We start from the raw sequence: 115,343 nt of genomic DNA, 5'->3' as shown, positions 1-115,343 counted from the left end.
CTTTAATTAATGCATCGCCACCGCGTCCATTTTTCATATTGGCAATCATGTGACCTGAATCAATTAGGTCTTTTTCAAGACTTGGATTCAATTCTAATTCATTGAAGTATGCGACCATAAGTCCAAGCCCAACATAGGGTCTAAATTTATTGATCCCAGTCTGTCCAAAATGGTACTGCAATTCCCACATTGGGGTCCATGCACGAGCTGTCGCAATAGAATTTCCATGACTTTCAAGATCTGTAATTGGCAGATCATTCTTAAGATAGATTGTTGGTAAAGGTATACCTAAAAGTGTTGAATTAGCTTCGGCTGTAAATGGTGCTGTAATCTTACCTTTACCTTGAATATCTACTTTTGGGGGGAATCCAGCTTTACTCTCGAATGAGATCTTATCGTTGAAATGGTAATTGATCATGATGCCAAGTGTTGTGACATCATCTGCAGTCATTCCAGAACCATCCATACTCCAACTTTCAATGCCGCTTACAGTTGAAGTTCCACTTTGACTGGCTGGATAAGTATCATTAAAAGCATCAACGATCTTCAAAAGTGCTTGCATACTTTGATTTTCTTTTTCTTTATCAGGATCTAAGTTCTCAAAAACTGTAGAAAGTGTAATATCACCATTTTTTGCAACTTCACCATTTTTTACTGCTGTACGAATTTTAGGTGCCTTGGCTTTACCTTGAGGCATAACATGTAATGGTCCGACTGAAATTGAATATCGTTTAAACCCTTCAGTTTCATCCAGATTAAAAAATGATGATTCTGCATAAATAGTTGTAGATGCAAAAACAATAGGTACGACCATGCACCAGAATGCTTTTTTCGTCATTTTGGACTCCCTGTCCGATTTTGTTGCTAGTTGTTGTTTTACATTCTTTAAGCGTTATATAAACATAAAATGAATCAGTTTGAAAAGCGTTTTTACTCATTTTTGTGATAAAAAATTTTTAAAAATCATGAATTTAAATTTTAAAAATCCAACATTTGTTAGGTTCGTTTGTGAATTTATTTCTTATTGAGTGACTTAGCAAAATAAAAAGTCAGATCAATTTAAATTGGTCTGACTTTTTTAACTTTATTAATTAACTAAAATTATTGAAATCGGGATAAATCCTCTTCAGGGCGAGCAGTTAATACCTCGACACCTGTTTTAGTGACTAAAACAGTATGTTCATATTGCGCAGATAATTTATGATCTTTCGTTACAACTGTCCATTTATCACCAAGAAGTTTAGTTTGCCATACACCAGCATTGACCATTGGTTCAATTGTAAATGTCATACCTTCTTCTAAAACCATGCCTGAATTTGGTTGACCGTAATGAAGCACTTGAGGTTCATCATGGAAAACAGTGCCAATACCATGACCACAATATTCACGAACGACACTGAAACGCTCTGACTCAACATATTTTTGAATCGCATGACCAATATCACCGATCGTCGAACCAGGTTTTACCGTAGCAATACCACGATACATTGCTTCTTGTGCAACTTTGCATAAGCGATCTGCAAGAATAGAAGTCTCGCCACCCACGATGTACATCATGTTGGTATCACCATGAAATCCATCTTTAATCACTGTGACATCAATATTCAAGATGTCACCTTTCTTTAAGATTTTGTTTTCAGAGGGAATACCGTGGCAAACCACATGGTTTACTGATGTGCAAATCGTATGCTGGAATGCAGGACGGCCAGGCGCAGCACCATAGCCTAGGCAAGCAGGAATGGCATCTTGTTTATTCACAATATAATCATGACAAATCGTATCCAATTCTAGTGTACTCACACCAGGCTTGATATGCGGTTTGATCATATCCAAAACTTCTGCCGCTAGTCGTCCCGCCACACGCATCTTTTCGATATCTTCAGCAGATTTAATTAAACGACGTGGTGCTTCATAAGTACTGTTCATGATCTTTAAAAACTTTTGGAAATTTGTGTGTGACTATGGTATAAATAGCCGCCCAATTTATCAAATGCTTTTCGTGAATAGATTCACTTAATCGGATGATATGTTGGTTAATAAAATCCGCACATATGTCGACACATTACTCTGGGTGCCCGTAAGGGTGGAGAATGCGGACATATGGAGGCCTAACCCAAACTTTTAAGGTAAAGAAAATGGCAGATTACAACGTAAGCATGCGCGACCTTCTTCAAGCTGGTGCGCACTTCGGTCACCAAACTCGCTTCTGGAACCCAAAAATGCGTCAATACATTTTTGGTGCGCGTAACAAAATTCACATCATCAACCTTGAGCACACTGTTCCTGCGTTAAATGATGCATTGAACTTTGTTAACAACCTAGCAAGCAAAAAGAACAAAGTATTGTTCGTTGGTACTAAACGTGCTGCTTCTAACATCATCCGTGAACAAGCTCAACGTGCTGGTCAACCATATGTGGATCACCGTTGGTTAGGTGGTATGTTGACGAACTGGAAAACTCTTCGTCAATCAATCAACCGTCTTAAAGATCTTCAAACTCAGTCTACTGACGGTACTTTCGCTAAGCTTACTAAACGTGAAGCTTTAGAGCGTACTCGTGAAATGGAAAAACTTGAACGTGCTCTTGGCGGTGTTAAGAACATGGGTGGTTTACCTGACGCATTGTTCATCATCGACGTTGACCACGAAGCGATTGCAATCAAAGAAGCTAAGAACCTTGGTATTCCAGTAATCGGTATCGTTGATACTAACTCTAACCCAGATAACGTTGATTTCGTTATTCCTGGTAACGATGATGCGATCCGCGCTGTAACTCTTTACGCTACTGCGATGGCTGATGCGATTATTGCTGGTAAAGAATACGCTCAAACTCAAGCTAATGCGCAAGCTAAAGGCGAAGAAGCTGCTAAAGAAGCTCCTGAGGCTTAATGCGATTTGATGCGGATTTGTCATTTTTGCGACACGTAATCGTGGCATCTTAAGCATCAATCAAGGAAAACGGCCCAGATGATTAATTTGGGCCGTTTTTGTTAACAGATACATATCTCGACCGAATTTAGGAGAATAACATGACTGCTATTACTGCAAGCATGGTTAAAGAGTTGCGTGATCGTACTGGTCTAGCAATGATGGAATGTAAAAAAGCGTTGACAGAAGCTGGTGGCGATATCGAGTTAGCGATCGACAACCTTCGTAAATCTGGTCAAGCAAAAGCTGCTAAAAAAGCAGGTAACATTGCTGCTGATGGCGCGATTACAATTGCTCAAGAAGGCAATAAAGCAATTCTTTTAGAAGTAAACTGTCAAACTGACTTCGTTGCTAAAGACGAAAACTTTGCTGGTTTCTCTGCGAAAGTTGCTGCTGCTGCGCTTGCTGCGAATGTAACTGATGCTGCTCAAATTGCTGAATTGAAACTTGAAGATGGTGCAACTGTAGAAGAAGCTCGTATTGCGCTTGTTCAAAAAATCGGTGAAAACATTCAAGTTCGTCGTGCTCAAATCGTTGAAGGTGAAAACCTTGCAGTTTACAAACACGGTTTAAAAATCGGTGTTGTAGTTTCATTTGCTGGTGATGCTGCTACTGGTAAAGGTATCGCAATGCACGTTGCTGCGTTCAACCCAGTTGCTGTAAATGCTGAAGGTGTTTCTGCTGAGTTAATCGCTAAAGAGAAAGAAATTGCTGAAGCAAAAGCAATTGAATCTGGTAAACCAGCGAATATCGTTGAAAAAATGGTAACTGGTTCAGTTGAAAAATACTTAAATGAAGTTGTTCTTGAGCGTCAAATGTACGTTATCGACAACGACAAGAAAGTTGCTGATGTTCTTAAGTCTACAGGTACAACTGTTGCTCAATTCGTACGTTTCGAAGTGGGTGAAGGTATTGAGAAAAAAGCTGAACTTTCTTTCGCTGAAGAAGTTGCTGCTGCTCAAGCTGCTGCAAAATAATTGATTCAATTATTTTGAAAAAGAAAAAGCCCTTTAAGGGCTTTTTCTTTTTTTTGATGAGTCTAAATGATATAAACTTTAGGATGAAATAAAAATATAACTTAGAGATCAATATGTCTCAGAAATCAAAAATGAGTATTGTTGCGTTAATTGCAGTGTTGGTCGCAGCATATTTCGGTGTCGATTTAAAACAGGATTTAAAACAGAGTAATGAGCACGCACTAAATCCTACAGATGCAAGTACTCAATATAATGATGCTAACCAACGAGAACTATCCTCTGCGGATAATGATGATGCCGCAAAAATAGCGACACTTTTTCAAAAAAAGATGAGTGATGTGCAAGTTAGGGCTTCTGGAGAAGTTGTTGCAATATTAAATGATGATAATGAAGGATCTAGACATCAGAAATTTATTTTAAAACTTAATCATGGTCAGACAGTTTTGGTAGCTCATAATATAGACTTGGCACCACGTGTTGAGAATATTCAAAAAGGGGATATCGTCGAGTTCTATGGTGAATATGAATATACCGACAAGGGTGGTGTAATTCATTGGACTCACCATGATCCTAAAAAACTGCATATTGATGGTTGGTTAAAGCATCAGGGTCGAAGTTATCAATAATTTTTATAAAAATAAATATATGAGATGAGCAATTTCATTCTAGATTTAAAATGCAGGCGTGATAGTTTTTATGCAATTTTATAGGCGTAATATCCAGAAAAAAGATGCAAGAGTCTGCTAATTATCTTCATTTCAAAGAATTGGGCGGATTGGAATTATTAAAAGCTCAATTTCAACGTAAGCAATTTTCAAAACATGCTCATGAGGGCTATTGTATTGGTGTCATTGAAGATGGGGCACAAAGTTTTTACCGCTCTGGAAAGCTTCATATCGCACCTAAAGGCGATATTATTCTGGTGAATGCTGATGAAATACATACTGGTTCATCCGCTGTGGAAACTGGTTGGAAATATCGAGCAATTTACCCAACACCTGAAATGATATTAGATCTGAGTCGAGATTTTTTTACAACCAAGAATGCAGTTCCATGGTTCTCGGATGCAGTGATTCATGATTTGGGTTTGGCGAGGCAACTAGTATTTTTATTCGATTTATTTGAGCAGGGCGAGGATACTTTGCTTAAAGAAAGCCTCTATTTGACGACATTTGCCAGATTGATCTATTGCTATGGACGGGCGAAATTGAGTCCAATCAACACACCAGAAATGAGAAAAAAAGTTGAACTAATAAAAGAACTTATGAGTAGTTTTCCTGAACATGACTATTCTCTACACGAGTTGTCTGCATATGTAGATACAAGCCCATGGCATTTATTACGTGAATTTAAAAAACATACGGGATTGCCTCCACATAGTTGGCTTGTTCAAAGAAGAATTCAAAAAGCCAAACAATTGCTTAAGCAGGGGGTGCGAATAACTGAGGTTGCACAACTCACTGGATTTTCTGATCAGAGTCATTTAAATCGACATTTTAAAAGTGCAATAGGTGTAACGCCTAGACAATATCTTTTGAACTATTAATTTTCCTTAAATTTGCGCCGCAATATTATTCAAGATCAATCATTACTCATCAGATGATAATAATCGATAAGTGAATCAGATTAAGATGTATTGATGAAAAAGATGAGTGATACAAAAAAGAATTTTATACATGGTGTGCTGGGTATTATGCCGTTGGCAATTGCAGTCATGCCATGGGGGTATTGGCTGGCTCCTTGGCGATACAGACTGGATTGAATGCGATACAAGCTTTTGCAATGTCATTGTTTATGTTTGCTGGTGCTGCACAATTAGTGAGCTTAGGATTGGTTTCGGGGCAGGCTTCGCTGATGACAATCTATCTGACGATATTTTTTCTGACGAGTCAGCATTTAATTTACGCGCTTAATTTTCGAAATGATGTTAGTAAATTTCCACTATTTAAACGTATTGTATTTGGCTTTCTGCTGACGGATGAATTATTTGCGGTTGGAGTAAAAAATAAATCACAACGCTCATTCGCATATTTATTTGGAGCTGGACTTTGTTTATATATTTTTTGGCTGATATTTAGTTTATTTGGGATTGTGCTTGCTCACTTCATTCCTAATTTATCAAATTTGCATCTTGATTTCTCAGTCGTTGCACTGCTTATATTAATTATAGTGCCAATGATAAAAAATCTTACAATACTTGTTGGTGTTGTGATTACCATAATTTTTTCTTTAATTTTAGAAGCTTACCAAGTAAATGCAGCGTTAATTATTTCTGGTCTATGTGGAATGTTTGCCAGTGTGATAGTTGAAAAATGGCAAACAACAGAAGGGGATTAAAAATGAGCTGGATACTTTTGCTGGGGTTGTCGATCATGATCTTTATTAATCGATATTTATTCTTGGAGCCAAGGGTAAATGTGCCACTTCCTAGAATTTTGAAAAAGATGTTGAAATATTCTGCGCCATGTTTGTTGACTGCAATATGTGTACCGATTGTGTTTTATGAAGCAGCAGAATTAAGGGTTATGTCGAGTAATCACTATTTATGGGCAGCAATGTTTTGTGTACTGCTTGCGGTAATAAGTCAAAAAGTTATCAGTAATTTAGTTTTTACTTTACTGTTTTTCTATCTCATAAATTACTTAATTAGAGTATGAACATCGGGCTAAATTAAATTCTAATTTAACCCATGCTGTATTTGCTAATTTAAGCGCTGATTTGGCGTGATTTCCAATTGGGTAGTATCTTATCTAGGTAGGCATCCATACACCATAGAGGGCCAATTAGAAGGAATTGGAGGTCTTTAAAGAAAGATGGCTTTTTCCCTTCAATTTTGTGCCCGTAAAATTGACCTATCCAAGCCAAAACGAATAGAGCAATATAGAATCCTTTCCCGAATGGAAGAATAATAATAAGCCAAGACATGACCAATAATAACGCTGCCATTGCAACAGCGAGTACAAGATCTAATCTTGCATAAAAAATAAGTGTTAACACCAGTAAAAGGGTAGTCAGTAATGCGCTGAAATGAGCAAGTATGCCAATGATCGAGAATAGAATCGTTGGTACGCAAATCCAGTGTAATGTTTTATTGGTTGGGTTTTGATGGCTATCACTATATTCATCTAACCATTCTGTAATTGTCTTCATCCTATTTCCTTCGCTGATTATTTGAATTTTATTTATTCTATAAAAGACAGTATGACATAAGATGATAAATCAAGATTCTTTTTTGTATATTGGTCACATCGAAACAATTAAAAATAATAAAGCCACTCGATGAGTGGCTTTTCGTTAAATGCTTCGCTGAATCATGAAAACTTAAGAATTTGGACCATCCACACGTTCGATGCTGACACGCGCAGTACCAGCATTGGTAATACCAAGAGATTTCGCAGCACCGTAAGATAAATCTACAACACGATTACCATGAAATGGGCCGCGATCATTTACTTTAACAACGACGCTTTTACCATTTGATTTATTTGTTACACGAATATAGCAATTAAGCGGTAAGCTACGATGCGCTGCAGTAAGTGCATTCATATCAAACGTCTCGCCACTTGCAGTTTTACGACCATGAAATTGACGACCGTACCAAGAAGCAACACCTGTTTGGCTAAAACGACGAACAGTGTTTGAAGCAACATTATTAAGTTTGTCAATCACTGAAGGCTCTTCAACAGGTACTTGAATTTTCGCTGCGATTGTTTCACGACGAATTTTATCACCTGAACTTTCAGTAATTGCTAAACTGTTTAAATTCGAGAAGTGTGAATTGAAACTTGTAGAGTCTTTGCTAATCACGCGTGAAGCAAGACTTGATTGGTCAACATCATTATTTAGATAAGAGGATTGAACCAACTCGGCATGAGTTTGAGTCAAAGCCAAACTAATACCTAATATTGATAACATTTTCAGCGAAGCATGCATCGTTTAACTCCTTGGAACCCTAAGTTAATTATCTAAGTTGCTGATAATTAACCTAAATGGTCTGTAAATTTACTTGTGCAACTGCATTTAACGGTAGTGGATGATATTCATCCTGATACAAAAGTGTCTAGCTTTATTTTCACTTTAGTTACAAAAACGACAAATTATCACAAAATATGGTTAAAAATTAATCAATAGTGTAACAAAATATGTAAAATGTGCAAATAGTGAACTTAATCACAAAAATATTTATTGACTTTTGTGAAAACAAGTAGATTTATATTTATCTACTCGCGATTTCAGTCCCTAAAAGCCACAGTGCAGTTGCATACATTCGACTACGGTTATAGGTCGTAATGACTTGAAAATTAGGATATGTAAGGTAATAAGCTGGTCCATAATTTTCTTGTAGTTGAATCACATTGACCATGTCTAAGTCATCTATTTTAACAATAGGATTGAGTGGGCTAATGCCTTGAACTTTTAATGCACCATATGGAGTAGGTTGTGTTAAGTCTTTGGCTATGATGGCATCCGCATTATTTCCTTGGTAGCGTGCGGCAAAAGCAATCGGTTGATCTCGTTGCCAACCATGTTGAGCAAGATAATTTGCAATAGAACCAATTGCATCTACAGCAGAGTTTCTGAGATCGATATGACCATTACCGTCATAATCCACACCAAATTTCGGAATATTGCTTGGCATAAATTGAGGATAGCCCACAGCACCAGCATAAGAGCCAACGACTGAATTAGCTGGAATGCCGTCCTTATAAGACCATGCAATCAAAGCGCTTAATTCGTCTTGAAAGTATTGTGCACGTCGTTCATATCCAAACCCTAAAGTGGCTAGTGCATCACGTGTGATGAATGAACCTTTATTTGCTCCAAAACCTGTCTCTACGCCGAGAATACCGAGAATGATGGACTGGGGAACACCGAACTGCTGTTCTGCTCGATTTAAAGTGTCTGCATATTGATTTTTAAAACGCACACCACGTTGAATTGTACTTTCTGCTAAAAAATTCTTTTTATATTCGTACCAAGGCTTGCTTTCTCCTGGGCGATTCATAATGTGGATAATATTTGGTAGGTTTTTTGATCCATTCATGGCCCAGTCAACTTGCTCAGCACTCAAACCATAGGTCTGCATCGTTTTTAGTTTAAAATTTTGATATTGAGGATGTTGAGCGAAGTCATTGGCTTGAACAAAACTTGTGATCATAAACGCACTGAGTGCTAAAGCAATACGTTGTAATTTAACATTAAAATTTTCAAATAACATAACAGCAGCAGATCCAATTATTATCGGTGGTAGATGCAAAGGTATAAGTGTTGATAAGGATTAAAAGTTCAACATCATTTGATTAATCGCAATGTTTATTAAGATAACATTAGGTCGTGATGGATTCACAAAAACCTACATAAAAAGTGTAAAAATGGATGAATTATGTCTTTTATTTATTCAATATTGATGAACTATTTTTAAAACATAAAAAAACCTAGCAGAAGCTAGGTTTTTGATTAGTCTGATTTATTCTTGAATAAATAGCGTGTCATGATATTCAGCTGTAGCTAACAATTCTTCTTTAGTAAAGTTAGGAATGAGCTTATCAATAGCAATATGAACCGCTTTGATGACCGCTGAAGAAGCGATATCAGACGCCTTACGTTTAATCATACCCAGATCTAGGGTCTTATTAAAATCATTCATAAAGTGACGAACTGCAGCTTCACCGAATTGTTTGTATTGTTCAGACAGAACTGCACGATTGACATCATTGCCTGCACGTACTTCTGCAAAGCTATTTTTTAAGTTTGTCACTAAATCAGCGGGTAATGGAGCACCGACACGATAATTACCCTCTGGATCTTTGAATAAACTCTTTTCAGAGAATTCAATCGATTGTCTCACGACGTCATTTGGTGCTTTACCCAATAACTGTTTAAGTAGTACCGATACTGTTGATTTAATATAACCAGCAAGTTTTTCAGCTGTTTCTCGTTTGTCACTTGCAGGGAAACGACGTACAAGTTCAACTAAAATTGCATCGATAATTTCATCATTAATAGCGAGTGCAGTTTGATCACGCAAAGGGTAAAGTGGTTCGTTTGAATTTTTTTTCTCAATTCCAGTTTGAATATTCTTTAACAAAGATTCAGATGGAATAAAACCAAAATATGACATCGTATAACCTCAACTATTCTTCAATTTATTGTCGCGCCAATCGAATTGGGCTTGGCATCCATGCAAAGTCCGATACACGACAAGGGTTAATGTCTAAACCACCACGGCGTGTATAAGTCGCATATACCATCAACTTTTCAGGATTAAAGTTTTCCCAAATATCTGCGTAGATTTGTTCAACGCATTGTTCGTGAAAGCCATTATGCTGACGATAGGAGATAATATAAGCTAAAATTGAACGATAACAAGGTTTTTTGCCACGATATCTTAAAAAAACTGTGCCCCAATCAGGCTGACCTGTGACTGGGCAGTTACTTCTTAATAAATGCGAATATAATTGAATTTCAACGATTTCTTCGGAAGACACTGCATCGAGTTTGAGTAAGCTCGCATCAGGGTGGTTTTCAAGACGTTCAGGCTCATAATGGTCGATACATATTCCTACAGGCTGAGCAATATTCAATTGATCAACATCGAATAATTCAAGTCTGACTTCTGCATTGGCTGCTTTAGAAAGATCACGCTCGACTGTCTCAATAAACTGATTTTGAGATTCAAATTTAGCAAAATTCAGACTATTGAAATATAGTTTAAGAGATTTGGACTCGATGAGATAAGGTGATGAAGCAGGAAGATGCATTCGACCAATTGCAACTTGAGGAATCCCTAACAGATTCAACCAAGAAATTTCAAAAATATGCCACCAATCAATTCCTTGTTGAATACCATCTACATGTGCGTACTTCGCTCGTGCTTCTGCGCGAGCAATTGGAAATAGCACCTCAGGTTGATATTCAGTTGGATAGTTGGTGTCTTTGCCTAAAAGAGATTGTTCAACGCTCATTATTCACGCATTCCTGAACCACGGGAGAGTAAGTGATAAGCGACCGCATATAGCACGGCGCAACACGCTGTGATTACTAATAAAGAAATAGATACATTTACATCGCTATGACCAAGGATCCCATAACGGAATGCATTGACCATATATACGACAGGGTTAATTAAAGATAAATTTTGCCAAAATGGGCTTAATGCAGAAATTGCATAGAACACCCCACCTAAATAGGTCAACGGTGTTAAAACAAAAGTGGGAATAATCGAAATATCATCAAATGACTTTGCATAGACCGCATTAATAAATCCACCTAATGCAAACAGTAATGATGTAATCAGGACGGTATAAATTGTGACGAACCAGTTGGTAATATATAAGTCAGTAAAAAATAAACTCATTGCAGTCACAATGATAGCAACCAATAAGCCTCTAGCAACACCACCAAGCACATAACCCCAAAGTACGGCATGTAAAGGCACTGGACTCATGATCAGTTCTTCAATACTTTTTTGAAATTTAGAACTAAAAAAGCTTGATGAAACGTTGGCATAACTATTAGTAATGACAGCCATCATAATTAGACCAGGTACAATGAACTGCATGTAGGTAAAGCCACCCATTTCCCCAATTCTTGAACCGACTAGATTTCCAAAAATCACAAAATACAGTGACATGGTAATTGCTGGTGGTAACAATGTTTGTGGCCAAATGCGCATAAATCTACGAATTTCCTTATGGATAATCGTATATAAAGCTACAGCGAGTTGGTTAAAATTCATTGCGCGGCTCCATCAAGATTCTTTTCGACCATTTTGACGAATAACTCTTCTAAACGATTTGATTTATTACGCATACTTCGAACTTGAATGTTCTGTGATTCTAGAAGTTGAAAAAGATCATTCATGCTATGTGCTTTATCAAGCGTAATTTCTAAGGTCACTGGATCAACCAAATTAAATTTCACACCAATAATGTCAAGTTGTATCGGTTCTATAGGTTCAGCCAAATCAAAAATGAAAGATTCTTCATTTAATTGATTTAAGAAGTTCTTCATGGTGGTGTCTTCTTTAATGACGCCACGATCAATAATTGCAATTTTGCGACACAGTACTTCTGCTTCTTCTAAATAATGTGTTGTGAGAATGATAGATGTACCTTTCTGATTCATTTCTGTTAAGAAGTCCCACATCGAGCGACGTAGTTCAATATCAACACCAGCAGTCGGTTCATCGAGAATTAACAGTTTCGGATCATGCATCATTGCTCGGGCAATCATAAGGCGGCGTTTCATTCCCCCAGATAGCATACGGGCTTGAGTAGAACGTTTTTCCCATAAACCTAATTTGGTCAGATACTCCTCTGCACGAGTTTCAGCAACTTTTTTTGGAATGCCGTAATAACCTGCTTGTGTGACTAAAATATCGAAAGTCTTTTCAAATTGCGCAAAGTTAAACTCTTGAGGGACTACACCCAAGCATTGTTTAGCTTGAGAAGGATGTGTATCGAGGTTATGACCAAAAATCTGGACAGTTCCTGCAGTTTTTTTTGTAAGAGAGCTGATGATGCCAATAGTGGTTGATTTACCTGCACCATTAGGGCCTAGAAGTGCATAAAATTCACCTTCTGGAACATCTAAATTAATTCCTTTTAGTGCTTGAAAACCATTTCGATAGGTCTTCGACAAATCCCTTAAGGTCAATGCATCAGTCATGAATATCTCGAATGGTGAAAAGTTGAGATATTGTGAGTGATCTTGAAAAATAAACCAAGCTTTGTAATCAGAATTCTCTGTTTTGATGTTGAAACACTGTATAAAGCATGAGCACTAAAAATTCGAAAGATATATAGTTGCTTTACCTTAGAGATTTTTTTGTTATGATGTGCGCACTTCCTAAAATGCGCTCATAGCTCAACTGGATAGAGTACAGGTCTCCGAAGCCTGTGGCGTGGGTTCGAGTCCCGCTGAGCGCACCATTTCTTTTATGTCTTTCAAACAAAACATAGTCCGTCAAATAAAATATTTTTAGTAAATTTTTATCAAAATTTAGTGCGTAATCTGAATTGTTAATCTGAGTCGATTGAATCGTGAGATGCTCCAATACTGACAAATAATAATATATTTAGTCTCAAAATAAACATAAAAATGCAAAATATTTCACATAAAATTTACATGGCTTATTTTAAATTTAAATTGCGGTATTGCCGTATAAATCACATAAATTATGAATAATTCAAATAAGAGGCACAACAATGTACGAAGAAAAAGTTTTGATCCAAAATCGAATTTCGTGGGCGAGTATTTTCGCTGGCGTTATTGTTGTATTAGCTATTTCAATTTTAATATCATTGCTAGGCGTTGCATTAGGATTTGCGCTCCTAGATCCACAATCTACCACTGATATTACAAATGGCTCAGGGATAGCAATAAGCGTATGGACAATTATTTCATTGTTAGTATCGTTGGCTATTGGTGGATTTGTTGCAGGTCACTTAGCTCAAGCTGATGGTGCAATCCATGGCTTTATTGTCTGGTCACTTTCATTGCTGTTAGGTATCTGGTTTGGTGCAATGACCATTAGCGGCGCGGCAAAAATTACTGGTAGTGCGATTAGTTCAGTCAGTAGTGCTGCGGGTAGTGTAGCATCAGGAATTGGTCAAGGTGGCGTTAATTTAACTCAGATCGGAGTTCAAGCTTTTGAGGAATTAGTTCCTTTACCAAAGCTTGAAAATAGTGATGAAAAGATGTCAGAAGCATTACGCAAAACTGGGATCGAGGAACTGCAACCTGAATTCTTAAAAGCGCAGGGTGAATGGGCAAAGGAGCAAATTAAGGTTGCTGCAAAAGAGTTGGTGATTCATCCAGATTACAGTGATGCTATTATTCAAAAGTTATCAGAACAATTAAAAAATCGTGCACAATCTGTGACTGCTTCTATTAATAAGAATGAAGTCAGTGCTGCTTTAGCGAAAAATTCATCTCTAACTCCGCAAGAAGCGAATCAAGTTGTCAATAATTTCCTTATACAGCAGGATAAATTCTTTAATGATTTAGAGGCGAATATTCAATCTGCTAAATTGAAATATACTGAACTAAAAGATCAAGCACGTGAAAAAGCAGCTGATGCGACTAAAGCTGCTGCAAAAGCTGCTTTATGGTCATTTATTGGTTTATTTATTGGATTGATTGTGACGATTTTTGCTGGCCGTTTTGGTGTAAATCATTCAAATAATCGTTCACGTCATTTGGCTTAATTCTGAGCTTAAATTTAGAATTAAAAGTCGACCCATTTCGGTCGACTTTTTTGAATTAAAACTTTGTTCATATTCGCGAAACTTATTCTTATCTATAAATAAAAAAATTCAATTGTATTTTTTTTATACAGTTGTTGAAAAGTGTTAAAGTCACTTCACATCACATATTGAAAGTATTAAATTAAAACTCACAGTAGGTTGTAAATAAATATTCAACGCTACTGACGAGTTGGACGGATCAATGACAGTTAGTTGAGTTCAGTTGAACAATAAATCTAACACTAGCCTTCCAACATAAAGCCCGCGTAAAGCGGGCTTTTTCATATCGGAATTATGCTTTAAACATGACTTCAACATCATATTTTCGAAATTCACTGAGCAGGTCTTGAATGATCGATCCACCCGTTTGTTCTGAAGCATTGAGCAGGACTTCTTTATTTTCAAGGCTATCAAAACATTCTATGTGATTGATTTGCCATTGATGTTCTTGATCAGCTTGCTCAATGATAATACGTCGAGGCTGCAATGAGCCATCTGCTTGACGCGGAATAACATTGGTAATGGCGAGCTGGATTTTTTCCACCTGGTCATGGGCATGCAAGAAGGTGAGAACCCAATTTCCGACTTTTTTAAGATACATAGGATTATCTAAAGGATCAAATTCTAGAATTTGGCTGAGTTTAGACATAAGGCACCTATTTATACCGTTGTTGTATGATCGTATTAATATATTTATGAGAAAGATGTTCTACTTCGCCTTAGTCTAATAGCGGATGAGGTGGGCAGTGTTGAATGAATAAAAATAATAAAAAATATTTAATTATCATGTGATTATATTATTTTAATTATTGGTGTAAATTTTAGTTTAATCGTTTAAAAGTATTAAAAAAAATAGTTAATTTCTCACTTTGAGGTTTAGGTTCAAAGTGAGAGTCATGAAATATTGCTTAAAGCGTATCAATTAAAGTTTTTTCTAAGGCTTTTTTCAAATAGGGATCCAAGTCTTCTTGTCTTAGTAACCATGAAACATAATCTTTTGGAAGATCTACAATGGCTGTCCCACGATGTTTACCGAAGTTAATTGTACGAGGGATACGTGCATCTTCAGATACTTCATAGAGTTCTTCAATGTTTTGAATACCCAAATGATGAATAATGTGCATTAAAATATTTGCAGTCAAAATAATATCTGCGTCAGCTCGATGGGCACCTTTTAACATCTCTCTAGCTTTGCTACTGCCTTTACTAATCATATAAATTAAAGCAGAAATGTTGTGTGCTTCTGCATGAGGCCAAACTAGTCGAGAAAGAGCGAGTGTACAGATGGCTTTAATATGACTTGTTTCAACGCCGCATTGCTGAATAGCTCGAATATCATAATCAATATTATGACCAATAATATACGTCGTTTCTTGAGGTAACTCGAAGGTTCTGAAGTTGGGTTGATCTACTAAATCGCTTTCAAGAATATGATGAACCGCCATTGCAGCATAGGAAATTTTTTCGTCACCAATGCTATATAGTTGGTCAAAAATTTTTTCGCGATCAAGACTTAATTTGCCTTGTTCAATCTGAATAGGAGCATATGCAATTTCTATGGGCAAACCGTTTAATGTATGGGTTTCAGTATCCAAGATAATGGCTTGCATGCAAATGTCCAAGTTAATGATAAAGATGTAATTAATTTAACATTTTCAAATCTGAGCTCACAGTAATAAAGTCAATGAATTGTATAAATTATGCTGAATTGAACAAATTATGGGAATTATTTAGATAAGGTGCTCATTTAAAGAAATTTCGTTTTCTATGATATTGACGCTGCAAGTTTAGACTGTAGGTTGTTAAAGGCAATTTTCAAAAATGAATGAATTTAAAAAAGAATAGTCATAATTCAGATATTTGTTTTTAATAGTAATTGAGTAAACACACAGGAATTAATCAAATTTAATTGCAAACTGTTTAAACTTCATTCTCGAAATTTAACAAGTTCATGTTACAATACGCGCCAATCTTAGCACGGCTTAAAAGCCCTACATTAATAGGACCTCGCTAATGTTTGCCAATATCTCTATTGCTGACTTTGATCCAGAATTAGCTCAAGCTATTACGAGTGAAGATGCTCGTCAGGAAGCTCATATTGAGTTAATCGCTTCAGAAAACTATTGCTCTCCAGCAGTAATGGAAGCTCAAGGTTCAAAACTCACTAACAAATATGCAGAAGGCTACCCAGGCAAACGCTACTATGGCGGTTGTGAATATGTAGACGTGATTGAACAATTGGCAATTGACCGTGCTAAAGAACTCTTTGGTGCTGATTACGCGAACGTTCAGCCTCATGCTGGTTCTCAAGCAAACTCTGCAGTTTATCTAGCGCTTCTTAACCCAGGCGATACTGTTTTAGGTATGAGCTTAGCTCACGGTGGTCATTTGACTCACGGTGCTAAAGTTAGCTTCTCTGGTAAAACATATAATGCGATCCAATACGGTTTAGATCCAGAAACGGGTGAAATCGATTACGAAGAAGTTGAACGTTTAGCTGTAGAACACAAGCCACGTATGATTGTCGCTGGTTTCTCTGCTTATAGCCAAATCGTTGATTGGCAGCGTTTCCGTGAAATCGCAGACAAAGTAGGCGCTTATCTATTCGTTGATATGGCTCACGTTGCTGGTCTTGTTGCTGCTGGTGTTTATCCAAGCCCAGTTCAAATTGCTGACGTAACTACAACGACGACTCACAAAACACTTCGTGGTCCACGTTCAGGTTTAATCCTTGCAAAAGCAAATGAAGAAATTGAGAAAAAACTTCAATCTGCTGTATTCCCAGGTAACCAAGGTGGCCCTTTAGTTCATGCTGTAGCGGCTAAAGCAATCTGCTTCAAAGAAGCAATGGCTCCTGAATACAAAGCATATCAACAACAAGTTGTGAAAAACGCGCAAGCAATGGCTGAAGTGTTAATCGAACGCGGTTATGATGTTGTTTCAGGTGGTACGAAAAACCACTTGTTCTTGTTGTCTCTCATCAAACAAGACATTACAGGTAAAGATGCTGATGCTTGGTTAGGTGTGGCTCACATCACTGTGAACAAAAACTCTGTGCCAAACGATCCACGTTCTCCATTCGTAACTTCTGGTATCCGTATCGGTACTCCAGCTGTAACAACTCGTGGTTTCGGTGAAGCAGAAGTACGTGAACTTGCAGGTTGGATCGCGGATATCTTAGATTCTAAAGGTGATGAAACTGTCATCAACGCTGTGAAAGCTAAAGTTGAGACTGTATGCGCTAAATTCCCAGTTTACGCAAAATAATCTTCGACTTGAGAAAAGCCCCCTCAAGGGGGCTTTTTTATTGAATGTTGGAATGTCAAATCTGTCATTTTTAGATAGTTCTGATATAACTGATGTATCTATTAATTATTCAATTGTCGTTATACATTTGAATTGGAGCAGAAAATGAGCCATCCAAATATTATTATTTCTGAACAGGATTTAAATCGTTTAGAAACCATGTTGGAACATCAGAAGCAGGTAACTCCAACGATGGAGCATTTAGAAAATGAGTTGGCTCGTGCTGAAGTCGTACAGCCTAAAGATATCCCTGCCAATGTAGTAACGATGAATGCTAGAGTGCTGATAACGGTTGCACCGTCCACTGAATCTACAGAGATTGTGCTGGTATATCCCCATGACTTTAAAGGTGAAAAGGGGCAGGTTAATGTGATTGCACCTATTGGTGCAGCAATCCTAGGTTTGGCGGAAGGACAAGAAATTGAATGGCCTCAGCCTGATGGGCAAACAATGAAAGTGAAAATTGATAAAGTGCTCTATCAGCCTGAACGTGAGGGTATATATCTTTAACTAAAAAATAAAGCCTCTTGTGGAGGCTTTAAAGTTTATTATTTCATCGTGGTTTGTTGTATATATTTATTTATATAAGTTTCGCGTATTTCCCTGCGCTGCTCGGCAGTCGTCGCGTTCATCATTTTTTTACGCAAATCATTTCGTTCACTTGAGCTCATCTGTTGCCAAGTTTCGCGCATTTGTATTTTTTCTTGTTCAGGCAGTTTAGTAAACCAATCCATTCTTTGTTGTAGAACAACACTTTGCTCTTCAGGAATTTCTTTCAAATTTTGATAGCGTTTAATCAGTGCTTTTTGTTCTTCTTCAGAAAGCGATTCCCAAGATTCATTAAGTTCAGAATTATTGTCTTTCGAGAAGATCCAAAAACGTTCATAGCCTGCAAAACTGGTTTGTAAAAAACCTAATGTGCAGAGTGCAATCGCTAAGCCTTTAGCTGCCATGAGCTGATTTATCCTCACCAAAAACAGATAACATTTCTAGATCTTCCATCATTTGCGGAGAAAGTTTAGGGGTGACAATCACTTGTTGTGGGCTTGGAGCTTCTTCCAAATCAAATGCATTTGGAAGTACCACAAATCCTGTGATCGCGGCTGCTAATGCAAAACCAGTAACTTTCCAAGTCATCAACTGAGAAAATAACGGTTTGTCTTTAATCTCATCGAGTACATGCTCCATCACGACCGCTTTATTGCGATGTTGTGATGCCAGTACATTCAATTTTTCAGTCACTTGTTTGGTAAATTCATCATGATTCATCCGATGATCCCCCGTCATTTGGGTTTAAGTGAGACAAAGCAGATCTTAAGCCCTGTATAGCTCGATGGTAATGGGTCTTTACACTGCCTTCTGAACAATTCATGATTTCGGCTGTGGTTTGTGTATCAAACCCTTCCCATGCTCTCAACATAAATGCTTGTTGTTGGCGAACAGGTAACTTAGAAATTGCATTTTGAATCTCCTCAACAGCCATCTCTTGTGCAAGAAATTGCAGCGGATTAGGTGTTGATTCATCCACAATATTGATGGTTTCGTCATCATCTTCATCGTGGTTATTTTTTTTAAATAACGAGAATGGAAAAGCCCGTCGAGATTCTTTACGACGCCAATCCTGAAGTTTGTTATTTAAAATGGTATAGAAAAGGGGATACCACTCTGCAGTGGATTTATCAGCATAAGATTTATGCAAAGATATAAAAGCTTCTTGGACTAAATCCATGGCAATGCCATTGTGTCCTTGAGTTGCACTTTCCATCATCACCAATGCACGCCCAGTGACGTCTTGCATAAAATATTTAAGACGTTGTTCGGCCGTATTCAAAAGAACACTCGAATCTTCAGGCTTGACTTTTTTTGGTGCTAAATCCATAGAGATGGAAAATCCCGTCATTGGGTACCCACCATTATTTTCTAATCGTTACTTATATAACGTCAAAACATAATGGTAGGTTGACAATCTAAGCAACTATTTTTTAGCAGTTTAATAGATTTTTTTATTTTCAGTGACTTCGTTAATATATTTTAACGAATCATATCCGTTGGCGTACCATTTCAAAGAAACAAATCGATCCGGCAACTGCAACGTTTAATGATTCTTGACCACCCGGTTGGGGAATGGTAATTGCTGAAGCATGTGCTAGGGCATATTCCGAAACGCCTTGACCTTCATTGCCCAGTACCCATACGCAAGCTTGAGTTAAGTCTTTTGCATATAAACTTTCTGATTCATGTGAGCTCGTGACATACACGGGAATTTTGAATTGAGACAGCACATCTTCAAGCGCAACGTTTTCATAGGTTTTTAATGAAAAGTGCGCACCCATTCCTGCTCGTAATACGCGAGGAGACCACAAAGATGCTGAACCTTTGGTGCAAACAACTTGTTCAATACCTGCAGCCGCAGCTGAACGAAGTAATGTACCCACATTGCCTGGATCTTGAACATTTTCAAGAATTAAAGTGTCTTGAGTGTAATCTAGAGCATCACGTTGAGTTGGTAAATCTACAATCGCTAAACATGCTAAGGTGGTTCCTAGCGTGCTAATGTCTTTATAGAGTGATTCACTAATAACAAACACTGAACCTGTATAGTGTTGTGCGATTTCGTCAAAATCGGCGTGTTCCATTGCTTTTTCAGTGGTAAAAATCGAATTCAGCTTACGATTTTTTTCTAACCAAGCTAAGCACAAATGTGTGCCTTCAAGAACAGTTTGGCCTTGCTTTTTACGGTAACTATTTTGATCAATTAAACCACGTAAATGTTTAATTTTCGGGTTGTCTTTAGATTCTAAAAAGATAATGGCCATTCAGTTTGACTTCCATGAGAGCCTAAATCAATAGGCTCTCAATTGTAAAATTATTGATGATAAGCAGTAACAAGCTCAACTTCATTTTTTGAACCAATAACGACTGGTACACGTTGGTGAAGTTCAGTCGGTTGGATTTCCATAATACGCACGCGACCTGTTGTCGAAGCACCACCTGCTTGTTCCATGAGCATACTCATTGGATTTGCTTCATACATAAGACGTAGACGACCTGCTTTCTTAGGATCTTTGGTATCGTAAGGGTATAAGAAGATCCCACTACGGCAAAGAATACGGTGGATATCACCAACCATGCAGGCAACCCAACGCATATTAAAGTCTTTTTCACGTACAGATGTTTTACCCGCTTGTAGCTCACCAATATAGCGTTGAACAGGTTCTTCCCAATGACGTTGGTTTGAAGCATTAATGGCGTATTCTTTTGTATCGGCATCCACTTGGATATTTTCAGTCGTCAACAGGAATGTTTTTGATTCTGGATCAAATGTAAAGAAAACAGTACCTGCACCAACGGTTAATGCCATCATAGTTGATGGGCCATATAACACATAACCAGCTGCGACTTGTTCAGTGCCTGCTTGAAGGAAATCTTCTGCTTGTGTCACTGAATTTTTGGCAGGCAGGATAGAGAAGATTGTGCCAACACACATATTGATATCGATATTACTTGAGCCATCTAGTGGGTCAAATAAAACTAAATACTTACCGTTCTCTTGTGCTGGTGTAAACTCATCGAGTTCTTCAGAAGCTAAACCGCCTACATTTGCGTTGTTTTTTAGCGCATCAATTAAATAGTCATTTGAAATAACATCTAATTTTTTTTGTGCTTCACCTTGTACATTTTCATTACCAGCACTACCTAATACACCCGCTAAGGCACCCTTTTGCAATGCTGAATCGATGGTTTTACACGTTTCAGCAATTGTTTCAATCACATTAGAGAGTTCAGGCGTTAGATTTCCTTGTTGTTGTGCAAGATATTGTGACAAGGTGAGGTATGACATTACAAGGACGCTCCTAAAAGCTTTAAAAGAATAAAATTTGGATCTTGGGCTATTTTAGATGAGTTCAGTGCAAAATAGAAATTATCCTGCGTTATTTGTGGTGATTTTGCACTTGCCAGAGTTTTAGAACATGGTATGTTGGTAGGAGGATGATTTTAAAAGGAGCTTTAAAATGAGCATTCAAAAGTTTGAAGCAACTCCAACGCCAGGTGAGGCAATCGACTTAAACGAAATTAGTTCAGAGAGTTCCAAGGAAGCATGGAAACAGTACGAGGCTAAACCTGAATATAAAGAGTTTAATAAGCATGACATGATTGAGTCTATGCAAGTGCCCATGCCAGACTCGCAAAGGTCTTAAACCTGATATAAAAAAAGCGCTCGAATTGAGCGCTTTTTTTGCATTCATTAGCGAAGAAGTGGTGGCACTGCTTCATAATTGAGTTCTACACGACGGTTTTCTTTCCACGCAGCTTCATTGTTACCTGTATTAATTGGCATTTCTTTACCATAACTCACAGCTTCGAGTTGGTTTGGATTTACACCATTTGTAACCAAATAACTTTCAACTGCTTTGGCACGTCGCTCACCCAAAGCCATATTGTATTCACGCGTTCCACGTTCATCGGTATGACCAGTTAATGCGATTTTAGAGTTTGCATTTGCCAATAAAAATTGTGCATGTGCTTGGAGGGTTTGATAGTCCTCAGTAGATAGCTCACTGCTGTCATAATCAAAGTGAACAACACGTTTAGCCAAGAAAGCTTTATTGGCTTCAGTTACCCCTTTAGCAGAAGCACCCGTTAAGTTTTGAGCATTTAATGCTGCATCTTCACTGAGACCAGTCGTATTTACAGAGGTGGACGTTGATGGTGGTGTCATCGTAGTGGTATCTGTAGTTGCTGGTTTACGGCTTGCGCAACCCGTCATTACTAAACTTACAGCAATGAGTGGAAGAGCAAACGTTTTAATCGCGTTCATGTTCATCTCCTTGAAAGATTAAATTCGATTATTTAGGTGCCCAAGCAGGTTCACGAACTTCACCTTGCTCGCTAGGTAAATTCATGCGGAAGCGGCCGTCTGTAGACATAATCGATAACAATCCACGGCTGCCTTCACGTGTCGCATATACGACCATTTGACCATTTGGTGAAAAGCTTGGTGATTCATCTAAACTGGTTGGCGTTAATATGTTCGTGATCCCAGTGGAGATTTCCTGAATTGCTACCTTATAGTTGCTACCTGAAGGGCGATGTACTAAAGCAACATATTTACCATCGGCACTTAAACTGCCACGTGCGTTGAATGCTCCGCGGAAAGTCAAACGTTTTGTTGAACCATCAGCAAACGTGTAATGATAGATCTGTGCTGAACCACCACGGTCTGAGGTAAAGATAAAACCTTTACCATCTGGGGTATAGCGAGCTTCTGTATCAATTGCTGTATTATTTGTCATACGCTTCACTTGGCGCGTATTTAAATCCATTTGATAAATTTCAGGGTTGTCATGCATTGAAGCAGTGAACAACATGCTTTTACCATCTGGGGAAAAACTTGGCGCACCGTTTAAGCCACGGAAGCCAGCTAATTTTTCACGTTGTCCAGTCGCTAAATCTTGAACATAGATCGCTGGACGTTTAGTTTCGAATGAAACATAAGCGATTTTTTTGCCATCAGGTGTCCAAGCAGGGGATAAAATTGGATCGCGCGAACTCAATACAGTACGTGGTTGTTCGCCGTCCGTATCTGCGATTTGTAAAGTATAGCGATTATCAGGAGTCGCAGGATTTCGCAAAACATAAGCGATGCGACCACTAAAGTCACCAGGAATACCTGTTAATGCTTGGTAAATCGCATCACTGATCATATGTGCTGCAGATCGAATTCGCGATGGTGGTACAGTTAATAGTTCATTGAGCAAATATTGTTGTTTTTGGACATCATAGAGTTGGTAATGAACAGCCAGTGAGCCATCAGGATTGGTTTTAACTTCACCATTCACAACATAAGGTACGCCTGCAGATTGCCAAGCAGCACCATTGGCTTGATTGATGGTTGCTGTTGCAGGTAAATTTTTAGATGAACTGGTAAAGCGACCTGAACGGTTTAAATCTTGCTCTACAACAGGGTATAAGCGTTGATCACCTACGAATGGCACGATAGCAATTTTTGGTGCTTCTTCAGGTGCTTTAGCAATTTCAAGATGAAGCTGTGCATAAGAGGTCGTAATGAGGGCAGGGCTAAATGCTGCCAAAATTGCTAAACCGAGAAGATGTTTTGAGATCATTTTCATGAGAGGTCACGTACTCAAGATACTAATTTTTCGAATATTCTAGCTTTTTAGCATATAGCTCCGTACCGAATCTATATAAAGCGTGTAATTATCCGCAATTCATAAAAAAACCTTTCGACGAATCGAAAGGTTTTTTATTATTTCACGGTGAATGAAGAAGTGAAACTACGAGCTTCACGCCTTGCATCAGGATCGGATGGCATCGGATATGGTGCTGCTGCACGAACAGCCTGTTCAACACTGGCTTTGACATCTGGATCTGATGCATTGACGATGACTGAAGTCACAGAACCACTGTCAGATAATGTCACGCGTGCTGTCGCTTTTTGACCTGAAGAGCCTATTGGCATTCTCCAAGCACCTTTAATTTTTTGCTCAAAGTCTCTTTTTGCTGAAGAAGCGATGCGTTTAGATTCAGCTTTTTTGTTGGCTGCTTCTTGTCTAGCTTTTTCAGCGGCAGATTCTCGAGCTTCAGCTTCGGCACGTTCTCTGGCTTCGGCATCCGCTTTTCTTTGTGCTTCCTGACGAGCTTTCGCATCAGCTTCCGCTTTAGCTTTGGCATCAGCTGCAGCCTTAGCTTTACGATCAGCATCTTGTTTTGCTTTGGTTTCAGCAGCAGCTTTAGCTTTCCGGTCGGCTTCTTGTTTGGCTTTAGCATCTGCTTCCGCTTTAGCTTTACGATCAGCATCTTGTTTTGCTTTGACTTCAGCAGCAGCTTTGGCTTTCCGGTCGGCTTCTTGTTTGGCTTTAGCATCGGCCTCCGCCTTAGCTTTCCGATCAGCTTCTTGCTTAGCTTTGGCTTGAGTTGCCTCAGCTTTAGCTTTTCGATCAGCTTCTTGTTTCGCTTTTAAAGCCGCATCAGCTTTCGCCTTTTGTTGTTGTTCCTGTTTTGCGCTTTGCTCAGCTGCTTTGGCTTTTTGAGCGGTCTCTTGTTTAGCTTTAGCATCGGCCTCAGCTTTAGCTTTCCGATTCGCTTCTTGAGTCGCTTTACGTTGTGCTTCAACCGCAGCTTTACGTTCGGCTTCTTGTTGAGCTTTAACCGCTGCCACTTGCTCAGCTTTACGGTCGGATTTTGGCTCTTCGGCTTTTGGTTGAGTTGGAGGAGATACAGGAGGCGCAACAGGAATCACAGGAGCATTTTTAATCGGCTCATTGGTCTGTTGAACATTTTCTTGAACGTTCTGGTGCGCTGTATCTGAGTGATCAGATTCAACCAATGGTGTGGGTTCAGGTGGTACCAGATCTTCAGGTTTAACTAAAACTGTTTTAACAGTTTTAGTTGGCTCAGGAGGTTGAGTCAACCCAAGGAACAATAAGCCTGTGATCGCAATCACATGGACCGCAACAGTGAATCCGATTGCAATTTTCTTTTCTTTTGAAAAGCGAGAGTTAGATTCTTTCATAGCTTATTGAATTGGTTTGGTCAGCAAGCCAACTTGATTGATCCCTGCATCTTGTAAGTTTGACATGAGCGTCATCACCTCACCATAAGGTCGAGTATTATGACCATTGATGACGACACTAAATTGTTTATTCTCACGTTCAGCAGTTTGTTGTGCATCACGGAGTGTCTGTTGTAATTCCTGCAAGCTCAGTGGACTTGGTTGGCTACCCTTGTATTCTAAAAAGTATTGTCCTTGTTGATCTAAAGTCACCATAGCTGGTGCATCCTTAGATTCAATCGGTACACTGTTTGCTTCAGGTAAATCAACTTTTATGCCACTTGTGATCATTGGTGCGGTCACCATAAAAATCACTAAAAGTACTAACATGACATCAATATAAGGAACTACATTCATGTCACTGTTAAGTGGCTTTTTGATGCGTTGGAAACGCCCTGAACGACGAACGGCCATTTATTCAGCTTCCTGTGTAGAACCCACAGAACGACGTTGTAAAAGCGCCACCATTTCTTCAGCAAACAAGGAACGATCTGAGTAAATTTCTTCACTTTTGGCCGTATAGTGGTTGAATGCAAGTACTGCAGGAATCGCAGCAAATAAACCAATAGCAGTCGCAATGAGGGCTTCCGCGATACCTGGTGCGACAGTTGCTAGCGTCACTTGATCGACTTGGGCTAAGCCGATAAAAGCATTCATAATGCCCCAGACTGTACCAAATAAACCAACATAGGGCGCAACCGAACCAATACTGGCAAGTGCACTGAGGCCTTGTTCCATACGGCTCTGATCTCGGCTTAAACCCACCCCAAGAATACGCTCTGTGCCATCAATGACTTGTGCTGTTTCAGCTTTGGTTTTTTTGAGTTTGAGAAACTCTGCAAAACCAAGATAAAAAACATCTTCCAAGCCTTCACGCTTAGAGTTGACTTGTGCATTGTTATATAAAGTGTTGAGTTCAGCACCAGACCAAAAAATCTTTTGAAAATGATCATCACCTTGGCGAGCTTTTTTAAACGTCATATGTAACTTGGCAATAAGGTACCAGCTAAAGAGTGAAGCTAGTACCAACACCAGCATGACCAGTTGTACGACTGGACTCGCTTGAAGAATTAAATCTGTGACGTGAAGTGAAGATTCGAGTTGTGTTGCCATAGTTACATGTGCCAATCATATTTTTATGCGTGGGCTAATTCTTTTTCGATTAGATCACGGATTTCATTTGGAATTCTCAGCGGTTTCATTTCAGCGCTAATACACGCCAATTCTACTTCCCCTGAAGCTAGCATGATTTCACCACGATAAATATTTTGTTGCAATACAAAAGACGTTGCTTTACACGAAACTACACTTGCTGTAACAGTAATTAAGTCATCCATTAATATTGGACGTGAATATTTAAGCGCTAATTTATGCACGACAAAGTTGTAATCTTTTTGATGCCAGTAATGTGAAATCCCTGAAGCGCGTAACCATTCTGTACGTGCGCGTTCCATAAAGCGAATATGATTGGCATGATAAACAATGCCTCCTGCATCTGTATCTTCAATATACACTCGGATTTGAAATTCAAATTTGTTCGCCATACAGGTGTTCCATTACTTTAAATAGTCCAGTGTTTTGCAACATTCTTGACAAAGAATGCGAAACGCTGATTGATACAATGTTTGAAAGGCTTGAAGTTTAGCACTCCATTTTTACAGACCAATGGCACAAGATTTCAAAAATAGCTGTAGATTGGGCGAAATATTTTAAGATGAAAATGCAGATCTAATTGAATTTTATTCATGTTTGGCATAGGGCTTGCTTAAATAATTTCACATGAAATTTATAGTTGGATTTGGGTGTATGTTAAAAAAGTTAGCTTTATCGATTTCGATTGCTACATCGATATTAAGCCTTTCGACCATGAGTTTGGCTGAAGATTTTAAAATTTTAAAACAGATTGAAAGCAAGCCAACTTTACTAAAAAAAGGGGAATATGCTGGACACTATTATATTCCAAGCACACTCAATACTATTCAATGGGGTTATCTACCGAATAAAGATGCTAAGCCAGTTTTAACGGTTCCATCGGGGAGTCATGTGACTTTTGATACAGTGTCACATGAAGGTTTATTAGAGGATCAAGGGCGTGATGCTGAAAAATACTTTACATCTAAAGGTGTTAAAAAAGAGCACATTTTAGATGAAGCGAAATTGATCACCCGCTCTAATTTAAAGCATGATTTCCATAAAGATGGTCCACACATTATTACTGGTCCGATCTACGTTGAAGGTGCAATGCCGGGAGACGTGCTTAAAGTTGAAATATTGAAAATAGAACCACGTGTTCCTTATGGTGTTATTTCGAACCGCCATGGTAAAGGTACATTGCCTGAATTCCCTAAACGACAAAAACAGGATCATGCTTCGCCAGAAAATCCCGATGCTTATGGTAATGTTTCAGTATTTACACCCATTGCGCAAAATAAAGAGGGTGTATGGGAGGGGGTGATTCAAACAGAATCTGGTAAAGCGATTCGTTTTCCATTAAATCCGTTTATGGGTACAATGGGTGTTGCACCAAATACCAGCGAACCTGTTCACTCAGTTCCACCCTCATTTTATGGTGGAAATATTGATATTAATGATTTAACTGCTGGGGCAACCGCTTTTTATCCTGTTCAAGTTCCAGGTGCATTATTCTACACAGGTGATAGTCATTTTGTTCAAGGTGATGGTGAAGTTGCATTAACTGCTTTAGAAGGTTCAGCGCGTGCAACGTTTAAAATTAGTGTGTTAAAAGCGGGTAAAGATCATATTCCAGGTAAGCAACTTTCTCAGCCATTAGGTGAAAATGATCAATTTTGGATTACACCTGGCTTAGATAAAGATTTGGATGAAGCAATGCGTAAATCTACGCGTGAAGCAATCAATTTCTTAGTAAATGAATATGGCATAAGTGAAGAAATTGCATATGCTTATCTCAGTGCGGCGACTGATTTCGAAGTTTCTCAAGTTGTAGATAAAACAAAAGGCATCCATGCGATGATTCGTAAAGCAGATTTTAAAGAGTTCATCGAGCAGAAATAAATTTTTGAAATAAAAAATCCTCCATCAAGGAGGATTTTTTTTATGATGCTTAAGATTTGTTATTCCAATCTTGTTGAACTTGTTGTGCAATAGTCGGATAGTCCATCACAAAACGAATGTGGCTTTCAACGCCAGTTTTTAATGTCGCATCATCTACAATAAATTGAGGGTTATGATTGGGTGCAGCCTTACTCATCTCTTGATCTTGAGGTGTTGCACCAATGAAAATGAACAATGAAGGCATAAGTTGACCATAATAGGCAAAGTCTTCACTTGCGCTTGCATTGTTTTCAAGCACATGTAATTTATCTTCACCGTGAACTTTCGCAAGTGATGGCGCGATGAGTTGAGTTAGCGTTTTGTCGTTCGTGGTGACGGGGGCATAAGCGGCAATTTCTACTTTGGCTTTTACGTCATTTGCATGAGCATTATGTTCGATCAATTTCGGTAAATCCTTGAGAATATTCTGGCGGACCTCTTCATTATTTGATCGAATCGTGCCAACCATATTGACTTGCTCTGGTATCACATTTCCTACCGTTCCACCTTGGATACTGCCGATACTGATTGCCCCCATACCTTTGGTTAAATCTGCACGACGGCTGATCAAACTCTGCATATTACTAATCATTTGAGATGAAGCGTAAATGGGATCGCGTCCAAGCCATGGCATAGAACCATGAACTTGTTTTCCACTGACCTGAATGCGCAAGTGATCTGCACTGTTTAAAATAGTGCCATCTTTATAAAAAATATGACCACTAGGCATACCTGCCATAACATGCATACCGAAGATCACTTCAGGCTTAGGATTTTTTAAAGCCCCATCTGCAATCATCTTACGTGAACCAATTTGATCGCCATGGCTAAAGTTATCAATATCTGCTCCACCTTCTTCAGCTGGTTGGAAGACAAACACAACAGTACCTGCAATTTTATCTTTATTTTCCGAAAGCACTTTTGCAGCGCCGAGTAACATTGCTGTGTGAGCATCATGTCCACAGGCATGCATCACTGGCGTTTCTTTACCTTGATAGGTTGCCTTTGCTTTACTCGCAAAAGAAAGTCCTGTTTTTTCCTCGATAGGTAATGCATCCATATCTGCACGTAATGCCATCACTGGGCCAGGTTTTGCACCTTTAAGAATTCCGATTACACCTGTTTTGGCATAGCCTGTGCGGACTTCAATTCCATATTTTTTTAATTCTTTTTGAACCAGAGCCGAGGTTTTAAATTCCCTATTGCCGAGTTCGGGATGTTGGTGAATGTGCTGTCTTAATTTGATGGTATGTTGTTCAACCGCGTTTACACCGTCATCAACCCAATCTGCAAAACTCAAGGTTGAACAAAGGGGTAAGATAGTACAAGCAGAAAATAGCCTAAGTGAGATCATGAACTCAATGTCCTAAAAATCCAAAAGTTTTAGGAGCTTCTCATTCACTTCTGATGGTTGCAAAACTTAACAGGTATATCAAAATACATGAAAAGTATAGTAACTATGAAGCTTTGATTTTTAATGCTTTATCCATAGATTTAAAGTTGTTATTATTTGTAAATTATTCATTTTAAATAATTATTTTAATAGTTGTGGGGGAGCTGATGGGCGTTGAAGAAGAACTTAAGCATAATCAAGATGTCATGATTCAACTTCCGTGGACTGTGCCACAACAGCCTTTATATACTGCGAATATCCTAGTTGATCCTGAGACTCAGAAAATACCTTTGGATTTGAATGTAAGTTCGACTGATACCACAGCGATTTGGATTACTGGATTATCATTTATCGTGACAGCATTCATTGTATATATGTCCACAAAGCAACAGATAAAAGCGAACAGAGAGTTAATAGAGAGTCAAAATAATCGTCTTGAACTTGAGTTTGAATGGAAAAGAAAACAAGAATGGAATAATTTATTTAGAGAGTTTTCATCTGATTATTTAGCGGCAATTACTGAGTTGATTTATGAAACAGAAATGTATGAGCAAGAATATTTTGAAATGGATAAAACAAACAGAACATCGCTCAGTATCTTGTCTGTAAGGGCTTTAAGTAATATTAAAGCATTACATTCTAAAGCAATTTTATCTTTCCATAAGTTAGCTCAAATTCTTGATGAGGATATAGAACCAAGTCATAAAGAGTTAATTTTATTCGGTGACACTTTTAATGAGTTATTTTTTGATAAAAGGAAAGAGTTAGATGAAGGAGATGTTCCTGAAACATTAGGTAATCATAAGAAAGCTTCGAAAAAATTCTTAGGTTTATTGAATAAATGCTTATCAGTTGAAGAGATAGAAGAATGTAACGAGAAAACAATCTTACAAGCAGTATCTAAAATCAAGAGAAGGATTAGCAAACAGATGAAAGTTATCTCAAATCAGAAAAAAGCAGCCTAAGCTGCTTTTCATCACTTTTCTTTCGGCTCAGGTGGTGTCATCCCAAACTGTAAATATGCCTGATTCGTCGCAATACGACCACGAGCAGTACGCATCACATAACCTTGCTGAATTAAATAAGGTTCGATCACATCTTCCAGCGTGCCTGAATCTTCTGCCATAGCCGCTGCTAATGCTTCAACACCTGCAGGACCACCATCAAAACGTTCTAATAACATGGATAAATAACGGCGGTCGAGTGTATCTAAACCATCTTTGTCCACATTCAACATATCAAGCGCACGTTGCGCCATTTCTTGTGTGACCTCACCTGTACCTTTCACTTGAGCATAGTCACGTACACGACGCAGTAAACGGTTTGCGATACGAGGCGTACCACGAGAACGACGAGCCACTTCCTTCGAACCAGCTTCTGTGATTGGAACATCCATCAGATTTGCAGAACGAGTCACGATATGGGTCAAATCTTCAACCGAATAGAACTCTAATCGTTGGACAATACCAAAACGATCTCGAAGCGGAGAGGTCAGTAAACCGGCACGAGTAGTCGCAGCGACTAAAGTGAATGGCGGTAAATCCAACTTAATTGAACGCGCAGCAGGGCCTTCACCAATCATAATATCCAGTTGGTAATCTTCCATCGCGGGATAAAGGATTTCCTCGATCACTGGAGAGAGACGGTGAATCTCATCAATAAATAAAACGTCACCTTCTTCTAAGTTAGTGAGCATTGCTGCCAAATCACCAGCGCGCTCTAACACAGGACCTGAGGTGGATTTGAGATTGCCACCCATTTCACGCGCGATAATATTGGCAAGTGTGGTTTTACCTAAACCCGGAGGACCAAAAATCAAGGTATGGTCTAAAGCTTCACCACGTCCACGAGCTGCACCAATGAAAATTTCCATCTGCTCACGCACAACAGGTTGACCAATATAATCATCTAATGATGTTGGTCGAATGGCACGATCAAAATGATCTTCTGGTTTTTCAGAACCACTGATAATACGGTCTTGCATAATATGAGATCTTATTTATTCATCGATTTTAAAGCAGCACGGATAATATCGGATGCCTCGGTGAAATCACCTTTGACGGCATTGACTAACTTTTGCGCTTCTAGTGGCTTGTAACCTAATGACTGTAAAGCAGCTTCAGCCTCAGCGACAGCAGAGTTACCCGTAAACTGAATTTGCGCTGTTGTAGAATTGGATGTGGATGGATGAGCTGCAAGCGCCTTAAAGCGATCTCGAAGTTCAATCATTAAACGCTCTGCGGTCTTTTTGCCTACACCCGGAACTTTGACTAAAGTGTTTACATCTTCATGTTCAACAGTATGAATAAGCATGTCTACGCTGAGTGTTGAGAGAATACCCAATGCCATTTTGGGACCAACGCCGTTCACTTTAAGTAAAGTGCGGAAAATACTTTTTTCTTGTGCGTTGGAAAATCCATACAGTAATTGAGCATCTTCACGTACAGCCAAGTGCGTCCACAAAGTGACTTTTTGTCCTTTCTGCAATTGGCAAAATGTTGAGAGAGGTGTATCAACCTCATAACCAACACCATTTACATTCAATAAAACTGTTGGTGCTTCTAAAGCAAGCACTTCACCAATAAGACATCCAATCATTCAATTATTTCACTTATTTGTCGATGTTAAATTCACTATGCCAGCATAGTAGTGTTCATTGCTTCAGAACGCAAAATCAAAAAACACTTTATGCTCTTTTCCTGAACACTAAATTTAAGTTTTATAAAAATCCAACTTTATTCCCTTGAAGTTCCTGTGCCAAATGATAAGCCTGATGATCTGAAAATTTTGAGATCACATCTAAGACTTGCATGATATTGTCATAGTGATCATCACTAAAACGAACACCTAAGCCTGAGATAATAGACAGTAAACGTCCTTCCTTAAAGTTATGAATTTTGTTTGGTGTTGTAAGTGGAATAAATGCATCTAGTATGTGCTGTAAGCTTTGATGTGCAATGATTTCTAAACCAGATTTTTGAGGGTGCTCAAAGATTTTCTCCCGTGCTAAATTCTTTGCACAATCAATTCCTGCTTCGATATCGGGCGAGCAATATTGGAGTAAACTACCTTTAAGCTGTCCTGACAAAATTTCAAAATGATGTTTAGCAAAAGCGGAAGTGACTTCATCAACCAAGCGTTTCATCACACGACCACGCAATGCTGCAATCTTTTGTTGCCACGTGGTGTATGGCATTGCAAGTTCAGCAGGCGTGCCATAGTCACCGAGCAGATTTAAAAAAATAGGTTCGACTTGCTCATAGCTGAGCATGTTAAGAATAATGCCATCTTCTAAATCGATCAGGGCATAACAAATATCATCCGCAGCTTCGAGTAAATAGGTGAGTGGATGGCGACAGAAATGATACTCACCATATTGTATAAGACCTAATTGGTGACCAATTTGTTGCAAAATTTCTTTTTCAGATTGATAGCAACCAAACTTAGCTCGTTTACTGGCAGGCGTATTTCCCTGAGAGTCAATGGTTTTAGAAAGCCATGGGTACTTTAAGTAAGCTCCTAAGGTTGCGTAAGTGAGGCGCATTCCACCGTCATTAGGGTGATAGTCAATTTTCGTGAGTAAACGAAGACCTTGAGCATTGCCTTCAAACTGGCGAACATCGGCCTGCTGTTCAGGGGTTAAACTCGATAAAAAATCGCCGTGTGATGCATCATCAAACCATTCTCGAATCGCATATTCACCTGCATGACCAAAGGGGGGATTACCAATATCGTGTGCAAGACAAGCTGCTTGAATAATTGCACCGACATCTGCAGGAGAGATCCACATAGGTAACTCATCACGAATTTTTTCAGCTGCCAGCATTCCCAAAGAGCGTCCGATGCAAGAAACTTCAAGGGAATGTGTTAGACGCGTATGAATGCCATCATGTTGAGTCAGGGGGTGAACTTGAGTTTTACGGTTAAGTTGCCTAAAACTCTGAGAAAAAATAATACGATCGTAATCTTTATGGAAGGGGCTACGTGCTTGTTCTGTATTTTGTTTTGAACTACCAAATCGAACTGTTGATAACAGTTCCAGCCAACGCATTTGAGTCATTTATCATTATTCATCATTACTGTATGGAACCATCATGCCAAAAAAATAGTGAAAAATATATGCTGACACGACATAATTTGGCGCATTGAAAATACATTTCAGAAAAGTTTAACAAGTTAAATAATGAGTATTAAGATGTTGATTTTAAGAGTTATTTTCCTAATATAATTCAATTTATTCACTCTGAAATCATATAAGAGTCTCTAATTGATTATAAAGATAGATATCAATCATGAGATGATGCGTGGATGCTCATCGGTTCGATAATTTTTTATCGAGATAGTATGCATAATGTATCTACTTTTTATGCCGATTGTTGATCAAATTGATCCTACGATTGGCAGAACATTTCAATAAAGCTATTGAAATTTGTCTATTTTGACCTCATGTTATCCTCATAAAGATGAATTATAGAGATGTGAATTTATATGTTATTTCATTTGCCGAAACTTCCTGCCGAAATTCGAGTCACTCACTTAAATGCGCGTATTAATGAACAACGAAAAAAAATTGCGCAAAGTACTGCATCTAAACTTGAACTTCTGCAGTTGTCTCAGCAGTTTTCAAAAGAAGCACGCACGCGTAAAAAGAATAATCAGAAAGTATATGTAATTGATTTTAAAGGTGACATGGCAGCTTCAGCTGTAGAGAATCTTCGTGAAGAAATTACTTTGATTTTGGCGACTGCTAAAGCAGGGCGTGATCGTGTCGTAGTTCGTTTGGAAAGTCCAGGTGGGATGGTACATGGTTATGGACTTGCGGCTGCTCAACTGGTGCGTCTGCGCGATGCTGGTTTTCATCTAACCATTTGTGTTGATAAAGTCGCAGCAAGTGGTGGATATATGATGGCATGTATCGGTAACGAAATTATTTCTGCTCCATTTGCAGTGATTGGTTCAATTGGCGTTGTTGCCCAAGTGCCTAATTTTAATCGTTTACTTAAAGAACATAATGTTGATTTTGAGCTTTATACTGCGGGTCAATATAAACGTACCGTGACCATGTTTGGTGAAAATACGGAAGAGGGTAAAGCAAAGTTTGAAGAAGAGTTGCAACAAACGCATGCATTGTTCAAGCATTTTGTTGAAAAATATCGTCCACAGTTAAATGTTGAAAAAGTAGCAACAGGTGAACATTGGTACGGTCAAGATTCATTAGATTTGAATTTGGTTGATAAGCTTCAAACCTCGGATGAGTATTTATTAAGTTTATTGACAGTGCATGATGTTTACTTAATTCAAACTCGCCGTAAACCTACCTTAGGTGAGAAATTAGGACTGCAAGCGGCACAAATGGCGGACAGTTTGATTCCTGCTGTGATGAATAAAGTTATGGACACTTTAGTCAAAACTAATGCGAACTTAGTGCAACTACGTGATCCTAAACTTTAAATTCAATGAAATAAAAAAAAGCCAATCTAATGATTGGTTTTTTTTATGATTTATCATTTGTATGGTCGAGAGTCTAATTTTCGATATAACATCACTATTCCTGTGATCATGGACCCAAGTGTTGCGAACAGCATATCTTTATGGGCATCCCAAATATCACCTTGTTGACCATTATAATTTTCTGCTGCCTCAGGGGAAAGATTAATCGCAATCGACCATTCAATCCATTCGTAAATGAGACTGGTGGCCATGACAAACTGAACCACAATAAGAAAAAGTACTCGTTCAGATAATTGTGGTAAATAGAATTGAATGATCCTCAGGAAAAAAGGATAGAGAAGTAGACCATAGGCAAAATGGACCAAGCGATCATACATATTTCGCTCCCAACCCATCTGTGCATTTAAATGTATGTTGAAGTAGTGCATCAAACATTCATTATAGGGAACATACGAATATAAATAGTGCGCCCCAAAAATATGAATGATCAGAAATCCAATATAGAGAGAAAATGCGATAAAACTCAAACCAACTTTCTTTTGTATATAGATCAAAAACACCAGCATTAAAGCTGTGCCAAGTTGATGTAAGCCATAAGAAGCATATTCAAGAGGCTTTATACTTGCCAAGATCAGCACTACTATGAAAATGAAGAATACGAGGCGGTGTTTAGGAGTAAAATTTTTGTAGTGCATTTTGTTATATGTTGATTTGATTAATTTCTTCATATGATTGTAAGGTATCAATCCTGAGAATAAGCTGTAGATCGCATTATTTTTATAAATAGTTGTTTATATCAGTAGCTCATTGCAATCATGGATGATCAGTTAGAATATGATTTATTTTGAGTTTTTATTATGACGGTTTCAGCTGCTTTTCTTGCACAGCAAAATGCATATTTTCATTATGAGTTTGAAGAGCTTACTTTGGATGACTTTCCTGAAGAGATCTCAGTATCACTCCGAGGAATGATGTTTAGGCATGACATTCAATATGCTCAAGTGACTCATTATATTTACTATAGCGATGTTTTAACTGGTGATGAATTAGAAAAGCTCAGAACTGACTTTATACGTTACTGTCCTGATGAAGCATGATTTTTATTGAAACATTTGATGAGTCTCATACAAAAAAAGCGAAGCCTAAGCTTCGCTTTTTTATTCAATACTATTTAGATTTTAGCAATCAAATCTTTAATTTGTTTCGCTTGCTCAGCAGCATTACCTGTATAAGATGCAGGTGTCATTTCAGCAAGACGCGCACGATCTGCTGCAGGAACAGCTTCTAATTCGTTACCATTCACAAAATTCACCATCATTTCGCGAGTCATTGCTTGACCACGAGTAAGGGCTTTAAGTTTTTCGTATGGTTTTTCAACGTTATAACGACGCATTACTGTTTGAATTGGTTCAGCGAGAACTTCTTGAGCGTTGTCTAAGTCTTCAAGAATACGGTCGGCATTCAATTCAAGTTTACCCACACCTTTCAAGCAAGCTTCAAATGCGATCAAGCTTTGTGCAAAACCAACGCCCATGTTACGAAGAACAGTAGAGTCAGTTAAGTCACGCTGCCAGCGAGAAATTGGGAGCTTTTCACCAAGGTGAGCAAGGACTGCATTAGCAATACCCAAGTTACCTTCAGAGTTTTCAAAGTCGATTGGGTTCACTTTGTGTGGCATTGTTGAAGAACCAACTTCACCTTCTTTTAATTTTTGTTTGAAGAAACCAAGAGAGATATAACCCCAAACATCACGGTTGAAATCGATGAGGATTGTGTTGAAACGACGAAGCGCATCAAACAATTCAGCCATGTAGTCGTGCGGCTCAATTTGAGTTGTATACGGGTTAAACGTGAGACCTAAAGATTCAACAAATGCTTGCGAGTGAGCAGGCCAGTTAATTTCAGGGTAAGCAGAAAGGTGAGCATTATAGTTACCTACCGCACCATTGATTTTACCTAGAAGCTCAACATTGTTGAATTGTTTGATTTGGCGTGCAAGACGGTATGCCACGTTCGCCATTTCTTTACCCAATGTTGTTGGGCTTGCAGTTTGACCATGTGTACGAGACAACATTGGTTGATCAGCGTGTTTTTCTGCAAGTGCAACAATTGAGTCCACGATTTGTTGCATAGACGTAGCTAGTACTTCACGACCGCTTTTCAGCATGAGTGCATGAGACAAGTTGTTGATGTCTTCAGATGTACAAGCAAAGTGAATGAATTCACCCGCATTTTTAAGTTCATCAATGTTTGCAATTTTCTCTTTTAAGAAATATTCAACCGCTTTTACATCGTGGTTGGTTGTGCGTTCGATTTCTTTGATACGGTTAGCATCGTCTTCAGAGAAATTTGCAACGATTGCATCTAAAGCTGCATTTGTTTCGTTAGAAAAAGCTGGCACTTCAGTAATTTCTGGGCGATTTGCAAGTGCTTGTAACCAGCGCACTTCAACAGTCACACGAGCATGGATTAAACCAAACTCAGAGAGGAAAGGGCGCAAAGCATCACATTTGCTTGCATAGCGACCATCTAATGGAGAAAGTGCGGTTAAAGCGTTCATAGCAATTCCTTAAACTTTGGAATGAAACGTAAAACAGAACTCGATATACATCAGGTTAAACCACCTGAAACTGTAAACGAGCGAGATCTTGAATATCTTTCAGTAACTTGCGTTTGGTGAAGATCATGCTCCATGAACTTCCACCTGACTGACGCCATAAATGCGCCATCTGTAAACCTGTAAACAACGAAGCACGAATACGATTGGTGTGCGAAGAATCCTTAAAAGCTTCTGCATTGCCTTTCACCATAATGCGAGGATTAATCTGTCCTGCAGTTTCGACATAGGTTTGAGCAAGGTTTGCAAGAATACTTGGATGTAGATAATTATGATCAAAAAAGGAGAGTTGTTTTAGTATTTTTTCTTGTGATTTTTCAATAATTTCAACGAATTTTGGGTTGCTATATACTTTCTTTTCTAAATGTAATAATGCCATTGCATAGGACATTGGAAGTTTTGCATTGGCAAATTTAGGTATTCTTGATTTTGGTGCAGTATTGAATGGTTGGGTGATGCTACTTTCTAATGTTTTTAATCCCAGAGAAATATCTGCAAGCTGGTTAAAAAAATCTAAGGTTTGACAATTCTTATTGGAAGTAGGGCGAATATTTAAACTCGCCTTAATTAATTGTTCTAAATAGAAGTTACCGTTTTCGCCAATATTTTGTCGACCTGCAATGGCTGTCATATGTGTCAGCTGAGTCGATTGAAATACTGCTGCCAAAGCCAAAGCTCTGTTTTGACGATCATTCAGAGTCTGAAGCTGCTGGAACGGTAACTCTGTCATGCCTGAAAATTCCTTTAAATAAAATCAGGTTTAGGCGCATTGGTATGATGAATCACACCGCCACCTAAACAAACTTCATCCGCGTAAAACACAACGCTTTGTCCTGGCGTAACAGCACGTTGAGGTTCATCAAATTCTACACGTACACCTTGCGGTGCATTTGGGTCATTAAATAAGACACATGCTTGATCAGGTTGTCGATAGCGAGTTTTCGCTGTGCAACGGAAACCATTTTCTGGAATCTCTTGCTCACCTGCAACCCAATCAATCGCTTCAGACCATAACATAGTACTTTGCATGAGGGGATGCTCATGACCTTGGCCAACAACTAAACGATTGCCTTCGATATCTTTGTGTAATACGAACCAAGCACCTTCTTCAGCGCCTTTCATTCCACCGATACCAATACCACCACGTTGACCGAGCGTATAGTACATTAAGCCGTGATGATCACCAACCTCTTTACCATCTTCAAGGACAATTTTACCCGGTTGAGCAGGTAAATATTGCTTCAAGAAGTCATTAAATCGGCGTTCACCAATAAAACAGATACCTGTAGAGTCTTTTTTCTTCGCTGTTGCAAGACCTAAATCTTCAGCAATTTTACGAACTTGAGGCTTTTCAATTTCACCGACAGGGAACAAGGTCTTGTTAATTTCACGACCATGAACGGCATGTAGGAAATAAGTTTGGTCTTTGTTGTTATCCACGCCACGGAGTAAAGGCGCATATTGCTCACCTTTAGAGTTGGTCATGGTTTCACCGCGACGAGCATAGTGTCCTGTTGCGATGAAGTCAGCACCTAATTTCATGGCATGGTCGAGGAATGCACGGAACTTAATTTCTTTATTACATAAAATATCTGGGTTTGGGGTGCGCCCCGCAGCATATTCAGCCAAGAAGTGCTCAAATACACGATCCCAATATTCCATTGCGAAGTTGGCTGTATGTAATTTGATACCGATACGATCACATACGGCTTGCGCATCTGCAAGATCATCCATAGCCGTGCAGTATTCTGTGCCGTCATCTTCTTCCCAGTTTTTCATGAAAAGACCTTCAACTTGATATCCTTGTTGAAGTAATAAAGCCGCAGAGACAGATGAGTCTACACCACCTGACATACCGACGATGACACGTTGTTGCATAGGATTAGGCATCCAAATTTGAAATTAAGGGAGAATTTTGGTGCTCATAAACGAGCGATAAAGGAAATTTTTGTCCTGATTGGGCATCTTGAATGGCTTTGATGACCAATGGGCTACGCGCGCGAGCCGTTTCTAATAGCTCATCTAGGCTCATCCAAACTGCACCTACGATACCTGTATCTAATGTTGCATTGGCAAAATACTGTGTTGATTTTGCTAAAAAACAGAAGCGGTAATAGGTACGATCCGGAAACATAGGTGGGGTATAGGTGTATATACCCAATAAATCTGTGACTTCAACTTGGTGACCTGTTTCTTCCATGGTTTCACGAACCGCGGCTTGAATAAGGGTTTCACCAGCTTCTACATGACCTGCAGGTTGATTAAAAACGGTGTGCATGACACCTTCCGTTTGTTCTTCTACAAACAGATATTTACCATCTTTTTCAACCACTGTTGCAACAGTGACGTGAGCAGTCCAAGCGGTCATAAAAAAGCACCAGATGAAGGGAAGGCATATTGTATAAAATTTTGAGGTGTGTGGCTATGATGGGAGGGGATTTCTTTGAAGGCGTTCTATCTTAAGTTTAACTAAGAAGTTCTTTGGATCAATAATTTAATAAAGGGCGTGGAACATGAAGAATCAACAAAAAAGCCCAATTTAAGTAAATTGGGCTTTTGAATGTAATTTAAGATTATGATTTATATGAAATAAAAAAGATAATTTCGCATAAGGTGTATTATGTTAATTTTAGGGGAATTTAAAAATTGAAAGAATAAAGAAGCGAAGTGCCTACATGGATCTGTTTTAATAAAAATAACAATTTATTACCCTATGATTTCAAATCTAAAGTTTTGATTCTACAAATAATTTTAGAGATTGATTCATGTATTTAAAATCTTTCCTTATAGATTTCAAATTATTACGCATCATAGGTACAAGTAGACCACTAAATGTCTCAGAATGTATGAGACAAGTGCTGTCATCTTCTTGGGAGCAAAGTTTAAAATGATGCTCACCATCTAAAAGACCAGAGATTAGAAAGTGACCTAGCCAGCTTAAAGACTGAGCATTTTTAACTTCCAATAGTGTAGGCTTAAATTCCATTGCTTTTTGCTTAGTTGGTTGAATCCTAATCTTTAGTTTTTCACCTATGTTTAACTTTCCTTAAACTTTACGGATAAAGGGATTCCAACTCTCATACGATTTAAAATCAGTCAGTACCTGCCAAACTTGCTCCGGTGTCGCATGAATATCAATATGTGTAGTTATCTTTAAAGAAAGCATAATTTACCTCGGGTATCTAGAATGGCGATTCTCTGCTTATAAGCATAATTTAGTAGGGTTATTTTTTTGCTGACAGTAATCCTCTTTATGGCAGACACATTTTCAAATGTCTCATCAGGTGACAATTTCTTTAAAAGTCTTTCTGTGCTGTAACCCCATGAAACTGCACCGAAAGCAATTCCTACCGATCTAGCTGCCTCATAATCGGTAATCTGATCACCTATATAGATAGTTTCTGAGGGTTTATAGCCTGCTTTTTTTAAAAGCTGCTTTAACCTAGATGCTTTTCCAAAAAAAGATGCACCACATTCAAAGTAATTAAAGTATCGACAGCTTGAACCAAGAATACGGGTCACATTTTCGTATCCATTTGAAGAAACCAGGCCCACTGTAATTCCATGTTCATTAAGGTGGGAAAGCATTTCATCGGTATGGTCGAATAGAGGAATCTTTGAAGGATTTACCTTCATGAGTTTTATAAAATTCTGAGTAATCGCAGGTAGTTTCCATACTGGTATTCCAAGAGTTTTCATTAGCTCTCGGGAAGGTATTTCTCTAAAAGATTCCACTTCATCTAAATGAATCTTCTTGAAAGAGTGCATGTCAGCCAGATGATTTATAGTTGAAACAAAGAAAGGAAATGAATCTGCTAAGGTTCCATCAAAATCGAAAATAACCAACTTATATAGTGTAGTTGGATAAGTTTGTGATAATACCATTTAATCTACTTTCTCTATATAAAATATTTTGAAATCATAAACTTGATGACTACCCCGTATTATGGGATAGCCACACTACTTTGATTATTTGAATAGAGGTAAGCATGTACTAAGCACAACGCATCAAAGCTGCTACTGCTTTTTCTAAAAATTGCAAAGTGGTAGGTTTGAGCCAGGTTCCCTCGGCAAGACTTGGTTCATTTTGCATGGCATTGCGAATCTTCGCATGTGTCGCTGGATTTTTGCCTGCGTAACCCTGTAACATGGAGAGCCATTGCTGTGCTAAACATTTTGCTTGTTCACTGTCAGGTTCAATCCCAGCACGAATGGCCTTCTCCAATCCAATCAATAACTGGGGCCAATTTTTCATCTCACGTACATAATGTTGCTTCATAAAAGCAAATTCCTGCTCGGATAAATAACGTGCAAAAACGTTCAGCTTACTCTCGGCAAATGCTTCAAGTAGAAACTCAACCACTTCCGGACGCACACCCAATTTTTCCTGAAATGCCGATTCAGCTGAATGCATGCTATTCAATTTAGCCAACCATTCAGGATTAGCAGCCGTATTCTGTTCGAGGGTCAGCATCCAGCGTGAAGCCAGGTTTTGGGCAGTTTCACTACTAGAAGATTCTCCGGCCTTAAAGAGTGCATTGGCTTCGATGACAAGCGCTTCCCATTCTTTTTGTTGTTTACTATCTGCCTGTAAAAAAGTCAGTTCTGCAAGTTCCTCTTTTGTAAAATATTGTTCGTACATAGACATAAGCTCCAATGTTTTTAGCCAATTGTCCGGTTCCAGCTCTTCACCATTCATCAGTTGATTTTTGAGACTGCTCAAACGATAGCGCAGTTGAGTCTGCTTAATGATCATCTGATCGATTGCCTGAATCTGCCGATCAATTAATGGGGCGAGTGCAAGGTTTGGACTATTAAGAACCGCGCCAATTTCTGCCAATGTCATTCCAAGCCCTCGCAATGCCTGAATTTGGTATAAGCGAGTAATATCTTGACGACTGTAAAGTCTATAACCGGCGTCGGAGCGGGCCGAAGGCTGAAGTAAACCGATATCATCATAGTGATGAAGGGTACGAATAGTTAACCCTGTTCGCTTCGCCAATTCACCGACTTGTAATAACATCTTTTGACTCCTTTATCCCTTAGGCATGTTTTATACTAGAGGCTAACGTTACGTGAGGGTCAAGTATCTAAGCTATAAAAAATATTTATGGTAAATAATTTACATTTTTGATGTTTTATTTATTTAGGTAGTAAAATTTTTTATATTCCATACATTTCCATCTTCCATTTAACATAATGGCTGTTATGCGAATTCAAAATTATTTATAATTTCCCGAAACCTTTACATAATTCTGCGCTGAATACGGCAGAAACGCTTTTTCTTTATCAGTCAGTGGACGCACTTTTTTCACTGGGCTACCCACATACAAATAACCACTTTCTAAAACTTTGTTGGGTGGAACAAGCGAACCCGCACCTATCATCACATCATCTTCAACAACAACATCATCCAAAATAATCGTTCCAATACCGACTAAAACACGATTACCAATAGTACAACCATGTAATTTCACATGATGACCCACAGTAACGTCCTCACCAATAATGAGCGGTGAACCTTCAGGTTTATCCGCTTTCTTATGACTGACATGCAACATGGAATGATCTTGGATATTGGAATTTTTACCAATCCGAATAAAATTAACATCACCACGGATCACAGCATAAGGCCAGACCGAAACATTCTCAGCCAAGACAACATCACCAATCACTAACGCAGTTGGATCAATATAATTTGTTGTATCAAATTTTGGGTGAGTCTCTAAGTATTTGCGGATATTTTCAGTCATAAAAAATTGCCTGTTTTTACTCATTATAAACAAAAAAGCACCCAAAAGAATTTGAGTGCCTTTATATCTTTAGTCAAGCTGCGACTTAAAACAAATTACTAAAGAACTGTTTGATATGATCGATCATACGCGAGAAGAAACCAGCTTCTTCAACAGCTTGCAAAGCAACAAGCGGCTTCTCAGCAATAACTTTGCCGTCAAGTGTCGCTGTTAATTTACCTACAACTTGCCCTTGTTGAAGAGGGGCATTTAAGTTCGGTTGAACCGCGATTTGAGTTTGAATGGCATTTGCTTGACCTTTTGGCATAGTCACGTTGAAGTTTTCAGCAAGACCCACACTCACTTGATTAGATTGACCAAACCAAACTTTAGAAGTGGTCAACTCTTTGTGAGCGGGTTGAACACTGACAGTTTCAAAGTTTGCATAACCCCAAGATAACAAATCACGTGTTTGCGTTGCACGTGCTTGCATTGATGGAGCACCAAAAATCACTGAAATTAAACGCATCGGGCCACGTTTAGCTGAAGTCGTTAAACAATAACCAGCTTCAGAAGTATGACCTGTTTTAAGACCATCTACACTCGGATCTGTATATAGCAACGCGTTACGGTTACCTTGCTTGATCCCGTTAAAAGTAAACTCTTTTTCAGAGTAGATAGGATAATACTTTGAACTGTCATGAATGATGTGCTTCGCAAGAGTAGCCATATCTTTCGCAGTAGAATAATGACCTTCAGCAGGCATACCTGTTGAGTTCATAAAGTTCGTGTTGGTCATGCCAATACGCTTAGCTTCTTGGTTCATGCTGTGTACAAATGTACCTTCATTACCAGAAATATGCTCAGCCATCGCCTTAGATGCGTCATTACCAGATTGAATGATAATCCCGCGTAACATTTCCAATACGGTTGCTGTGCCGTTGAGAGGTACATACATACAAGATTCTGTACTACTACCACGACACCAAGCAGACTCGTTCATACGAACTTTTTCATCTTCCGTGAGTTCACCGTTCAACAACTTTTGTTCAATAATGAAACTAGTCATCATTTTGGTCATTGAAGCAGGCGCAAGTTTTTCATTTTCATTTTTACTTGCGAGAATTTGACCTGTTTCATAATCCATCAAAACGTAAGACTTATTATTGAGTTCTGGTGGTGAAGATAAAACAGTTGCTGCATAAGTAAATGAAGGTAATAGTAATAATGCAGCAATGGCGCTTTTTCGGGTCATTCTATGTAGTTCCAATCTTGTATGAACGCAAAAATCAGCTTTGCATTCTAGGACAAAGCAAAGCCGACTTCTAGCAGTGGAGTCGGCTTATTTCAATCGAATTGTAACTATTTCGTGCTCTATTTAACTGAAGACTGATATTTTTTTATATCCTCGCACACTTGTTGATTTGCTTTGTCTCCAGCGTTTTTCGCATCTTGTCTCGCTTGAGCTAATGCTTGCTGATAATCCTGTTGTTTAATTAGATTGTTCAGCGTGGTTTGAGGTGAATTTTCGTTAGGTAAATAGTCTTTTAATAGCTTTTGATAGCCTGCTTTAAACGCCGCATCTTCTTCCACTAAACTTGGGCATGATTCTGAAAAGACATAGATTGCAGCGAGTTCATCTTTAGTCACTTTTTGTTGAGTAACTTCGATATTTTCTTTTAAGTCTTGAGCATTGGCGAAAGTGAAACTTGAAAATAACATTGAGCTGCTGATAAATGCGGTTGAAATCAATTGTAAAAAACGGTTTTGCATAAATGACTCAAAAATTAGTAAGTTAGTTATAAGAATAGAATAATCTTTTTTCGTGTTTAAAAAATAGAGAAAGTGTATTAATGCTGTTGGAACTCAGAAAGTAAAGAAGAAAAGTTCAGGTATGAACAGGGGGATAACTACATGCCGAGTTTTCAAGATTAAAGGGTAAGCAGATTTTCAAGATTAAAGGCGTTTAAAACCTCAACATCTATGCGTGTGCTCATTGTTGTGTTGGGGGATTTTGATTAGGCTATCGAACAGATGGGATTACATGAATTGAGTGAATTGTTTTGAATATTTTGATTGCCAACGATGACGGTGTGTTCGCACCAGGAATACAAGCATTAGCACAAGCATTAAAACCTTTGGGTCGAGTAGTCGTGGTTGCTCCAGAAAGTGAGCGGAGTGGTTTTTCAAGTGCATTAACGCTTGATCGTCCATTGCGACCCGTGCAAATTTCAGAAGATGTATGGGCAATTAATGGCACACCAGCGGACTGTGTTTATCTGTCCATGAATGGTCTATTTGATTTTGAATTTGATCTAGTTGTAAGCGGGATCAACAGTGGTGCGAATTTAGGCGATGATGTGTTGTATTCAGGTACAGTTGGGGCCGCGTTTGAAGGCCGACTCATGAAACAACCTGCAATTGCAGTTTCATTGGCTGGTCCAAATGTTCGTTCGTATCAAGATGCTCAAGATTATGCACAAGCTGCAAATTGGGTATATGAGTTTATTAAAAATGGTTTGCCTGAGTTACCACCGCGTCATATTTTCAATATTAATATTCCAGATACGGCTGAAATAAAAGGGACATTGGTGACTTATCAAGGAAGAAGAAAACAAACGAAACCGATTACCACACAAGTGGACCCGAGAGGTCGTCAAGTTGTTTGGATTGGTTTGGCTGGAGAGGCCGTAACAGATCCCGAAAAAAGCCAACTGGGTTATCAGTCAGACTTTTATGCCATTGCAAATGGATATGTCAGTGTGACACCGATCCAAATGGATGCTACCAACTATCAGGTGTTGGCTTCACTTGAATCTCAGTTAGAGCTTTAATTGAACGACCACAGGTAGGATGTGTTATAACTTTGTGAAAAATATATTTGAAACGGTGAATTTAGCATTAATTTTGCTACTCTTAAGCCGAATTCAGTCTTTTTAATCTTTTGTCAGAGAGGGAAATCATGCTTTTGGCCAGACCCAAAACAGTTTTGAAGTTGTCTAAACCATCTATTCACTCAGCATTGATCGCGGTTGCTGTCGCTTCTTTTCTTGGTTTGTCGGGCTGTGCATCGAAACCCCAAATCCACAATTCTGCTCGTTATGCTGTTGCCCCTGACTTCTATACAGTTCGTTCTGGCGACACTTTAAGTAAAATTGCGGCACGTTATGGATTGAGCTATTTGAGCATTGCGGAGATGAACGATATTGCACCGCCTTATCGCATCTATGTAAATCAATCTTTAAGATTAAAACCCTCTGGCAATCGACAAGTGACACGTTCGACCACGCGTCCTTTGACAGCGACTGAAACTCAGATTCAACGTCAAACCATTCAGTTACCAACAAAACCAGCTGTGGTTACGCCACCACCACAAACCACACCAGTACCAGCGGTAACTGCTGCAGTACCGACGACTTCGACTAAAGCAACTTCATTACGCTGGGTGAAACCATCGAATGGTCCAGTCATTGAAAACTTCAATGTGGCAAGTAATGTCAAGGGATTACGTTTTGGTGGCAATGTTGGTGATCCAATTTTTGCAGCAGCTGATGGTCAAGTGGTTTACGCTGCTGATGGTTTAAAAGAATATGGTAATTTGGTGCTCATTAAACATATTGATGGTTATATCACTGCGTATGCGCACAATAACCGGATGTTAGTGAAGAGTGGGCAAAACGTAAGTGCAGGGCAACAAATTGCAGAAATGGGCTCGAGTGGTGCAACCCGTACGATGCTTGAGTTTCAAGTTCGTTTAGATGGTAAGCCAATCAATCCAGCAAATATTTTGCCAATCAACTGAAGATATTTAGTGCAATTTAACAATTTCTTCGTATAATACAATGAGTTGCTTTTGTTAATTTTTGTTAATTAGAGAAGCATCTCATAATTTCAGAGGGAAATTTATGTTAGATCAACTTCGCTCGATGGGCGTATTTGCATGTGTTGTTGAAAAAAGCTCTTTCAGTGGTGCTGCTCGAGATTTAGGCATTACGACGAGTGCGGTTAGTCAGCAAATTCGTTCACTAGAACAAGAAATGGAAGTAACACTTCTGCACCGTTCCACAAGAAAACTAAGTTTAACGGAAGCAGGGCAGGCCTTTTTTCATAGCTGTCAAGAAATGCTCGCTGCAGCAGAGCGCGGTAAAATTCGAATTAATGAGTTACGAGACGATTTAGTTGGTGATTTACGTATTGCAACAACGCCAGAACTCGGTGCAACCCATGTAGTTCCTGCGTTGTCGCATTGGATTTCGGCACATCGTGGTTTAACCGTTCACTTTGAAGTTGAAAATCAATTTGTCGATTTGATTCAAGAAAGAATCGATATTGCAGTGAGAATGTGTTCTCGCGTGGATGAGTCTAATCACTTATCTTGTCTGCCGCTTGCACGTGTGGATCAAGTCTTGGTGGCTTCACCAAGTTATTTGAATCAAAATGCAGTTATTTCAAGACCTGAAGATTTAGCACAGCATGATTTGATTCCAGTAAATATTGTAAAAAATCAGCAAATGATGACATTTGAACACAGTACATCGCGTGAATTGGTAAATGTGTCCATGGAAAATCGTTTACAGACAAACAATGTTTATGTCGCTAAATCACTGTGCCAAAATGGTCACGGCATTGCGCGATTATTATATCTGGATGTGCAAAAAGAATTAATGAATGGCACATTGGTTGAAGTTTTACCTGAATGGAAGTTACCTGCATACACTTTGAATGCAATGACATTAAAACGTGAACAACAACCAATGAAAATTCATCGCTGCCTAGATGCTTTAAAACAATATTTCAGCCAGTTGCCTGGTGGTCGAGTATTCCAAGAAGCATCTTAAGTGTTCTTCTTAATAAAAAAGCCGCAATATGCGGCTTTTTTATTGATCTTGGCTTAAGCCAAGAAGTTTTTAATCGCTGGAACTAAGCGTTTTAATAAATCATCAGCTTGTTCTTGATTCATATTCAACGCTGGCAACAAACGAACGACATTACCTGCGGTGACATTAATAATTAGATTGTGCTCTATGCGTGCAATATCCACCAACTCTGCGCATGGTTTTGGTAATTCAATACCAATCATCATACCAAAGCCGCGAACAATAACGTTTTGATCTGCAAGTTGTGTACGGAATTGATCAACTAAGTATTGGCCAATTGTTGCTGCATTTTCAACAATATTTTCTTTTTGCATCAAATCGATAATCGTGTAGACAATGCGCGAACCTAATGCAGTACCACTATAAGTTGATCCGTGGTTACCTGCAGTAAGAATACCTACACCTTTACCTTGAGTCATCACTGCACCAATTGGGAAACCATTACCCAAGCCTTTAGCTGTCGTCATGACATCAGGAATAATATTGGTATGTTGATACGCGAAATATTTTCCTGTACGACCGTTACCTGTTTGAACTTCATCTAGCATCATCAACCAATTATGTTGATTACAGATTTGACGAATTTCTTCAAGATAACTAAAACCTTGAGGGGCAGTATTTACACCACCTTCACCTTGGATCGGTTCAACGAGAATCGCGACGATATCTGGATGGTTGATTGCTGCTTCTTCAATTGCCTCAATGTCTCCAAAAGGTACTCGGATAAAACCTTCAACGAGCGGGCCAAAACCTTCTTGTACTTTTTTATTGCCTGTCGCAGAAAGTGTTGCCATTGTACGACCATGGAAAGAATGATCAGCTACAATGATTTTCGGAAGAGCAATACCTTGCATATGACCATATTTACGCGCAATTTTAATTGCACCTTCATTTGATTCAGCACCACTATTCGAGAAGAAAATTTCTTCCATACCAGATACTTCAGCTAACTTTTGCGCAGCTGCAGTCTGCCAAGGTACTTCATAAATATTACTGGTGTGAATAAGCGTCGCCGCTTGTTCTGCAATTGCTTCTGCCAAAACTGGATGTGCATGACCTAGACCACATACTGCAATGCCAGTCAGCGCATCTAAATATTCTGTACCTTCAGCTGTATAAAGATACGAACCTCGGCCACGCACAAAGCTGATCGGTTGACGGCTGAATACAGGCATCAAATGAGATGGTTGATCAGTTTGAACTGGAGCGAGGGTGATATTGTTCATGTCTAACTCGTATTTGTTAGGTGGAAAATAAAAGTTTATCTAAGCAAAATCTGCTTAAGATTAAAAGCCTAATTGCAAATTAAACTGGAAAAATTTAGCAATCCATACTCTTTACGGCGGTTTTAGGTATAATGCAGGCAGAATAGTTGAGGATTTAATCAATGACTGAACAAGTGCGTGATACAGAAGCGTTAATTCGTGATCAAATTGCAAAACATGCAGTTCTTCTTTATATGAAAGGCACACCACAGTTCCCACAATGTGGTTTCTCTGCACGTGCAGTTGAAGCATTGAGCCAAATTGGTCGCCCATTTGCTTATGTAAATATTCTTGAAAACCAAGACATTCGTGCGACTTTGCCACAAATTGCAAACTGGCCAACATTCCCACAATTATGGATCAATGGTGAGTTGATCGGTGGTAGTGATATTATGCTAGAAATGTTCCAAACAGGCGAATTAAAAACGCTCGTGGAGCAATATAGCCCAGCGCCTGAAGCTTAATTTAAGCGCAATAAAAAAAGCACCGATGGGTGCTTTTTTTATTTTGAAAACTTCAAATTAGTTTGAAGTCTCATCAGCGAGTTGAGAGGGTTGTTCTTCAGCATTGATCGCTTTATCTTTTTTAGCTTTGTCTTTTTTCTTCTTTTTTTTCTTTTTCGTTGGCTCTTCTTCAATTTCAGCACCATCTTCAATGGCTTGCCAATATTCTAGCTGCTCCATGACAGCAGCATAAATTGAACCTTTGGTATAGCGACCTTTTTTATTTAATTCTCCGACAGGACGCGCCATGAGAATCTCAAGTGCTTGATCAATTGTGTTGATGGCATGAATATGGAATTGACCGGCCTCGACAGCATCAATCACATCTTGACGTAACATTAGATGCTGCATGTTTTGACGTGGAATAATGACACCTTGTTTGCCTGTTAAACCTTGAAGTTTACATGCATCAAAGAAACCTTCGATTTTGGCATTGACGCCACCAATCGGTTGTACTTGACCTAGTTGATTCATTGAACCTGTAATCGCCCATGACTGATCAATCGGCAGTTGGCTGATCGCAGAAATTAAAGCGGAGAGTTCTGCAACGGTTGCACTATCACCATCGACTTGACCATAACTTTGTTCAAAAGCCAAAGCGGCAGAGAAGTGCAAGGTTTGTTCACGTCCGAAATGTGCCTTTAAGAAAGACGACATTAATAGTACACCTTTAGCATGAAGTGAACCGCCTAACTCCACGCTACGTTCGATATCTAAAATATCGCCGCCACCCTGATACACTGAAGCAGTCAAGCGTGATGGTAGGCCAAATTCGACATCGGCGTAGTGAATCACGGACAAAGCATTTATCTGACCGAGTCGATGACCACGCGTTTCGATAAGCTGTGTACCACGAGATAAATCTTGCCAGTACAACTCTCGTAAATATCCTAGACGATATTGGCGGTGTTTGAGCGCAGTGCCGATATGTTCTGCTGTCACCATAGTTGCATTAGATTTGGATGCATGGTGATGAGATTCATGAATCAGATCACCTAAAGTTAAGGCATGTAGTGACAACGAACTCTGATCCTCTGCTTGACGACTTGAGTCGGTCAGTAAAGCAGCCAAGGCAGAACGATCAAATGGAAGTAGTTTAGAGGATTGAACATAGTCTGCAATCAAATGCATATAAGCTTGTTCATTTTCGTCATTACGTTGTAATGTGTCAGTAAAATCAGCTCTGATTTTAAAGATACTTCCTAACTCAGGCTCCACCTCCAGAATCTCATAATAGATTTCTGGTTCAGCCATTAAAATGACTTTCAATTGTAATGGAATCGATGCTGGCTCAATTGAAATGCTGCCCGTCAGCGTTAGCATGTGCTCTAGAGATGAGAGTTTAATTTGACCAGACTTAATCGCTCGTTTGAGTCCTTGCCATGCATAAGGTTGTTCTAAAAGCTGCTCAGCCTCAAGCATTAAAAAACCACCATTGGCACGATGCAGTGCACCAGGTCGTATTAAAGTGAAATCAGTGCTGATAGTGCCATTTTGCGTTAATTGTTCAACATGGCCAAGTAAGTTGTAATGTGTGGGGAAATCTTCAAAGATGACTGGTGCCCCAGAATTTGGCTTGTTGCTAATGACTAAATTTGCTTGATAACGCGCAGGGACACGGTTAAATAATGCAGGTGAAAAATCACTTTCTTCCTGTTCTAGTACGGTTTCCACATTGTCGATAATATCTTGAGCATATAATTTTAAGTATTGTTCAAGATGTTTGATATCTGGAAATTTATTTAAAATATGTTCCATGCGAGGAATAATGACTTGTTTGGCAATGTCACGATTCAACTCAGACACCATATCACGTGCTTCATCTTCAAGATCACCAATTTGTAAACCTAAACGCTCAAGCTTTTTATCCATATAACGGATATTGGACGCAATTTCAGAACGTTCTTTGCTACTCAGTGCATTGATGTCATCTTGAGACATCTCTTGAATTTTATTGTCTTTAAGATGAACAGGAATAAAGCAGTGTTCTTCATTACGACTGATCAACTTTAAATCAAGCTCTTCACCTTCTTTGGTGAGCTCAATCAAAGCTTGTTGTTGTTCATGACCTGTCGTTAAACGAATTTTTTCTATCCGATTGTGATACGTTTCAGCACTAAAACGACGTTCGAGCTGTTTGAAAATGGTTTGCCATGTTTGATGTAGCGTACTTTGAAACTTTGCGCCTTGTCCTGCAGGAAAGTTAAGCGCAATTGGGTTGCGTGCATTTTTGAAGTTGTATACATAAACCCAATCATCCGGTGTAGGCATATCTTTGGCATGTTGTTGGAGTAAGCGCTTGATCATGGTGCGTTTACCCAACCCTGCCGTACCCACAGCAAAGATGTTATAACCTGAGTATGGAAGGGCAATGCCTGCTTCTACAGATGCTTTAGCACGATCTTGTCCTAAAAAATTATTAAGAGGCTTGATACGTTTTGTAGACGCAGGAATATTGTCATAATTTGGAATATGCGTCAGTTGTTCTGGTTTGAGTGCTGTTGCATTCAAGGTGTTTTGCGTGGCTTCAAGTTCAAATACGGATAGGAGCTTGTTTTGCGAGTTTTGTTCTAAGTTTGTGGATGTCGTGGTTAAAGTTACTGCGGTGGAACTAATTTGATCGTGTCTCTGGGTCACAGGTGAAATCCAAAACTATAATTTACATTTGATAGTTTAAGGTATACAGGTTTAGCCAAAAATATCAAGTTGAGATAGATCAAATTGATGAAATACTCGGTGAAGTTTGCGTAAATTATATTGAAACCAAGCGCATTACAGAGTTGAATAGCGAGAGTACTTTTCACTGAAAATAACAACGCAATGACATCACAATCTTCGTCACCAGAATCAGCTGGATGGACTTCGGCATTTAAAGCCTTTCTTGATCGACGCGCGATCATTATGCTTTTTTTGGGTTTCTCATCAGGTATCCCAATTTTTCTGATTTTTTCAACTCTATCTTTCTGGATGAGTGAAGCCGGTATTCAGCGTAGTACCATTACCATGTTTTCATGGGCAGCCTTAGCTTATGCCTTCAAGTTCATTTGGGCACCTTTGATTGACCGATTACCATTGCCTTATTTAACAAGGAAATTGGGTAAACGACGAGGGTGGTTATTGGTTTCTCAGATTTTGGTCGCAATTGCTATTTGTTCAATGGCATTTACTGATCCGAGTATTCATGGAGGAAGTGTAGGGCCATTTTCAAGTTTAACGTTCATGGCGATATCCGCAATCTTTCTAGGATTCTCATCAGCGACACAAGATATTATCGTGGATGCTTATCGTATTGAGTTGACACAAGATACGAGTGTTCAGACGGTTATGGCTTCGACCTATAACGCAGGTTATCGAATTGCGACCATTGTAACTCAGCTCGGTGCATTACTCTTCGCTGCATCACTTGGTACAGCCATGGGTAACTATATTTATGAGGCGTGGCAGTCCACCTATTTACTTATGGCTGGATTGATGATGATTGGGATTGTGACGACTTTAGTGATTCATGAACCGGTAGTAAATCAAGAACCTCATCAATATCAAGCAAAGGATTATTTTCAGTTATTTATCGTCTTTGTGATTTCAACAGTAGTTTTCGTTTGTGGGTTTCTCCAATTTGGTGCTTGGATTTCACAGTTAAATATTGATGGTAATTTTTTGTCATTTATCGGGCAAGTTTTACGTTTCTTCGCGAGTGTGGCGTTGGCTGTGCTAGTCGTATTTGGATTAATCCGAGCAAAACTCATTGATGAAAAAATAGTCGTCGAGACATGGCTATCACCGATTTTAGATTTCTTCAAACGTTATGGTTTGAAAGTTGCGTTAGCTATTTTATTACTCATTGGTTTTTATCGAATTTCAGATATTGTCGCTGGAGTGGTTGCCAATCTTTTTTATCTTGATTTGAATTTTGATAAAGAAGAAATCGCTTGGTTTAACAAGTTTTTCGCCATTTTTTTTGTAATTTTAGGTGGCTTCCTTGGAGGCTTATTAGCTCAGCGTTATAACATTATGAAAATGATGTTGGTGGGCGCTATTGTTGCCAGCACGACCAATCTCATCTTTGTGGGGCTCGTAAAATCTGGACCAACGATGAATCAAGTCTTGGTACAAATGGGGGGTCAACAGCATCAAGTGACTCCTGATGAAGTGGGGAACTGGTCTTTAAAGCTCCCTGCATCTAATTTTGCTGAACATAATAGTATTCAAGTGTTATCCACCCCTGATGGTTATGATAAAGCCCTGAATGTTGAAATCCCGCTTCAACGCTATTCGAGTCAAGATGATTCTCAGATTTTCATCCAAGCCATTGGAGGGGATAATGTTCTCTACCAAGATGAGTTAAGCAAGGATGTCATTATTCGCGGTCAACTCTCGAACTTAAAAGCTGACAGCACACTACAAACACTGAATATTCGTATTTCAAATCAGCAAGTGATACCTGTGAAGTTGGATCAAAATAATTGGAGCGTGGTCGTCCCCGGAGACAGTCTAAAAGACCACACTAAATTTACGGTGCAAGCGGTTGTGCAGCATGCAGGTCAGGCGCATGAATTAACCCAAGATCATATTTATAAAACAGTTTCAACGATCCAACCGAAGTCACGTATGGCTTTATCTGATCTTCCAGCTGTTCAAGTTGATAGTGATCAAATAGTCGAACTCAAAGGTAAAGTGGTTGTCCCTTATAGCAAGGTGTGGCTGGTGATGGGGATTGTATTTGACAATCTCGCATCAGGACTTGCTGGTGCAGTATTTATTGCGTTCCTATCAAGTTTGACTAGCGTTTCATTTACAGCAATGCAATATGCAATTTTTAGTTCATTGATGTTATTACTTCCAAAGATGATTGGTGGCTATTCAGGTACAATAGTGACAAACTTCGGTTATTCATCATTCTTCTTTATGACTTTTTTAATGGGTTTACCTATTTTGTTACTTGTTATTTGGGTGGCGAAATTGTTAAATCAGTTGAAAAGTACATCTTTCAATCAATAGGTAAATTTTATGCGAATGTTACATACCATGTTACGTGTAGGCAATTTAGAGCGTTCATTGGCGTTCTATACTGAAGTACTCGGTATGACTTTGCTTCGTAAACGCGATTATGAAGAAGGTCGATTCACTTTAGCCTTTGTAGGTTATGGTGATGAAGAAAACAATACTGTTCTTGAGCTAACGCATAACTGGGATACAGACAGCTATGAGCTGGGTAATGCGTATGGTCATATTGCGATCGCAGTGGATGATGCTTATAAAGCGTGTGAAGAAATCAAAGCACGTGGTGGTAATGTTGTCCGTGAAGCTGGACCAATGAAAGGCGGTGTAACCGTAATCGCTTTTGTGGAAGATCCAGATGGTTACAAGATTGAACTTATTCAACAAGACAGTAATGCGAGAAATAATTAAGTTTCACTCGCTGATTGGTGAGTAAAATTTTAAAGATAAGCCCAATCGATGAGTATTGGGCTTATTTTCAATTTAGAGAATAAAAAGAGGGATATGGGGTGCTAAAGCTCTTAGCGTTAGATCGTTTCACGATATTGCTGTTTGTTATGGTGATTTTAGCGTCACTGATGCCAATTTCAGGTGTTGCTGCTCACTATTTTTCTTATTTCACCACGATTGCAATTGCAATCCTATTTTTTTTACATGGTGCAAAGTTATCACGTGAGGCGGTGATTCAAGGCATTAAACATTGGCAATTACACAGTTTGGTCTTTGCACTGACGTTTGCAGTTTTCCCAATTCTAGGGTTAATGGCTAAACCTGTATTGCTACCGCTACTTGGACAAGAACTGTATTGGGGCTTCTTGTTTATGTGCTTCTTACCCTCAACAGTTCAGTCTTCTATTGCATTTACTTCAGTAGCAGGTGGTAATGTCGCAAGTGCTGTGTGTAGTGCTTCATTCTCTAATATTATTGGTATGTTTATCACACCTATATTAGTGACCTTATTTATTTTAGGCCAGTCTGATCATGGGTTTGATCCAACCAGTGCGATCGTCAAAATTATTCTGCTGTTATTGGTTCCATTTATTCTGGGACAATTATTGCGTCCTATCGTTTTTCCTCTGATTCAAAAAGCCCCGAGTATTGTCAAAACTTTTGATCAAGGCTCAATTCTTTTGGTGGTGTATGGCGCATTCAGTAGTGCAGTCGTAGCAGGTCTATGGAATGAAGTCAGTGGGGTGACCTTAATGTGGTTAATTATTGCATGCTCTGTGCTTCTGACTTTGATTATGCTTTTAGCCTATCACGCCCCAAAGTGGTTTGGATTTAATCGTGCCGATCAAATCGCTGTATTTTTTTGTGGTTCTAAGAAAACACTCGCAAGTGGAGTGCCTATGGCGCAAATTCTTTTCATTGGACAACCTATGGGGATGATCATATTGCCAATTATGATTTTCCATCAAATCCAATTAATGGTGTGCGGAATTATTGCAAATCATTGGTCCAAGCAAATTGAAAAGTCTTAAAGGAAAAATTCGCTATCTGAAATAAAGTGGCGTATAATATCGTCCACTTGTTGTGCTTAGCTCTGACGGAAGCCGTCTCGGTGGGCCAAAAGAATGGTCTGTTGTGGTGTTGATCTGCTGTATTTCAGCCTTTCCTCTGCGTCTGTTGTAATGGATGAAGAGAGTGATCAATTGCGATGACAGCTAAAGCCTTCTTAACTCTATGGAGAATCGACCATGCGCGCCGATATTCACCCAAAATACGAAAAATTAGTTGCTACTTGCTCTTGCGGTAACGTAATCGAAACTCGTTCAGCTGTTGGTAAAGAAACACTTTACCTAGACGTATGCTCAGCTTGCCACCCATTCTACACTGGTAAGCAAAAGAACGTTGACACTGGCGGTCGTATCGACAAGTTCAAACAACGTTTTGCTGGTATGTCACGTTCTATCAAACGTTAATACCCAAAATAAAAAACAGGCGTTCAGCCTGTTTTTTTATGTCCAAAATTCGGATTTAACTTTGATCTTGAACATTCATGAGCTGATCCAATTTACGCTGGTAATAATCACCTTGTAAAAATCTCACGTCGACATTCCACGCGTTGGCAAAGCTATTCATATCATTGAGATTTTTGAGTAATAAATTGACTGATCGATGACTATTGAAGTATTCAATCGCTTGTTTAAAACGTTCAATACCTTCTTCAGTATTTAAATCATCTGTGAATTCTTCATGCAGCGTGAAATTCTGAATATTGGCAACTTTGAGAATGAGATCGCTACATTTACTTAATCCAAACTCACAAACGGCAATATCTGCACCTTGCGCTCTCAATACCTCAATCGCAGGCAGAATTTCATTTAAATGTTGAGCAATGTATTTTTCTTTAAACTGTAAAATCAGTGGTTGAGGTGCTTTTGCGCCTACAATCATGAGCAGTTTTGAAATTAATTCTGCCAATTGATGATGCTTTAAAAGAACATGGTGTCGTAAATTAATAATCAGTTTAGCTTCAGGATATTGTGTTAAAAAATTGTGCAGTTGCTTTGCTGCTTCAACCAAAATCCATCGGTCAATTTTAATAGACAACTCAGGGTCATCCACCAATTCTTCAATATCATCCAATTGAATCCATTGGTTTTCAAAAATAAACCCACTGCTTACTTCATAGGTATTAAGACTAGTGTCTTCTTTATCATAGATTTGTTGGAACTTTAGCGTAATTTGATCGCGTTCAAGAACTTTACGAAGATGTACTAGGATATCGCCGTGAACTTCGTCTGACTGTACAGGTTCTTCAATTGCTTGAAATACAAATTCTGTTGAATGATCAGGCTCTACTTCAGAAGAAGGTGTATTCAACTGAATAGAGGTCGGCTCATCTGCTTGAGTATCTTCAAAATGAATCTCTTCAATTTCTTCAAGCGTTGTCTCTAAAGCAGCATCATTGCTCAATAAATTGGGTAGGGGTGTGTTATAAGCATTTGCAATGAGCTGTTCAAAATTAACTACATTTAAATCTGACAGTTTGAAGAGACTATAACCAATTTTGACATGCTGTTGATAGGTTTGATCTCCCAGATTGACGAGCCTAGGTTTTTCAAGCGCATGTAGCGCAGAGAGTCTTGATTTTAGAACTTTAATCGTTTCAGCTTGAATGATAGTGGCATACAGGGCTGTTTCAATTTTAAATACAGCGCCATTGGTCTGTTCGAGAATAAAGTCTGAAAGTTTGCCGAAATAGCCTTTAAAAGTATCCCAATCAGAACTCAAGATATAGTCTGGACAACTGGCTAGGCTGAAGATGACTAAAGCATTTTCTTGAGCAGGGTGTTCTTCAAGATGTTGTAAAATTTTTGCCAATGTTGTGTGTGGTGCAATTCTACTGTCTTGGTGAGGTGCAGTCTCAAGTTGAGGACTAAATGGTTGATCATCCTGTTGAAAATGCGTTGAAATCGTAATTTCAATGATTTGATTTTGATCTGTAGGATTACATTCAATTTGGACTGGATTTTGATGTGTTAACTGTGGATTAAGAGAAATCAGTTCAAAAGGTCCATACTCAAATTTACCGAAAGCTAATTTTTTAAATCGTGCTTTAAAAGATTGAATATCCTCAGGTTGTATTAAATCAATGAGCGGGGATCCAATAACGTCATCAAACGTGTTGAAGCCAAATAAATGCGTAAACTCATGGTTGCATTCAACGACAATCCCTTCTTCTATGATTGCAACTGCTTTTTTATGCTCTTCGATCCAATTTTGTTTAATTTGAACATTGTGTTTCAGTTCATCCGTTAATTGCATCTGATTTTTTTGTAAGCGACTAAAAGCCAATGCTCGAATAATTTTAAGTAAACATTGTTCAGGTTGATCAATATTTAAAACATCGTAGATGCCCATCGAAATGAGTTTTACTTCAGACATTTCTAGCGCTTCTGGAGCTAGATAAAGTGTTGGGGTAAAAGCTTTATCAGAATCTGCAAGCAGTCGAAGAAAATGAGTTAAGGTCAGTTCATAGGCACGACCAAACAGAATTAAATCCCAATCTAAATGAAGTTGCTTTTCAAGACTCACTTGATCATCGAGTAGCACTGCTTCTACCTTGTACTCGCGTTTTTCGAGTAAAGAGATAATATGGTTATAACGAATCTGGTTATCATCGACAATCAGTAAGCGCATTCCAGATTGTTTTAATTGTGTTGATAGAAGTAGGTTTTTCACTTCAATGCTTCCCATACATCTTGAAAACGATTTGATTCAAGGTTTTGATGTTGTAAAAATTCATCAATCAGATATTGCTGCTCATCATTAAATAATTCAAATTCAAATTGAACAAAACTTTGTGTGATGAGCATGGTCTTTATCAATTCTACTTTGATATCTTGATCAGTTAAGCGTAAATAAATAGATTGTTGTTCTTTGAAAAACTGTAAATTTGGCAAAATAAGAGAATGCTGTGGAGCATCAATCTTCAAGGTATGTACAAATAAACATGGATGATAATTAAAAGAACTTCGATCTGTATAAACTTTTGCGGCGCAAGGGTGGATGTCGGGTCCAATCACTTCAAGCCCAAGTTCATAGCTTTTTTTAACAGATTGTTTGATCCAACGAATTACACCACCTTTCCATTTGCTGTTCACTCCCTCATTAATCAGGATAAATTCACCAGTTCTTAAATTTGGAGGTGCTTCTTCTTCTAACCAACGTACGCGATAACCATTTAAACTGATATCTAAAACTTGAGCCGCATGGATTTGACGTGCCTGTTTATCTAGAACCTTGTTTGATTTGTCTGTATAGGCATCTGGGTAGTCATTTAAATATGTAAATGCAAACTCGTCTTCTGATTTTGATTTAGGCGGTGTTAGTCGTAAGGTTTCGCTAAAAGTTTTGGTTTTAGAGAGATAATAATGAGCGGTAAGTAAACTGAAACAGAGTTGTAACTGAGCGGAATGTTCATAACGTTCATGTCTGCGTTCAATGGTCGAGCCTAAAACATTTTGTACATGAAATTTAAGAGGCGCAGTTAAATATGCTTTCTCTTTCTTAGATAAATATTCATTGTCCTTTTGAATGGTTAAGTTGACATGCTCAAGCAACGATTGTGTCGCCACGAAAATGTTAGGTTTAAAACTCTCATGGTGTTTTCGGTTGTAAACTGGCGGATGATCTTTAGTGGTATCAATGACGTAACGAGATAAAGCGGTTTCGCGTGGTAAAACTTGCACTAATTGTGCCCAATCCGCTGTGCATTGATAGAGCGCGTAGATCTCAGAAGGACGAATTTGGTGAGTATTAAATATTTCTAATAATAAGACTTGGGCATAGCACTGTTGAATATTTTTTAAAGCGTGATGAGTGCCTTGCAATAAATTAATATTGACCGTGTGTTCTTGGTTTTTTAATGCCAAATCATACAGATAATGGGTCATTAACCATTGCTTAGACAAGGCAGAACGATAAAGCATCTGTTGTTGTACTAGCAATAAACCCAATTGTTGAAGAGCGTAATAACTGGAAAGGAGTCGTGCAGTTTTCACATTACGCTTTTGAGCAAACTTCAAAATAGAAAACTTTTGTTGTTTTAGCTGCATTTCACTGCGCTGTGCAATATCTATGTAGATATCAGCAAATAATGTTCTCAAGCGAGTGGTTAATTCTATAATATCTTTGTTACGGTCAGATAGAAAAAGACCTTGATTTAAAAAGTTTTTTTCAAGTCTCTCTAAAATATTTTCGATCAAAGGGTGTAGCGCTTGAATAAGATCAAAGCGCAATGTTTCCGAACATTTGAGTTCAGCGATTTCATATAGGGCTTTTAACACCGCTTCAGAGGTGTCACCTAATTGCATAATTGAAAGTTGAGATGCCCAAAAACCCAAGTCCTGAACATTTGCATTTGCAAAACTCAGTTGATCTCGAGTCAAGGCAGTAGGATAGTGAAAAATTTCTGAAATCTGAGCCTGAAGCATGTGAATGAGTCTCTAAAAAGTGGCAACTCCATAAAGCGGTGTTTTATTCTGTTCTCCCGCAATTTCTCTAACCAGCTTTGGAACCAAGTATCCAGGCAACCTTGCCAAAACCTCTTTATAGATTGAATCAATAGATTCACTTGGTAAATCAAAATGCTGAGCACCTTTCACTTTATCCAACACATGTAAATAATAAGGCATCACACGCGCATCAAATAATCGATGACTTAGATCAACCAAAATATCAGCATGATCATTAATACCTTTTAATAACACAGCTTGATTCAACACCAAAATATTTTGTTGTGAAATTTGCATTAATTTCGAAGCGGTAAAGTCATCAATTTCAGTAGCATGGTTTGAGTGTACCACTAGAATAATACGTAGCCTACTGTTTTTTAACAGAGAAATAAGTTCATCATCAAGCCGATTTGGGATAACGATTGGAACTCTAGAATGAATACGCAAAATTTTAAGATGTGGAATTGAACTTAATCTATCGATCCAAACGGCAAGTTTACGATTTGAAAGTGTTAGGGGATCCCCTCCGCTTAAGATCACTTCATTGATTTCTGGATGAGCGAGTAAGTAGTCTTGTATTTTTTTCCAGTCGTCATTTTTAGGTAAATTTTCTTGATATGGAAAATGACGTCTAAAACAATAACGACAATGAACAGCACATGCACCTGTTAAAGTCAGTAAAAAACGTGACTGATATTTATGTAATACACCTGGAATTAAATTGGCAGCCTCCTCATCAAGGGGGTCTGTCACAAAATCAGGATGTTCATTTAACTCCAGATGATGAGGGAGTACTTGAAGTAACAGTGGATCATCAGGATTAGATTTTTGCATCTTCGCGACGAAGGCGCGAGGGACTCTTAATTTAAATTGGGCTGATGCCAAAATTGCACCATGTATTAAATCTTCAGGTTGCAATTCCAAGAGTTCAATGAGCTCATGTGGGTCAGTGATTAAATCGCTGAGTTGATTTTGCCAATGTTGCTCTTGATACAAATAGTGGGTCATACAGTTTAAATTTAGAGGGAGATGAAAGGCTTCATTTTAAATCAAAACCCATTGAAAAACTCAGTTGTGTCCTGATTAAGCCTTCTTTATTGAATGTTGGGATGAAAATACTCAAGCCTAAAGATGATCAAATTAAGTCTACAACAGTAGTTCTGCATGGAACTTAGACAGCTTAAACGTTGTATTTCGGAATTTATCATTGCGGCAGAGTAGGTTGGTCATTTAGAATACGCAACATAAATGCATGTGCATGTGGCATATCATGCACCTGTCAGCCTTGCTAAATGACAGTGTAGCAGCCCATCGCATTAATAGATTAAAGTTAGTAAGTTTGGAGTGAGCCTCTCATGGCCTATTATTCTACGAACGATTTCAAGTCTGGCCTTAAGGTAATGCTTGATGGTAACCCATGCTCAATCATGGAAAACGAATACGTTAAACCAGGTAAAGGCCAAGCGTTCAACCGTGTTAAATTACGTAACCTTAAATCAGGTAAAGTATTAGAAAAAACATTTAAATCTGGTGATTCTTTAGAAGCAGCAGATATCGTAGAAGTAGAAATGGACTACTTATACAACGACGGCGAACTATGGAACTTCATGGATCCTGTGACTTTCGAGCAAATTGCGGCTGACAAAGTTGCAATGGGTGATGCTGCGAAATGGTTGAAAGACGATTCAAACGAAAAATGCACAATCATGTTATGGAATGGTGTTCCTTTAACAGTGAATGCACCTAACTTCGTGGTATTAAAAATTGTTGAAACTGATCCAGGCGTACGTGGTGATACTTCTGGCGGTGGTGGTAAACCAGCGAAACTTGAAACAGGTGCTGTAGTACGTGTTCCATTATTCGTTCAACAAGAAGAAAGCGTTCGTGTTGATACACGTACTGGTGAATACTTAGAACGTGCATAATGGTGTAAATTTATACTATTATCGAAAGGGATGATGACAATCATCCCTTTTTTAATGCCAAGGTCTAAGGTAAAGAAGAATTATTGAGGAGTATAGTCGCAAGGGAAAACAGCAGTAACACGAATAATAAAATTGAGCTGATTGCAAATACGAAATAATGAGGGTTTGATATGGATCAAATACAACCGAAGTCAGCCATGACTTCGAAATTGATTTGGATTATTGTGGCCATAATCGGTGCAGTATCCTTTGGAATATTAGCGGTTAGTCGTGGAGAACATGTCAACGCAGTTTGGCTCGTACTCGCTGCAGTCTGTGTTTACAGTATTGCATATCGTTTTTATAGTTTATTTATTGCTAATAAAGTATTCGAGTTAAATGCTCGGCGTTTAACACCTGCGCACCGTCTAGCGGATGGTCTAGATTATGTGCCTACAAATAAAAGTGTTCTGTTTGGTCATCACTTTGCTGCGATTGCAGGTGCTGGTCCGTTAGTTGGGCCTATTCTTGCTGCGCAAATGGGTTATTTACCAGGAACGATTTGGCTGTTAGTCGGTGTTGTACTGGCAGGTGCAGTCCAAGATTTTCTAGTTTTATTTATTTCTACACGCCGTGACGGACGTTCACTGGGTGAAATGGCAAAACAAGAACTGGGTTCATTTGCAGGAATTATTGTGATGCTTGGCGCATTAGGGGTAATGATCATTATCCTAGCTGTGCTTGCACTCGTCGTGGTTAAAGCATTAACCAATAGTCCATGGGGTGTGTTTAGTATTGCTGCTACCATTCCAATCGCATTATTTATGGGCGTATATATGCGATATATCCGTCCAGGAAAGATTGCCGAAGTTTCAATCATTGGCTTTGTACTGATGATGCTCGGTATCATTTATGGTGAAAACATTGCGCAACATCCTTATTGGGGGCAATTATTCACTTTATCTGGTACAGAGTTAACATGGGCATTGATTATCTACGGTTTCATCGCTTCTGTATTACCAGTATGGTTGTTATTGGCGCCACGTGATTATTTATCGACTTTCTTGAAAATTGGCGTGATTGCAGGTTTAGCATTGGGTATCGTATTTGCGATGCCTGAATTAAAAATGCCTGCAATTACCCACTTCGTAGATGGTACGGGACCTGTATTCTCTGGATCACTTTTCCCATTCTTATTTATTACCATTGCCTGTGGTGCAATTTCAGGTTTCCATGCATTGGTTTCATCAGGAACTACACCTAAGCTCGTAAATAATGAACGCGATATCCGGATGATCGGATACGGCGGTATGTTGATGGAATCATTTGTCGCAATCATGGCGATGATCTGTGCAACGATCTTGGATCCAGGCGTTTATTTTGCCATTAACTCACCAGCTGCGGTGATAGGAACGACGGTTGAAAGTGCCGCAGAGGCGGTACGTAATTTAGGATTTGTGGTTACACCTGAAGCTTTAACACTACTTGCCCAAGAGGTTGGTGAAAGCACAATTCTTTCTCGTACTGGTGGTGCACCGACGTTTGCGATTGGTATGGCGCACATCATCACTGAAATTTTTAATAGTCGTGAAATGATGGCATTTTGGTATCACTTTGCGATCTTGTTTGAAGCGCTATTTATTCTAACTGCTGTTGATGCAGGAACACGTGCTTGCCGTTTTATGGTTCAAGATACTGTGGGTATTGTTGTCCCTGCGGTTAAAAACTCTAAGTCGTTTGTGGGCAACTTGATTGGTACTGCCGTTGCAGTGGCAGGCTGGGGTTTCTTTGTATATCAAGGTGTAGTTGATCCACTGGGCGGTATCAATAGTTTGTGGCCATTATTTGGTATTGGTAACCAAATTTTAGCTGCGATGGCGCTGATGCTGGGTACTGTCATTTTATTCAAAATGAAGAAAGAAAAATATGTGTGGGTCACCATTGTTCCAACGATTTTCCTCTTCATTACAGCGATGACTGCTGGTTGGCAAAAAATCTTCCATGAAAATCCAAAAATTGGATTCTTGGCACAAGCAGATCGTTTCAATGCGGCTATTGAGCGAAACGAAATTTTAGCGCCTGCGAAATCCATTGCGGAAATGCAAACTGTTGCTTTATCTAATCAGATTAATGCTGCGTTATGTGCATTCTTTATGATTGTTGCTGTGGTGATGTTGTTTGCTGCCATTAAAGTGATTCGTCGTGCTTTAGCAAATCCGCAGCCAACGGCTCAGGAAGCTGAAGCAATTTATACTGATCAAGTCCCTGCAGGAGAGACCAAATGAGTTTGAAAGAACAAATTCGTCAAAAGCTGGCATTGGGTAAAATCATTAAATTCACGATTTTGGCTCAGCCGAAGAAGTTTTTAATGTTGCATGGAATCAAAACAGTTCAACTGATTTGGCAGCGGCTACAACAAAGTTTTCGTTTAATGGTGGGTGTCCCAGATTACCAAAACTATGTAGAGCATATGAAAAAGCATCACCCTGACCTAGAGCCAATGGATGAAAAAACTTTTCATCGTTATTGTGTCGATGCACGCTATCCAAGTGCAGCAGGCGGTATGAAAAAATGTCCATGTTAATTTTCTAATATTAAATAAAAAACGGCACTGAGGTGTCGTTTTTTATTTGTTTTAATTGTATAAAACCTGACAAATTTATTGTTCTGAAACTCGTATACTCTTGATCAATAACAAAGGATAAAAACATGAAAATTGGAATTTATGGTGCAGGATCGATTGGCTGTTATATCGGTGGAAGAATGGTCGCAGCAGGCCATCAGGTGACATTTTACTGTAGGGAAAGAAGCTATCAAAAATTAAGCCAAAATGGATTTGAGCTCAGTGATTTAAACGGCTACCATCATAAGCTCACTCCAGATCAATTAAGACTTACAACAAATCTAGCAGAAGTCTTAGACACGGACTTAGTCATGATTTGTGTAAAATCAGCAGCGACAGAGCAAGTGGCATCTGAAATACGAAGCTGTGACACTCTCAATAAACCGAGTCTCATCAGTTTTCAAAATGGGGTGAGTAATGTTCCACGGTTAAAAAAAATGCTGCCAGAATGGGAGATTATGGAAGGAATGGTTCCATTTAATGTCGCAGAACTCAAACCGTCTCATTTCCATCAAGGTTCTGATGGAACATTAATGATAAAAAAATTTGTAGAAAGTAATCAGCTAAAAATAGTGTTAGATGCGGCGAAACTGCAAGTTGAATTCCGTGATGATATGTTAGAGGTACAGTGGGCTAAAGTCTTATTCAACTTGAACAATTCGATTAACGCTTTATCTGGTCTAACTTTAAGAAATCAACTTACTAATCGAATGTATAGAAAGTGCCTTGCTCAGGCACAGTTAGAGACGCTTCAAATTTTAAAGCAGGCAAATATTAAACCCGCACAATTAACGCCTGTACCAGCGAACATCATTCCTCATATTCTTCGACTTCCTAATTGGTTGTTTAAGTTGATCAGTCGCAAAATGTTAGCCATTGATCCACTAGCTCGTTCATCTATGCAGGATGATCTGAATTTAGGGCGCACGACGGAGGTTGATTGGATTAATGGTGAAGTGGTCAGACTTGCTAATACACTCGGGGGGAATGCACCGATCAACAGCTATTTTATTGAACAGATCAAGCTGGCGGAAAACAATAATTCAAGCCTTCAAATTGGACCTGAAGAGATGCTCACACAGTTGAAGCTTATTCAGCATTAAGTTTGATACTGATTCTTTAATACACTGATTATTAGAAATATTTGAGAAAATAAAAAAAACCTGTATGGTAGAAATATATAGTTTTGGAAATGTAAATGATGATTTGGGGAATGAAGCAGAGTGTTCAATCAAAAGATATTATACAGCCTGAGTTAGAATCTCAGATTCAATCATTTACTCCCAAAATTTCATTATTTCTAGAACAAATCAATCAAATTGTTTTGGATAAAAATACGCAAACTGAATTGGCTTTATGTAGTTTAATTGCAGGTGGTCATATTTTATTTGAAGACTTACCTGGATTGGGTAAGACCACATTGGCCAGTAGTTTGGCATCATTATCAGGTTTATCATTTCAAAGAATCCAATTTACCAATGATATGCTCGCCAGTGATGTAATTGGCGTGAATGTTTTTAATCAAAAAGAGCATCAGTTTGAATTTAAGTACGGACCTGTCTTTACCCAAGTTCTTTTGGCAGATGAAATTAATCGCTGTAGTCCTAAGACACAGAGTGCATTGCTAGAAGCGATGGAAGAGGGCTACGCCACGATTGATGGACAGCGTTATGCTTTACCTCAGCCTTTTTGGGTGATAGCAACTCAGAATCCACTCTTTCAAAGCGGGACTTATGCACTACCAGAGTCTCAGTTAGACAGATTCCTCATGCGGTTATCTCTTGGCTATCCATCTCGCCATGCAGAAAAAATACTTCTTCAACAAGAATCACGTGCCAAATTAATCGCACAGTTGATCCATGTATTTAATGAGACTGAAATACTAAGATTGCAATCCTTGACTCATCAAGTCCATTTAAGTGATGCAATTCAAGACTATTTATTGGATTTGGCTGCGGTAACACGAAAAAGTGCGCATGGTTTATCGACGCGTGGATTATTGGCTTTAAAACGAGCATCACAAGCGAGAGCGATCGTGCATGCCAGAGCCTTTGTCATTCCTGATGATGTAAAAGCTGTATTTTCAGCAGTATGCGCTCATCGATTAAACTTGAGTGAGGATGAGACGGTCTCCCTAATGAATCAGGTTAAATTGATTTGAGGGTATGCAGGTGACCAGTATCTGGAAGCAATGGTTAAAAAAAAGATTTCGGTTTGAGCAGAGTAAAAAAATTGGTCAACGCGATATTTTGATTTTTATTTATCAGCAAGGTTTCTTATATCTTGTGTTGATTTTTATCACATTTATTGCGGGTATTAACTATGCCAATAATTTGATATTAGGTTTCTGCTTTTTAATTAGTGCGATCTTATGCATTAGTTTTTATATCACCTTTAAACAATTGCATGGTCTTGAGATAGACATCATTACTGATGAAGTCGGACAGGTAGGGCACTCGATTTTATTTAAAATCTACTTGAATCAACCTTATTCATATTCACGTTATTTATCGATCTCCATCGATTCTGAGACACAGCACATTCACATTGACCAAAAACAGTCTGAATGTGTTATTCAGATTCAGGTTGATCAACGAGGACAGTATAACTATCCCGATATACACATTGCTTCAGTGTATCCATTTGGTCTTGTTCGAGCTTGGACTTATATCTTTCATGGACGACATGCATGGATTGCGCCTCAAGCCAAAATAAATCCGAATACAAGCTTTTCAAATGCATTTGTATTGGATCAGGAAAAAGATGAGTTTAAAGAATTAAGAAGTTTTCAGGTCGGCGACTCATTACAAAGTGTATCTTGGAAGCAGGCTGCTCGTGGACAAGGTTTGTATATTAAAGTTTTTGAAGAGCATCAACAGGATCGATGTGTTGATATTCATTATCATCATATGCCGTCAATCGAGCATGAAGAAAAGCTCAAATATATGATGGGTGTGGTGGAGCAGTGTGAGCGATTACAAATCCCTTTTAAGCTGGTGTTACCTCATGCCGAACTGAATCAAGGGTTTGGAACTGAGCATATCAAGCAGGCTAAAATTCTGCTTGCTCAGGCATAAAGTGTGAAATAGAAAATAGGTTTAGATATATGGTACATCCTAAAGTTTCACAATCCATGCTATTGAGTTTGGCACTCATTTTATTTATCCAGATTATTTATCTGCCTTATGCTTTAATTTTGGTGCTCTGTATTGAGCTTATATATTTATGGCATATTCAAAAAAGTAAAAAAAATGTCTCCAAAGCAATAAAATTTAGTTTTACAGCAATTGCACTTGGCGCGATTTATCTGCATTACCATACCTTTGTTGGTGTTGAGGCTGGGGTAGCATCGCTGACAACTTTTCTATTTGCAAAAGTATTAGAAACCCAAAAAAAACGTGATTTGATCATCGTTTTTAATTTTGCCTTATTCGTGGCGGCAAGTACGTTTTTATATAGTCAAACGTTGTATGTTGCTTTGGGAGTGGTGCTGTGCTTAGTGAGCTGTTTTGTAGGACTCTATAGAATTCAATCCGCGGAGTTTTTGTCCACTCGAGAAACTAAAAATGGCTTAAAGCACGATGTCATTCATGTTGGTAAATTCATCGGATTGGCAATTCCTTTTTTTTTACTACTCTTTATTTTTTTCCCAAGATTACCTCCGCTTTGGCATCTCCCGATTCAGCAAAATAAGGGAATGACAGGAATCAGTGACTCTATGTCCCCAGGTGACATTGCTGAGCTGTCTCAGTCAAATGAATTGGCATTTCGTATTATTGGTGATATGACAAAATTACCGACGCGTTCAGAAATGTATTGGCGAGCTTTGGTCTTAGATCAATATGATGGTCAAAAATGGACGAGTCATGGATTTAATAGAGGGTTAAACGAGTTAAACTCTTATCAACTTTCTATTTTAAATCAAAAAGTTGAATATCAGTATTTGGCTAAAGATCCTTCTGTAGATTGGATTATGGGATTAGAGCAATCTGTACCTCGACAACGAAATTATTATCTCCGTTATGACGGTGGTATTTCAGCTCAACGACCTATTCAAACGGCTCAACCTATAAACTTAGTTTGGTTAGGGCGTGGGACGAAAATAAATCATGAACTTAGTCAGTTTCAAATTCAGTATTACACCCAGTATCTCCATCAGCGTGATATCAAAAGTCAAAGTTTAGCGTGGGACTTATTTATTAAAAGTGGAGAGCAGCCAGAGCGTTATATCCAGCAAGTTTTAGACTGGTTTAAGCAAAATAGCTTTCAGTATTCTTTATCTCCCGGTGTTTTGAGTGGTGATCGGATAGATGCATTTCTGTTTAATTCACGACAAGGATTTTGTGAGCATTTTGCTTCTAGTTTTGTCATGTTGATGCGTTATGTCGGTATTCCTGCCCGAGTCGTGACTGGTTATCAAGGAGGTCAATTTGCGCCAGACCAGAAAAGTTGGGAAGTGAGGCAGTTAGATGCACATGCTTGGACTGAAGTATATTTTGGAGGTCAATGGCAGAGGATTGATCCCACTGCAATGATTGCTCCTGAACGTATTGATCAGGGAATGCAAAATTTAATTCAAAATAATCAAACACTCTACTCTGAGAATACAAATTGGTCAGTTGCAAAATATCCTTTTTTGACAAAAATTCGTGTATGGAGTGATTACGCAAGTTATCAATGGCAAAGTAAAATTGTTGGATATAACGCTGATCAACAACAGAATTGGATGACAAAATTCGGAATTCATTCAGTTGCTTCAGTGTTTGTGATTATCCTTGCAGGCTCACTGATCATATTAGGATGTTATGCACTATGGATGTTGAGAAAAAAAAGAAAACACTATTCACAAATCGATTGGGTACTTCATATTTTTAATAAAAAATTAGGACTTCACAATCGCCGTTATTCTTACGAAACGGTTCGACAATGGTTGGAAAGAATTTCATCACCTTTAAGTCAAAATGATAGAGCTGTTTTCCTCGAAATTATCATTCTGTACGAGCACTTAAGTTATTCACAATCGAGTATTTCCAAACAAGAGTTCGCAAATTTTAAGTCAATGATTAAAACTTGTTCATTTCTTTTGGTTAAATATGAAAAAGGCTTGTCAGCCAAGTGATTTTTGCATAAGATGCGAAGCATTCTAGGTGTATAGCTCAGTTGGTTAGAGCGCTACGTTGACATCGTAGAGGTCTCCAGTTCGAGTCTGGATATACCTACCAAGATTTAAAAAAAGGGCTTAAGTATTTTACTTAAGCCCTTTTTTCGTAATCAAGACATTACTTCTTTTTTTAAAAGTAAAGTATTCGTTATCACTTGCTCTATCAAGAAAAATTGCGTTTAAAAAATCTCTAAATTTGATATTAAATTATATATTTTAAGTATAAATACCCAAAATGCTTTAATCTAAATATTGGGTATTTCCGTAATTTATTAATATACCCGTACATTAACACTTACAATAACGCCCGAAATGTACGCTTTTGCCATCCTGTTTAAATATGAGACACGTATAATGTTCATATTACAGGGAAGTTGAGATCAACGTTCATTACCAGTTCTTCACTTTTCATTCAGAAGTAATGAAATTCATACAGTATTATCAAACTAAAGATGGATACTATTTTGTATGTTATTTCATCAAAATAGCGTACTAAAAGCTTATTTCATTGACTGAAATGCGACGAAGAACGATACTCTCAACGTTTTAATTTAAGCAAATCGGTTCTAAGAGACTGGACCAAAAGTTCGGTGCTCTGTAACTCAATCCAAAGCAAGGGGCTATATATGGCTGGTGGAAAGTCAACTATCATCTACACACTGACCGACGAGGCGCCATTACTGGCGACTTACTCACTACTGCCGATCATTGAGACCTTTACTAAGCCTGCTGGTGTTGAGATTGTAAAAACTGACATCTCAGTTGCAGCACGCGTGCTCGCTGAATTCTCTGAATACCTTAGCGAAGAGCAGAAAGTATCAGACAATCTTGCAGAATTAGGTCGTCTTACACAAGATCCAGACACAAACATCATCAAACTTCCAAACATCAGTGCATCTGTAGCTCAGTTGACTGCATGTATCAAAGAGCTTCAATCAAAAGGCTATGCAATTCCAGATTATCCTGAGAATCCTACGACTGAAGAAGAAAAAGCACTCAAAGCACGTTTTGGTAAATGCTTAGGTTCAGCAGTAAACCCAGTATTGCGTGAAGGGAACTCTGACCGTCGTGCGCCTGCTGCTGTTAAAAACTATGCGAAAAAACACCCACATTCTATGGGTGAGTGGAAACAGTGGTCACAAACTCACGTTTCTCACATGGATGAAGGTGACTTCTATCACGGCGAAAAGTCTATGACTTTAGATCGTCCTCGCAATGTGAAAATGGAACTGATCACCAATTCTGGTGAAACCATCGTTCTTAAAGACAAAGTTGCACTGCAAGACGGCGAAATCATCGATTCTATGTTCATGAGCAAGAAAGCACTTTGCGACTTCTATGAAAAAGAATTAGATGATTGTAAAGAAGCGGGCATCTTGTTCTCTTTACACGTTAAAGCAACCATGATGAAAGTTTCACATCCGATCGTATTCGGTCACTGTGTGAAGATTTATTACAAAGAAGCGTTCGAAAAACACGGTAAACTGTTCGACGAACTAGGTATTAATGTAAACAACGGTATGGCTGGTCTTTACGAGAAGATCGAAACTTTACCGACTTCTTTACGTGAAGAGATCATCGAAGATCTACACGCATGTCAAGAACACCGTCCTGCTTTAGCAATGGTGGATTCAGCAAAAGGTATCACTAATTTCCATTCTCCAAACGACGTGATCGTAGATGCTTCTATGCCTGCAATGATCCGTGGTGGTGGTAAAATGTGGGGTGCTGACGGTAAGCCTTACGACTGTAAAGCAGTAATGCCTGAATCTACATTTGCGCGTATTTACCAAGAAATGATCAACTTCTGTAAGTGGAATGGTAACTTCGACCCACGCACAATGGGTACTGTACCTAACGTTGGTCTAATGGCTCAAAAAGCTGAAGAATACGGTTCACACGACAAAACATTCGAAATCGCGCAAGCTGGTGTAGCTAACATCACAGATATCGAAACTGGCGAAGTTTTAATGTCTCAAAACGTGGAAGAAGGTGATATCTGGCGTATGTGTCAGGTGAAAGATGCACCGATCCGCGACTGGGTAAAACTAGCTGTAACACGTGCACGTAACTCTGGTATGCCAGCAATCTTCTGGTTAGACCCATACCGTCCACACGAAAACGAATTGATCAAGAAAGTTCAAAAATACTTAAAAGATCACGATACAGATGGTCTAGACATCCAAATCATGTCTCAAGTACGTGCAATGCGTTACACACTTGAACGTGTTGCTCGTGGTCTAGATACAATCTCTGTAACGGGTAACATTCTACGTGACTACCTCACTGACTTGTTCCCAATTATGGAGCTTGGTACTTCTGCGAAAATGCTGTCTATCGTGCCTTTAATGGCGGGTGGTGGTATGTACGAAACTGGTGCAGGTGGTTCAGCACCTAAACACGTACAACAACTTGTTGAAGAAAACCACTTACGTTGGGATTCTTTAGGTGAGTTCCTTGCACTCGCTGTTTCACTTGAAGAGCTTGGTATTAAAGAAAACAACCCTAAAGCTAAACTTCTTGCGAAAACATTGGATGCTGCAACTGGTAAATTACTTGACAACGACAAATCTCCATCACGTCGTACAGGTGAGTTAGACAACCGTGGTAGCCATTTCTATTTAGCGAAGTTCTGGGCTGAAGAATTAGCAGCTCAAGACGAAGATGCTGAATTAAAAGCGACATTCTCTACTTTAGCGAAGACTTTAGCTGAAAATGAAGAGAAGATCGTTGCCGAACTTGCAGAAGTTCAAGGTAAATCTGTTGATATCGGTGGTTACTACGCAATCGATCAAGAGAAAGTAAATGCAGTTATGCGTCCAAGTGCAACTTTAAATGCTGCTATTGCAAGCATCTAATAACACTTAAGTTGAACTGAATTTCAGTTTGGCGGATTAAAAAAGCTGGTACTTCGGTACCAGCTTTTTTTTGTTAAAATTTTTGTAAATAAAACACTGATTACGTCAAATTAGAGAGAGCTTAAGGGGAGGATCTAAAAAACTTTCATTCAATTTGCATGCATTTCTGATTACAATGCGTTTTAATTTATTTTTAACTTATCTAGCTGTTTGGATAAGTTCTGTAGGTGCCCGCATGGAAATCAAAGTCAATTATCTCGACAATCTTCGACAGGAAGCAAAGTTCGACGATTTCACGGTTATTGCCGATCAACCTATTCGTTATAAAGGTGATGGATCTGCACCAGGCCCATTTGACTATTTTCTTGCGTCTTCAGCATTATGTGCAGCTTATTTTGTAAAGGTGTATTGTGCTGCACGAGATATTCCTACAGAAAATATTCGATTATCCCAAAATAATATTGTTGATCCAGAAAACCGTTATAAACAAATTTTTAAAATTCAAGTCGAATTACCCTCAGATATCTCTGAGAAGGATCGACAAGGTATTTTACGTTCAATCGACCGTTGCACTGTAAAAAAAGTCATTCAAACAGGTCCTGAATTTGTTATTGAGGAAGTTGAAAGCATTGATGCGGATGCTCAAGCTTTACTTATGCCAAATATTGCCAAGGAAAATGTGACTGTTATTCCGGGCAAAGATTTACCGCTTGAAGAAACGATTGCCAATATGTCTGCAATTTTGGCGGGCTTAGGAATGAAGATTGAAATTGCGTCTTGGCGAAATATTGTGCCAAACGTATGGTCTTTACATATTCGCGATGCACAAGCGCCAATGTGTTTTACCAATGGTAAAGGTTCAACGAAAGAGAGTGCCTTAGCATCTGCATTAGGCGAGTTTATTGAACGTTTGAATTGTAATTTCTTCTATAACGACCAATTTTGGGGTGAAGAAATCGCAAATGCTGAATTTGTGCATTACCCAGATGAAAAGTGGTTCCAACCAGGTCCAAATGGTGAATTGCCATCAGAAATTTTAGATGAATATACACTTGAAATTTACGATCCTGAAGATGAGTTATTAGGCACACATCTGTACGACACAAATTCTGGCAATATTGAGAGAGGTATCTGTTCATTACCATTTGTGCGCCAGTCAGACGGTGAGATTGTATATTTCCCTTCAAATTTGATCGAAAATTTGTATCTGTCAAATGGTATGAGCGCAGGAAATACCTTGGCTGAAGCACAAGTACAATGTTTATCTGAAATATTTGAGCGTGCGGTTAAGCGCGAAATTTTAGAGGGTGAAATTACCCTGCCAGATGTACCTGAACATGTTCTAGCAAAGTACCCAAAAATAGTTGAGGGTATTAAGGGACTTGAGGAGCAAGGTTTTCCAGTGCTGGTCAAAGATGCTTCATTAGGTGGGAAATTCCCAGTCATGTGCGTGACATTAATGAATCCAAGAACGGGTGGCGTTTTTGCATCATTCGGGGCTCATCCAAACTTTGAAGTTGCATTAGAACGCAGCCTAACAGAGCTTTTACAAGGTCGTAGTTTTGAAGGTTTAAATGACTTACCACGTCCTACTTTCAATAGCCATGCACTGACAGAACCAAATAACTTTGTGGAACACTTTATTGATTCATCGGGTGTTGTGTCTTGGAGATTCTTCAGTTCGAAATCTGATTATGATTTCGTAGAGTGGGATTTCACCAGTCAAGGTGAAAATACAAACGCTGAAGAAGCTGAAAAGATGTTCAATATCCTAAAAGAGATGGGTAAAGAAGTTTACATGGCTGTATACCAACATTTAGGTGCAACTGCATGCCGAATTCTGGTGCCAGGATATTCTGAGGTGTATTTGGTTGAAGATCTGGTTTGGGACAATACCAATAAAGCTTTAGCCTTTAGAGAAGATATTCTTAACTTACATCGTTTAGATAATGAACAGCTCGAAGCTTTGCTAGAGAAACTTGAAGAAGTTGAAGTGGATGACTATACCGATATTATTACCTTGATTGGTGTTGAATTTGACGATAATACGGTGTGGGGTCAGTTAACTATTCTTGAATTAAAACTATTAATTAACTTAGCTTTGGAAAATTTCGAAGAAGCGAAAGACCAAGTAGAACAGTTCTTACAATACAACACCAATACTGTAGAACGAGGCTTATTCTATCAATGCATGGATGTTGTATTAGAAGTGTTGTTAGATGAAGAAATGGAAATTGAAGACTATGAACCGAATTTTAGACGTATGTTCGGTGATGAGAGAGTTGATGCTGCAATAGGCTCAATCGAAGGTGATGTGCGTTTTTATGGATTGACGCCAACCAATATGCAACTTGAAGGTCTCGATCGTCATTTAAAACTTATTGAGAGCTATAAGAAGCTTCATGCTGCCAGAGCACGTTTTGTTTCTCAACAAAACTGATCGAATGAAAGGCCACTATGAAGAGTGGCCTTTTTCTTTTAAAGATCAGCAAATTGATGCATCTAGTTGGGGTACTCAATTTTTTATAATAAAATGAAGTTGTTATGAAAAGTACTGATAGTATTTATTAAAAATAGTAATTTATTGATATTTAAGGGAAATAATTCTATTTAACTGGTATTATTAGCTAAATGCATTATCATAGTGCATGACGAGTTAACTTAAGGCGAGCATTATGAATTTCTTGAAAAAAAAGAATAAAGCAAGTTTCGTTTTCTTTATTATTACTGCGTATTCCTGTTTGGGCTTTGGATTAGGTTACCTAATTTGGGAATACCTCCAAATGAAATAATGTTCATATTGATCGGTAAGAGTGCAAATTTAGAACGTATTCACTGTTAGCAAGCTTAATTTACTCTACCATTTAAAATTAAATGATCTAAAAATCATCAGTGATTTCTTAAGGGGTATATTTAAATTTATATTTTTTAACGTGATTTAAATAAAGATTAAATTTTAGCGTTTTATAACCTATTACTGTGTATTCAGCCCTTCAAATTCAGTCTATGTTATAATTAAAAATATATCCCGATAGATCGAATTGTCTAGCGACTGTTCAATTGATAGATCATCATATCAAAGCTGCTTTATTGCAGCTTTTTTAATTGTGCTTCAATTTATCGGAAATCTCATTTTGGTACGTTTATTGAATGCGTCATCTGAGCTACATTTGCCAATGAATCATTGAATAAATGATCTAAATAATTTTTACGACTCGCTCGATCTTAAGCAGGGGCTCGACAATGACAAATCCAAATTCTTCAGCGGGTTTGCTTGAACGCTTATTTAAACTAAGCGAAAACAAAACAACTTTTCGAACTGAAATGATTGCAGGGATGACGACATTCCTGACAATGTGCTACATCATCATTGTCAATCCAATGATTCTGTCTGAAACAGGAATGGATCATGGTGCGGTATTTGTTGCGACATGTTTAGCAGCAGCAATCGGTTGTTTTGTCATGGGTATTATTGCCAATTACCCAATTGCATTGGCTCCGGGTATGGGCTTAAATGCATATTTCACCTATTCGGTATGTTTAGGAATGGGTGTGCCTTGGCAAACCGCTTTAGCTGCGGTATTTGTGTCTGGTCTGGTCTTCATCGCGATCAGTATGTTTAAAATTCGTGAAGCTATCGTGAATGCTATTCCAATGTCTTTAAAATTGGCTATTGGTGGTGGTATTGGTTTATTCCTAGCATTAATCGCTTTGAAAAATGCTGGCATCATTGTGGACAATCCTGCGACTCTAGTGGGTTTAGGTGAATTAAAACAACCAACCGTTCTCTTAGCCTTATTCGGTTTCTTGATGGTTGTTGTTATGCATCACTTTAAAATACGTGGTGCGATTATCATCAGTATTTTAGTGCTGACTGCAATCTCAACATTCCTTGGATTGAGTGAATTTAAAGGCGTGGTTGGTCAAATTCCTTCGATTACACCAACATTCATGCAAATGGATTTTGAAGGCTTATTTACCGCAAGTTTAATCGGTGTAATTTTTGTGTTCTTCTTAGTTGATCTATTTGATTCAACAGGAACGCTGGTTGGTGTTTCACATCGTGCTGGTTTACTCAAAGATGGTAAATTGCCACGCTTAAAGAAAGCTCTGTTTGCAGACTCTTCAGCGATTGTTGCTGGTGCTGCATTAGGTACATCATCAACGACACCATATATTGAGTCTTCTGCGGGTGTAGCAGCAGGGGGGCGTACAGGTCTTACAGCGGTAATAGTTGGCTTACTTTTTATTGCTTGTTTGTTCTTAGCACCGTTAGCTCAATCTGTTCCTGGGTTTGCAACTGCACCAGCCTTACTCTTTGTAGGGGTATTGATGATTCAGGGAATTACGCATATTGATTGGGATGATATTACTGAAGCGGTTCCTGCTTTCTTAACGATCGTGTTTATGCCGTTCACTTACTCAATCGCTGATGGTATTGCCATGGGCTTTATCAGTTATGCATTGGTGAAGTTACTTACAGGTAAAGCATCTACAGTACCATATATGGTATGGATTATCGCAGTATTATGGGCGCTAAAATTTGCAATGTTTGGCGGCTAATTTTTAACAGTTTTTAAAAGGGTGTAAACTCAGTTTGCACCCTTTTTATTTTTTGGTTTCATGAGGAGTAGCAATGAACCGTGTTGAGTTAATTAAAGCTTTACCTAAAGCTGAGCTTCATGTCCATATTGAAGGGACATTTGAACCTGAGTTGATGTTTGCCATTGCTCAGCGCAATGAAATTGCAATCCCATATCAATCAGTTGAAGAAGTCAAACAGGCTTATAATTTTCACAATCTGCAATCATTTCTAGATATTTACTATGCAGGTGCGAATGTATTGATTAATGAGCAAGATTTTTATGATCTTGCATGGGCATATTTTGAAAAATGTGCAGAAGATCGAGTGGTTCATACTGAAATGTTTTTTGATCCGCAAACCCATACAGATCGTGGTGTATCATTTGAAACGGTAATTAAAGGCTTAAAACGAGCTTGCCACGATGCTGAGGAAAAATTAGGCATCACAACGCATTTGATTATGTGTTTCTTACGCCATTTGAGTGAAGAGGCTGCATTTGAAACACTTGAACAAGCGTTACCTTACAAAGACCAAATTATTGGGGTCGGGTTAGATTCAAGTGAAGTTGGGCATCCACCTTCTAAATTTGAAAGGGTATTTGCAAAATCACGTGATGAAGGATTTTTGGTTGTTGCTCATGCAGGTGAAGAAGGTCCAGCAGAATATGTCTGGGAAGCTTTGGATGTACTTAAAGTGAATCGTATTGATCATGGTGTACGTTCTGAAGAAGATCCAAAGTTGATGCAGCGCTTAATTGCAGAAAAAATGCCGCTTACAGTATGCCCATTGTCTAATCTTAAATTATGCGTTGTAGATGATATGAAACAGCATAATATTCGTCGACTCTTGCAGCAGGGTGTACACGTTACAGTAAATTCTGATGATCCATCATATTTTGGTGGCTACATGAATGATAACTTTATTGCGATCGCTGAGGCCTTGGATTTAACAAATCATGAATTAAAGCAACTCGCTATAAATTCATTTGAAGCATCGTTTATTTCCGATGAGCAAAAACAAAAGTGGAAAGATAAAATTCTCGCAATTTAAAACAGTTAAACTTGTTTATGTAAAATACTGGAAGGTGGGGGCAAAATCCCACCTTTGGTTTAATATGCTTTAAACAATAGAGCCGAATGTGATGTTGAAATTGAAGTCTTTGTTTTGCCTGAGTCTGCTAGTGTTGCCCGTAGTTATCGCGAATGCAAATACGACATTGACACAGCGTATATTAAAGCCTGTCATCCAGTATCAATGTGAGCGTGAAGTCGACCATTCAAAAATATGGAAAATAACGACATATTTAATGAGTGAAGAAAACAAAAAGAAATTAAAATTAGAAACCTGTGATTGTGTATCAAATCATGCTTTAAAAGATATTCCGGCTCAGGAACTTGCCAAAGCAACAGTTAACGAAGATATCAAGCAAGAAGTCATTCGAAAAGCCATGTTGAATAGCCTAAAAGCATGTGTGATTAGCTCTAAATCTCACTCAGAAATTTAGAGCCGTACTCAATCAATCTTTAGGTTGTTTGGTCATGCTGTCTAAGACATGATCTTTATCTATAAAGTGATGCTTTAATGCCGCAGCAATATGTCCGAGTAAGAGTAAACCTGCAGCCCAAGAAATCCAAATATGTAGTGGTTTTACAATTTCAGTTACTTGAGGATTCTCATCTATTAAAGCAGGTAGATCAAATAAGAATAATACTGGTGCAGGGTAGCCGAGACTCCAACTCCATAAGCAACCCGTAATTGGTAAAGCCAGAAGCATAAAATAAAGTCCAAGATGCCCTAAATGTGCAAGTCTTTTCATGAGGGGTGACATTGTCTCTGGTAACTCGGGTGCAGGATGGGTGTAGCGCCAAAAGATACGAACCACGACCAGAAAAAGAATGGTGGTTGCAATATTTTTGTGAAGCGTGATGACGTCACCTTTGAAGCTACCATCTACTTCATAACTTAAAAAATTGCCGCTATAAAAGCCGATCGCCCACGCCGTGATAAAAATAATCGCCATGACCCAATGCAAGACTTGAGCTGTACGTGTGTAATATTTGGATTTATTATTCATGATATAAACTTATGATTGAATTTCGCACATAATAATTTAAGCATAAATTATTTATAAGTATTGAAATGGGACACAGTGTTGAAAATATGCAACGGAATGCGACTTATAACTGAACATATAGTCGGGAAATACAAAAAATCTATTTCTTCATGATGTTACATTAGGCAAAATAGCTCAATTCGTAAGATCATAAGGACAATACTGTGAAAAAATTAATCGCTTTACTCGCACCAATGACATTAGTGCTCGGAGCTTGTGCTACAGGTACAACAGGGACATCATCACCTGCCGCAAATACCACTCAACAGTTAGGTTCGGCTGCACTTAAAATTGCGATCAATGCAAAATGCACAACTGAATTGAACAATATTTCTGCTTGGAAAACTGCAACGAAATTAATGACTGCAGAGCAGAAAGAAAATATCCAAGGTGAAATTTGTGGATGTGTAAGTGAAAAAGCTCCTCAAAGCGTAACTACGGTTGATTTGGCTACAGCAGCGATTGATCCAACAGCACGTGCAACAATCGTCAGCAATATCGTGACTAAAACTATTAATGAATGTGTAGCTGAAGCTGTACGTTAATTTTAAAGATATATGAATAGGCTGATTTTGATCGGCCTATTTTTTTAAGGATAAATTAGGAAAATGATGTTGATTGCTGGTGCTGATGAAGCAGGGCGCGGTCCACTGGTGGGATCGGTCGTTGCGGCTGCTGTAATTTTGGATCCTAACAATCCGATTCTTGGGTTAAATGATTCTAAAAAACTCAGTGAAAAGAAACGTGAAAAATTATTTATAGAGATCAAAGAAAAAGCACTAGCTTGGGCTATCGCTGAAGCGAGTCATCAAGAAATTGATGAACTCAATATATTGAATGCTTCGTTGTTGGCAATGCGTCGTGCCGTTGAACAATTGACTGTGCAACCACAACATGTATTGGTTGATGGTAATAAAATTCCCCAAGGATTGAGTATGAGTTGTGATGCTGTAGTTGGAGGAGATGCATTACATCCAGAAATTTCTGCTGCCAGTATCCTGGCTAAGGTGACACGTGATCATCAAATGTTAAAACTTGATGCTAAATATCCTCAGTTTGGTTTTGCAAAACATAAAGGCTACCCGACCAAAGCTCATTTTGAAGCTATTGCACAGTTTGGCGTGGTTGAAGAGCACAGGCGTAGTTTTGGTCCAGTACGCAAATCATTGGGACTTTAAACAGCTTAAACACCAAAAATTTAAAGCGGCTAGATTTAGCCGCTTTAGTCACAAAATCATTTCTAATCAACGATTGAAATCATTTTGAGTGTAATTCTCTTCTTCGTAAGAAGGTTGGTAATCTTGGTCAAGATGTTGCAAGTGCTCATGCATCGCACGTTCATGCTGAATTCGTTGATAGATTTCTTCACGATGTACAGATACTTCTTTAGGCGCATTCACACCAATTCGCACTTGGTTACCTTTTACACCAAGTACAGTGACACTGACTTGATCCCCAATCATTAATGTTTCACCAACACGACGGGTGAGAATCAGCATGTTTATCTCCTTGCTTAAACGCTAAACCTGCGATAGTTTTTTCAAAAAGTGAAAATAACAACCTCGGCACCACGAAATATTTTAATAGATAAATGTGACGAATTTAACCATTCGCACAGGACTATTGAAATTATCCCATAAACCTCTAGACCTAATATAACAGAGCCACTATAGGAAAAACTATAGTGGCTCTGAATATTTCTTCATCAAGTATGCATTGTTTCTGCTAACTCATGGCAGAAAATTAAGCACGTGCGCTAGACTCACCATGTTCGCGGTCAAGACCAAACGCAGTGTGAAGTGAGCGAACAGCAAGCTCTAAATAATTTTCTTCAATAATAACAGAGATTTTGATTTCAGAAGTTGAAATCATCAGGATATTGATGCCTTCATCAGCAAGTGCTGTAAACATTTTACTTGCAACACCAGCATGAGAGCGCATACCAACACCTACGATAGATACTTTTACAATATCATCACGTGTTGCAACTTCACGAGCACCGATTGCTTGAGCAGTTTCTTCAAGAATTTTTTTAGCTTTAGCAAGTTCGCCACGATTGACTGTGAATGTGAAGTCAGTTGTACCATCTTCTTCAACGTTTTGGATGATCATATCCACTTCGATATTAGCATCACCAATCGGTTTTAAAATTTTAGATGCAATACCAGGAAGATCAGGCACACCTAAGATAGTTAATTTAGCTTCGTCACGGTTAAATGCGATACCAGAGATAATTGGCTGTTCCATATTGTCTTCCAATTCAGTAGTGATAAGTGTTCCGACGTTGTTTTTGAATTCTTCGTCAAATGCGCCATCATTTTCATTGTCGAAGCTAGAGAGTACGCGTAAAGGGACTTGATATTTACCCGCGAACTCAACAGAACGGATCTGTAAAACTTTAGAACCAAGAGAAGCCATTTCGAGCATTTCTTCAAAAGAAATACGATCAACTTTTTTCGCTTTTGGTGCAACACGTGGATCTGTTGTATATACACCATCCACATCTGTATAAATTTGGCATTCATCCGCTTTGAGTGCAGCTGCTAATGCAACACCAGAAGTATCAGAACCACCACGACCCAAAGTTGTTGTGTTTCCATTAGCATCAAAACCTTGGAAACCTGCAACAACGATGACACGACCAGCATCTAATTGTTCAGTCATGACATCTGTATCAATTGATTCAATACGTGCTTTTGTGAATGAGCTGTCTGTTTTAATACCAACTTGGCGTCCAGTCAAAGATTTCGCTTCCACACCGATAGAATTCAGTGCCATTGCTAACATTGAAATCGTTACCTGTTCACCCGTTGAAACCATTTGGTCTAATTCTCGTGGGTCAGGGGTGTCGGTAATGGCTTTCGCTAAAGCGAGTAGGCGATTAGTTTCACCACTCATAGCTGATACAACAACCACAACCTTGTGGCCGTGATCATGCCAACGCTTTACACGACGAGCAACATTTAAAATGCGCTCAGGAGTACCCATTGAAGTACCGCCATATTTTTGAACGATTAATGCCATAGTTGTTCCATATAAACCATGACCTTGAAGAGTTGTTCAAGGTCAGTTACACAAAAGGTGAAGTTTTATTTTGCAGCTAGCCAAGCAGTTAATTCTGCCATGACAGAAGCAAACTTCTCGTTAAGTGGCGCGCCACCTTGTGCCAAATCAGGCTTACCACCACCTTTACCACCTAGCTCAGTTGCTAAGTGTTTGATGATGTCACCTGCTTTTATAGAAGCTGTGAAGTCTTTAGCTACAGATGCGATCAAGCTCACCTTGTCACCCTCTACACCTGCAAGGACAATCACAGCATTTTCTAATTTTGATTTCACGCCGTCGTGTAGATTGCGAAGTGATTTCGCATCCATACCTTGAACAGTCGTGATTAACGTTTTGCGACCTGCAATTTCCTTAACTTGGCTAAGTAGTTCACCCGCCTGTAAATGAGCAAGTTTTTGATTCAATTGATCGATTTGCTTTTGTAAGCTTGATGCTGTGTCCGCTAAGGCTTCAACTTTCTCAATCGTTTGATCTTTTTGTGCTTTCAATAAGCCATTAATCGTGTTGATGTCTCGATCAGCTTTTTGAGCCACCTCAATTGCTTTCGTACCTGTAACTGCCTCAATACGACGTACACCTGCAGCAACACCGCCTTCAGAAGTGATTTTGAACAGACCAATGTCACCTGTACGTTTAACGTGAATACCACCACAAAGTTCGATCGAGAAGTTTTTCTCTTCAATGATAGAACCCATAGAGAGTACGCGAACTTCTTCACCGTATTTTTCACCGAACAACATCATCGCACCTTTTGCTTTTGCAGATTCGATGTCAAGGAGTTCAGTTGTTACAGGCGTATTGGCAATCACTTCAGCATTTACCAGACGTTCAATTTCTTGAATCTGTTCAAATGTCACGGGTTGATCATTGGCAAAGTCGAAACGTAACACGTCAGAAGCAACCAATGAACCTTTTTGTTGAACATGTGAACCCAAGATTTGACGAAGTGCAGCATGTAGAAGGTGAGTCGCAGAGTGGTTACGTGCTGTTGCTGCACGAATGTCTGCTTTAACTGTTGCTTCTACATTTTGAGTAACTTTAAAGTTACCCATGGTCACGATACCTTGGTGAACGAACGCACCACCAGATTTTTTCGTGTCTTGAACTTCGAAAATACCTGTATCGTTTTTAAAGATACCTGTATCACCAATTTGACCACCGCTTTCTGCATAGAAAGGTGTTTGGTTTAGAACGATTAAAGCTTCATCACCTTCAACGACTTCATCAACTTGTTCGCCATCCTTATAGATTGCGATGATTTGACCCTCACCAGCAGTTGCATCGTAGCCGTCAAACTGAGTTTCGCCTTCAACTTTTACAACGCTGTTGTAGTCGATTGCGAATTTACCCGCATCACGTGCACGTTGACGTTGAGCAGCCATTTCTTTTTCAAAACCAGCTTCGTCAATCGTTAAATCACGTTCACGTGCGATGTCAGCCGTTAAGTCAGTTGGGAAGCCGTACGTGTCGTAAAGTTTGAATACTACTTCGCCTGGAATTACAGAACCTTTTAAGTTAGCAAGTTCGCCCTCAAGCAATTTCAAACCTTGTTCTAAGGTTTTAGCAAATTGCTCTTCTTCTTTTAAAAGTTGCGCTTCGATACGCGCTTGTTGTGCTTCAAGTTCAGGATAGGCAGCGCCCATCACCTCAATTAAAGGCTTTAACATTTTGTGGAAGAATGAACCTGTCGCACCCAACTTGTTACCATGACGAACTGCACGACGGATGATACGACGTAAAACGTAGCCACGCCCTTCATTTGATGGGTTTACGCCATCAGCGATTAGGAATGAGCACGAGCGTGCATGGTCGGCAACGACTTTAAGTGATGCTGGGTATTCAACTGGTTTGCCTTCCGCTTGCGCTTTCGCTTCAAGTTCAGCAGTATCTAAACCAATAATTTCAGCTGCAGCTTTTAATAAGTGTTGGAATAGATCAATTTCGTAGTTTGAGTTGACGTGTTGTAAAACAGCAGAAATACGCTCTAAGCCCATACCTGTATCGACAGACGGAGCAGGAAGCGGATGGAGTACGCCATCAGCAGTACGGTTAAACTGCATGAATACGTTGTTCCAAATTTCGATGAAGCGGTCGCCATCTTCTTCTGGTGTACCTGGTAAACCACCCCAAATGTGATCGCCATGGTCATAGAAAATTTCAGAACATGGACCACAAGGACCTGTATCGCCCATTGCCCAGAAGTTATCTGAAGCGTATTGACCGCCTTTGTTGTCGCCGATACGGATAATGCGAGACTCATCTAGACCGATTTCTTTGTTCCAGATGTCGAATGCTTCATCATCAGTGTGATAAACCGTTGCATATAATTTGTCTTTAGGTAGACCTAACCATTTTTCATTGGTTAAGAAATCCCAAGCGAATTTAATCGCGTCACGTTTAAAGTAATCTCCGAAAGAGAAGTTACCTAACATTTCAAAAAACGTATGGTGACGAGCTGTGTAGCCCACGTTATCTAAGTCGTTATGTTTACCGCCAGCACGAACACATTTTTGTGATGACACTGCACGTACATAATCTCGTTTTTCTAGGCCTAAGAAGCAATCTTTGAACTGGTTCATACCAGCATTTGTAAAGAGCAAAGTTGGGTCGTTGGCAGGAACTAGAGAACTCGACGCGACACGTGTGTGGCCTTGCGATTCAAAGTAACGCAAAAATGCTTCACGAATTTCAGCTGATGTCATAAAACGAGTACTCACAACCAAGTCACTCCATTAATTCTGTATTGGCAAATAATATGTCTGGGAAATAAAGTGCGAATTCACAATAAAATTCACCCCAGCATACCGGGCTAAAAGTTTAAAAACGCCAAATTATAACGGAATTTGCCACCTGTACCAATGATTTTAAAGTGTTTTAATGACAATTCTCTTTAATTCTGGTTTTAGGTGGAATTTTAAGCATTAACGTTGTTGAGACGATTCTTAAATGCTCAAGCTGTGTATCTCGTACGAAGATCAATCAAAAATATTGAGTAGTCATAAGACCATTATTTATTACTGTATAGTTTAGAAATACTTTAACATAGAGCTTTCAAGAACTTGTATTAAAGAGTTGAAGGTTACATATGCAACGTATCGCAATTAACGGATTTGGACGAATCGGGCGAAATGTTTTAAGAGCTTGGTTTGAAAATCCAAAGCAATTCAATTTTGAAATCGTTGCGATTAATGATGTGGCTGATGTAGAAACTTTAATTCATTTATTTAAATATGACACCACACATGGAAGATTTCATGGGGAAGTGGAGTTGAGTTATGTGGCAGAGCAAGTATTTCTCAATATTTATGCCTATCAAAAAAAATTATCTATTGAAGTTCACTGTCAAACAGAACCAGATCAACTGCCATGGAAGCGTTTAAACGTTGATGTTGTTTTAGAGTGTACTGGTTTATTTAGATCTCGAGCAGAAGCGACACGCCATCTCAATGCTGGCGCTCAACGCGTGATAATTGGGGCTGCACCTTTTGATACGGTTGATGCTGCAATCGTCTACGGGGTAAATCATACAGAGGTTAAAACTACGGATCAGATTATTTCGAGTGTTTCATGTACGACACAAGCATTGGTTCCTCTGGTCAAAATTATTGACGATGCCTTTGGCATAGAAAGTGCGTTAATGACAGAAATTCATGCTGTTACAGCGGATCAATCCGTTTTAGATCATGTTCACCGCGATTTACGTCGTGCGAGGGCATCTGGGCAAAACATTATTCCAACGACTTCATCTGCTCTAGGTGCAATCAAACGTGTCATGCCAAAAATGGAAGGGCGAATAGACGGTTACTCAATTCGTGTTCCTACCATTAATGTGGCAGCTATTGATTTGACATTTATAGCGCAACAGCCAATTACAGACCATCAGTTAAATGAAGCGTTAATTTCAGCAGCACGAGAGCGATTTTCGGAAATTATGTCGGTAACAGATGAGCCTTTAGTATCATCTGACTTTAATCATTCTCCGTTTTCACTCATTGTAGATTTAACTCAAACCATGGTGGTCGGGAAGCAAGCTAAAGTCTATGCTTGGTATGATAATGAGTGGGGATATACCAATCGTTTACTAGATTTATGTCATTCATTTCCAGATCAGTCATGAAACTGAAATGCTGTGTCTTTTATAAAGGCTTAAGTCTATAACATAGATCAACTGCTAGTGCGTTCAGAATTACCAATAGAAGCTTATGAATAATCTAAAATTCCGATTTAATTATTTAAAAGTCTGATGCACATGGGGGTTGATCGTGATAGACTAGGAGAAATCGGGTGTGTTCCCGATTTTTTTATGCGGATTTGTTCCGCGCTGACAGAATTTAGGTTTACAACATGCCCATTTCAGAGACATGGTTATTACCTGATGGTGTAGCTGATGTATTACCAGAGCAAGCGCAAGTTATTGAAACTTTGCGTCGTACCGCGTTAGATTTCCTCGCAGCTCGAGGTTATCAATTGGTGTACACGCCATTTATTGAATACATCGAATCTCTATCTTCTCTTTCAGAATCGAATCAAGATTTAGACTTAGCCACATTTAAAGTAATCGATCAACTTTCAGGTCGTTTACTTGGTGTGCGTGCAGATATGACGCCTCAGGTGGCGCGTATTGATGCACACGTGTATCCAGTTGAAGGTGTTGCACGCTATTGCTACGCTGGAACGGTACTTCATACCAAACCACAAGGTTTCAATACCACACGTGCGCCTTTACAGCTCGGTGCTGAGTTGTTTGGTTCAGACAGTATCGATGCTGACGTCGAAATGATCGATGTTATGTTGGAATTATTAAAAAATACAGGTGTAACTGAGGCGATCCATTTAGATATTGGACACGTTGGTCTATTCCGTAGCTTAGTTAAACATGCAGGATTGAACAAAGCTACAGAGTCGCATCTATCTGATTTATATCAGCGTAAAGCATTGCCAGAACTTGCTGAATATACGCAACAACTTAAATTCGGATCTGATTTTTATTCGCTTGGTCGTTATGCAAGTGATTTAGTCGCTTTAAAATCACATTTAAGCCAAGAAATCTTAGAAGATTCGGCATTCCAAGAAGCATTTAATGCAGTTCAAAGCACACAAGATGCGATTCAGCAACGTTGGCCAAATCTGCATATTGGTATCGATGTAGTAGAGCTTCGTTCATATCACTATCACACTGGCTTAATGTATGCAGTGTATGCACCAAATCGTGCTGCGCCATTAGCTCAAGGTGGACGTTATGATGGTATTGGTGAGCATTTTGGTCGTGCACGTCCAGCAACTGGCTTTTCATGTGACTTATACGCTTTAAGCGCTGGTCAATTTAAAGCATTGGAAGTGATCGTTGCACCTAAGGGCAATAATGCTGACCTAGTCAAAGCAATTCAAGGATTACGTGATCAAGGCAAAAGCGTTGTGCAGTTGCTTGGTCAAGATGAGTTGAATTCAGTACCTAACGCGACTCACCAGTTGGTGAATCAAGCGGGTGAGTGGAAACTCGAACAGATTTAATCACTTGATTTGAATACTAAATTTCAAATCATGTTCTTCAATTTTAACAGCATGATGCAATGAGGCTATTATGGGCAAGAATGTTGTGGTACTTGGTACCCAATGGGGCGACGAAGGTAAAGGTAAAATCGTTGACCTGCTCACAGATCAAGCGGCTGCAGTTGTTCGCTATCAAGGTGGACACAATGCAGGTCATACTCTCGTCGTAGGTGGTAAGAAAACTGTTTTACACCTCATTCCATCTGGTATTTTACGTGAAAACGTACTTTGCTTAATTGGTAACGGTGTAGTGCTTTCTCCTGAAGCGTTAATCAAAGAGATGACGATTCTTGAAGAGCAAGGTGTGCCAGTTAAAGAACGTTTACGTATTTCTCCAAACTGTCCATTAATTTTGCCAAACCATATTGCATTAGACCAAGCACGTGAGAAAAAACGTGGGAATGCCAAGATTGGTACAACAGGTCGTGGTATTGGTCCAGCGTATGAGGATAAAGTTGCACGTCGTGCGGTTCGTGTCGCTGATTTAGTGCGTGGTGGTGATCATCTCAAAGCATTGCTTGAAGAGTTACTTGAATACCATAACTTCCAATTAACACAATTCTACGGTGTAGAAGCGGTTAAGCTTGAAGACGTGCTTGCGTTATGTGATCAATGGCGTGAAGTTGTTGCTCCACTGGTTGTTGATGTTACTGGCGAATTGCATAAATATCGTAAGAACGGTGACAACATCATGTTTGAAGGTGCTCAAGGCTCACTTCTTGATGTTGACCATGGTACTTATCCATACGTAACATCTTCAAATACGACTGCTGGTGGTGTGAGTTCTGGTTCTGGTCTTGGTCCATTACACCTTGACTATGTATTGGGTATTACCAAAGCTTATACAACTCGCGTAGGTGCAGGTCCATTCCCAACTGAGTTGGTTTATGATGCTGCAAACGATGTTGGTGATGCAATTGGTAAGCACCTTGGTACTGTAGGTTCAGAATTTGGCGCATCTACTGGTCGCCAACGTCGCTGTGGTTGGTTCGATGCTGAAATCCTTCGTCGTTCAGTAGAAGTAAACTCACTTTCGGGTATTTGCTTGACTAAACTTGACGTTCTTGATGGTTTAGAAGAAATCAAAATCTGTGTAGGTTATGAAGCTGCAGATTCGGGCTGCGTAGGTTCTTCTGATGCACTTGCATTTGAAACTTTAAAACCAATTTACGAAACAATGCCTGGTTGGACTGAGTCTACTTTTGGTGCTAAATCTTTAGACCAATTGCCAGAAGCAGCAATCAACTATATTAAGCGACTTGAACAGTTAATCGAATGTCCAATCGACATCGTATCAACTGGTCCAGACCGTGATGAAACGATTATTCTTCGTCACCCGTTTGAAGCTTAATTAAAAGTTTTAAAAAAGCCCTGTGATATCACAGGGCTTTTTTTGATCTAAACAACGACCAAAGTTGTATAAAAATTGGCTGTGCTGAATCTTAGAGATTGTTAAAATCGAATGTATAAAATAATAGAGTGTGCAGGATGCATAAAAATATTTCTGGAACAATGTTTTATTCGTTGTTATTTGCAATGGGGGGGGCACCCACGATTGCGATGATGATAATTCGATCTCAAACAGTAGCCGAAGATGTGGTCTACCAAGTCTTTATTGGGCTGTCGATTATGATCGCTTGCATATTGGTCCCTATTATTTTAATTCAGAACACCTATTTATTTTTTAAACGTAAAGATGAGAAGCTTGAAACTCGTTTAAAACCGTGGAGTCAAACCTATCTCGTGCTTAATATTTTTTGTTTGGTCTTTTGGATCAGCTATCAATTTGTTTACTAAATTACATAACAAATAAAAAAGTGAAGAAAAATGAGATATTAAGCTTAGTTGAGTTTGTCTATAATTATGAACAAGTACTTTCAAGTAGATTGGAACATTATAATGAAGAACAAATTATTGCTCGGTCTTACAGCATCTGCGGTAATCTCGATTTCAGGGTGTACAACATTTGCGGATATGGCGGGTGCGGACTCAGCGACATTAAATGCAGCTGCTGCACAAAGTTACTCGCAAGCCATTGATACAGCTCGCAGCAAGGGCTTATTGGATACAAGCTCAAATACCTATAAGCGTATTACGAATGTATACAATCGTTTGCGTCCATATGCTGATCAAATGAATCAAACGGGTCAGCCATTCCAATGGCAGGTATCTGTAATTAAATCAAGTGAATTAAATGCTTCTGTCATGCCGGGTGGTAAAGTTGTTTTTTATACAGGTATTGTGGAACGTTTAAATTTAACAGATGCTGAAATTGCGGCCATCATGGGACATGAAATGATCCATGCTTTGGAAGAGCATGCAAAAAGTAAATTGGGTGCTCAAGCTTTAACTGACTTGGCTTTAGGTGTTGGTTTAAGTGCAGCTGGGGTAGGTCAAGGTGGCGCAGCAGTTGCACAAATTGGTTCTCAACTGGGTGTAGGGTTGCCTTATTCACGTAACTTGGAGAGCCGTGCTGATCAGGGTGGATTAATGTTAATGGCTCGAGCTGGTTATAACCCACAAGCAGCGATTACATTATGGGAGAAAATGGCTAAAGCAAGTAATGGTGGCAATGCATCTTTCTTATCAACACACCCTTCAAATGCTCAACGAATTGAGGCGATGCGTAAAAACTTACCTGCAGCTCAAGCGATTTATAACCAAAGTCGCCGTTAAAAGAATAAAGCTAAAAAAGGATGCGTTAGCATCCTTTTTTTATATTCACCACTTAGTAAATTGTTATCACAGTATGGCGTTGATTCAAATGTATTGAAATCGAATTTATTAGACACTTAAGGTGCTGGATTTGGCTGTTGTTTATGGATGATCTCAATTTCCTGAAGTATTTCTTCTGACAATGACACATTAAAAGCATCAATATTTTCTTTGAGTTGATTTAAATCGGTTGCACCAATGATTGTGCTGGTCACGAAAAACTGCTGCTTAATGAAAGCTAACGCCAATTGCGTTAATGTCAGTCCATGTTTTTCTGCTAAGAGGGCGTATTGTTCAGTTGCCCATTCACTTTCAGGATTACTATAACGCACAAATCTAGAGTATAAGGTGACTCTGGCATTTGCAGGTCTCGCACCATGTCTAAATTTTCCTGTTAGATAGCCAAAAGCGAGCGGTGAATAGGCCAGTAAACCGATGCCTTCAAATTTAGCAATCTCCGACATGCCGATTTCATAGGTACGATTTAATAAGTTATAGGGGTTTTGTACAGAAACAAATTTAGATAGCCCTAACTTTTCTGCTAAATGTAGAAATTTCATGGTTCCCCATGGTGTCTCATTGGAGAGTCCGATATAACGAATTCTACCTTTATTAATTTCCGCTTGAAGGGCAGATAAGGTTTCCTCGAGTGGTGTGATATCTAGTGTACTGTGAGCATGGTGATTGGTATAACCCAATTGACCAAACATATTGGATGGGCGTTGAGGCCAATGTAGCTGATAAAGATCAATATAGTCAGTTTTTAAGCGTTTAAGATTTAAGTCTAAGGCTGAGCTAATATCGCTGGCATTATAGCGAGTTGTACCGCTTCGAATATTGCTACCACCTTGACCTGGACCTGCAATTTTTGAAGCAAGAAAAAGTTGATCACGTTGCCCACGCTGTTGAATCCAATTGCCAATAATTTCTTCTGTCGCACCTTGAGTTTCGACTTTAGGTGGTACTGGGTACATCTCTGCAGTATCCCAAAAATTTACCCCCCGCTCGAGTGCATATTCCAGTTGTTGAAAAGCCTCGGACTGGCTATTTTGCTCACCAAAAGTCATTGTTCCTAAACAAATTTCGGGAACGTGTATATCTGTTTGCCCAAGTCGATTAAATTTCATGCTCAACATCCTTGCTGTATTTTTTAAGTTGATATATTGAAATCATACCTAATCTAAGATTCAAAACGTATGTCAAATAAATTCGAAAGTTTTCAGAAAAAAGGCAATAAAAAAGCAAATCGTCAGATTTGCTTTTTTGAATGTAGATCAGATGAAAATTTATTCATCATCATTGTTGTCAAAGTCTTCTTCAACAGAATTTACTGCTTCTAATGATGAATCAAAAATTAAGATAGCTTTACCATCAGTTTCAATCATGCCTTGTTCTTCAAGTGTTTTAAGAACACGACCAACCATTTCACGTGAACAACCTACAATACGACCAATTTCTTGACGAGTAATACGAATTTGGCGTCCATTTGGAAGAATCATTGCTTCAGGTTGAGCTGACAAGTCGATTAAACAACGTGCAATACGACCCGATACATCAATAAATGCTAGGTCAGTTACTTTTCGAGTTGTATTTTTTAAGCGACGAACGAGCTGTGCGAACACCGCATAGCTAAGATCTGGATACTGCTTACTTACTTCATGGAAGTTAGCATATGAAATTTCAGCAATCTCACATACATCACGTGTACGTACTTCTGCAGTACGCTGAGGATTACTTTCAAATAATCCCATCTCTCCAAAAAAGTCCCCTGGGTTTAAATAGGCTACAACAATTTCACGTTCATCATCTTCACGTAAAATAATTGAAACCGACCCTTTTAAAATTAGATACAGAGATTTCGACTCTGAGCCCGCATCAATAATTGAAGTTCGTTTTGGAAATCTATTGATGTGCGCACGCTTGAGCAAAGCTTTGACAGATTCAGGTAATTGACCTGGCGACAAAGCATCTGTACTAAGTTGTGAAAAATTAGAAGTCATGCTTTTTAAATTCCGATTTGGATAGTAACTAGATCTTTAGACCTAAATAAACTTGCCACGTGAAGCATAAGAGGTGAAATTCCTTATCAGCTCAATATATGCTAGTGTACAGTCCTAAGTAAATTTATAGTTTTTTTTAGGTAGTTGCAATGCATACTAGCGTACATTGGTTAGAGAATGTTGCTTTTGAAGCAAAATCTGAAAGCGGTCACCAAATTATCATGGATGGTGCTGAAGCTTACGGTGGTGAAAACCGTGGTCCACGTCCGATGGAACTCATTTTAATGGGGCTTGGTGGGTGTGCTTCGTTTGATATTGTGACCATATTAAAAAAATCTAGACAAGATGTGACTGGTGTTCAATGTCAGTTGAAAGCTGAGAGGGCAGACACAATTCCTGCGGTTTTCACGAAGATACATTTGCATTTTGTGGTTACAGGAAAAGCAATTAAAGAAAAGCAAGTCGCTAAAGCTGTTGAGCTATCTGCAGAAAAATATTGCTCAGCAAGTAAAATGCTTTCAGATGGCGGTGTTGAAATTACACATGATTTTGAAATCATTGAAGCTGAAGCTTGATTTTATCGAGTTGAAAAAAGCAACCTTAAGGTTGCTTTTTTTATGTAAAGTCATTAAATCAATTTTACTCTTGTACCCATGGCAGATGGTGAAATCGCCAGCCATTGTAAGTACCACGATGGGAGTTGGGATCTAAATCACCTTCAAAACCTTGATCGATATTATATACGTTTGTGAAACCAGCATTATACGCCACACTCGCTGCTGCCGCGGAGCGCTTTCCACTACGGCACATGAGCAAAATGATATCATATACATTAACAAAAGATTGTAACTTCTCTAAAAACTCTGGGTTACGTTCAAGTGAGATGCCTGTCAGCCAAGGAATATGTTCTGAATGTTCGACATAACCTACGAATTTTCGCTCTTCATGTGTTCTGACATCAATAATGATCGCTTGTTGGGATTGGAACAAAAGCCACGCATCTTGGGGTTTTAAAGAGCCTGCAAAAAGGAGTGTATGATCTTCTACATTTTTTTTTGCTTCAGATAAAATAAATTTAATTTTATCTTGATGAACTTTATTTTCTGAGAGATTTATAAAATGATTCATGTAAGTATGCCTGAATGATTAAATCATCCGTTTATGGAAAACGGTGATTATTATAAGTTTTATCTATATTCTTTAAATAAATATAAAATTGATCGTTTATCTTATAAATTCATATTGAATGATTTTGCACAACATGTACCGATTAAGTCGATATAAGTTCGTCGTACTCCTATGTGATGATTTGAGAACAATAATGACCGTTTACTGAGAATATATTTTCTTTGTCATATCTAGTGAATATTAGATAAATATCATAATCACCATGAAAAAATTGTGAAGTGGTATTGAAAAATGTATGAGCAGCACAAATATTATAATTATAATCTATCTTTATTTTTTAAATAATTGAAATATAAGAAAATAATTAAAAAACCGACTTGAAATATGACGCTTCTCACCCATTAACTAAGCAAGTACCAAATTTGTTGTGAGGAAAATAATAATGCGTTTTGAAAAATTTACAAATCGCTTACAGCAAGCCTTATCTGATGCGCAATCTTTAGCAATGGGCAAGGATCATACAGCGATTGAAGGCATCCATATACTATCGACCCTGCTTGAAGAGCCATCAAATATGAGTTTGTTGCAGCAGGCAGGGGCGAATTTACGAGAATTAAGCACAAAGTTGCAACAGGCGCTTGATGATGCACCAACACTTGCTCATCCAACTGGTGATATTAATCTGAGTCCAGATGCGGTTAAAGCGCTTAACTTAGCAGATAGTTATGCACAAAAATCGGGTGATGAGTTTCTTTCAACAGATTGGGTGTTACTTGGTTTAGCAGAAACAGGTGCAACCAAAACTATTTTAAATGCGGTTGGTGTTCAATCTGCAGGTTTAAAAGCGGCGATAACTAAAGTTCGAGGTGATGAAAAAGTCATGAGTAACAATCATGAAGATCAACGTGATTCATTAAACAAATACACCATTGATCTCACTGAGCGAGCACTTTCTGGCAAGCTTGATCCAGTGATTGGGCGAGATGATGAAATTCGTCGAACAGTCCAAGTTTTATCACGCCGTACAAAAAATAATCCTGTTTTGATTGGTGAACCGGGTGTTGGTAAAACTGCCATTGTTGAGGGTTTAGCACAGCGTATCGTCAATGGAGAAGTGCCTGAAAGTTTAAAAAATAAACGTGTCTTATCACTTGATCTTGGATCGCTTTTAGCTGGTGCAAAATATCGTGGTGAATTTGAAGAGCGTTTAAAAGCAGTATTAAAAGATCTTGCTAAACATGATGGTGAAATTATTCTGTTTATCGATGAGTTGCACACTCTAGTCGGTGCAGGTAAAGGCGACGGTGCAATGGATGCAGGTAACATGTTGAAACCTGCTTTAGCACGCGGAGAATTACGTTGTGTAGGTGCTACAACTTTAGATGAATATCGACAATTCATTGAAAAAGATGCAGCACTTGAACGTCGTTTCCAAAAAGTATTGGTTGACGAGCCTAGCGTTGAAGACACGATTGCGATTTTACGTGGATTAAAAGAGCGCTATGAAGTACATCATGGTGTCAAAATCTTAGATTCTGCCATCATTGCTGCAGCTAAAATGTCACATCGCTACATTACAGATCGTCAACTACCAGATAAAGCGATTGATCTAATTGATGAAGCGGCATCTCGAATTAAGATGGAGCTTGATTCAAAACCTGAGTCTCTAGATAAATTAGAGCGTCGTCTTATTCAACTCAAATTACAGCTTGAGGCTGTAAAAAAAGACGAAGATGCGGGAAGTAAAGCTGAAGTTTCACACTTAGAAAAACAAATTGCTGAAGTGGAGAAGGAATACAGCGATCTTGAAGAAGTGTGGATTTCTGAAAAGCGTTTGGTCCAAGGCGATCAACAAACTCAGGCGGAGCTTGATCAAGCACGTATTGCGATGCAAAAGGCACAACGTGAAAATGATCTAGCTGAAATGGCACGACTTCAATATGGAGTAATTCCTGATTTGGAGAAACGACTCAGTGAAGAAGCATCTGAAGAGAAAGTTGAACCTAAATTATTGCGTAATAAAGTGACGGACAATGAAATTGCCGAAGTTATAAGTGCAGCTACAGGAATTCCTGTAGCAAAAATGCTACAGGGTGAGCGTGAAAAATTACTCAGTATGGAAACATTTTTACATAACCGCGTCGTAGGCCAAGATGAAGCGGTAGTTGCAGTTTCTAATGCTGTACGACGCTCACGTGCTGGACTTTCAGATCCAAATCGCCCAAGTGGTTCTTTCTTATTTTTAGGTCCAACAGGTGTCGGTAAAACTGAGTTAACTAAAGCTTTAGCAAACTTCTTATTTGACAGTGACGATGCCATGATCCGTATCGATATGTCTGAATTTATGGAGAAACATTCTGTTAGTCGTTTGGTGGGAGCACCTCCTGGTTATGTTGGTTATGAAGAGGGTGGTGTGCTAACTGAAGCAGTACGCCGTAAGCCTTATAGCGTGGTGTTATTTGATGAAGTAGAGAAGGCTCATCCAGATGTATTTAACATTCTGCTTCAGGTACTTGACGATGGTCGCTTGACTGATTCGCAAGGGCGTGTGGTGGATTTTAAAAATACAGTGATCGTCATGACTTCAAACTTAGGTTCAAATGAAGTGCGCGAATTAGGTGACATGGCGACGGAACAAGATGTACGCAGTGTTGTGATGGCTGCTGTTTCTGAGCATTTTAGACCAGAGTTTATTAACCGAATTGATGAACTTGTAATCTTCCATGCACTGAAAAAATCGCAGATTCGAGGTATCGCGGATATTCAGTTAGATCGCTTACGTGCTCGTTTGGCTGATCGTGATTTAAGTTTGACTGTAGATGACACTGCTTTCGATGAATTAATTGAGGCAGGATATGACCCAATCTATGGGGCTCGACCACTCAAACGTGCTATTCAACAAAAGGTTGAAAATACATTGGCTCAAAAAATTTTGGCGGGAGAATTTTTGCCAGGAGATACAATTGTTATACAAAGCACTGATGGAAATTTGAGTTTTAGTAAACTTAAATTAAATTAGAATTTAATAAACAAACTTTGAAAACCTGAATTAGTTCAGGTTTTTTTTCATTTAAGTGATTTAAAAATAATAAATTTATTTTTTAATAAAATTGCTACTCAAATCTATTAAGTATAAGATTGCACTCAATATTTTTGTGAATAAATGTTTAATTTGTTTATTGATTCACAAAAGGAATTCATTGTTTAGCTTAATGGGATCAATATGCTAGAATTAAAACGACTCCGAAAATTAAAAAAAGAACCTTATAGTGAGTTTGTTAAGGTAAAAGATTTAAAACCCCGTGATATTGAAAAGATGTTCAATATTTACAGTAACTATTATTCGAATACAGTCTTTGAAATTTTTGAAAGAGACCTTCTGGAAAAGACTGGTGTGTTTATCATTCGAGAACCCAAAAAAGATTTTTTAGTGGGTTTCTCAACTGTAATGGAGCGAAATTTTACCGTGAATGGTAAAACTGCCCATGCTTTTTTTAGTGGTGATACCATTATTGAGGAGGCGTATTGGGGTAGTCGAGCATTACAACGTGCGATGTTCCGTTATGTAATGACCTTCAAATTACGTCATACGGGTGTACCGATCTATTGGATGCTGATCTCAAAGGGCTTTAAGACCTACTTACTTCTTGCAAATAATTATTATCACTATTATCCAAATCCAGAAAATAAAGATGAATATTTAAAAGATTATGTTGAAGCGTATTGTCGTGAGTATTTTGCAGAATACTATGATGGTGAATCAAAGCTGATTGATTTTGGAGAAAACTATCAGTGTCTGAAACCTGATGTGGCCCCAATAACAGAAGAAATGCGCCAGAAAAATCGTAAAATTGAGTTTTTTGAGGAATGCAATCCATCTTGGGTTCAAGGTACTGAATTACCGTGTATTGGTGAGCTGCGTTGGGTTGATATTTTGCAAACAGCGGTAAGGTTTGTGAAAAAATCATCGCTCAAAAAAAATAAGTCGAATCTGAATAAAGATAAATTATCTAAATCGGCTCAAACCAAAGATCAAGATCAAGATTCTAAGGTGGCCTAATGTCTGTGATATTTGCAGCTCATCAAGTTTTAAATTTGGCCTGTAAAAAATCATTTAAAGACTTTTATCAATACGCTGATCAATTGGAAAAAGTTCAGCGTGATAAACTAAAAGTTATATGTGATGATCCAAAGATGGAATATGAGTCGTTTGCTCAATATTTTCCAGTAACACGTTATGCTGATTGGAAGCAGAAAGTTGAAGCATCACGTAATCAAGGCGTAAATTTACTTAATAAAAGTAAAATTATCCGATTCCAGCCTACAAGTGGTTCAAGTGAAGCACTCAAATTTATTCCATATACCCAACAATTTTTAGGTGAAATAGATCAGGCGATTGGTTTATGGCTCACGAGTTTATATCGTCGTTATCCTGAACTAAAACGTACAACACACTATTGGTCTGTATCTTGGTTGCCTGAAAGCCAGCGTCAACTGACGACCACTCATAATTTAAATGATGATAGTGCCTTACTTTCTTTTTCAAAACGAATTTTAACTCAAATTACGCAGGCCGTGCCTGCTGACATTGCTTTGGCAGAAACTGCTGAAGATGCGATGTTCGCTACGGCTGTATATTTAGTCAGAGATGAAAATCTCGGCATGATTTCAGTGTGGAGCCCAACTTTTGCACTGCAACTGATCGAAATTATCCAAGAAAATAAGAGTGAAATCGTTGAGGTTTTATCGACTGGTCAGTGGAGTCGTCAAAGTTTAGATTTTTTAAAAATCAAAAAATCAGTAAAACGTAGCCAGATTCTAGAACGATTAGATTTGGAAGATCCGACTTGTTGGAAAAAATTGTGGCCAAAGCTATTTTTAATTTCATCTTGGGATACCGCAAGCGCACAGCACTGGGCACAAATTTTAAAAACCAAAATTAAGGGTGTAAGTTTTGAAGGTAAAGGGCTTTGGGCCACTGAAGGCGTAGTGACTATACCTTTAGATGATCATTATCCCTTGATGTATCAAGCTCATTTTTATGAGTTTCAAGATTTAGATACTCAGCAAACTTACCCTGCTTGGCAGCTTAAACCAGGTCAAATCGTGAGTCCGATTATTACGACAGGGTCTGGCCTAAAACGCTACATTATTGATGATGAATTATTGGTTGATTCTTTTTATCAGGGCATTCCGTGCTTTAAATTTCTTGGTCGAAAGATGACAGTTGATTTGGTCGGAGAAAAGATTGATCAATCTGTTGCTTTGAGTGTGATCGATACATTTAAACAAAACGGTTTTTTACCCATTAGTTTACTCGGAATAGAACAGACTGAATCGAAACCTTATTATGTTTTGCTTTCTGAGGGTAGTGTGAGTGGGCAGCCGTCCGATCAACAGTTAGATCAATTGCTAAAACAAAATTTTCACTATGAGTTGGCACGTAATTTAGGGCAATTAGATGAAGCACGCGTGATGCATGTGGAAGATGCATGGCATGAATATAAGACAATCGCAATGCGCAATGGCATGATTGAGGGGAATATCAAGCCAGAACCATTGAAGAAAATGAAATTTATTTAAGAATTTAAAAATGACAGAGCAAAATTTACTATATCGATCAAAAACCTCGCCTGAATTTTATCTACGTTATGCTGCGGAGCAAGATGATCCTCAATTGATTGAGCTGATTTCTGAAAGTATGCCGAGTAACGGTATGGTGATTTCATTTGAGCGGAAACCGAGTTATTTTCGTGCTACACATGCACAATATAATAAGCCTGAAATTTTGGTTGTCGTACATCAAGATCAGCCTGATCAAATTATTGCCATGATGAACATCGGTTGGAAATCGTATTGGATCAATGGCGTCACTGAACAATTACGCTATGTATCAGATTTACGAATCAAACTTACAGCTCGGGGTAAAAAAGCGTTTAATGTATTTATGGAATACATTTTTGAATGTTTCCCTCGTGAAATTATCTTTCAAAGTGTGATTTTAGAAGATAATAAAGTAGCTCGTAATATGATGCATCGTGAAAGAGAAGGATATGCTTTACCTTATATCTTTGATTCGATGAGCACTTTTACCATTTCTAAGGTGCCTAAGTTTAAGCAGTCTGCTGAACTTCGCCTTGAAACAATGACCATAGATAAGATTGATGCGGTCAATGGTTTTATACAAGAAATGGCTTCCCATTATAATTTTTTACCTGATTATGACTTTAGACAGTTATTGGAAGCTAATCATCCTTTTTGGTATGGGCTGAGATTAGAAGACTTTCATTTAGTGCTCAATTCAGATCATAAAATCGTAGGTTTATTTGGTTTGTGGGATCAAAAAGATTTCAAACAAACTAAAGTGGCGAGTTATTCTACAACGTTAAAACTGTTAAAACCTGTCTATAACACTTATGCTCGAATTACTGGACAGTTAACGCTTCCCGAAGAAGGGCAATCCTTTGATTATCTCATGACGCATAGTTTCCTCTGTGATCCAAGTGCGTTAGACGTACTAAAGTTTATGCTGACCAAAGTAAATACATTGGTGAAAGCTCAGGGTAAAACATCATTTTGTGTGACTGTGGTTGAGAATGACCCACGTAAGCAAGTTCTAGAGCAGTGTTCATCACATAAAATGAAAGCAGTTCACACGCTTCATAGTTATGAAAGTAAACCCTATGACGTGATTGATCGTTCTAAATACTCTTACTTTGAAGTGAGTCGTATTTAAGAATATGGTGCGTTCATCGGAATGCGAGTGAACGCACTTGATTAGCTATAATTAATAAATATATAAATAAAATTACAATAATAATTCTCGAGATAAAAAATGGAATTCATAAGTGTTACTTTTCGACGGTCAATTTTAATTTCTTGCATGCTGTTGTGTGGTTTTCAATGGGCAACTGCACAGCAATTAGATGAATCTGAACTCATCGAACAGCAAGTGATTGATCAGAATTTGAATGAAAATTTAGTGCAAGAATTAAAAAAAGAAGTATCACAGAGCGTTGAGGTACAAATACAAAATCAACAATATTTGGCTCAGACTCAAGCAGAAGAATTTAATCAGAAGCAATTGGTTTCAAATGCGGTTTCTGATTTTGAATTGAGCAAAAAAGCAGATCCTGATCAAATTAGCAAAACCATTAAACCACTGACGTATTATCCTTATGATACGCTACCACGTACTGTCTATGTTTCAACAGATCCAACCATTATTGTGACAAAGGAATATTCATCTTCAAAAAATTTAAGAAAATAAAAAGGGCAAACGAATTGCCCTTTTTTATTGGTCAAGCTCTCTAATCATTAGGCTTGAAGATGTCTAATTTTCCATGAACGGTGAATTTTAGTATTACGTTTAAAGTCTAAACCAATTGTTTCATGGGTGAGTTCTTCAATGTCATAAAACGCTTTGATTTCGTCGTCTAATTCAAAACCACGATAGTTATTTGAGAAATACAGTGTACCACCAGTGGTTAAACGATTCATTGCACGCTTAATCAGGGATAAGTGATCACGTTGAACGTCAAACGTACCATGGAATTTTTTAGAGTTCGAGAACGTTGGCGGATCGATAAAGATTAAGTCATATTGTTCATGACCTTCTTTTAACCATTCAAAACAATCACTGGCAAAGAACTGGTGTTGTTGGTCAGCATGATCAACCGTTAAACCATTTAAAACAAAGTTTTCTTTAGACCAGTTCAAATAAGTATTTGAAAGGTCGACACTGGTCGTGCTCGCAGCACCACCTAACGCAGCATGTAAACTTGCAGTTGAGGTATAACTATATAGATTAAGGAAATGTTTACCTTTTGCTTCAGCAGCGATGCGTAAGCGAATTTGGCGATGGTCGAGGAAAAGGCCAGTATCCAAATAATCTGTCAGGTTAACCAAAATTTTCGCTTTGCCTTCTTGAACGATAAAGCGTTTAGAGGCAGTACTTTGTTTGGTGTATTGGTTTTTACCTTCCTGACGAGCACGAGTCTTGATAAAAATGGCATCGCGACCTAAACCTGTGACAGCACGGATTGCTTGTAAAGCAAGATTAAAACGTTTTTTCGCTTTTTCAGGATCGATTGATTTTGGTGGGGCATATTCTTGAACATGCAGTCGGTCGCCATATAGATCTACAGCGACATTAAAGTCTGGTAAATCAGCATCATAAATTCGTAAACAATAGATATTTTCTTTCACTGCCCATTTTTTCAAATTCTGCATATTCTTTTGCAGGCGATTTGTAAAATCTTCGGCACCTTCAATTTTATCGAATTGAAGTGGTTGCCAATTGGCTAAGAAAGGTTGTGTCACAACAGGTGGCTTAATCTTGCCCGAGCGAATATAAATAGGCAGCTTACCATTCATTAAGCGAAGCGTTTGAGTTTCGCTGAATGCTAACACGTCTGCTTGTTCAATTTGAGCTGCAATAACTGCGGCAGTTTGGTTGGCAAAGTTCTTTTGAAGTAAGCCAGATAGACCAAGATAGAATGAACGGCTAGAGCCTTTATCCCCAAGACGCTCACCATAAGGTGGGTTGGTGACAACGACCACAGATTTACCTTCTGCTTTAAAATCTGGCCAATCAGAAAGGGTGCGCTCTTCTATTTGAATTTGATCTAGCAATGCCTCAAATCCTGCAGCGCGGATATTATTTTTGGTTGCTTTTACTGCTTCCCAATCTGCGTCAAAGGCATAGAATTTTGGAAGCGGTTTTTCTAAGGCAACTTTGTGACGTTCCGCAGCTTCACCTTTAATTTGCATCCAAAGATCATGATCATGACCATTCCAGCCATTAAAGCCGAAACGACGAACCAAACCAGGCGCGCGGTCAGTTAACATCATCAAAGCTTCAATAATAAATGTTCCTGAACCACACATTGGATCAAGAACAATATCTGGATTCTTTTCAATTAATTTTGCATGTTGAAGAATGGCTGCTGCCAAATTTTCTTTGATCGGTGCATCAGTCATATAGTGGCGATAGCCACGTTTATGCAATGAATCGCCAGACAAATCTAAACAGAAAGTATGTTCTTTTTTACCAGCCAAAGCGTAAATGGTTATTTCTGGTTGTTTGATATCGATGCTTGGACGCTTACCGACAGCCTCCATGAAGGAATCTACGATACCGTCTTTCACACGTAAGGTAGCGAATTGGCTGTTGACTTTGATCTCACGTTCGACATGTAAACGCACAGCAAATGTACTTTGAGGTGCAAAAATAAGCGACCAGTCAAAACTATTTGCACCTTCGTAGAGTTCTTCAGCTACATCGCGTGCATCGTGAGTAAATTCAACTTCAAACGTATGGATAGGCGTCAAAACACGTGATGCAAGACGAGACCACATACAAATCCGGTATGCATCAGCCAATTGACCTTTGAAAACCAATCGCCCAGGGAAACGTTCAACGTTTTGTACTCCTAAACCTTCAATTTCTTCTTGAAGTAAGGTTTCAAGCCCATCTGCACAGGTAACCCAATATGTAGAAAGACGAGGTTTAGAATTCATGAACATTCCCAAAGACTAATAAAGCAATCGTATATTTTAACTTATTTTTGATTTTAAAACTGCTTTAATGCGTTGATCCAACCATTTTAAAAATAATTTAAATTTAAAAGATTGATTGAAACTGGTTGATATAGCCCCATAAAACTAAAAAACACTAAAAGATAAAAAAATATGCTGGCTTTAATTTTCTCTATGTTTACCTTTTCATTATCGATGTCTATCTCTCCTGGGCCTGTTAATTTAACTATTCTCAGTAGCAGTATGAACTTTGGTGTTCGAAAAACTTTTGCTTTTATTTCAGGTGCTACCATTGGATTTACTGCTTTACTTGCAGCAGTTTGCTTTGGTCTATATCAGATTATTTTATTGTATCCGGTTCTTTTGGATGCTATTGCGCTGTTAGGAACGGCTCTATTGGTTTGGATTGGCTGGAATATTTTAAGTGCTAAAGGCGAGAAAATTCAAACGGATCAACAAGATCTAGAGAAAATTCCAAATTTTACTCAAGGTGCTTTAATGCAGTGGCTGAATCCAAAAGCTTGGATTGCCGCTGTTTCAGGTACAGCTCTTTTTTCAGCTTCAGAGAATAGTGTTTATTTAGCGCTTTTTGTTTTGATTTATTTTATGGTCTGCTATGTCTCTTTATGGCTTTGGGGATATGCAGGGGAAAAATTGGCTCAGTTTCTTAATGTGGGAAATCGAGCAAGAATTTTGAATAGGGTGATGGGAAGTCTTTTAATCGTGATTGCTATACAGATGTGTCTCACTCATTTTTTAACATATCCATAAAACTATGAGTGGATCATTTATTAAAAATTTCTATTTTTATAATCTAACTCACTATTTCAGGGAAATTTGATTGAACAGATGTATCAAAATAAAGATAAACAAGATTTTATGTAGGAGTTTGGAGCTTAATTTTGAGGGAATTAGAAGATTTCAATGGGATGCTTTTGGTTAAATTAAGTTTTTGAAAAATTTTATGAAACATCATAAGTCGTGATTAAGTTAGATATTGATCAGCTGCAGTGTGGATCACTGCCAAATCATTTTAGAATCTGTATAATACGTTGACTTAACGTATAAGGAATCTCTCATGCACTTCGCTGCATTGCATACACCGAGCCAGATTCAACTCAACCAAGATGGGAATCTCAAACACTTCCTCACCATCGAAGGCCTTTCAAAAGAAACTCTTACAAAAATATTGGACACTGCACAGTCCTTTTTTAATGACCAAAATCAGCTCATTACCAATAATATGCTTGAAGGCAAAACGGTAATGAACCTGTTTTTCGAAAATTCGACACGTACACGAACGACATTTGAAGCAGCGGCAAAACGTCTTTCTGCCAACGTGCTCAATATTGATATTGCTCGCTCAAGTACTTCTAAAGGCGAAACACTGAGAGATACACTGTGGAATTTAGAAGCAATGGCGGCTGATATCTTTGTGGTTCGACATTCTTCATCGGGTGCTGCACATTTTATTGCGAAGGATGTTTGTCCAACTGTTGCGATTATCAACGCGGGTGATGGACGTCATGCGCATCCAACACAAGCAATGTTGGATATGCTTACGATTCGCCGTGAAACCAATAAAAAATTTGAAGATATTTCCATTTCAATCATTGGGGATATTAAACATTCACGAGTTGCACGTTCTGATGTGGCTGCATTGCAAACATTAGGTTGTAAAGATATTCGTGTGATTGCGCCGAATACGTTACTTCCTTATGGCTTCGATGAATATGGTGAAGGTGTTCGCCTATTTAACAATATGGAAGCTGGGATTAAGGATTGTGATGTCATCATTACTTTACGTATTCAAAATGAACGTATCGATTCACCTGCATTATCTTCACAAGCTGATTTTTACAAAATGTATGGTTTGAACAAAGAGCGTTTGGCTTTGGCCAAACCTGATTGTATCGTGATGCATCCAGGGCCGATGAATCGTGGTGTTGAGATTGATTCAAGTATTGCAGATGGTCCTCAATCAGTGATTTTGAATCAAGTGACCAATGGTATTGCGGTGCGTATGGCAGTTCTCGCACTGGCGATGCAGGGTCAGTTACAAGAACAAGGTTTAATTGAAGCAGTTGCGGTATAAGGAATCAGTCATGTCTATTGTTAAAGTCGAAAATGTACGCGTCCTAGATCCAATTGCTCAAACTGATCAAATAGAAACTATTTTTATTCAAGATGGAAAACGCATCGAAGCGACTTCAGATGTGCATGAAAGCATCGATGGGCAAGGCAAATGGTTGATGCCAACGATGGTTGATTTGTGTGCACGTTTACGAGAGCCAGGTCAACAACAACATGGAACGTTGAAATCTGAAGGTAAAGCAGCACGTGAAAATGGCATTTTACATGTATTTACCCCACCAGATTCAAAACCTATCGTTCAGGACAATGGCGCTTTAATTCATGGTCTTGTTGAAAAGGCCATGTTAGATGGCGGGATTTACCTTGAGGTGATAGGTGCACAAACACAAGGGCTTCAAGGAAATCAACCAGCCAACATGGCGGGTTTAAAAAAGGGTGGTTGTACTGCTGTATCAAATGCAAATGCACCTTTTGCGAATGACGATGTGGTGCTTCGTACGCTTGAATATGCTGCAGGTTTGAATTTAACTGTCGTATTCTATGCTGAAGAGCCTCAAATTGCGAAAGATGGCTGTGTGCATGAAGGCTTTATTGCTTCACGCCAAGGTTTACCAATGATTCCTGCTTTGGCAGAAACGGTCGCGATCGCAAAATATCTATTAATGATAGAGGCGACAAAAGTCCGCGCACACTTCGGATTACTGTCTTGTGGTGCTTCGGTTGAGTTAATACGTATCGCGAAGGAAAAAGGATTGCCAGTCACGTGTGATGTTGCAATGCATCAGTTACATCTTACGGAATCTTTAATTGATGGATTCAATTCCTTGGCACATGTACGTCCACCTTTGCGTTCAGAATCTGATAAAGAGTTACTTCGTCAGGGAGTGAAATCTGGAGTAATTGACGCGATTTGTACGCATCATGAACCACTCAGTAGTTCTGCAAAAATGGCACCTTTTGCAGAGACTTTGCCAGGTTTTACTGCTTTTGATTCATATGTTCCTTTTGGAATCAAATTGATTGAAGAAGGTTTATTTAGTCCATTAGAGTGGGTTGAAAAAGTAACGAGTGCGCCAGCTGCTGTTGCACAAATGACTGAGACATGGAAAGCACAGGCTGGATGGGTGCTGGTTGATCCAGATTTGGAATGGACACTTGATAAATCTTCTATTATTTCTCAAGGTAAAAATACACCGTTGATTAATCAAAAAGTCAAAGGTAAGGTAATTCGTACTTTCATAAAATAATGTGAATTCAATCATTTAAAGGTCGATTAATATCGGCCTTTTTTATTTTGGATGATTGAATAATTCATGATTCAGTATATTTTATGAAGATCTGTATTTTTTAATAAAATTTAACTGAGAGCTTTAATAAGAATCAAAACAAAACCAATGAGGTTTGGTATCAAGAGCTTGAGTTTGATTGGGGGAGTAGCATGAAACTTCGGATGAAAACATTGACCACATTGTGCATGGTTGGTGCATTGTCAGGATGCCAACAAGTGTATTCAATCATGTATGCTTTTAATCGTTGTGATCAACCTGAAGTGCAATTAAAACTCGAACAAGTCATCCATAAAGACATCGCCAATATCTCAGCGACTCAACTCAAAAGTATTATAGAAAATGATCAAGTTATTATAGATGGTCAACTCTTACAGCGTAGTTTGAAACCAGTTCAATTTAAAATTGAAAACATTGATAAAATAAAGAAAATGAGATCCTCTGATCAGACGATGTGTACAGCAAGAGTCACTGCTGAACTACCATCAAATTATCTGACGGATGCTGATGTATCGCGCGCATTAAATCGAGAGTCAAATGTTTTAGAATCAGCTGCACTTTCTCAATTAAACTTTGAGAACAATCAGATTTCTACTGAGTTAAATTATAGTGTACGAATTTCAGAGCATGAAGTAACTGTACAATTGGTGAATGCACTACATTTCACCAGTTTTATGCAAAAAGTTCTAATAGATGCCCATTTAAAACCATCACGTTTGACGGCTTTAGTGTTAGATCGTCAAAAGAAACAAGCACTTTTAAATCAGCAAAATAAAACATCAGATGATTATCAATCCATTCTTATTGCTGAAGCACAACTTAAATTAGATCAAGCCAATGAAGATCTAAATTCTGTATGGAGTAGAGCTTCACTTCAAGCACGCCAAAAAATACAATACGAGCAAGAACTGTGGGCAAAAAAGCGTAATTTAGAATGTAAATTAAATAGTGAAGGCGCCGATAATCCTGAAGTTTTTCGATTGAATTGCGAAACAAATATGGCGATTAGTCGAACATCTGAATTACAGCAAAAAATTTTCACTCTAAGTTAGGCATTGATTAAACAGGGTTGTTGAGCGTTAGCTTTTACGCATCAAATTTTAAAAAAATAAAAATGTGATGGAGTTGTTGTTTTTTATTTGATTAAATATGTCAAAATTATAAATATGCGGTATAAAAAATGACGTATAAGATTAAATTGGCTTTGATTATCTCTACCATCTTCGTTGCAGGTTGTGATCTGAATAAGAAAAGCAAAGACACCTCACAGAATGTAGAAATTGCTGATTGGAGTTGTACTTCTCCTACGAATGTCAAAGAAATTGAACGCTTTGCGCAACAGGAATATAACAACATTTTAGATCGTCGTTTAAAAGCAACACATCAGTATGAGTCAGATTTAAAATTACTTTCCCAAATCAACTCATCGCTTAGATTTGAACTCAAGTCGATTACAACAACGAATGATCCTTCAAATGCAACAAACAAACTGACGTGTTCAAGCCAGTTAGTTATCCACCTGACGAAGGGGCTTCAACGTCGTGCTGAAAATGCATACCTTGAAAAACCTTGCGAATATGAATGTGAACATGACGAAGGTAGTTATACGCTCCAACATTGGATTAATGATGTTCATGGCAATATCAGTTATGGGCAAGATAAGCTCATAGGCACTTTAAATTATGAGATTACCAAGACAGATAAAGAAGGTTTAATGCTAAGTGTGCAACCTGATAATGCATTGTTAGATATTGCTGCAAGTATGACGAGATATGCTGTTCAATTTGAAGCATTTCGTAAAGCAAATCAGAATGAATCAAAAGCTTACGAAGAATATGAGGCAGTACAACAAAAACAAAAGGCCTTGGCACTCAAAGCCATGCAATTGAGAAAATCTGATTTAGATAAAGAGCAAGCACGAGCTGTCGAGCGACTTAATTTAACTTGGGATAATTTGAGCGGCGAACAAAAAGAACAGCTAAAGAGCGATCAAACTGAATGGTTCGAACGTCGTGACGTGGATTGTAAAGTGGTCTCTCAAAAGTCAATTGAAAGTATCCCAGAAAAAGAACGCGAAACTTATCAGCAACATTATCAATATTGGGACAATGAAATGAATCAAATGAATGTTGAGATGCAATATTCTAAATGTTTCATTCAAAAGACCAATGAGAGAATTGTGTACCTAAACAATGTGTTTAATTAATTCATTACAATATAGCAAAAGGGCGAATTGATTCGTCCTTTTTTTATCGGCATGCTTAGGTATACAGAATATATGTGGAAGCGATATGCGTATTAGTGTGATTGGAGCAGGGCGCGTAGCTCATCATTTGGCTCAGGTATTGAGTCAGCATCATGAGATTGTCCAAGTGTTTAGTCGAGAGCAATCTAAAGCCAATTTGTTGGCGGCTTTAGTAAGAGCTAGACCATGCAATGCAATTGAAGATCTCGAAGACACTGTTGATATTGCATTATTGGTGGTGAGTGATAAGGCAGTTGAAGAAGTTGCTGAAAAAGTTGCAAAACAGCTTCCTCAGGCTTTAATTGTACATACGTCTGGCAGTACCCATATCTCTAAAATCACGCAATATCATGAGCGTGCAGGTGTGTTCTATCCACTACAAACCTTTAGCTTTGAAAGTCAAATTGATTGGTTGAGTACGCCAATATTTGTTGAAGCGATGAGCGACCAGGATTTAGCATCCTTGACTCAAATGGCAAAAGAGTTGAGTCAAAAGGTTTATCAATATGACTCAACACAGCGCTTGAGTTTGCATTTAGCAGCTGTCTTCGCGTGTAACTTTACCAACTACTGCTATGACGTCGCTAAGCAGCTCGTAGATGCACAAAAAGTCGATTTTAATTTATTGTACCCATTGATTTTGGAAACTGCGAAAAAAGCGACTTTAAATCCCCCAAAACAGGTGCAAACTGGTCCAGCGATGCGTGGTGATCAAAACATTATCCATATGCATCAAGAGATGCTGGCGCAGGCTGGACGTACGGATTTAAGCCAAGTGTATAGTGTGGTGAGTGATCAAATTTATAAAAGACAATCAGAATAAAAAAACAGGACTTAAGTCCTGTTTTTTTATTATTGAATCTTTTTAAATAAGAAGTCGTTAATTTTATGGCCTTCTTCAATTCCACGACGTTCAAACTTAGTTTGAGGACGCCAGTCAGGACGAGGATAACTGTTACCTTTACCCGCCATATTTTCTAAACGAGGGCGGTTATCTAATACATCTAACATCCATTCTGCATAGGGTTCCCAATCGGTCGCAGCATGGAATGTTCCACCCATTTCAAGTTTTTCTTCAACTAAAGGCATACGATCGTGTGAGACGAAGCGACGTTTATGGTGACGTTTTTTCTGCCAAGGATCGGGGAAATAAAGTTGAATTGCATTGATACTGTTATCTGGCATTTCACGCAAAACTTGAATTGCATCCGCATCAAGTAAACGTAAGTTTGTCAAACCAGCCATACCCGCTTCATATACACATTGTGCAATGCCGGGAACATGTACTTCGATGCCGACATAATTGCGTTCAGGATTGGCTTTTGCCATAAGTACAAGAGAGCGCCCCATACCGAAACCTATTTCAACCGTCAATGGACGTTCAGGATGCTCAAATTGCTGACGTAAATCACCAACAGGATATTCCAAAATTAAGTGACCATATTGTTCAAGCGCAGTTCGTTGAGAAGTATTCAACGGAGATGAACGGCGCATAAATGTGACAATTTCGCGATGCTCGTTCAAGTTGTCTAATTCTACAACTTGCGGGTCTAATTGATCGTTCGACATAACTTTGGCAAATGAGAAAAAAATTCGAATGCGGTATTTTAAGACCTGAGACTCCTAAGTCAAACCTTTTTATACCTGAAAGCGCTACGTAGCTATTAATGATTTGTCGATCTATTCATGAACTTTTTCAAAATGTCATGAATTGTTCATCTACTTGTCATGCCTGTACACTAGGCTTGGAAAATAATATGAACAATGAATAAGACTTAAAATGAATAAAATAACGCTAAATAAATGGGTGTTCAATAAACTCACATTATCTTTATGTTTGATCGGATTTAGTTCAACGCCGTATGCTGAACTCATGATCAGCCAGTATGTGGATGGTAATAACAACAAGAAAGGTATTGAACTATACAATCCAGATGGAGGTGTTGTTGATTTATCCGCGTATCAATTAAAAATATTTCCGAATGGTCTAACCACCGCGAATTTGACGGTTAAGCTGCAAGGAACTTTAACAGCTCAGCAGCACTTTTTAATTGGACATTCAAATTTAAAAACTGAATTGGGTGAAGCAGTTCAGCAAACTGCTAACCTATCATTTAATGGCGATGATGCAATTGTTCTCTATAAAAACAATGTGGCTGTCGACCGTTTTGGTGCGATTGGAATACAGCAAAACTGGGCAACCGGTTTAAGCTTTGAACGTACAAAGAAAACACATGATGTCGTTTCGATAGATCCATCTGCACCCTTTGAAATTCAAAAAGAGTGGGCTAAATGGTCGGATCGCAATGCTTTTAACCAGTATTTAGCGATTAGTACAAATGAACCAATAGAGCCATCTCCGACGACTCTAAGTTGTAACTCTGCGAATACACCTATCGCTGAACTCTCACAAGCAGCTAAGAATCAAAACTATACTGTGAAGGGGGTGATTACTGCGGATTATCGTTATGCGAATGGATTCTCAGGTTTCTATATCCAAACCCCTGATGCCAAAGCAAAACCCGATCTAACTAACGCGATTTTTGTATATGCTCCTGCTTCAAGTCCTATAAAAGGAGGAAAAGTCGGAGAAGAAGTCGTTCTTAAAGGTCGATTAACTGAATATCAAAATCAGTTACAGATTGATAATTTATCCGAAAATATTTTAACTTGTAATCAAGCGGCAAGCGCTTGGATAACGCCATTATCAATCGAGTTACCATTTGAGAGTTTAACTAACGCGTCAGGGCATGCGCCAAAGCGTTATCAAGGTATGTTGGTTAAAATTCCTCAAACATTAACGGTAAGTGAAAATTACAATTATGGCCGCTACGGACAACTGTCATTAAGTCTAGGACGTTTGTTTATGCCGACCAATATTTATCCAGCTAAATCAGCAGAAGCAACGGCATTGGCGCAAAAAAATCTTTTGTCCAAAATTGAACTTGATGATGGATATAATGCACAAAATTTAACGCCTACACTGCCAAGTCAGTTTAGTGCTTTAAATACCCTACGTGCAGGTGATCAGTTAAATGCTGTTGAGGGTATTCTAGAATATCGATTTAATTCTTGGCGTATTCAACCTGTACAAGGTCGTACTCAAATCCAAATTAAAGCCAATAACCCGCGGCCACCAATGATTCAGAAATATTCAAACCAAACCCGTGTCGTGGCTTTCAATGTTTTGAACTATGATAATGGTTTAAATGGTTTTCCAACTGAGCGAGGTGCTAGCAGCAAAGCTGAGTTTGAGAAGCAACATACCAAAATAGTCAGTGCAATGAAAGAAATCGATGCTGATGTATTTGGTTTAATGGAAATTGCGAATAATGGTTATGGTGAAAATAGTGCCATTGCATATTTAACACGAGCACTTGGATCGGAGTGGAAATATATCACTCCGCCAAATTCAAATCGATTAGGTGATGATGCGATTGCTGTTGCGATTATTTACAACAGTAAGCGTGTAAAACCTGTTAACGCTGCTGCAGTGTTTGATGACCAGTCACAAAGAAATCGAGTGACCCTTGCTCAAAGTTTTCAACCAGTGAGTGGCGGTAAAATCTTTACGGTTATTCCGAATCATTTGAAGTCTAAAGGAAGTTGTCCTTCAAATGATCAATCTGCTGATGCGGATCAAGGTGATGGTCAGGGGTGTTGGAATGCGACACGGGTTAAAGCGGTACAACAACTCATGCAGTGGATTGAAAAGAATCCAACGCAAATTACAGGTCATACGAATACGCTCTTAATTGGTGATTTAAATAGTTATGCAAAAGAAGATCCAATTTTGGCTTTAGAGCGTGCTGATTATACGAATGTACTGGCGGACAAGGTTGTAGGGCTCGGTGAACAGGCATATACCTATGTATTTGGTGTCGACAGTAACAAAGCTGGTTTTGGTGGAGCAGGTAATTTGGATCATGCTTTAGCTGATGCTTCGTTATTTCCTGCGGTTAAGCGTGCATTTGTATGGCACATTAACGCTGATGAGCCAACGAACCTAGATTATAACGAAGAATTTAAGACTACAGAGCAGAAGTCGCTCTTTTATGCTGATCATGCATTTAGATCATCTGATCATGATCCAGTGATTGTCGACTTAGAGCTTAACAGCTCAACAAATGCTGAGCAGCCACAGCGTGACACTAAGTCAGGTGGTGGTTCGTTGAACTTGCTATCCATTTTAGGATTAAGCCTGTTAGCCTTGGTTGGTTGGAGACGCAGAAATCATTCCTAAAACTTAGAAGTAAAAAAAGAGCCATTTGGCTCTTTTTTTTTAAGTATTTGAGATACGTTCTATCAATGTTATGCTCGCTTGGTTTAAACCAATCACACGTACCTGAGTCCCTTCCGCTTCAAATTTAGCCACGACATTCGCTAACATATTGACAGAAGTGATGTCCCAAATATGAGCATAGCTGAGATCTATTTCTACTTGCTTGATATCTTCTTTGAAATCAAAAAATGCATAAAAAATTTCTGCGCTACTGAAAAATATTTGACCTTTCACCGTATAGTAGCGTACGTGATTTTCTAATTCAGATTGAACTTTTACTTCACTCTCGAGTTTATTAATGAGCAATAAGGCTGACAGAACTACACCAATCAATACGCCTAGAGCAAGGTTATGTGTTGCAAGAACAATCACCACGACAGTAAGCATGACAACATTACTTTGCACGGGATGTTTGCGGAAATTTTTTACTGAATCCCAATTAAATGTCGTGAACGCGACCATGATCATAATGGCGACTAAAGCAGCCATAGGAATATAAGCCAACCAATCTTTAAAGAAGACCACGAGACATAGCAAAAAAACACCAGCCACTAATGTCGATAATCTTGTTCTTGCACCTGAGCTGACATTGATGATGGATTGCCCGATCATTGCACATCCAGCCATCCCCCCCATAACGCCACTTACCATGTTCGCGATCCCTTGACCGCGACATTCTTGATGACGATCTCCTTCAGACTCAGTCATTTCATCAATCACAGTCGTAGTCATCATGGTCTCAAGCAAACCAACTGTGGCGAGCGTGAGAGAGTACGGTAAAATAATAAGTAAAGTGTCGAGATTGAATGGAATTTCAGGAACTAAAAATACAGGCAAGGTATCTGGGAATGCACCTAAATCACTAACTGTTCTCATGTCAGCGCCAAGTAGAAGTGCCAATACACTGAGTACAATAATACACACTAATGGCGATGGTATGATTTTTCCGATTTTGGGTAAATAGGGAAATGCGTAAATGACCAATAAACCAATCGCTAAAAATATATAGCCTAAGCTATTCATTTGAGCAATTTCTGGAAATTGAGCGATAAAAATGAGAATCGCTAAAGCATTTAAGAAACCATAGACCACTGACTGGGAAACAAAACGCATGAGTTTTGCGACTTTGAGATATCCAGCGATAATTTGAATTACACCTGTCAGAATCGTAGCTGCCAATAAATATTGTAATCCGTGTTCTTTAACAAGAGTGATCATCAGCAGCGCCATCGCACCTGTAGCAGCCGAAATCATAGCAGTCCTACCACCAAAGAAGGCGATCGTAACAG

Annotated in this window: 106 protein-coding genes, 2 tRNA genes and 1 pseudogene (2 of these 109 cut by a window edge); 57 read left to right on the top strand and 52 right to left on the bottom strand. The window is 38.7% G+C overall.

The window, feature by feature from the left end; translation table 11 throughout:
- Positions 1–838: the 5' portion of an OmpW/AlkL family protein gene (locus tag AC1M86_RS01420; protein ID WP_481607064.1), read on the bottom strand. 251 nt of this gene lie to the left of the window's left edge; 838 of the gene's 1,089 nt are visible here — the first part of the coding sequence; it begins with the start codon at positions 836–838; its stop codon lies off the left edge, out of view.
- A gap of 263 nt (positions 839–1,101) precedes the next feature.
- Positions 1,102–1,926 carry a type I methionyl aminopeptidase gene (gene map, locus AC1M86_RS01415; RefSeq protein WP_035265682.1) on the bottom strand — a complete coding sequence of 275 codons (825 nt, stop codon included), beginning with the start codon at positions 1,924–1,926 and terminating at the stop codon, positions 1,102–1,104.
- A 209-nt stretch (positions 1,927–2,135) separates the two neighbouring features.
- Between map and rpsB the strand changes: the two genes are divergently transcribed.
- From rpsB to AC1M86_RS01385, 6 genes and pseudogenes are all read left to right on the top strand, one after another.
- Entirely contained in the window at positions 2,136–2,888 is a 753-nt protein-coding gene (gene rpsB / locus AC1M86_RS01410) for a 30S ribosomal protein S2 (RefSeq protein ID WP_035265684.1), read from the top strand.
- Positions 2,889–3,028: 140 nt separating this feature from the next.
- Positions 3,029–3,904 (top strand): translation elongation factor Ts, encoded by an 876-nt coding sequence (gene tsf, locus AC1M86_RS01405; RefSeq protein ID WP_035265686.1) that lies wholly within the window; start codon positions 3,029–3,031, stop codon positions 3,902–3,904.
- Positions 3,905–4,017: 113 nt separating this feature from the next.
- Complete coding sequence (locus AC1M86_RS01400; RefSeq protein ID WP_481589746.1) at positions 4,018–4,530, top strand: DUF3465 domain-containing protein; 513 nt, start codon at positions 4,018–4,020, stop codon at positions 4,528–4,530.
- Between the two features lie 104 nt (positions 4,531–4,634).
- The gene (locus AC1M86_RS01395) at positions 4,635–5,450 is read left to right on the top strand and encodes an AraC family transcriptional regulator (RefSeq protein WP_481607063.1); all 816 of its coding nucleotides are present in this window, start codon (positions 4,635–4,637) and stop codon (positions 5,448–5,450) included.
- Positions 5,451–5,543: 93 nt separating this feature from the next.
- Positions 5,544–6,241, top strand: a pseudogene (locus AC1M86_RS01390) (AzlC family ABC transporter permease).
- Positions 6,242–6,243: 2 nt separating this feature from the next.
- On the top strand, positions 6,244–6,561 hold the full coding sequence (locus AC1M86_RS01385) for an AzlD domain-containing protein (RefSeq protein ID WP_481607062.1): 318 nt from the start codon (positions 6,244–6,246) through the stop codon (positions 6,559–6,561).
- Positions 6,562–6,610: 49 nt separating this feature from the next.
- Here the strand turns inward: AC1M86_RS01385 and AC1M86_RS01380 are convergent, their stop codons facing one another.
- The 7 genes from AC1M86_RS01380 to AC1M86_RS01350 form a co-directional block, all read right to left on the bottom strand.
- Positions 6,611–7,054 carry an Mpo1 family 2-hydroxy fatty acid dioxygenase gene (locus AC1M86_RS01380; RefSeq protein ID WP_481586624.1) on the bottom strand — a complete coding sequence of 148 codons (444 nt, stop codon included), beginning with the start codon at positions 7,052–7,054 and terminating at the stop codon, positions 6,611–6,613.
- 171 nt (positions 7,055–7,225) lie between these two features.
- Positions 7,226–7,837 carry a septal ring lytic transglycosylase RlpA family protein gene (locus tag AC1M86_RS01375; RefSeq protein WP_218947276.1) on the bottom strand — a complete coding sequence of 204 codons (612 nt, stop codon included), beginning with the start codon at positions 7,835–7,837 and terminating at the stop codon, positions 7,226–7,228.
- 283 nt (positions 7,838–8,120) lie between these two features.
- Positions 8,121–9,062: a lytic murein transglycosylase B gene (gene mltB, locus AC1M86_RS01370; RefSeq protein WP_481607136.1), complete on the bottom strand. Its 942-nt coding sequence runs from the start codon at positions 9,060–9,062 to the stop codon at positions 8,121–8,123.
- 309 nt (positions 9,063–9,371) lie between these two features.
- Positions 9,372–10,025 (bottom strand): hypothetical protein, encoded by a 654-nt coding sequence (locus AC1M86_RS01365; protein WP_092766031.1) that lies wholly within the window; start codon positions 10,023–10,025, stop codon positions 9,372–9,374.
- Positions 10,026–10,050: 25 nt separating this feature from the next.
- Positions 10,051–10,869 carry an NADPH-dependent 7-cyano-7-deazaguanine reductase QueF gene (gene queF, locus AC1M86_RS01360; RefSeq protein ID WP_481607061.1) on the bottom strand — a complete coding sequence of 273 codons (819 nt, stop codon included), beginning with the start codon at positions 10,867–10,869 and terminating at the stop codon, positions 10,051–10,053.
- Positions 10,869–11,642, bottom strand: coding sequence for an ABC transporter permease (locus AC1M86_RS01355; protein WP_092766033.1), 774 nt, complete (start codon positions 11,640–11,642; stop codon positions 10,869–10,871). Before AC1M86_RS01355 ends, queF begins: the two co-directional genes overlap by 1 nt.
- Entirely contained in the window at positions 11,639–12,574 is a 936-nt protein-coding gene (locus tag AC1M86_RS01350; protein WP_481595579.1) for an ABC transporter ATP-binding protein, read from the bottom strand. The genes AC1M86_RS01355 and AC1M86_RS01350 overlap by 4 nt, the downstream gene beginning before the upstream one ends.
- Before the next feature lie 187 nt (positions 12,575–12,761).
- Between AC1M86_RS01350 and AC1M86_RS01345 the strand changes: the two genes are divergently transcribed.
- Positions 12,762–12,837: transfer RNA gene (locus AC1M86_RS01345), tRNA-Arg, on the top strand.
- A 276-nt stretch (positions 12,838–13,113) separates the two neighbouring features.
- Positions 13,114–14,115 carry a hypothetical protein gene (locus tag AC1M86_RS01340; RefSeq protein ID WP_481607060.1) on the top strand — a complete coding sequence of 334 codons (1,002 nt, stop codon included), beginning with the start codon at positions 13,114–13,116 and terminating at the stop codon, positions 14,113–14,115.
- 331 nt (positions 14,116–14,446) lie between these two features.
- Here the strand turns inward: AC1M86_RS01340 and AC1M86_RS01335 are convergent, their stop codons facing one another.
- On the bottom strand, positions 14,447–14,803 hold the full coding sequence (locus AC1M86_RS01335) for a hypothetical protein (RefSeq protein WP_481592887.1): 357 nt from the start codon (positions 14,801–14,803) through the stop codon (positions 14,447–14,449).
- Positions 14,804–15,062: 259 nt separating this feature from the next.
- The gene (locus tag AC1M86_RS01330) at positions 15,063–15,764 is read right to left on the bottom strand and encodes a putative quorum-sensing-regulated virulence factor (protein ID WP_481595546.1); all 702 of its coding nucleotides are present in this window, start codon (positions 15,762–15,764) and stop codon (positions 15,063–15,065) included.
- 403 nt (positions 15,765–16,167) lie between these two features.
- Here AC1M86_RS01330 and glyA point away from each other — a divergent pair, with 403 nt between their 5' ends.
- Positions 16,168–17,421, top strand: coding sequence for a serine hydroxymethyltransferase (gene glyA, locus AC1M86_RS01325; protein ID WP_481607059.1), 1,254 nt, complete (start codon positions 16,168–16,170; stop codon positions 17,419–17,421).
- 144 nt (positions 17,422–17,565) lie between these two features.
- On the top strand, positions 17,566–17,970 hold the full coding sequence (gene rnk, locus AC1M86_RS01320) for a nucleoside diphosphate kinase regulator (RefSeq protein ID WP_481588470.1): 405 nt from the start codon (positions 17,566–17,568) through the stop codon (positions 17,968–17,970).
- Positions 17,971–18,008: 38 nt separating this feature from the next.
- Here rnk and AC1M86_RS01315 read toward each other — a convergent pair whose 3' ends face one another.
- The 5 genes from AC1M86_RS01315 to AC1M86_RS01295 all read right to left on the bottom strand — a co-directional run bounded on the left by AC1M86_RS01315 (position 18,009) and on the right by AC1M86_RS01295 (position 21,301).
- Entirely contained in the window at positions 18,009–18,413 is a 405-nt protein-coding gene (locus tag AC1M86_RS01315) for a DUF3106 domain-containing protein (protein WP_481607058.1), read from the bottom strand.
- The gene (locus tag AC1M86_RS01310) at positions 18,403–18,729 is read right to left on the bottom strand and encodes a hypothetical protein (protein ID WP_092766070.1); all 327 of its coding nucleotides are present in this window, start codon (positions 18,727–18,729) and stop codon (positions 18,403–18,405) included. Before AC1M86_RS01310 ends, AC1M86_RS01315 begins: the two co-directional genes overlap by 11 nt.
- A complete protein-coding gene (locus AC1M86_RS01305; RefSeq protein WP_171260669.1) occupies positions 18,719–19,339 on the bottom strand; it encodes an RNA polymerase sigma factor in 621 nt (206 codons plus the stop codon). Before AC1M86_RS01305 ends, AC1M86_RS01310 begins: the two co-directional genes overlap by 11 nt.
- Positions 19,340–19,499: 160 nt before the next feature.
- Positions 19,500–20,276 carry a TrmH family RNA methyltransferase gene (locus AC1M86_RS01300; RefSeq protein WP_481595542.1) on the bottom strand — a complete coding sequence of 259 codons (777 nt, stop codon included), beginning with the start codon at positions 20,274–20,276 and terminating at the stop codon, positions 19,500–19,502.
- A 50-nt stretch (positions 20,277–20,326) separates the two neighbouring features.
- Positions 20,327–21,301: a class 1 fructose-bisphosphatase gene (locus tag AC1M86_RS01295; protein ID WP_035265714.1), complete on the bottom strand. Its 975-nt coding sequence runs from the start codon at positions 21,299–21,301 to the stop codon at positions 20,327–20,329.
- A gap of 172 nt (positions 21,302–21,473) precedes the next feature.
- Between AC1M86_RS01295 and AC1M86_RS01290 the strand changes: the two genes are divergently transcribed.
- On the top strand, positions 21,474–21,659 hold the full coding sequence (locus AC1M86_RS01290) for an NF038105 family protein (RefSeq protein ID WP_035265716.1): 186 nt from the start codon (positions 21,474–21,476) through the stop codon (positions 21,657–21,659).
- Positions 21,660–21,706: 47 nt separating this feature from the next.
- Here AC1M86_RS01290 and pal read toward each other — a convergent pair whose 3' ends face one another.
- From pal to ybgC, 6 genes are all read right to left on the bottom strand, one after another.
- The gene (gene pal, locus AC1M86_RS01285) at positions 21,707–22,279 is read right to left on the bottom strand and encodes a peptidoglycan-associated lipoprotein Pal (protein WP_035265718.1); all 573 of its coding nucleotides are present in this window, start codon (positions 22,277–22,279) and stop codon (positions 21,707–21,709) included.
- Between the two features lie 28 nt (positions 22,280–22,307).
- Positions 22,308–23,591: a Tol-Pal system beta propeller repeat protein TolB gene (gene tolB / locus AC1M86_RS01280; protein ID WP_179998402.1), complete on the bottom strand. Its 1,284-nt coding sequence runs from the start codon at positions 23,589–23,591 to the stop codon at positions 22,308–22,310.
- A 137-nt stretch (positions 23,592–23,728) separates the two neighbouring features.
- A complete protein-coding gene (gene tolA, locus AC1M86_RS01275) occupies positions 23,729–24,994 on the bottom strand; it encodes a cell envelope integrity protein TolA (RefSeq protein WP_481607057.1) in 1,266 nt (421 codons plus the stop codon).
- A 3-nt stretch (positions 24,995–24,997) separates the two neighbouring features.
- Positions 24,998–25,447: a protein TolR gene (tolR, locus tag AC1M86_RS01270; RefSeq protein WP_092766076.1), complete on the bottom strand. Its 450-nt coding sequence runs from the start codon at positions 25,445–25,447 to the stop codon at positions 24,998–25,000.
- Complete coding sequence (gene tolQ, locus AC1M86_RS01265; protein ID WP_179998400.1) at positions 25,448–26,146, bottom strand: protein TolQ; 699 nt, start codon at positions 26,144–26,146, stop codon at positions 25,448–25,450.
- A 23-nt stretch (positions 26,147–26,169) separates the two neighbouring features.
- Positions 26,170–26,577 carry a tol-pal system-associated acyl-CoA thioesterase gene (gene ybgC / locus AC1M86_RS01260; RefSeq protein WP_035265725.1) on the bottom strand — a complete coding sequence of 136 codons (408 nt, stop codon included), beginning with the start codon at positions 26,575–26,577 and terminating at the stop codon, positions 26,170–26,172.
- A gap of 262 nt (positions 26,578–26,839) precedes the next feature.
- Here ybgC and AC1M86_RS01255 point away from each other — a divergent pair, with 262 nt between their 5' ends.
- The gene (locus tag AC1M86_RS01255; protein WP_481607056.1) at positions 26,840–28,066 is read left to right on the top strand and encodes an acetamidase/formamidase family protein; all 1,227 of its coding nucleotides are present in this window, start codon (positions 26,840–26,842) and stop codon (positions 28,064–28,066) included.
- Positions 28,067–28,115: 49 nt separating this feature from the next.
- Here the strand turns inward: AC1M86_RS01255 and AC1M86_RS01250 are convergent, their stop codons facing one another.
- On the bottom strand, positions 28,116–29,459 hold the full coding sequence (locus AC1M86_RS01250; protein WP_481607055.1) for an amidohydrolase: 1,344 nt from the start codon (positions 29,457–29,459) through the stop codon (positions 28,116–28,118).
- Between the two features lie 206 nt (positions 29,460–29,665).
- Between AC1M86_RS01250 and AC1M86_RS01245 the strand changes: the two genes are divergently transcribed.
- Positions 29,666–30,463 (top strand): hypothetical protein, encoded by a 798-nt coding sequence (locus tag AC1M86_RS01245; protein ID WP_481607054.1) that lies wholly within the window; start codon positions 29,666–29,668, stop codon positions 30,461–30,463.
- An 11-nt stretch (positions 30,464–30,474) separates the two neighbouring features.
- On the opposite strand, the gene ruvB is transcribed toward AC1M86_RS01245, so the two are convergent.
- The 3 genes from ruvB to AC1M86_RS01230 all read right to left on the bottom strand — a co-directional run bounded on the left by ruvB (position 30,475) and on the right by AC1M86_RS01230 (position 33,558).
- Positions 30,475–31,482: a Holliday junction branch migration DNA helicase RuvB gene (ruvB, locus tag AC1M86_RS01240; RefSeq protein ID WP_035265728.1), complete on the bottom strand. Its 1,008-nt coding sequence runs from the start codon at positions 31,480–31,482 to the stop codon at positions 30,475–30,477.
- Positions 31,483–31,493: 11 nt separating this feature from the next.
- Positions 31,494–32,096: a Holliday junction branch migration protein RuvA gene (gene ruvA / locus AC1M86_RS01235; RefSeq protein WP_481594236.1), complete on the bottom strand. Its 603-nt coding sequence runs from the start codon at positions 32,094–32,096 to the stop codon at positions 31,494–31,496.
- 121 nt (positions 32,097–32,217) lie between these two features.
- The gene (locus AC1M86_RS01230; protein WP_035265731.1) at positions 32,218–33,558 is read right to left on the bottom strand and encodes a deoxyguanosinetriphosphate triphosphohydrolase; all 1,341 of its coding nucleotides are present in this window, start codon (positions 33,556–33,558) and stop codon (positions 32,218–32,220) included.
- A gap of 428 nt (positions 33,559–33,986) precedes the next feature.
- Between AC1M86_RS01230 and sohB the strand changes: the two genes are divergently transcribed.
- On the top strand, positions 33,987–34,949 hold the full coding sequence (gene sohB, locus AC1M86_RS01225) for a protease SohB (protein ID WP_179998383.1): 963 nt from the start codon (positions 33,987–33,989) through the stop codon (positions 34,947–34,949).
- 53 nt (positions 34,950–35,002) lie between these two features.
- On the opposite strand, the gene AC1M86_RS01220 is transcribed toward sohB, so the two are convergent.
- The gene (locus tag AC1M86_RS01220; RefSeq protein WP_481607053.1) at positions 35,003–35,644 is read right to left on the bottom strand and encodes a DUF2238 domain-containing protein; all 642 of its coding nucleotides are present in this window, start codon (positions 35,642–35,644) and stop codon (positions 35,003–35,005) included.
- Positions 35,645–35,806: 162 nt separating this feature from the next.
- Between AC1M86_RS01220 and AC1M86_RS01215 the strand changes: the two genes are divergently transcribed.
- Positions 35,807–36,046: a hypothetical protein gene (locus AC1M86_RS01215; RefSeq protein WP_092766082.1), complete on the top strand. Its 240-nt coding sequence runs from the start codon at positions 35,807–35,809 to the stop codon at positions 36,044–36,046.
- A gap of 74 nt (positions 36,047–36,120) precedes the next feature.
- On the opposite strand, the gene purB is transcribed toward AC1M86_RS01215, so the two are convergent.
- The 10 genes from purB to AC1M86_RS01165 form a co-directional block, all read right to left on the bottom strand.
- Positions 36,121–37,509, bottom strand: coding sequence for an adenylosuccinate lyase (gene purB / locus AC1M86_RS01210; RefSeq protein WP_092766083.1), 1,389 nt, complete (start codon positions 37,507–37,509; stop codon positions 36,121–36,123).
- A gap of 55 nt (positions 37,510–37,564) precedes the next feature.
- Positions 37,565–38,296 (bottom strand): high frequency lysogenization protein HflD, encoded by a 732-nt coding sequence (gene hflD, locus AC1M86_RS01205; protein ID WP_092766084.1) that lies wholly within the window; start codon positions 38,294–38,296, stop codon positions 37,565–37,567.
- A gap of 14 nt (positions 38,297–38,310) precedes the next feature.
- A complete protein-coding gene (gene mnmA, locus AC1M86_RS01200; RefSeq protein ID WP_035265757.1) occupies positions 38,311–39,444 on the bottom strand; it encodes a tRNA 2-thiouridine(34) synthase MnmA in 1,134 nt (377 codons plus the stop codon).
- A 4-nt stretch (positions 39,445–39,448) separates the two neighbouring features.
- Positions 39,449–39,934, bottom strand: a complete 486-nt coding sequence (locus AC1M86_RS01195) for an NUDIX hydrolase (protein ID WP_035265740.1) — start codon at positions 39,932–39,934, stop codon at positions 39,449–39,451.
- A 678-nt stretch (positions 39,935–40,612) separates the two neighbouring features.
- On the bottom strand, positions 40,613–40,732 hold the full coding sequence (locus tag AC1M86_RS01190; RefSeq protein ID WP_481586643.1) for an SRPBCC family protein: 120 nt from the start codon (positions 40,730–40,732) through the stop codon (positions 40,613–40,615).
- Positions 40,720–41,451 (bottom strand): HAD-IA family hydrolase, encoded by a 732-nt coding sequence (locus AC1M86_RS01185; RefSeq protein WP_481607052.1) that lies wholly within the window; start codon positions 41,449–41,451, stop codon positions 40,720–40,722. The genes AC1M86_RS01190 and AC1M86_RS01185 overlap by 13 nt, the downstream gene beginning before the upstream one ends.
- 109 nt (positions 41,452–41,560) lie before the next feature.
- On the bottom strand, positions 41,561–42,589 hold the full coding sequence (locus AC1M86_RS01180; RefSeq protein ID WP_481607051.1) for a MerR family transcriptional regulator: 1,029 nt from the start codon (positions 42,587–42,589) through the stop codon (positions 41,561–41,563).
- Between the two features lie 199 nt (positions 42,590–42,788).
- Positions 42,789–43,319 (bottom strand): gamma carbonic anhydrase family protein, encoded by a 531-nt coding sequence (locus AC1M86_RS01175; protein WP_481607050.1) that lies wholly within the window; start codon positions 43,317–43,319, stop codon positions 42,789–42,791.
- An 85-nt stretch (positions 43,320–43,404) separates the two neighbouring features.
- Entirely contained in the window at positions 43,405–44,553 is a 1,149-nt protein-coding gene (gene dacC / locus AC1M86_RS01170; RefSeq protein WP_035270478.1) for a D-alanyl-D-alanine carboxypeptidase PBP5/6, read from the bottom strand.
- A 119-nt stretch (positions 44,554–44,672) separates the two neighbouring features.
- Complete coding sequence (locus tag AC1M86_RS01165) at positions 44,673–45,071, bottom strand: MCR_0457 family protein (RefSeq protein ID WP_092766090.1); 399 nt, start codon at positions 45,069–45,071, stop codon at positions 44,673–44,675.
- Positions 45,072–45,361: 290 nt separating this feature from the next.
- On the opposite strand from AC1M86_RS01165, the gene surE reads away from it, so the two are divergent.
- The 3 genes from surE to AC1M86_RS01150 all read left to right on the top strand — a co-directional run bounded on the left by surE (position 45,362) and on the right by AC1M86_RS01150 (position 48,136).
- Positions 45,362–46,132 (top strand): 5'/3'-nucleotidase SurE, encoded by a 771-nt coding sequence (gene surE, locus AC1M86_RS01160; RefSeq protein ID WP_035270482.1) that lies wholly within the window; start codon positions 45,362–45,364, stop codon positions 46,130–46,132.
- Positions 46,133–46,260: 128 nt separating this feature from the next.
- Entirely contained in the window at positions 46,261–47,100 is an 840-nt protein-coding gene (locus AC1M86_RS01155) for a peptidoglycan DD-metalloendopeptidase family protein (RefSeq protein WP_179998373.1), read from the top strand.
- A 103-nt stretch (positions 47,101–47,203) separates the two neighbouring features.
- Complete coding sequence (locus AC1M86_RS01150) at positions 47,204–48,136, top strand: LysR family transcriptional regulator (protein WP_179998372.1); 933 nt, start codon at positions 47,204–47,206, stop codon at positions 48,134–48,136.
- Positions 48,137–48,189: 53 nt separating this feature from the next.
- Here the strand turns inward: AC1M86_RS01150 and AC1M86_RS01145 are convergent, their stop codons facing one another.
- Positions 48,190–49,401: an aspartate aminotransferase family protein gene (locus AC1M86_RS01145; protein ID WP_092766093.1), complete on the bottom strand. Its 1,212-nt coding sequence runs from the start codon at positions 49,399–49,401 to the stop codon at positions 48,190–48,192.
- A gap of 161 nt (positions 49,402–49,562) precedes the next feature.
- On the opposite strand from AC1M86_RS01145, the gene grxD reads away from it, so the two are divergent.
- The gene (grxD, locus tag AC1M86_RS01140; RefSeq protein WP_092766094.1) at positions 49,563–49,904 is read left to right on the top strand and encodes a Grx4 family monothiol glutaredoxin; all 342 of its coding nucleotides are present in this window, start codon (positions 49,563–49,565) and stop codon (positions 49,902–49,904) included.
- Between the two features lie 57 nt (positions 49,905–49,961).
- Here the strand turns inward: grxD and AC1M86_RS01135 are convergent, their stop codons facing one another.
- On the bottom strand, positions 49,962–52,580 hold the full coding sequence (locus tag AC1M86_RS01135; RefSeq protein ID WP_481607049.1) for a Lon protease family protein: 2,619 nt from the start codon (positions 52,578–52,580) through the stop codon (positions 49,962–49,964).
- A 183-nt stretch (positions 52,581–52,763) separates the two neighbouring features.
- On the opposite strand from AC1M86_RS01135, the gene AC1M86_RS01130 reads away from it, so the two are divergent.
- From AC1M86_RS01130 to rpmE, 4 genes are all read left to right on the top strand, one after another.
- Positions 52,764–54,941, top strand: coding sequence for an AmpG family muropeptide MFS transporter (locus AC1M86_RS01130; RefSeq protein WP_481607048.1), 2,178 nt, complete (start codon positions 52,764–52,766; stop codon positions 54,939–54,941).
- A 9-nt stretch (positions 54,942–54,950) separates the two neighbouring features.
- Positions 54,951–55,352 carry a lactoylglutathione lyase gene (gene gloA, locus AC1M86_RS01125; protein ID WP_481588447.1) on the top strand — a complete coding sequence of 134 codons (402 nt, stop codon included), beginning with the start codon at positions 54,951–54,953 and terminating at the stop codon, positions 55,350–55,352.
- A 98-nt stretch (positions 55,353–55,450) separates the two neighbouring features.
- Positions 55,451–56,422 carry a bile acid:sodium symporter family protein gene (locus tag AC1M86_RS01120; protein WP_481607047.1) on the top strand — a complete coding sequence of 324 codons (972 nt, stop codon included), beginning with the start codon at positions 55,451–55,453 and terminating at the stop codon, positions 56,420–56,422.
- 216 nt (positions 56,423–56,638) lie between these two features.
- Positions 56,639–56,863 (top strand): 50S ribosomal protein L31, encoded by a 225-nt coding sequence (gene rpmE, locus AC1M86_RS01115; RefSeq protein ID WP_004971624.1) that lies wholly within the window; start codon positions 56,639–56,641, stop codon positions 56,861–56,863.
- 55 nt (positions 56,864–56,918) lie between these two features.
- Here rpmE and AC1M86_RS01110 read toward each other — a convergent pair whose 3' ends face one another.
- The 3 genes from AC1M86_RS01110 to epmB are packed head-to-tail and all read right to left on the bottom strand — an operon-like array spanning position 56,919 to position 61,912.
- A complete protein-coding gene (locus AC1M86_RS01110) occupies positions 56,919–59,129 on the bottom strand; it encodes an EAL domain-containing protein (protein ID WP_481607046.1) in 2,211 nt (736 codons plus the stop codon).
- Positions 59,126–60,883 (bottom strand): GTPase, encoded by a 1,758-nt coding sequence (locus tag AC1M86_RS01105; protein ID WP_481595521.1) that lies wholly within the window; start codon positions 60,881–60,883, stop codon positions 59,126–59,128. The genes AC1M86_RS01110 and AC1M86_RS01105 overlap by 4 nt, the downstream gene beginning before the upstream one ends.
- Positions 60,884–60,895: 12 nt before the next feature.
- Positions 60,896–61,912: an EF-P beta-lysylation protein EpmB gene (gene epmB, locus AC1M86_RS01100; RefSeq protein WP_481607045.1), complete on the bottom strand. Its 1,017-nt coding sequence runs from the start codon at positions 61,910–61,912 to the stop codon at positions 60,896–60,898.
- Between the two features lie 347 nt (positions 61,913–62,259).
- On the opposite strand from epmB, the gene efp reads away from it, so the two are divergent.
- From efp to AC1M86_RS01030, 14 genes are all read left to right on the top strand, one after another.
- Positions 62,260–62,829, top strand: coding sequence for an elongation factor P (gene efp, locus AC1M86_RS01095; RefSeq protein WP_035265851.1), 570 nt, complete (start codon positions 62,260–62,262; stop codon positions 62,827–62,829).
- Between the two features lie 170 nt (positions 62,830–62,999).
- A complete protein-coding gene (locus AC1M86_RS01090) occupies positions 63,000–65,093 on the top strand; it encodes a carbon starvation CstA family protein (RefSeq protein WP_481607044.1) in 2,094 nt (697 codons plus the stop codon).
- The gene (locus tag AC1M86_RS01085; RefSeq protein ID WP_092766102.1) at positions 65,090–65,392 is read left to right on the top strand and encodes a YbdD/YjiX family protein; all 303 of its coding nucleotides are present in this window, start codon (positions 65,090–65,092) and stop codon (positions 65,390–65,392) included. The genes AC1M86_RS01090 and AC1M86_RS01085 overlap by 4 nt, the downstream gene beginning before the upstream one ends.
- A gap of 125 nt (positions 65,393–65,517) precedes the next feature.
- The gene (locus AC1M86_RS01080; protein WP_481607043.1) at positions 65,518–66,534 is read left to right on the top strand and encodes a 2-dehydropantoate 2-reductase; all 1,017 of its coding nucleotides are present in this window, start codon (positions 65,518–65,520) and stop codon (positions 66,532–66,534) included.
- Positions 66,535–66,632: 98 nt separating this feature from the next.
- Positions 66,633–67,592: an AAA family ATPase gene (locus AC1M86_RS01075; protein WP_035265922.1), complete on the top strand. Its 960-nt coding sequence runs from the start codon at positions 66,633–66,635 to the stop codon at positions 67,590–67,592.
- Between the two features lie 10 nt (positions 67,593–67,602).
- A complete protein-coding gene (locus AC1M86_RS01070; protein WP_481607042.1) occupies positions 67,603–68,508 on the top strand; it encodes a DUF58 domain-containing protein in 906 nt (301 codons plus the stop codon).
- A 29-nt stretch (positions 68,509–68,537) separates the two neighbouring features.
- Positions 68,538–70,550: a transglutaminase TgpA family protein gene (locus AC1M86_RS01065; RefSeq protein WP_481607041.1), complete on the top strand. Its 2,013-nt coding sequence runs from the start codon at positions 68,538–68,540 to the stop codon at positions 70,548–70,550.
- 26 nt (positions 70,551–70,576) lie between these two features.
- A tRNA-Val gene (locus tag AC1M86_RS01060) sits at positions 70,577–70,653 on the top strand.
- A 565-nt stretch (positions 70,654–71,218) separates the two neighbouring features.
- Positions 71,219–73,450, top strand: a complete 2,232-nt coding sequence (locus AC1M86_RS01055) for an NADP-dependent isocitrate dehydrogenase (protein ID WP_092766105.1) — start codon at positions 71,219–71,221, stop codon at positions 73,448–73,450.
- Positions 73,451–73,685: 235 nt separating this feature from the next.
- Complete coding sequence (locus AC1M86_RS01050) at positions 73,686–75,890, top strand: OsmC domain/YcaO domain-containing protein (RefSeq protein ID WP_092766263.1); 2,205 nt, start codon at positions 73,686–73,688, stop codon at positions 75,888–75,890.
- A gap of 235 nt (positions 75,891–76,125) precedes the next feature.
- Complete coding sequence (locus AC1M86_RS01045; protein ID WP_092766106.1) at positions 76,126–76,242, top strand: hypothetical protein; 117 nt, start codon at positions 76,126–76,128, stop codon at positions 76,240–76,242.
- A 451-nt stretch (positions 76,243–76,693) separates the two neighbouring features.
- On the top strand, positions 76,694–78,013 hold the full coding sequence (locus tag AC1M86_RS01040) for an NCS2 family permease (RefSeq protein WP_481607040.1): 1,320 nt from the start codon (positions 76,694–76,696) through the stop codon (positions 78,011–78,013).
- A gap of 73 nt (positions 78,014–78,086) precedes the next feature.
- Positions 78,087–79,085 carry an adenosine deaminase gene (locus AC1M86_RS01035; protein ID WP_481607039.1) on the top strand — a complete coding sequence of 333 codons (999 nt, stop codon included), beginning with the start codon at positions 78,087–78,089 and terminating at the stop codon, positions 79,083–79,085.
- A gap of 130 nt (positions 79,086–79,215) precedes the next feature.
- Entirely contained in the window at positions 79,216–79,539 is a 324-nt protein-coding gene (locus tag AC1M86_RS01030; protein ID WP_481607038.1) for a hypothetical protein, read from the top strand.
- Positions 79,540–79,551: 12 nt separating this feature from the next.
- On the opposite strand, the gene AC1M86_RS01025 is transcribed toward AC1M86_RS01030, so the two are convergent.
- Positions 79,552–80,109, bottom strand: a complete 558-nt coding sequence (locus tag AC1M86_RS01025) for a cytochrome b (RefSeq protein ID WP_481607037.1) — start codon at positions 80,107–80,109, stop codon at positions 79,552–79,554.
- Between the two features lie 203 nt (positions 80,110–80,312).
- Between AC1M86_RS01025 and AC1M86_RS01020 the strand changes: the two genes are divergently transcribed.
- Complete coding sequence (locus AC1M86_RS01020) at positions 80,313–80,693, top strand: hypothetical protein (RefSeq protein WP_180027580.1); 381 nt, start codon at positions 80,313–80,315, stop codon at positions 80,691–80,693.
- 66 nt (positions 80,694–80,759) lie between these two features.
- The gene (gene rnhB / locus AC1M86_RS01015) at positions 80,760–81,326 is read left to right on the top strand and encodes a ribonuclease HII (RefSeq protein WP_481607135.1); all 567 of its coding nucleotides are present in this window, start codon (positions 80,760–80,762) and stop codon (positions 81,324–81,326) included.
- Between the two features lie 66 nt (positions 81,327–81,392).
- On the opposite strand, the gene csrA is transcribed toward rnhB, so the two are convergent.
- The 3 genes from csrA to alaS form a co-directional block, all read right to left on the bottom strand.
- Positions 81,393–81,647, bottom strand: a complete 255-nt coding sequence (csrA, locus tag AC1M86_RS01010; RefSeq protein WP_035265869.1) for a carbon storage regulator CsrA — start codon at positions 81,645–81,647, stop codon at positions 81,393–81,395.
- Positions 81,648–81,891: 244 nt separating this feature from the next.
- Positions 81,892–83,172, bottom strand: coding sequence for an aspartate kinase (locus AC1M86_RS01005; RefSeq protein WP_092766113.1), 1,281 nt, complete (start codon positions 83,170–83,172; stop codon positions 81,892–81,894).
- Positions 83,173–83,237: 65 nt separating this feature from the next.
- Positions 83,238–85,931, bottom strand: coding sequence for an alanine--tRNA ligase (gene alaS / locus AC1M86_RS01000; protein WP_481607036.1), 2,694 nt, complete (start codon positions 85,929–85,931; stop codon positions 83,238–83,240).
- A 368-nt stretch (positions 85,932–86,299) separates the two neighbouring features.
- Between alaS and gap the strand changes: the two genes are divergently transcribed.
- The 5 genes from gap to AC1M86_RS00975 all read left to right on the top strand — a co-directional run bounded on the left by gap (position 86,300) and on the right by AC1M86_RS00975 (position 91,440).
- Entirely contained in the window at positions 86,300–87,331 is a 1,032-nt protein-coding gene (gap, locus tag AC1M86_RS00995) for a type I glyceraldehyde-3-phosphate dehydrogenase (RefSeq protein WP_481594256.1), read from the top strand.
- Between the two features lie 227 nt (positions 87,332–87,558).
- A complete protein-coding gene (locus AC1M86_RS00990) occupies positions 87,559–88,725 on the top strand; it encodes an ATP phosphoribosyltransferase regulatory subunit (RefSeq protein WP_035265874.1) in 1,167 nt (388 codons plus the stop codon).
- Between the two features lie 70 nt (positions 88,726–88,795).
- The gene (locus AC1M86_RS00985; RefSeq protein ID WP_035265875.1) at positions 88,796–90,115 is read left to right on the top strand and encodes an adenylosuccinate synthase; all 1,320 of its coding nucleotides are present in this window, start codon (positions 88,796–88,798) and stop codon (positions 90,113–90,115) included.
- Positions 90,116–90,252: 137 nt separating this feature from the next.
- Positions 90,253–90,561, top strand: a complete 309-nt coding sequence (locus AC1M86_RS00980) for a hypothetical protein (RefSeq protein ID WP_180027584.1) — start codon at positions 90,253–90,255, stop codon at positions 90,559–90,561.
- 102 nt (positions 90,562–90,663) lie between these two features.
- A complete protein-coding gene (locus tag AC1M86_RS00975; protein WP_035265878.1) occupies positions 90,664–91,440 on the top strand; it encodes a M48 family metallopeptidase in 777 nt (258 codons plus the stop codon).
- A gap of 116 nt (positions 91,441–91,556) precedes the next feature.
- On the opposite strand, the gene AC1M86_RS00970 is transcribed toward AC1M86_RS00975, so the two are convergent.
- Positions 91,557–92,606: an NADP(H)-dependent aldo-keto reductase gene (locus AC1M86_RS00970; RefSeq protein ID WP_481607035.1), complete on the bottom strand. Its 1,050-nt coding sequence runs from the start codon at positions 92,604–92,606 to the stop codon at positions 91,557–91,559.
- 159 nt (positions 92,607–92,765) lie between these two features.
- The gene (gene crp / locus AC1M86_RS00965; protein WP_035265881.1) at positions 92,766–93,479 is read right to left on the bottom strand and encodes a cAMP-activated global transcriptional regulator CRP; all 714 of its coding nucleotides are present in this window, start codon (positions 93,477–93,479) and stop codon (positions 92,766–92,768) included.
- Positions 93,480–93,628: 149 nt separating this feature from the next.
- Between crp and AC1M86_RS00960 the strand changes: the two genes are divergently transcribed.
- Positions 93,629–94,054: an OsmC family protein gene (locus AC1M86_RS00960; RefSeq protein ID WP_035265883.1), complete on the top strand. Its 426-nt coding sequence runs from the start codon at positions 93,629–93,631 to the stop codon at positions 94,052–94,054.
- 64 nt (positions 94,055–94,118) lie between these two features.
- Here the strand turns inward: AC1M86_RS00960 and AC1M86_RS00955 are convergent, their stop codons facing one another.
- Positions 94,119–94,607 carry a rhodanese-like domain-containing protein gene (locus AC1M86_RS00955; RefSeq protein WP_481607034.1) on the bottom strand — a complete coding sequence of 163 codons (489 nt, stop codon included), beginning with the start codon at positions 94,605–94,607 and terminating at the stop codon, positions 94,119–94,121.
- 442 nt (positions 94,608–95,049) lie between these two features.
- Between AC1M86_RS00955 and clpB the strand changes: the two genes are divergently transcribed.
- The 5 genes from clpB to AC1M86_RS00930 all read left to right on the top strand — a co-directional run bounded on the left by clpB (position 95,050) and on the right by AC1M86_RS00930 (position 101,877).
- Positions 95,050–97,626, top strand: a complete 2,577-nt coding sequence (gene clpB, locus AC1M86_RS00950; RefSeq protein WP_481607033.1) for an ATP-dependent chaperone ClpB — start codon at positions 95,050–95,052, stop codon at positions 97,624–97,626.
- A 204-nt stretch (positions 97,627–97,830) separates the two neighbouring features.
- Complete coding sequence (locus AC1M86_RS00945; RefSeq protein WP_481607032.1) at positions 97,831–98,667, top strand: hypothetical protein; 837 nt, start codon at positions 97,831–97,833, stop codon at positions 98,665–98,667.
- A complete protein-coding gene (locus AC1M86_RS00940; RefSeq protein WP_481607031.1) occupies positions 98,667–100,190 on the top strand; it encodes a GH3 family acyl-acid amido synthetase in 1,524 nt (507 codons plus the stop codon). The genes AC1M86_RS00945 and AC1M86_RS00940 overlap by 1 nt, the downstream gene beginning before the upstream one ends.
- Positions 100,191–100,200: 10 nt before the next feature.
- Positions 100,201–101,343, top strand: coding sequence for a GNAT family N-acetyltransferase (locus tag AC1M86_RS00935; RefSeq protein WP_481607030.1), 1,143 nt, complete (start codon positions 100,201–100,203; stop codon positions 101,341–101,343).
- Between the two features lie 147 nt (positions 101,344–101,490).
- Positions 101,491–101,877 (top strand): hypothetical protein, encoded by a 387-nt coding sequence (locus AC1M86_RS00930; protein WP_481607029.1) that lies wholly within the window; start codon positions 101,491–101,493, stop codon positions 101,875–101,877.
- 47 nt (positions 101,878–101,924) lie between these two features.
- On the opposite strand, the gene rlmKL is transcribed toward AC1M86_RS00930, so the two are convergent.
- Positions 101,925–104,129, bottom strand: a complete 2,205-nt coding sequence (gene rlmKL, locus AC1M86_RS00925; protein WP_481589786.1) for a bifunctional 23S rRNA (guanine(2069)-N(7))-methyltransferase RlmK/23S rRNA (guanine(2445)-N(2))-methyltransferase RlmL — start codon at positions 104,127–104,129, stop codon at positions 101,925–101,927.
- Positions 104,130–104,300: 171 nt separating this feature from the next.
- Between rlmKL and AC1M86_RS00920 the strand changes: the two genes are divergently transcribed.
- The 6 genes from AC1M86_RS00920 (at position 104,301) to AC1M86_RS00895 (ending at position 110,595) form a co-directional block, all read left to right on the top strand.
- On the top strand, positions 104,301–104,918 hold the full coding sequence (locus AC1M86_RS00920) for a LysE family translocator (RefSeq protein ID WP_481607028.1): 618 nt from the start codon (positions 104,301–104,303) through the stop codon (positions 104,916–104,918).
- A 307-nt stretch (positions 104,919–105,225) separates the two neighbouring features.
- A complete protein-coding gene (locus tag AC1M86_RS00915) occupies positions 105,226–106,242 on the top strand; it encodes an aspartate carbamoyltransferase catalytic subunit (RefSeq protein ID WP_481607027.1) in 1,017 nt (338 codons plus the stop codon).
- Positions 106,243–106,252: 10 nt separating this feature from the next.
- Positions 106,253–107,488, top strand: a complete 1,236-nt coding sequence (locus tag AC1M86_RS00910) for a dihydroorotase (RefSeq protein WP_481588425.1) — start codon at positions 106,253–106,255, stop codon at positions 107,486–107,488.
- 191 nt (positions 107,489–107,679) lie between these two features.
- Complete coding sequence (locus tag AC1M86_RS00905) at positions 107,680–108,579, top strand: lysozyme inhibitor LprI family protein (RefSeq protein WP_481589789.1); 900 nt, start codon at positions 107,680–107,682, stop codon at positions 108,577–108,579.
- Positions 108,580–108,707: 128 nt separating this feature from the next.
- Positions 108,708–109,733 carry a lysozyme inhibitor LprI family protein gene (locus tag AC1M86_RS00900; protein WP_092766131.1) on the top strand — a complete coding sequence of 342 codons (1,026 nt, stop codon included), beginning with the start codon at positions 108,708–108,710 and terminating at the stop codon, positions 109,731–109,733.
- A gap of 85 nt (positions 109,734–109,818) precedes the next feature.
- Positions 109,819–110,595, top strand: coding sequence for a Rossmann-like and DUF2520 domain-containing protein (locus tag AC1M86_RS00895; RefSeq protein WP_481607026.1), 777 nt, complete (start codon positions 109,819–109,821; stop codon positions 110,593–110,595).
- A gap of 29 nt (positions 110,596–110,624) precedes the next feature.
- Here AC1M86_RS00895 and trmB read toward each other — a convergent pair whose 3' ends face one another.
- The gene (gene trmB / locus AC1M86_RS00890) at positions 110,625–111,341 is read right to left on the bottom strand and encodes a tRNA (guanosine(46)-N7)-methyltransferase TrmB (protein WP_035265903.1); all 717 of its coding nucleotides are present in this window, start codon (positions 111,339–111,341) and stop codon (positions 110,625–110,627) included.
- A 211-nt stretch (positions 111,342–111,552) separates the two neighbouring features.
- Here trmB and AC1M86_RS00885 point away from each other — a divergent pair, with 211 nt between their 5' ends.
- Entirely contained in the window at positions 111,553–114,015 is a 2,463-nt protein-coding gene (locus tag AC1M86_RS00885; RefSeq protein ID WP_481607025.1) for an ExeM/NucH family extracellular endonuclease, read from the top strand.
- Between the two features lie 39 nt (positions 114,016–114,054).
- Here the strand turns inward: AC1M86_RS00885 and AC1M86_RS00880 are convergent, their stop codons facing one another.
- Positions 114,055–115,343 carry the 3' portion of a SulP family inorganic anion transporter gene (locus AC1M86_RS00880; RefSeq protein ID WP_481607024.1) on the bottom strand. Its footprint extends 157 nt past the window's final position, so 1,289 of the gene's 1,446 nt are visible here — the last part of the coding sequence; the start codon falls outside the window, past its right edge — the gene reads right to left on this strand; the stop codon is at positions 114,055–114,057.

The organism is Acinetobacter sp. ANC_7654 (genome assembly GCF_056779855.1).
The sequence above is the reverse complement of the archived record's forward strand: the minus strand, read 5'-3'. Positions and strand labels throughout refer to the sequence as shown.

What these genes read in the sequence shown, in the direction of transcription:
- map (WP_035265682.1), bottom strand. Translation starts at nt 1,926, where the DNA reads ATGAACAGTACTTATGAAGCACCACGTCGTTTAATTAAATCTGCTGAA.
- rpsB (WP_035265684.1), top strand. Translation starts at nt 2,136, where the DNA reads ATGGCAGATTACAACGTAAGCATGCGCGACCTTCTTCAAGCTGGTGCG.
- tsf (WP_035265686.1), top strand. Translation starts at nt 3,029, where the DNA reads ATGACTGCTATTACTGCAAGCATGGTTAAAGAGTTGCGTGATCGTACT.
- AC1M86_RS01400 (WP_481589746.1), top strand. Translation starts at nt 4,018, where the DNA reads ATGTCTCAGAAATCAAAAATGAGTATTGTTGCGTTAATTGCAGTGTTG.
- AC1M86_RS01395 (WP_481607063.1), top strand. Translation starts at nt 4,635, where the DNA reads ATGCAAGAGTCTGCTAATTATCTTCATTTCAAAGAATTGGGCGGATTG.
- AC1M86_RS01385 (WP_481607062.1), top strand. Translation starts at nt 6,244, where the DNA reads ATGAGCTGGATACTTTTGCTGGGGTTGTCGATCATGATCTTTATTAAT.
- AC1M86_RS01380 (WP_481586624.1), bottom strand. Translation starts at nt 7,054, where the DNA reads ATGAAGACAATTACAGAATGGTTAGATGAATATAGTGATAGCCATCAA.
- AC1M86_RS01375 (WP_218947276.1), bottom strand. Translation starts at nt 7,837, where the DNA reads ATGCATGCTTCGCTGAAAATGTTATCAATATTAGGTATTAGTTTGGCT.
- mltB (WP_481607136.1), bottom strand. Translation starts at nt 9,062, where the DNA reads ATGATCACAAGTTTTGTTCAAGCCAATGACTTCGCTCAACATCCTCAA.
- AC1M86_RS01365 (WP_092766031.1), bottom strand. Translation starts at nt 10,025, where the DNA reads ATGTCATATTTTGGTTTTATTCCATCTGAATCTTTGTTAAAGAATATT.
- queF (WP_481607061.1), bottom strand. Translation starts at nt 10,869, where the DNA reads ATGAGCGTTGAACAATCTCTTTTAGGCAAAGACACCAACTATCCAACT.
- AC1M86_RS01355 (WP_092766033.1), bottom strand. Translation starts at nt 11,642, where the DNA reads ATGAATTTTAACCAACTCGCTGTAGCTTTATATACGATTATCCATAAG.
- AC1M86_RS01350 (WP_481595579.1), bottom strand. Translation starts at nt 12,574, where the DNA reads ATGACTGATGCATTGACCTTAAGGGATTTGTCGAAGACCTATCGAAAT.
- AC1M86_RS01340 (WP_481607060.1), top strand. Translation starts at nt 13,114, where the DNA reads ATGTACGAAGAAAAAGTTTTGATCCAAAATCGAATTTCGTGGGCGAGT.
- AC1M86_RS01335 (WP_481592887.1), bottom strand. Translation starts at nt 14,803, where the DNA reads ATGTCTAAACTCAGCCAAATTCTAGAATTTGATCCTTTAGATAATCCT.
- AC1M86_RS01330 (WP_481595546.1), bottom strand. Translation starts at nt 15,764, where the DNA reads ATGCAAGCCATTATCTTGGATACTGAAACCCATACATTAAACGGTTTG.
- glyA (WP_481607059.1), top strand. Translation starts at nt 16,168, where the DNA reads ATGTTTGCCAATATCTCTATTGCTGACTTTGATCCAGAATTAGCTCAA.
- rnk (WP_481588470.1), top strand. Translation starts at nt 17,566, where the DNA reads ATGAGCCATCCAAATATTATTATTTCTGAACAGGATTTAAATCGTTTA.
- AC1M86_RS01315 (WP_481607058.1), bottom strand. Translation starts at nt 18,413, where the DNA reads ATGGCAGCTAAAGGCTTAGCGATTGCACTCTGCACATTAGGTTTTTTA.
- AC1M86_RS01310 (WP_092766070.1), bottom strand. Translation starts at nt 18,729, where the DNA reads ATGAATCATGATGAATTTACCAAACAAGTGACTGAAAAATTGAATGTA.
- AC1M86_RS01305 (WP_171260669.1), bottom strand. Translation starts at nt 19,339, where the DNA reads ATGGATTTAGCACCAAAAAAAGTCAAGCCTGAAGATTCGAGTGTTCTT.
- AC1M86_RS01300 (WP_481595542.1), bottom strand. Translation starts at nt 20,276, where the DNA reads ATGGCCATTATCTTTTTAGAATCTAAAGACAACCCGAAAATTAAACAT.
- AC1M86_RS01295 (WP_035265714.1), bottom strand. Translation starts at nt 21,301, where the DNA reads ATGTCATACCTCACCTTGTCACAATATCTTGCACAACAACAAGGAAAT.
- AC1M86_RS01290 (WP_035265716.1), top strand. Translation starts at nt 21,474, where the DNA reads ATGAGCATTCAAAAGTTTGAAGCAACTCCAACGCCAGGTGAGGCAATC.
- pal (WP_035265718.1), bottom strand. Translation starts at nt 22,279, where the DNA reads ATGAACGCGATTAAAACGTTTGCTCTTCCACTCATTGCTGTAAGTTTA.
- tolB (WP_179998402.1), bottom strand. Translation starts at nt 23,591, where the DNA reads ATGAAAATGATCTCAAAACATCTTCTCGGTTTAGCAATTTTGGCAGCA.
- tolA (WP_481607057.1), bottom strand. Translation starts at nt 24,994, where the DNA reads ATGAAAGAATCTAACTCTCGCTTTTCAAAAGAAAAGAAAATTGCAATC.
- tolR (WP_092766076.1), bottom strand. Translation starts at nt 25,447, where the DNA reads ATGGCCGTTCGTCGTTCAGGGCGTTTCCAACGCATCAAAAAGCCACTT.
- tolQ (WP_179998400.1), bottom strand. Translation starts at nt 26,146, where the DNA reads ATGGCAACACAACTCGAATCTTCACTTCACGTCACAGATTTAATTCTT.
- ybgC (WP_035265725.1), bottom strand. Translation starts at nt 26,577, where the DNA reads ATGGCGAACAAATTTGAATTTCAAATCCGAGTGTATATTGAAGATACA.
- AC1M86_RS01255 (WP_481607056.1), top strand. Translation starts at nt 26,840, where the DNA reads ATGTTAAAAAAGTTAGCTTTATCGATTTCGATTGCTACATCGATATTA.
- AC1M86_RS01250 (WP_481607055.1), bottom strand. Translation starts at nt 29,459, where the DNA reads ATGATCTCACTTAGGCTATTTTCTGCTTGTACTATCTTACCCCTTTGT.
- AC1M86_RS01245 (WP_481607054.1), top strand. Translation starts at nt 29,666, where the DNA reads ATGGGCGTTGAAGAAGAACTTAAGCATAATCAAGATGTCATGATTCAA.
- ruvB (WP_035265728.1), bottom strand. Translation starts at nt 31,482, where the DNA reads ATGCAAGACCGTATTATCAGTGGTTCTGAAAAACCAGAAGATCATTTT.
- ruvA (WP_481594236.1), bottom strand. Translation starts at nt 32,096, where the DNA reads ATGATTGGATGTCTTATTGGTGAAGTGCTTGCTTTAGAAGCACCAACA.
- AC1M86_RS01230 (WP_035265731.1), bottom strand. Translation starts at nt 33,558, where the DNA reads ATGACTCAAATGCGTTGGCTGGAACTGTTATCAACAGTTCGATTTGGT.
- sohB (WP_179998383.1), top strand. Translation starts at nt 33,987, where the DNA reads ATGTTATTTCATTTGCCGAAACTTCCTGCCGAAATTCGAGTCACTCAC.
- AC1M86_RS01220 (WP_481607053.1), bottom strand. Translation starts at nt 35,644, where the DNA reads ATGCACTACAAAAATTTTACTCCTAAACACCGCCTCGTATTCTTCATT.
- AC1M86_RS01215 (WP_092766082.1), top strand. Translation starts at nt 35,807, where the DNA reads ATGACGGTTTCAGCTGCTTTTCTTGCACAGCAAAATGCATATTTTCAT.
- purB (WP_092766083.1), bottom strand. Translation starts at nt 37,509, where the DNA reads ATGAACGCTTTAACCGCACTTTCTCCATTAGATGGTCGCTATGCAAGC.
- hflD (WP_092766084.1), bottom strand. Translation starts at nt 38,296, where the DNA reads ATGACAGAGTTACCGTTCCAGCAGCTTCAGACTCTGAATGATCGTCAA.
- mnmA (WP_035265757.1), bottom strand. Translation starts at nt 39,444, where the DNA reads ATGCAACAACGTGTCATCGTCGGTATGTCAGGTGGTGTAGACTCATCT.
- AC1M86_RS01195 (WP_035265740.1), bottom strand. Translation starts at nt 39,934, where the DNA reads ATGACCGCTTGGACTGCTCACGTCACTGTTGCAACAGTGGTTGAAAAA.
- AC1M86_RS01190 (WP_481586643.1), bottom strand. Translation starts at nt 40,732, where the DNA reads ATGCTTTCTTTAAAGATAACTACACATATTGATATTCATGCGACACCG.
- AC1M86_RS01185 (WP_481607052.1), bottom strand. Translation starts at nt 41,451, where the DNA reads ATGGTATTATCACAAACTTATCCAACTACACTATATAAGTTGGTTATT.
- AC1M86_RS01180 (WP_481607051.1), bottom strand. Translation starts at nt 42,589, where the DNA reads ATGTTATTACAAGTCGGTGAATTGGCGAAGCGAACAGGGTTAACTATT.
- AC1M86_RS01175 (WP_481607050.1), bottom strand. Translation starts at nt 43,319, where the DNA reads ATGACTGAAAATATCCGCAAATACTTAGAGACTCACCCAAAATTTGAT.
- dacC (WP_035270478.1), bottom strand. Translation starts at nt 44,553, where the DNA reads ATGACCCGAAAAAGCGCCATTGCTGCATTATTACTATTACCTTCATTT.
- AC1M86_RS01165 (WP_092766090.1), bottom strand. Translation starts at nt 45,071, where the DNA reads ATGCAAAACCGTTTTTTACAATTGATTTCAACCGCATTTATCAGCAGC.
- AC1M86_RS01155 (WP_179998373.1), top strand. Translation starts at nt 46,261, where the DNA reads ATGCTTTTGGCCAGACCCAAAACAGTTTTGAAGTTGTCTAAACCATCT.
- AC1M86_RS01150 (WP_179998372.1), top strand. Translation starts at nt 47,204, where the DNA reads ATGTTAGATCAACTTCGCTCGATGGGCGTATTTGCATGTGTTGTTGAA.
- AC1M86_RS01145 (WP_092766093.1), bottom strand. Translation starts at nt 49,401, where the DNA reads ATGAACAATATCACCCTCGCTCCAGTTCAAACTGATCAACCATCTCAT.
- grxD (WP_092766094.1), top strand. Translation starts at nt 49,563, where the DNA reads ATGACTGAACAAGTGCGTGATACAGAAGCGTTAATTCGTGATCAAATT.
- AC1M86_RS01130 (WP_481607048.1), top strand. Translation starts at nt 52,764, where the DNA reads ATGACATCACAATCTTCGTCACCAGAATCAGCTGGATGGACTTCGGCA.
- gloA (WP_481588447.1), top strand. Translation starts at nt 54,951, where the DNA reads ATGCGAATGTTACATACCATGTTACGTGTAGGCAATTTAGAGCGTTCA.
- rpmE (WP_004971624.1), top strand. Translation starts at nt 56,639, where the DNA reads ATGCGCGCCGATATTCACCCAAAATACGAAAAATTAGTTGCTACTTGC.
- AC1M86_RS01105 (WP_481595521.1), bottom strand. Translation starts at nt 60,883, where the DNA reads ATGCTTCAGGCTCAGATTTCAGAAATTTTTCACTATCCTACTGCCTTG.
- epmB (WP_481607045.1), bottom strand. Translation starts at nt 61,912, where the DNA reads ATGACCCACTATTTGTATCAAGAGCAACATTGGCAAAATCAACTCAGC.
- efp (WP_035265851.1), top strand. Translation starts at nt 62,260, where the DNA reads ATGGCCTATTATTCTACGAACGATTTCAAGTCTGGCCTTAAGGTAATG.
- AC1M86_RS01090 (WP_481607044.1), top strand. Translation starts at nt 63,000, where the DNA reads ATGGATCAAATACAACCGAAGTCAGCCATGACTTCGAAATTGATTTGG.
- AC1M86_RS01085 (WP_092766102.1), top strand. Translation starts at nt 65,090, where the DNA reads ATGAGTTTGAAAGAACAAATTCGTCAAAAGCTGGCATTGGGTAAAATC.
- AC1M86_RS01080 (WP_481607043.1), top strand. Translation starts at nt 65,518, where the DNA reads ATGAAAATTGGAATTTATGGTGCAGGATCGATTGGCTGTTATATCGGT.
- AC1M86_RS01075 (WP_035265922.1), top strand. Translation starts at nt 66,633, where the DNA reads ATGATTTGGGGAATGAAGCAGAGTGTTCAATCAAAAGATATTATACAG.
- AC1M86_RS01065 (WP_481607041.1), top strand. Translation starts at nt 68,538, where the DNA reads ATGGTACATCCTAAAGTTTCACAATCCATGCTATTGAGTTTGGCACTC.
- AC1M86_RS01055 (WP_092766105.1), top strand. Translation starts at nt 71,219, where the DNA reads ATGGCTGGTGGAAAGTCAACTATCATCTACACACTGACCGACGAGGCG.
- AC1M86_RS01050 (WP_092766263.1), top strand. Translation starts at nt 73,686, where the DNA reads ATGGAAATCAAAGTCAATTATCTCGACAATCTTCGACAGGAAGCAAAG.
- AC1M86_RS01045 (WP_092766106.1), top strand. Translation starts at nt 76,126, where the DNA reads ATGAATTTCTTGAAAAAAAAGAATAAAGCAAGTTTCGTTTTCTTTATT.
- AC1M86_RS01040 (WP_481607040.1), top strand. Translation starts at nt 76,694, where the DNA reads ATGACAAATCCAAATTCTTCAGCGGGTTTGCTTGAACGCTTATTTAAA.
- AC1M86_RS01035 (WP_481607039.1), top strand. Translation starts at nt 78,087, where the DNA reads ATGAACCGTGTTGAGTTAATTAAAGCTTTACCTAAAGCTGAGCTTCAT.
- AC1M86_RS01025 (WP_481607037.1), bottom strand. Translation starts at nt 80,109, where the DNA reads ATGAATAATAAATCCAAATATTACACACGTACAGCTCAAGTCTTGCAT.
- rnhB (WP_481607135.1), top strand. Translation starts at nt 80,760, where the DNA reads ATGTTGATTGCTGGTGCTGATGAAGCAGGGCGCGGTCCACTGGTGGGA.
- csrA (WP_035265869.1), bottom strand. Translation starts at nt 81,647, where the DNA reads ATGCTGATTCTCACCCGTCGTGTTGGTGAAACATTAATGATTGGGGAT.
- AC1M86_RS01005 (WP_092766113.1), bottom strand. Translation starts at nt 83,172, where the DNA reads ATGGCATTAATCGTTCAAAAATATGGCGGTACTTCAATGGGTACTCCT.
- gap (WP_481594256.1), top strand. Translation starts at nt 86,300, where the DNA reads ATGCAACGTATCGCAATTAACGGATTTGGACGAATCGGGCGAAATGTT.
- AC1M86_RS00990 (WP_035265874.1), top strand. Translation starts at nt 87,559, where the DNA reads ATGCCCATTTCAGAGACATGGTTATTACCTGATGGTGTAGCTGATGTA.
- AC1M86_RS00985 (WP_035265875.1), top strand. Translation starts at nt 88,796, where the DNA reads ATGGGCAAGAATGTTGTGGTACTTGGTACCCAATGGGGCGACGAAGGT.
- AC1M86_RS00980 (WP_180027584.1), top strand. Translation starts at nt 90,253, where the DNA reads ATGCATAAAAATATTTCTGGAACAATGTTTTATTCGTTGTTATTTGCA.
- AC1M86_RS00975 (WP_035265878.1), top strand. Translation starts at nt 90,664, where the DNA reads ATGAAGAACAAATTATTGCTCGGTCTTACAGCATCTGCGGTAATCTCG.
- AC1M86_RS00970 (WP_481607035.1), bottom strand. Translation starts at nt 92,606, where the DNA reads ATGAAATTTAATCGACTTGGGCAAACAGATATACACGTTCCCGAAATT.
- crp (WP_035265881.1), bottom strand. Translation starts at nt 93,479, where the DNA reads ATGACTTCTAATTTTTCACAACTTAGTACAGATGCTTTGTCGCCAGGT.
- AC1M86_RS00960 (WP_035265883.1), top strand. Translation starts at nt 93,629, where the DNA reads ATGCATACTAGCGTACATTGGTTAGAGAATGTTGCTTTTGAAGCAAAA.
- AC1M86_RS00955 (WP_481607034.1), bottom strand. Translation starts at nt 94,607, where the DNA reads ATGAATCATTTTATAAATCTCTCAGAAAATAAAGTTCATCAAGATAAA.
- clpB (WP_481607033.1), top strand. Translation starts at nt 95,050, where the DNA reads ATGCGTTTTGAAAAATTTACAAATCGCTTACAGCAAGCCTTATCTGAT.
- AC1M86_RS00945 (WP_481607032.1), top strand. Translation starts at nt 97,831, where the DNA reads ATGCTAGAATTAAAACGACTCCGAAAATTAAAAAAAGAACCTTATAGT.
- AC1M86_RS00940 (WP_481607031.1), top strand. Translation starts at nt 98,667, where the DNA reads ATGTCTGTGATATTTGCAGCTCATCAAGTTTTAAATTTGGCCTGTAAA.
- AC1M86_RS00935 (WP_481607030.1), top strand. Translation starts at nt 100,201, where the DNA reads ATGACAGAGCAAAATTTACTATATCGATCAAAAACCTCGCCTGAATTT.
- AC1M86_RS00930 (WP_481607029.1), top strand. Translation starts at nt 101,491, where the DNA reads ATGCTGTTGTGTGGTTTTCAATGGGCAACTGCACAGCAATTAGATGAA.
- rlmKL (WP_481589786.1), bottom strand. Translation starts at nt 104,129, where the DNA reads ATGAATTCTAAACCTCGTCTTTCTACATATTGGGTTACCTGTGCAGAT.
- AC1M86_RS00920 (WP_481607028.1), top strand. Translation starts at nt 104,301, where the DNA reads ATGCTGGCTTTAATTTTCTCTATGTTTACCTTTTCATTATCGATGTCT.
- AC1M86_RS00915 (WP_481607027.1), top strand. Translation starts at nt 105,226, where the DNA reads ATGCACTTCGCTGCATTGCATACACCGAGCCAGATTCAACTCAACCAA.
- AC1M86_RS00910 (WP_481588425.1), top strand. Translation starts at nt 106,253, where the DNA reads ATGTCTATTGTTAAAGTCGAAAATGTACGCGTCCTAGATCCAATTGCT.
- AC1M86_RS00905 (WP_481589789.1), top strand. Translation starts at nt 107,680, where the DNA reads ATGAAACTTCGGATGAAAACATTGACCACATTGTGCATGGTTGGTGCA.
- AC1M86_RS00900 (WP_092766131.1), top strand. Translation starts at nt 108,708, where the DNA reads ATGACGTATAAGATTAAATTGGCTTTGATTATCTCTACCATCTTCGTT.
- AC1M86_RS00895 (WP_481607026.1), top strand. Translation starts at nt 109,819, where the DNA reads ATGCGTATTAGTGTGATTGGAGCAGGGCGCGTAGCTCATCATTTGGCT.
- trmB (WP_035265903.1), bottom strand. Translation starts at nt 111,341, where the DNA reads ATGTCGAACGATCAATTAGACCCGCAAGTTGTAGAATTAGACAACTTG.
- AC1M86_RS00885 (WP_481607025.1), top strand. Translation starts at nt 111,553, where the DNA reads ATGAATAAAATAACGCTAAATAAATGGGTGTTCAATAAACTCACATTA.